The following is a 115,343-nucleotide window of genomic DNA, read 5'->3' as shown; positions in this document are numbered from 1 at the left end:
TGTCGTAGTCCTTGCCGACCACGTTGCCCTTGTTCTGGTCGATGCGGTTTTGTGCCGCGACCACGCGCCACAGTGCTCCGGCGCTCCAGTTGTCTTCGCTGTAGGTCAGGCCGAAGCGCGCATCCAGCGGCGGCATTTGCGGCAGGGCTTTGCCGTCGCTGCTGTTCTTGCCCCAGGCGTAAGCCAGGGTCGCGTCGGCTTTCCAGTTATCGGTGAGTTTGTAGGCGGCACCGAGCTCGCCACCCATGATCCGCGCGTCGATGTTTTCCGCGCGCGATGTGCTCATGCCCATCATCGTTGGCGTGTAGTCGAACAGGATGTAGTCGCGCACCACACCGATGTAGCCCGAGGCCCAGGCTTCGAGTTCGGCGGTCTTGTAGTTCACGCCGAAGTCGAACTGGGTGGTCTTTTCCGGTTTGATCGAGTCGAACGCATTCAGCGAACCGGCCGGGCCGGACTTCGGTGAAAACAGCTCCCAGTAATCCGGGAAGCGCTGCGCGTGACCGAGGCCGGCGTACAGCGTGGCCGGGTTGTCAGCGAGGTCATGCTCGTAACGCACGAAGCCGCTTGGCAGGGTGTCGGCGCGGGTCTCGTCGGCGGTCGGATTTGGCCGGCTCATCATTCCCGAACCAATGCGCTGCCGGTAATCCTTGGCCGAAGCACGGTCGACCCGGGCGCCAGTGATCAGGCGATCACGGTCGGCGGCGTACCAGGTCATTTCGCTGAACACGCCATAGTTATGGAAATCGGCGTCCTTGGTGTACGGCTGATCCTTGTAGGTGTCGATGCCCATGCCGCTGCGCTGGCGGTGCTCGTTGGTCTGCGCATCGAGACCGGTGATCAGCTGGATGTCGGCCCAGCGCCAGGTTGCCTTGATCCGCGCGCCGAGGGTGCGCCGGTCGACGTTGGACGCCATGGGCCCGGCCATCATCCCGGTGCCGGATGGCGTGCGCAGGGTGTAGTTGTCCATCACGTGGTCGGCGTAGTTGTAGTAAACCTGTGCTTCAACTTTCTCCAGCACGTCGGTGATGTTGGATTTTTCGAAGCGCAGGCCGAGGCTTTCGCGAAGGAACTGCGAACCGTCCATGCCGCGCCCGGCGTAGCGCGCTTCGCCATCGCCCTTGCCGGCGGTGAGTTCGATCAGGGTGTCGGCGTCCGGGGTCCAGCCGAGCGCGATGTCACCGTTCCACTTGTCATAGCGCGACGGCACGCTGTCGTTGTTGCCGTCGCGATAGTCGTCGGAGTGCGCGGTATTGCCGATTACCCGTACGTAGCCCAATGGCCCGCCGGCAGCGGCGTCGACAACCTTGTCGAAGCGTCCGTTGGAGCCGGCCAGCACGCTGGCATTCACCCGCGTGCCGAGTTCGCCGAAGCTTTCCGGTTCACGGTCGAACAGCACCGTGCCGGCCGATGCGCCCGGCCCCCAGAGTACGGTTTGCGGGCCTTTGATCACCGTGAGTTTGTCGTAGGTTTCCGGCGAGATGTATGAGGTCGGCGCGTCCATCCGCCCCGGGCAGGCGCCGAGCAGCATGCTGCCGTTGGTGAGAATGTTCAGCCGCGAACCGAACATCCCGCGCAGCACCGGATCACCATTGGTGCCGCCATTGCGCACCAGGGCGAAGCCGGGAATGGTCTTCAGGTAATCGCCGCCGTCACTGGCCGGCACCGGTTGGCGTGGGTCCTTGGGGTTGGTGACGATGGTCAGTGGCGAGCTGGGAGCGATGGCGGTGATCACCGTCGGGCTGAGTTCATCAACGTGACCGGCGTGGTCATCGGCCAGCACCAGCGGCGATAACAGAACGCCGCAAAGGACGGCGGTAGCGTGCGAGAAACGAATGCGCGATTCGCTCAGTGCGAAGGAAGCCCGGGCGGAACCCGAGCGCGGAACAGCAGAAAACCTGGACATGACAATTTCCATCAAACAGTCGTAAACGACACGGCCGGCAGCCTGAAGCTGTCTTCTCAACCGTGTGCAATCAAAGGTGCGGTGTTTACGCGTTGACGGGCGGGGCGCGGGTGCGGGCGCCGGGGAAGAAGGTCTGCCGGGCATGGCCCAGACGCGGGGAGGACGGGGTGAAGGTGTTGACGTGGGCAATGCTGAACGTGGCGAACGTGCCGCCACCGGTCAGCGCCGGGCAATTGAACAGCAGGCTGCAATAACCGCACTTTTCCCATAGGGCGTGGTGCGAGGATTGTGGCGGGCAGTGTTCGGCAGCCGGTTGTGCGCCGTGCGCGGCGTGATCCATGCCCGGCATGTCCATCGCCAAGTCCATGCTCATCGGCATGGAAGTCGAGGCGTGCTGATCCATCGGCATCGACTGAGAAATCAGCGGGCCGATGAAGATCATCAACATGGCGAACAGGGCGATCCAGCTACCGCGGGTCAGAGTCTGGCTCTGGCGATGCAGGCGGAACGCCCCGGCGCGTTGCGGGCGCACGGGCTTGGTCAGCCGGATCGGTTACTGGGCGTGATCGTGTGCCTGGGTATCTTGCGGAGGTTTCTTCTGCACCGCGACTTCGACGGTGACGTTACCGGCCTTCTCGAAATGCAGGGTCAGCGGGAAGCGTTTGCCGTCGCTGAGCAGGCTGCGGTCTTTCGGGTTGAGCAGCATCACGTGATAGGCCATCGGCGCGAACGTCACCTTGCCGCCGGCCGGAATCACCACGTCGGGCACCTGCTGCATTTTCATCAGGTCGCCCTGCATCACATGCTCATGCAGTTGCGCTTCGGCGGTGATCGGCGAATCGACGCTGAGCAGGCGGTCGTCTGTCTTGCCGGGATTGCTGATCACGAAATAAGCGGCGACGGTCGGCGCGTTGGGCGGCAGTTCCTGCGACCACGGGTGAGCGATTTCCAGCTCGCCGGCCTTGTATTCGTGGGCATGGGCGAAGCACGCCGGCAGCAACAGCGCAGCGATGACGAAGAGTTTGTTCAACATGGCAGTTCTCCAGAACGATTTGATACGCAGGTCAATTGCGAGAACAAATCAAACCAGAGGCGAGGCGCGGGGATTAAGGCTCGGCCATTGCTGGCGCGGTGTCGGTGTTTGCAACGAGGGCGGCGCCACGCTGCGATTGCTTTCGTAGCGGGCGAAATACAGCTGCGGCGTATGGCCCGGCAACGCCACCAGCGGCGCTGAACCCGAGCAGCACCAGCAATGCTGCATGTTGGAATGGCTGTCGTTGGACGGGGCTTTCTGCTCCGAGGTACCGATGTTGATCGCCACCATCTTCGTCCCGCTGCCGGTGCAGAAACTGCTCCACAGCAACTGTTCGGCCGGTGAATTGGCCGCCTGCGCCATCGCCCCGGTCATCGGCATGGCGAGCATGTTGAACAGCACTGCGAAGCAGGCGATCCAGGCAAATGCAAGCCGGTGTCGGTTCATGGGACAGATCCGTTGGGTGGGCGATCAGGCGCGGGCTATTTAGCCTGATCAGGGCCGATAAGTAAAAAGGCGTCGTGCGGTTTGGTGTCGCAGATCAATCACACCGCGACGGCGTGCAATCTCAAACCCAAAGCCTTCATGACCTTCATGACCTTCATGATAGTTGCGAATTCGGGGTTACCAGTGCTGCTCAGCGCTTTATAGAGACTTTCACGACCCAGGCCAGCATCACGTGCCACCTGTGTCATGCCCTGGGCTCGGGCTATGTCATTCAGTGCTGCACGGATGAGTACGCCATCGCCTTCATCATCATCAAAGCAAGCGTCCAGATAAGCCGCCATGTCCTCGGGGGTTTTAAGGTACTCGGCGGCGTCGAAACGGGTGAATTTTTCGGCCATCGCAATGTTCACCTATGGGCTCAAAAGCGGTGAGCATAAAACCGGGCATTTAGTGCAGACAGTCAGTGTTTCTTTAAAGGGTTGTACGTAGCGTCCGGTTTAGCTGTAGGGCGTTGGAGAGAGGATTACAGTACCGGCGCCTTCGCGAGCAAGCCCGCTCCCACAGGAGCCCTGGCATACACAAACTATGCGGTCGCCGCCGACCACTGTGGGAGCGGGCTTGCCCGCGAAGGCGCACTCGAGGTCTGCGCCTGGTTAAAGTCGGGTGAAGGCGGCAAGGGCCGCGAGGACTTCAGCCGTCGTCAGAAACTCCCGATCAACCCCCGGCAAGACTGGCCGCTTCAACACATGCACCGGTACCCCCAACTCCCGCGCCACTTCCAGTTTCGGCTCGGTCGCGGTGCTGCCGCTGTTCTTGCTGATCAGCACATCGATCTGCCGGCGTTCGAACAGTGCGCGTTCATCCTCCAGCAGAAACGGCCCACGGGCGCCGATGACTTCGCAGCGTTCGTTACCGGGATAAGCGTCGAGGGCGCGCAGGGTCCAATACTGGTTGGCAGGGATTTCGTCGAGGTGTTGCAGCGGTTCGCGGCCGAGGGTGAACAGCGGGCGGCGGAACGGTTTGAGGGCTTCGATCAGTTCGGCCCAGTCGCTGACTTCTCGCCAGTCGTCGCCCGGTTGCGGCTGCCACGCGGGGCGGCGCAAGGCCCAGCAGGGGATGCCGGCGAGTTGTGCGGCGATGGCGGCGTTGTGGCTGATTTGCGCGGCGTAAGGGTGGGTCGCATCGAACAGCAGGTCGATGCCTTCAGCGCGAATGAATTGTGCCAGACCTTCGGCCCCGCCGTAGCCGCCGACGCGCACCTGGCAGGTCAGGTCGGTCGGCACCCGGCCCACGCCGGCCAGACTGTAAATGTGTTCTGGCCCCAGCGTACGGGCGATGGCCAACGCCTCGGTGACGCCGCCAAGCAACAGAATGCGTTTCATGCAAAACCTCCGGCGTGGCCGACAATGCCGCCCTGGCGATCAATCGCAAACACCTCGACCTGCACCTGCGCCGGCACCACGCTGCGTGCGAAATTAAGCGCGTGGCGGCAGACCTCATCGCCGAGGGCAATGCCTGCCGCGCTGGCCATCGTCAGGGCCTGTTGACTGGTGTTGGCTTCACGAATGCTCTGCTGTAATGCCTGATCGGCACCAATCGCCGCCGCCCATTCAGCCAGTTGCGGCAGGTCGATGCTCGAATGCCTCGAGTGCAGATCCATGTGCCCGGCCGCCAGTTTGCTGATCTTGCCAAAGCCGCCGCACAGGCTGAGTTTATCCACCGGCACTTTGCGCAGATGCTTGAGCACCGCGCCGACAAAGTCGCCCATTTCGATCAGGGCGATTTCCGGCAGGTCGTAGACCCGGCGCATGGTGTCTTCGCTGGCGTTGCCGGTGCACGCGGCGATGTGCAGATAGCCATTGGTTTTGGCGACGTCGATGCCCTGATGGATCGAGGCGATGTACGCCGCGCAGGAAAACGGCCGGACGATGCCGCTGGTGCCGAGGATCGACAAACCACCGAGAATGCCCAGTCGCGGGTTCATGGTTTTCAGCGCCAGCGCCTCGCCGCCCTCGACGTTGACCGTGACCTCGAAACCGCCGGCATAAGCGCTTTCGGTGGCGAGCAGCGTCAGGTGGTCGCTGATCATCTTGCGCGGCACCGGGTTGATCGCCGGTTCACCGACGCCGAGTACCAGCCCCGGCCGGGTCACGGTGCCGACACCTGCGCCCGCGACAAAGCGAATCCCCGGCTCGGCCAGCAGCCGCACGTGCGAATAGAGCAGCGCACCGTGAGTTACGTCCGGGTCGTCGCCGGCGTCCTTGATCGTTCCGGCCTCGGCGCCGCCCTCGGTCAGGCGGCAGAACTCCAGGCGCATCTGCACTTGTTTGCCTTTGGGCAGAACGATCTGCACCGCATCCGCCGACGTACCGCCGAGCAGCAGGCGGGCGGCGGCGAGGCTGGTGGCGGTGGCGCAGCTGCCGGTGGTCAGGCCGCTGCGCAGGGGCGCGGGTTGTTCGGCGGTTTCGTCACGCATCGAGGGGTTTGACCAGATCCAGCAGGGTAATCGGCAACGCCTGACGCCAGGTGTCGAACTCGCCCAGCGGTTGCGCCTGGGCCACGTGAATTCGGGTCAGTTCGCCGCCGTGGCGTTCGCGCCAGTGCATCAGAGTGACTTCACTTTGCAGGGTCACGGCGTTGGCAACCAGTCGACCACCGGGTTTGAGTTGTTCCCAGCAGGTTTCAAACACGCCTTCACGGGTCACGCCGCCCCCTATGAAGATCGCGTCGGGTCGCTCCAGCCCGGCAAGTGCCTGCGGCGCACGGCCACGCACCAGGTGCAGACCGGGTACGCCCAACGCGTCGCGGTTGTGTTCGATCAAGGCCTGTCGGCCTTCGTCCGCCTCGATGGCGATCGCGCGGCAGCTCGGGTGCGCGCGCATCCATTCGATGCCGATCGAGCCGCAACCGCCGCCGACATCCCACAGCAGTTCGCCGGGGATCGGCGCGAGGCGGGCGAGGGTGATGGCGCGGACATCGCGTTTGGTCAGTTGGCCGTCGTGCTGGAATGCCGAATCGGGCAGTCCGGCAAGACGTGACAGGCGCGGTGCCTGCGCATCGGCCAGGCATTCGATGGCGATCACATTCAGATCGGCAATCGCCGGGTCATTCCAGTCATTGGCAGTACTTTCGAGGCGCCGTTCGGCATCGCCGCCCAAATGCTCAAGCACAGTCAGGCGGCTGCCGCCAAAACCGCGCTCGCGCAGCAGCGCCGCGACTGCCGCCGGACTGTGCCGGTCATTGCTCAACAGCAACAGGCGCACCCCGCTGAACAGCTGCGCATTGAGTGCCGCCAGTGGTCGCGCCACCAGCGAGAGGGTGACCACCTCCTGTAGCGGCCAGCCGAGCCGGGCGGCGGCCAGCGAACAGGAAGAGGGCGCGGGCAGGATCAGCATCTCTGCACTCGGCACATGGCGCGCAAGGCTGGCGCCGACGCCATAGAACATCGGATCACCGCTGGCCAGCACGCACACGGCTGCGCTGCGCTGCTCCAGTACCGGCGCGAGGGAAAACGGGCTCGGCCACAGTTCGCGTTCGCCGCGTATGCACACCGGCAGCAAGTCCAGTTGCCGCTGGCCGCCGATGATCCGCGAAGCAGCCAGCAGGGCGCGCCGAGCGTTTTTGCCCAGGCCCTTGAAGCCGTCTTCACCGATTCCCACAACCGTCAGCCAGGGTGTCATGCCGTTCCTTAATCCTGAGTAGATCTTCACGGGCGGCATGATAACGCGACTGCCGGCACCTGACGCGGGTCTGTCGTCGCGGCGTGTCGAGAGCAACGCGGAAACTTAATGTCGAGTAATAGTGATTTTTTCAACTTCCGTTTTTGTTAGTTTGATTCAAGTCAGTTCTTTTTAATAAGTCTGGCGCAATGAAACTATAAAATTAATACGTGCCAAGTTGGCAGGGAGCGATATGGATATCAATTCAGCTACACGTTTAAGTCAGAGTAATGCAGTTGCCGTTAATAATATGTTGTTCACCGGACTGGAGGGGCGGGCAGAGGCCGATAACAGATTTGTGAGGAACTGCATTTATCTCGCCCAGATCGCGGCGGACAGCCGTTGTGACAGCAGCCTGCAGCCTGCAGAGTGGTTCGATTACTTTGCCGGGGGCCTTTGGTCATGTGGCTGGAACCTGGAACAGAAGCCGGTGGTGCTAGTCCAGGAGGCGTTTTCCGGAAGTGTGCAGGAGGCGTGGCGGCGGTTGACAGCCCCCTTACTCGCGCGCGGTCAATTAGAGCAGGTTGAAGCTGGGCTGGCAGCGCTGGAAAGAGATACAGCACTGCTGCAAAAGTTTACCGCTCTGAGTGGCAAAACCTTCACTTCGCATATTGTGCCGGTCAGTAAGAATGCCAGCGGCGAGTTGGTGGTGGTGCTCAGCCATGTCCGCTTTTTCAAGTTGGTATTGAGTACCAACTACCTGTTCTGGCAGGTCCATCAACCGATGTCGCAACTGGACATCCGCGCCAGAAGAATGGTGATCAATCGCCGGGACATCGACAAAAACCGGGACGTTGTAGATCAGGCGATTCGCGAGAGCGTGGCCGACCTTGAGGAGGTCGAACTCTGAAAAGCCGCAGTTTCCGACCGGCAGGCATTTTCATGCGCTCGGGCAAAGCAGGCATAATGGCGACCTTTCGCCCACCACAGCGCTGCCCGTCAGCCGGTCATCCCTTGAACGAACGCTCAATGTCCACCGCTTTGCGCCCCTCGGCTTGTCCGGGGTTGCTGCGTATTGTCCAGGCGCTGGACGGCGGCATTTGCCGGATCAAGCTCAATGGCGGCTCGATCACTGCCAATCAGGCCGACGCGGTGGCTGATGCCGCCGAGCGTTTTGCCAGTGGCGCGATCGAGGCGACCAACCGCGCCAATCTGCAGATTCGCGGCATCGGCGAGCAGTCCGCGGCATTGATCGACGGTTTGCTGGCCGCCGGGTTGGGGCCGCAAACCGCAGCGGGCGACGATGTGCGCAACCTTATGCTCAGCCCGAGTGCCGGGATTGATCGGCAGTTGCTATTCGATACCCGGCCTTTGGCCGAACAGATTCTGGCAACATTGCAGACGCATCCGCGCTTTCACCAGTTGAGTGCCAAGTTCGCCGTGCAGCTGGACGGCGGTGAGGCGTTGGCGATGCTCGAGCATCCGCATGATCTGTGGCTGTCGGCGTTCGAACGTGACGGTGAAGTGTTGTTGGCGTTCGGTCTGGCCGGCTGCCCGACCGATCGTGCGGCCGGTGCCGTGAGCGTGGAAAACGGCCATGCACTGGTGGTCGCGGTGCTGGAGTTGTTCCTTGAGCTGGCTCGGCCGGAGCAGACCCGCATGCGCCATTTGCTCGATGAACTGCCGCTGCTGGCGTTTCTCGAACAATTGCGCGAACGCGTGGCGATCAAAGCTGCTGTTGCTCGACAGCGCACGCCGATGGCGGATGCGCTGCATATCGGTGTTCACGCGCAAAACGCTGACGACCGGGTATATGTCGGTGCGGTGCCGGCGCTCGGCCGTCTCGATCCGGCCATGCTGCGGGGCGTGGCCCGGCTGGCTCGCGAGTTCGGTGATGGCAGCCTGCGTTTCACCCCTTGGCAAAGTCTGCTGCTGCCGAATGTGAAGCCCGCCGACGCGGGGCGAGTCCTGCAACACCTGAGTCAATTGCACTGGTTGACCGACACCCGCGAGCCGCTGTCCCGGCTGATTGCCTGCACCGGCTCCAGCGGCTGCGGCAAAGGCCTGGCCGATACCAAACACGACGCGCGGCTGCTGGCGACGTTGTTGCCACAGGCGCAGCACGTGCACCTGTCCGGTTGCCCGCGCTCTTGTGCGGCGGCCCATTGCGCCCCGGCGACATTGCTGGCGGTCAGCCCCGGTCATTACGACCTTTATTTTCGCGATGCAGCGCTGCCGGGTTTCGGCACGCTGCACGCACGCAACCTTACTATTGAAGCGGCCGCGATCCTGCTCGACGCCCGCTCACGGAGCCCCCTTGATGCTTGATTACATCCGCGACGGTCAGGAGATCTATCGCAACTCCTTCGCGATCATTCGCAGCGAGGCCAATCTGGCGCGCATCCCGGCCGATCTGGAAAAACTCGCGGTGCGGGTGATCCACGCCTGCGGCATGGTCGAGGCGGTCGATGGTCTGCAATTTTCCGAAGGTGCCGGCAAGGCCGGGCGCGATGCGCTGGCGGCCGGTGCGCCGATCCTGTGCGACGCGCGGATGGTCTCCGAGGGCGTGACCCGTGCCCGTCTGCCGGCGAACAACCCAGTGATCTGCACCCTGCGCGACGACAGCGTGCCGGAGCTGGCCCGTGAGCTGGGCAACACCCGCTCGGCGGCCGCGCTGGAACTGTGGCGTCCGCATCTGGAAGGCAGCGTGGTGGTGATCGGCAACGCGCCGACCGCGCTGTTCTATCTGCTGGAAATGCTCGACGCCGGGGCACCGAAACCGGCGCTGATCCTCGGCTTCCCGGTGGGTTTCGTCGGCGCTGCCGAATCGAAAGCGGCGCTGGCGGCTGACAGTCGCGGCGTACCGTTCGTGATCATGCAAGGCCGGCTCGGCGGCAGCGCCATGGCCGCCGCAGCAGTCAATGCCCTCGCCACGGAGATCGAATGATGCAGGCCAAAGGACGTTTGATCGGCCTCGGTGTGGGCCCCGGTGATCCGGAACTGATCACCGTCAAAGCCCTGCGTCTGCTGCGCGAGTCGCCAGTGGTGGCGTACTTTGTCGCCAAGGGCAAGAAGGGCAATGCGTTCGGCATTATCGAAGCACACCTGCAGGACGCGCAGAATCTGTTGCCGCTGGTGTACCCGGTGACCACCGAAGTGCTGCCGGCACCGCTGTCCTACGAGCAAGTGATCAGCGATTTCTATGATGATGCCGCCGAGACTGTGGCCGCACATCTGGACGCCGGGCGCGACGTTGCAGTGATCTGCGAAGGCGATCCGTTCTTCTACGGCTCCTACATGTATCTGCATGACCGGTTGTCCACGCGCTACGAAGCCGAAGTGGTGCCGGGCGTGTGCTCGATGCTCGGCGGCGCGTCGGTACTCGGCGCGCCGCTGGTGTATCGCAACCAGAGCCTGTCGGTGCTCTCCGGCGTGCTGCCGCATGAGGATCTCAAGCGCCGTCTGGCCGACGCCGATGCGGCGGTGATCATGAAACTGGGGCGCAACTTTCCCAAGGTCCGTGCGGTACTCGAAGAACTCGGTCTGGCCGAGCGGGCGCTGTACGTCGAACGCGCGACCATGGCCAATCAGAAGATCGTGCCGCTGGATCAGGTCGAGCCGATGTCCTCGCCGTACTTCTCGCTGATCATCGTCCCGGGCGAACGGTGGCAAGGTTGATGACGCAATCCACACCGGCCATTGTCATCCTCGGACAGGGCGCGCTCGCTACCGCACGGCGGATCCAGCAGTTGTATCCGACGGCGCAGATCCATGGCCTCGCCGGACGCGTCGAAGGCGCCGACTGCAGCTATCAGGAATTCGGCGCGACCCTGCGTGAGTTGTATCAGCAAGACACGCCGATCATCGCCCTGTGCGCGGCGGGCATTGTCATTCGCACCCTGGCGCCGTTGTTGCTGGAAAAAGGTGCTGAACCGGCGGTGCTCGCCGTTGCTGAAGACGGCAGCGCCGTGGTGCCGCTGCTCGGTGGCCTCGGCGGAGTGAATGTCATGGCCCGGGAAATCGCTGCCGCATTGCAGGTCGCCGCGGCGATCACCACCAGTGGCGAATTGCGTTTTGGCACCTGCCTGCTCAACCCACCCAGCGGTTATGCGCTGGCGGATCTGGAGCTGGGCAAGCGTTTCGTTTCCGATCTGCTGGCTGGGCACAGCGTGCGTATCGAAGGCGCCGCGCCGTGGCTGGATCAGGCGCAGTTGCCGCAAGACCCGCAGGCGCAGCGCTCGATTCATGTCGGCAGCGCCGAACGTGTCGCGAGCGCCAACGAGTTGCTGATCTATCCCCGCAGTGTGGCGGTGGCCGTGAGCGCGCAGCTAGACGATCTGCCGCATGCCGTGCGCGCCGCGTTGCAGCAGGCCGAGGTTGCGCAGCAGTCGCTGGCCTGTCTGCTGGCGGCGGACACTGAAATGGCATCGACCAGACTCCGCGAAGCCGCCCTCGAACTGAGGGTGCCGCTGCGCTTTGTCGCGGCGCAGAAAGACCTCGGCGAGTTGGCTCGTCAGGCACTGCCGCAGGCCGCGATCAGCAATACCAACGGTCTGGCGATTGCGCGCGCCGAACAGCCGCTCGACGTCGCGCAGATCGGTCGTCAGCGTGGGCGCCTGGCGGTGATCGGCCTCGGCCCCGGCGCTGCCGAATTGATGGTGCCTGCGGTCAAGGCGGAACTGGCGCGGGCCACCGATGTGCTCGGCTACGAAACCTACGTGCGCATGGCCGGCCCGTTTCGCGATGATCAGGTGCAGCACTGCACCGACAATCGCGAAGAAATGCAGCGCGCCCGCCACGCCTTCCGGCTCGCGGCCGAGGGGCGTTCGGTAATCGTGGTCTCGTCCGGCGACCCCGGCGTGTTCGCCATGGCCGCGGCGGTGCTCGAAGCGTTGCACGAGTCGACCGACCCGAAATGGCACAGCGTCGAGCTGGAAATCCTGCCGGGGGTGTCCGCCTCGCTTGCCACGGCTGCGCAAGCGGGCGCGCCGCTGGGGCATGACTTCTGCGTGATGTCGCTGTCGGACAACCTCAAGCCGTGGTCGATCATTGAAAAACGTCTGGATCTGGCGGCCGAGGCCGATCTGGCGCTGGCCTTCTACAACCCGATTTCCCGGGCACGCCCGTGGCAATTGGGGCGTGCGCTGGAAATCGTCGCGCAGCATCGCAGCGCGGCAACACCGGTGGTGCTGGGGCGCGACATCGGTCGCCCGGGGCAAACCCTGCGCGTGACGACACTGGGGCAACTGACCCCGGATCAGGTGGACATGCGCACCATGGTGCTGGTTGGCTCTTCAACGACTTGCACCTTCCCCAAGGCTGAAGGTGGCGAGTGGGTCTACACGCCGCGCTGGTACGGCGAAAAGCCCCAGTCCTGAGCCGTTGGCGAGGGAGCTTGCTGCCTCGCCAACCGCGATCTCCCGCACAGATTGTTTCCGGATCTGACCGCGTCATATTGTTCAACGCGACCTGTACGATCTGCTCCGCTTCTGTGTGAGAGCTTTCTCTTTGCTTACATTCTGTTCGACTTATCTTGAATACTGATAGACAGACCTGAAATTGCAGCCTTGGTAATTTCGCGTTCTGCTCGGGTGCGTTTGATTTATATATTGATTGTAGAAATAACTTGTTGCCGTTACATGCGTTATCAGTTGTTTTTTTAGTTGTTGATTTTGACATGTATTGAAAGTTTTGAAGTTTGAGCTCCGATTCGCCAGAAGTTAGTTTGGCCGCTATGCAAGTGCCAGCGGGCACTTTCGTTATTGGTCAGGGCAAAGGAGCAACTTTCATGCAGGACCGAAGAACTCAAGACGCCAGCGGGTTTGTCAAATTCATCAAACTGTTCAAACAAGCGGATCTGGAACAGGCCATGTCGGCGTACAGGGGCAGTGAATCCTATCAGTCAGTGTGGCGTTATTATTTTGCCTGTATCGGCTTGCTCGATTCTCCACGACTGATCGAGCCTTTGGCACTGCTCAAGCAGTCGATCGGCCAGTTGATCGGTTCGCCACATAAATACTCGCAATCCGATAGCCAGCCTGCACAGTTGTCGCGCATCTATAACAGCATCCAGGCTTTCGAGACCCGTGTGCAAAACAGCCTGGCGTACGCGAAGAGCACCCCGACTGCGGTGCCGAAGAATCTGCACTTTGTCTGGCTCGGTGGAGGACTGGGCGCGATACAGCGTGACTATCTCAACCTCTGGAAACAGGTGCTGAGCGGGCAAGGTTACAGCCTCCATCTCTGGTACGACAGCGACGCATTGTTGGCCTGGCAAACTAACAGGCTGATCGTCGAGGCGGCCAAGGCTGACGCCCTGCAACAAGATGGCAGCGACAGTATTTCCAAAGACCAGTTGGGCACGCTGTACGAAGAACGGGCCATCGTCCTTAAACAACAGATGTCCATGCATATCGATGCCGCACTGGCGCGGGGACTTTCAGCTGATGAAGCACGCGTCGATCTGTTGGCCCGTGCCTATGGGCAGGACGCCGCGCAACTGGAGGCGCTGATCGAGCAAAACCGCCGCAGTCTGCTGGACCTCGCAGGAGACGACCTGCAGTTGCGCGACTTGAACGCCCTGGATACTCCGCTGCAATTACAGGATATCTACGAGCGTGAAATCCGGTTGCGCGGCAATCTGGCCGCTGCTTCCGATGTGGTGCGCGCCGAGGTCCTTTACGAAGAGGGCGGCGGATATGCCGATGTCGATAATCTGCCGCCACTGGTCAAGACTCTGGGAGGCGTTGACATCAGCGGGTTTGATCCCCGGTCACGCGTTGGCGTTCTGCAACTGCTGCTCGATCACAATCGGCACTGGATGCCTGCACGCGAGGCGCTGCGCCACCAGTACACTGATTATCTGGCAAGCATTCCCGAGCAACACCGCGCCGCGCTTGAGACGTTTGCCCGACAAAAACCGGCGCTGAATGAAGTGTTCCAGGCGCCGGCCGAGCTGCTCGTCCGCCCACAGGACTTGCGGGCAGTTGCTGTGCAGAGCTCGCTGAGCAATTCCTTTCTGATGGCCCATGCCCGATCGCCGATGCTCAAAAGCGTGATCGACCGGTTTCGCTTCAATTATGACTTCATCGACCTGACGGCTCGACTGGCGGCCAAGCGCGGTGTTGCGCTGAGCGATTTTTACGGCATGTCGACGCTTGCGCGCGAGGTATTCGAGCAAAACTGCGGCTCTATTGCCGCTCTGTCCTCGATCGAACACGCAACGGTGAACGAACTGATTCTGGCGGTCGCCGGATATTTCGAAGACGGTATCCGCCCACAGAGCGAATGGACAATTTTTCTGACTGGCCCGGCCGCGATGCGCGCTGGCATGCGCGATTACGAACAGCACAACTTCGTCCCGCGCGAAGATGAAACAGTGCGCGTCGAGACTGCCATCGAGCCGCTCTGGATGATCAACGACAAGACCGAGGAGGAGCAGGATCACTCGTGGAAAGACAACGCCAGCGATGATGAACAATGGGTTGTCGACGAACAGCAGCGTTGGCGGCAAGGACAGTTCAGTGCCCGCTACAGCGGTGATGTTGCTGCCCTGCTCAAACAGCAGACTGTGGTGTTCGAAGAGGGTTGGCCGCTCATCGAGGGACGCCCGGTGTTATTGACGGAGGTCTTGCAAGGGATGATCGACCGACTCGGTGCACCGTTTGTGGCGGCGATGAGGCAAGGTCATAACGGTCCGCTGGTTTTTCCCGAAGGACCGGGTCTGGGGTTCGACGATCGTCAGGCCATCAAGGCCCAACCCGTCACTCTGCAAGCTCCGGCGTCGCTCAGTGATGCGCGGATTCAGGGGCTGGCGCTGGATGAGTTGCTAAGCGGCATTGCCGAGGGTTCGCTGCAGTTCTTCCAGATCAGTCCCTTGCAAAGGGTAGTGTTGGGACAGATGCTCGGCGTACGCTCACTGGATAACTCAAGCTTCACGCAACTTGCCCCCGAGCTCGACAACCTCGCCAACAGTGTTGCCGAGGTAGGAGCATCGGTGCGTTATGCGGCCATTGAACGCCATCTGTATCAGCATCGGGCGCCGCAATTCATGGCCGGTCTCGCCAGCCAAGTCGACCAGCCGATGGTCTCGTCGGACAGCGCGCTAACGTTGAAACGAGCTGCGCTGTCGCAGGCGCACACGCTGTTTCAATGGGGCCGTCATGTTGCCCATATCCAGACCATCGCTACCCGCGAACATCGTGAGCAGGTGATCCTGCGGCTGGGTCAGGTACTGGGGCAAATCGAGGCCAGTGACGTCAAACTGGTGCCGCAGGATCTGTTGCTCCAGGGGGCAGGGGATCCCGGTGGCCGCTGTTACCCGCTGGCGCTGATCATGAGCGCTGCTCTGGAGCACGGCGTGGCGGCGTCGCGACGCTTGCGCGAGCGATTCTTCCTGGCCACCGTCGAGCCGCAGCAGCGCGATTCAATTGTATTTCTGGAGGCGCTCGAGGAGTTGCGCGGCGTGCAGTTGCACGATATCGGCAAGCCGCTGGGGCGGGTCGATCTGCAGCAGCTCGGCACCACGCTGGAGGCGTTCGCCAGCTCGCGCACGCTGATGCTCAACTCGGATAACCACGCCATGCTGGTGGCGAAAACCTTCAATGGTGGGCACGCCACCTATCACTTCTATGATCCCAATTTCGGCGTTTTCGAGTTCAGCCAGCCTGAGCAGTTTCAGCTGGCACTGACCGACCTTTTCCAGAAACAGGGCATGGCGAAATACTATGCGGCCTATGGCGACGACGCGCGCCCGACCTTTGATCTGATCGAGCTGCAGGGGCAAAAGATAGCGGCGCTGGATCTGTCCGGCGGTTTGCGCGTCGGGCAATTGCTGGAATCCGACAATGTGCTGCCGGAGTATACACAGCGACCGATCCGTCGGCGCCTGAACAGTGCTCGCGGCCATTCGCTGGTCAGTAATCCGCACCTGGGGCGCAGCCTGCGCGATCTGGACAGTCATTGGTGGGGACAGCAGATTGCCCAGGCGACTGACGCTCTACAGCACTTGCATGCTGCGGCAAAACCGCTGGTGCCGTTGTTCGAAACCTTGGAGATGACGCCTGCCGGCGAGTACCGGATCAACCTGATCGATCCCTCGCAGGCCGAGCATGTGGTGCAGGTGGTGAGCTCCGATCACCGTCTGCTGCGCATCAGAAATTATCTGTCGGAGCAGTTTTCGGCACTGGGCACCCGAGCCTCGCCACAGATGGCAGAGGCGGGTGCCGTACACACGCTCAATACCGGCTTCACCATCCAGGCACTGATGAACGTCCTGCGTGGTCGAGAGGGGGATGACCGCACCCTGACCACCGCCGTGCGCTTGCACGCTTACGTCAATTACGCGCAGCTGGTGCATGGCAATGTCACGGATGTCGCTGGCCTGATCAGTCTGGTAAAAACCGCGCTCAATGAAGAGAAGATCATCGCCCGCACCTGTGCGCCGGTGGTTGGCGAGGCGCTGGGACATGTCGCCAACGAAGGCGTGGGCGCGGTGCTGGGGCTGGCCAATGTCGGTTTCGACATCTATCAATTGGCGACGGCAGACAACGAGATCGAGCGCGCGCAATTCGGCACCCAACTGGCCTTCGACTCCGCCAGTCTGGCGTTGACCGCCGGTGGTCTGGGGGCTGCCACGGCGGGCGCGGCAACAGCGGCCGCCGTGCTCGGTGGAGCCGGGGTGATCCTGGGCGGACTGGCCGTGGGTGTGGCGGCCCTGGCCCAGGGGTTTGCCAGGATCGCTGAGCAGGCGCAGGAGGTCGGGCTGTTCTTCGATGAGCTGGAACGGGCCTGTCGGGGTGTCGGTTATCGGTATGACGACGGACTCGGGGCGTGGGTCGCTCACCCTTCGCTGGTCGTCCAGAGCCTGGACTTCAATCGCACGATGCTGGTGCTCGACAGTCCGAAGGTGTATCGGCTGCGCGACCATTTCGGGGTGCCGGATTTCAATCCGGATGATCAACAAGCGCTCGATCTGCGGCGTGAACTGGGTCTTCCCGGCTACATCCACTTCGATCCGCCGAGCACGCAACTGGTCGTCCTGCCGTGCACGCCGACCACGTTCTACGGTTACGAATACAAGGCGCTGCCTTTCTCGACGCTGCGTCACGACACCGGCTTCGATACCGCCCGCAAGCTGGAGAAGAAGGATGCGGCTGGCCAGTGGCGGTTTCTGTTTTCGTTCTACTCCTTTCCCGTGCACTACATCATCAACCGTCTCGCACCGTCGTATCGGCCAACCGTGATCGAGGTGCGGCTGGATGCCCACGAGCGTGCGCTGGCGGTGCCAATGATGCCGCAGCTCTGGCACGACAAGGTGTCGTACCGCATCGAAGGTGCGGGCGGCGCCTGCTCACTGATCCTCAATCGCGGGGTCAATCTCCAGTTGCAGTCCCCCAGCCTGCAGCAGTGCCGCTGGAATCTGGTAGCCGCCTGGGCCACTGAGAGGGATGTGCGGATCGACGTTGGCGGGGTTCTTTCGGTGGGTGGCGTGAAGGTGACGTTCGGCGGCAGAGGTCGGCATGAGGTCATGCTCCAACTGACCGGGCGGCAATCGTTCAAGGTCAACCGCAGCGACGGACGACTGGACATTATCGAGCAGAGCGCGCCAGCCGGGGAGAATGAACAGTCACTCCTCACGCATTACCAGACACTGGCCCGGGAGCATCGGCTGGTGCTGCCTTACACGCCAGTTCATCACTTTCCGATTCCTTTCGAGCCCGAAAGCCAGCCGCGTCACACCACGGCCTGGTACGACGCTGCCGAGGATCGTTTTCTGTACATCCGCAGTGAAGAGGTACTGGCGGCCGATGAAATGCTGCTGGCGGCGGTGGTCGACGATTCTGCGTTTTTCTATGAGATGCGCAACTACGACATCTGGCAGGTCGATGCCGTCAGCGGTTTGCTCAAGTGCCGCTACCGTCTGCTTGTCATGGAGGGGCAGTGCAGCATTCGGCGTATTGAAGTCGATGCGCAGGGCGTGATTCATATCGAACAGCAATGGCTGGGTACCGATCGGCAAGTCACGCGATTCAACTACCTGATCCATGAGGGCCAACTGCAACTGGTGGCAGTTACCCGGGAGATTGACCGTGAGCTGGGCCAGCGAGTGTTCGCCAACCCGACCTTGACGGATTGGTCGGTAGTGCTTGGTCACTATTTCACGTTATCGCCGGTGCCCGAACGCGCAGGCGTCAGTACCGTCGACTGGCAACCGGCCGCCTACGTGTCGGTCTGCTGGGCGTTCGATCCGGGCAAACGTGACCTGGTCTGGATTCGCAGCCGTGACCTGTTGTGCATTCATCCGTTTGCCTTCGGGCATGACCGCGGCTGGGTCGATTCGATCAAACAGCTTGGTGATCTGCTGCTTCTGCCGGTCAACCAGGAGCACGAGCTGTTTTTCATCTACGACCGGCTGGCGCAAAAGCTGTGCAAGGTGCAACGCAGCGCGTCCGCTGGCAGCGAGCGCTGGCCGACACAATGGACGCATCAATGGCTGCAGCCCGACGGGTTGAATGACGTGGTATCGGTGCAGGACGGGTATCTGGCCCTGACCGACGACGGTCTGTTCTTCAACCTGACCGCAGAGGGTGAAGTGCATCTGGGTGGCTTGAGTGAGCGCTGGCTCAGGGGGCGCGCACAGTGGTGGCACGCACTCGAAACGCTGGCGGCGAAGTACCCGGTCAACAGTTTCGCCATTCTGGGTCTGCGCAACGCCGCCGGTGATCGCAGCCTGTGTGCCTGGTATGTGGATAACCGCTTGCTGCTGTGCGATCCGGGGCACGAACGGGAAATGCGCCTGCTCGGGGTCACACCGGACAACCAGGCGGTCTGGCTGTTCGATGTCGCCAGCGGTGAAATCTGCAGTCAGCGGTTCTTCGACAGCCGGCAACTCGAGCCAGCATTCGGCAGCGGCGCCCAGTTACTGGCGAGCGACTTGCTGCCGGCACCGCAGGCCGAGTGGGATGACTGGCGGTTCAGCGCCGTGCGCAATGACGGCTCCGGTCTGTACGGGACATCGGTCAACGGCGTGTCACTCAAGCTGCGATATCAGGAAGCTGAAAGGATCATCGGCGTCGATCATCACTGGGCCAGCGAGCACGCGGAACATTTGCCGGAGTCTCTGCAGGCATTGCTGGAGACCGCCGAGCATGGGCCCTACATCGCCGTGGAGTCTGGCGCGGGCAACCTGCAATGGTACGACGTGGCGAATGCACAACTGATTCGTGTAGCAGGCCAGGATCTGCCAGACGATTGCGAATTGCTCGGCACCCGCCATCGGCATGTGCTGTTGCACGAACTTCAGGCACACCGCGTACACGTCTACCCCGGTCAGCAGAGCATCGGCCCGTTCGAATACATGCGGCGTGACGCCGAGGTGTTGGTGGTCGAGGGCCAGAACAAGGTTGAAGACCTGTTGCCACTGATCGCTGATGACGTGAGCTGTCTGGTGTTGCGCCTGGGGCAGGGCGGTGTCACGTATCACCTGTCGAGGGCCTGCTGGTTGCGGCTGGACTCGGTGATTGTCGATTGCCGTCACCCGCTGGGCGAGGTTCCAGCGATTCCCGGCAAGCTGGTCTGGGCGCTGGACGCACCGCAAACACTGCAACTGTCGTTTGTCGACGAGCACTTGCTGATTGTCGACCCGGATCGCCAGCACAGCCTGATCCTGCGGGATGTGTGCTCGGCGGATCCGGCGATGCGCGGTGACGTCTTCCTCGGGTTCGAGGGCGGGCGTTCCTATCCGGTATCGAGCCTGGTGCAGAGGCTGCGGGAAATCGTCGAAGTCGATGATGGCGACGGCAGTACAACGCTGGCGCAGTTGCTGGGAGCGGTGCCGGCCTGACGAAAGTCTTCGTTGGGTTTTTTGAAGTTTGTTTTCTCTCTGTGTCGCGACGGTTCATGTCGTCGCGATGGGTTCGTTTGGCCAAAAAAAGGAAATTGCATTGAGCACTATGGATGAAGTCACGATGGGCAGAGTGTTCGCCGATCTTATTGCGCGCACAGAACTTGAGTCCGTCAGCGGTAGCCTGGGGGAGGCTCCTTTGCGCTACTACGACGGAGCTACGGCGGCTACCAGTCTTGCAGAACAATTGATAGCGATCAGATTGCTCAAGGACGCGATTGAATCACCACAGCTGGACGCCGCGGATGCTCAGGTCAATAAACTGCGCCTGAAACTGGGCGACTACGACCGCCGCTTGAGTGCGACTGTGAAGATGCTCTCCGCTGGCAAACCGATACCGCGCATCATGCATTTTGTCTGGGTCGGTGGCAGTGAGGTCGGGCCGAATCAGCGCGATTACATGAACATCTGGCGCAAGGTACTGGCGTCGCAGGGATATGCATTCAATCTCTGGTATGACAGTGATGCGCTGCTGGCCTTTGAAATGAATCGGGTGATTCTCGACAGTGCCCGTGCGGACACGATGAAGGTATTAAAGGACGAAAAGGTAACCCCGACGGGACTGTCGAGAATGATCGAAGACCGCGCACGGGTACTCAAACAGCAGATGTTCGACTACCTGAATCATCCACGCTGGGCCGGACGCGCAGACGAGGCGCGGATCGACCTGATGGTGCGGGGTTATGGCAAGGAACGTGCGACGCTCGAAGCCTTCCGCCAGAAATGTCTGGATTCGCATCAGGCCATGGTGGGTGAGGACTTGCGCCTGCGCGATGTTCGCCAGGAGTTTGCCAGCCACTTTCTGGCGGACGTCTACCAGCGCGAAGTCGCCATGCGCGGCAACTTTGCTGCAGCCAGTGACGTGGTGCGACTGCAGGCCGAGTTTCTCGAGGGCGGGCGTTACAGCGACATGGATTATTTGCCGCCGCTGATCGAGAGACCGGGCGGCGTGGACATCAGTGGTTTCAGCACAGACGCGAAGATCGGTGTCCTGCAGTTATTGCTCAACCATGACGATACCTTGATGCCGGGGCGCGATCGGCAACGTTATGTCGACAGAACCGGGCATATTCCCGCCGAGCATCTCGAGGCACTGAGCGCATTTGCCCGGAGCAGGCCGGGTGTGGAGCAGATTTTCGCTTCGCCGCAGCCGACGTCTTTATCCCAGGATGCCATCGGGCGCGGCGCGGCCTGGGGCAATCCGTCGTCGAAGGAAATGAATGCCTATGTTCTGGCTCATCCTGGCAGCAAGATGGTCAATGCGAGCATGCACTTCATCCGGGTGGCTTATGACTGCCTGTATGAGGTTGAGCGCCGCATGATACTCGCAGGCGTGACGCCAGCAGATGTGTCGTCAGTCGATGATATTGCAATCAAGGTCGTCTCTGAAGCACAGGCTGATGGGCGCTTGCCCAATACATCGCGTGAATATTCATCAGAGAAGCTCATACGCGCCATAGCTCAGTATTATCAGGACGGGATTCGTTTCGACGCCTTGGGCACCATCTACATGACCGGTCCGGGCGCACTTGAAGGCGGTGTAATCGGCTATGTCGAAAGAGAACTGCAGAGTGAACAGCTGAACAACATTCGCCATCATATGAAGCAGGTCGACGGCTTCAACGTCTTTACCGAAGAAGAAATGATCTCCGGCTGGGCAGTCAAGGATACCCCCGAAGACTGGCTGGCAAAAGAACATGAGAAGTGGAACTCGGGCAAGCTCAAGTCGCGCTACGCCGGCAATCTGTCCGATTTGCTCAAAGAGCGGACCCTCACGTTCAAACTGGGCTGGCCGGTCATAGAAGGAAAGTCCGTGTTGCTGACCTCGGTTCTGCAGCAACTGCTGGATGATCTGGGTGAGCCGTTTGTGCGCGCCATGAATGACCGCTTGACCGGTGATGTGACGTTCAACGTTCCCATCCACCTCGACTTTGATACTCGACAGCAGGTGCTGAACCAGACAGTCGACAAAGCTCCAACGTCCATGGGGGCCGAGTCACTGGGCAATCTCAACGAGGCCTTGGCGCGCATCGCTGCGGGCAAGTTGCCGCTGGAGCAGTTGAGCCCGTTGCATCGGGTGATGTTCGGCGGCCTGTTCGGTGCCGCAACACTGGATCAGGTCGGGTTCGCAGACGCCTGGGCAACCACGGTCGCCTTTGCCGAAGATACGCGAGACCGTGGCCTGATAGCGCGCTACGAAGTGATCGAACAGACACTGCTCAGTCGCGATCCTGCACCGGTCGAGGCACGAGTCAATGCATCGAAGCGTGAATCGCTCGGGCAGAACTCCAGAGTGTTGAAGGCGCAGGCATTTGCCGAACCGATCAGCGTACGGCAATGGCGCGAGTACGTGAGTCGGGTCGAAGTCGCCGCCATGAATGAGCGCCGGGCGTCGATCCTCTCTCGGGGCAAGGCGGTACGTGAGACCTTCGTCCAGGCAGGCGCCTACGCGGGCAGGCAATTGCCACAGGATTTGCTGCTGCGCGGTGCGGGGGATCCGGGCCGACGCTGCTATCCACTGGCGCTGGTGATGGCCGCCGCACTGGAGAAAGGCGCTTCGGCCGAGCGCGCGCTGATCGGCAAACTGGCGATTGCCAATCTCACTCCCGACGCACCGCAAGCCCATGCCCTGCTCAAGGTGCTGGACGAGTTGCGTGGCGTACCCATGGTGCGATTCGGCGAGAAGAGGCCGGCGGCGAACCTGGCCACTGTGATGCAGACGCTGGAAGCAAAAACCGCTGCCGGCAGCCTGTTGCTCAACACAGACAATCATTCGATGCTGGTGAGCAAGGTTGTAGCGCAAGGCGAGACATCCTATCGCTTCTACGATCCCAACTTCGGGCTGTATGCGTTCGCCCGGATCGAGGATCTGCAACAAGGCGTCCAGCGCTTCATGCAGGAGCAAGTGATTGCCCGGCTTTATGGCCTGGAACAGGGGGCTGCCAGCGTTTTCGAGGTCATCGAACTCGACGGCGCAAGCATTGCCGGTAAATCGTTGCCTTCGGAAATTAGCGTTGAGCATTTGCTCAGCAGTGATCCGCTGGGTGGCGGGCGTGCCGTCGAACCCTGGAGTCAGCATGCCGCCTTGCGCGCGCGTTCCCTGTCAGAGAACGCGCGTCTGGGACAGGCGCTGAGCAGTGTGGACAGCCACAAGTGGGCGCGGACGATCGAAAGCGCGACCCTGCGGTTACAGGACCAGCATCAACTGTCTCGTGACTTCGTTCCGGTGTTCGACTCCCTGAAGAGCACTGCGCAAGGGCGCAGCGAAATCACCATGGTCAGTGCCAGTGATCCGCAGCGCACACGCACAGTGCAGACCGATGACACGCGCCTGCAAGGGATCAAGTCTTACCTGAGCGATACGTTTGAAGCGTTGTCCGGCAGACGCGCGGGGGCGCCAGTGATCGATCCGACGGATGTCGGAGCGGTGCACACGCTCAATGCCGGATTTGCCATTCAAGCCCTGCTGCTCGGCTTGCAGAGCGCGGAGTCCGGGATGGGGTCGACCGCGTTGACGTCGGCAGTACGTATCCACGGTTACCTGGCCTACGCGCAGATGGCTCACGGGCTGGTGGTCGACGCAGTACAACTGCTGAATCTGGTGCGTCATGCCTTTACCGACGGACTGCGGGTGGCCAAAACCACCTCGTCGATTGTCAGTAATGCACTGGGCAACGTCTTGAACGAGGGTGTCGGAACCGTTTTGCAGCTGGCCAGCATCGGCTTTGACATTTATCTGTTGGTCAATGCACAAAACGATATCCAGCGTGCGGTCTATGCCACGCAGCTGGCCTTCGATTCAGCTGGGCTGGTGCTGGGTGTTGGCGCTTTGGGCGCCGGTGTTGCCGGTGCGGGCACGGCGGCGGCCTTCCTCGGCGGCGCCGGGGTGATTCTGGGCGGGCTGGCGGTGGGCATCGGCGCCCTGGTCGAGGGGTTCAGCGCCAGGGCAGAACGTGGAAGACGGATCGGCCGGTATCTGAATGATGTGCATTCGGCCTATCGACCGCAAAGCCATTCGGTGCAAGGCGATACCTACATTGCCAATCCTTGTGCGGTCTATACCGGGCTTGATTTGCGCAAAGGGCTCATTACCTTCGGCCACCACAAAATTTTCGCAGCGGACGATTACTCCGATCTGCATCCGCCGAAGATCGTTGGGGATCGCAGCAAGGCTTTCAGCCTTCGAGAGACTCTCGACCTTCGCGGTACGATTTCCCTCGATATGACTCCCGGTATTGAAAGCGTCGTGCTGCCGAGTTTGCCAGAGTGCTTCCTGGGCTACGAATACGGTGGTCTACCCTTTTCGACAACACTCAGGGAAAACCTGGAAACGGCTTTGGCGCTGGAGCACGACAGGGAAGGCAAGCGGCAATTCTGGTTCACTTTTTACCGGTTGCCGACCGAATACATCATCGAAAAAATGGTGCCCAACTACGAGGAAACCCGCGTCAGTGTTGCGATTGGCCCTGATCAGCGTTTTCTGCACGTCCCCCCATTGCCGCAGGAGGTGCACGGTTACCTTTGCTATGACATCGATGCCACTGGCGGGCACTGCTCGATCACCCTGACCGAGGGCGTCAAGTCGTTGCGGCTGCAGGTTTCCTCCGATGATCCAATGACGTGGTCATTGCGTGCCCCATGGGTGAGTGCGGCGGCGGTGAAGCTGGAACAGGATACTTTTCAGTTGGGCTCGATGCGGGTGCAGGTGCCCGCCAGGAGTGTCGTGTACCTGCAACTTGCGGAGGGCTTCTATCAGGTTGGCTGGGCAACGGGAGCGCTGCTCTTTGCTGAACTCGACGCGCTCAACGATGCCGACGGCCCGGCCACACGCAAGCATTTGCGCGAACTCGCCCGCGCTCATCGTCTGGCCGATGGCCCGACGGTCATCCGCAACTATCACGATGCCCTGACTGGTGTTCGTACCACGGCCTGGTACGACCACACCGAAGATGCCATGCACTTGGTGCGCGGACTGGACCCACAGTATGCGGCGCAGATCTGCATCGGCCCGAAGATCGGCGAGGAGATGTTTTATTACTGCCCGGCGCAGGGAATCATCTGGCGTACGGATCTGGTCACCGGGCAGATCAAACGCACTTACCGGGTGATGAAAATACATTTATCAAAAAACCCCTGCATTGTTTCGATTCAGGCGACGCCAGAGGGTTTGCTGCAGGTGGTCCAGCGCTTTGAAGACATGTGGAAAAGCTTCTACAAGCTGACTTACCTGCTCGGCGAAGACTACCTCGCCCTTACTGCGATCTCCGATATGAATTCAGACCATCCGTGGATCATTCGCGAAGGACGCGACAATGTTTCGGATTTCCTCCGACGGCACGACTACCCATACCATGAGGTACTTGATGACCAGAGAGTGGAATTCACACTGGGCGCAATGATTACGATCGACACCTTCGACGAGAATTTGCGTAAAGCCACCCGAGCCTGGGTGCGCAGTGAAGATGAGCGCGTCATTCGGCCTGTGCTGCGCAATACGGAAGGTACACCTGACTTTCTCGATTGGGTGCTGCTTGATCCGCTTCAATCAAGCGGCGATACAGTGTTGTTTCATCATCTTGGCCATCGCCTTGTTTATCGACAGCACATCGGCGCAGCGGATCAGATGCCCGAGATGTTTGCACAAAGTGTCTTGCACCTTGAGGTGCAGCATGTGCACCGCCAGGGCGGACAATACGTCATCCTCACTGACGAAGGCATGCTGTTCCAGATGAATGACGACGGCCAGACGCGGCTGGTGGGACTCAATCACGCATGGCTGTCGGCCCGCCAGCAGCGCACTGGGCAAGGGTTCAAGTGGTGGGAAGCGGTCGGGACCAGCATTCAGAACGAGTCCGCCGATGGCGTGGAAGTCGGGGGTATCCGCGACGCAACGGGCAAGACATCGCTGTATGTCATCTATCTGGATCAGCAATTTCTGATTGCCGACACGGCGGGCAAAGCCATGCGCGTGTTGAGGCTGACGCCAGATAAAAAAGCGGCGTGGATGATGGACTGGGCATCCGGACGAATCTATCGTCAGCCCTTCATGGCGCCTGAAAGCCTGGCGGCGGCATTCGGTTCGGGGACGCGTCTGCTGCAGGCGCACTTGCTGGCCCCGATGCAGCGAGTCATGCCGCGGGACACTTTTGCCTGGGCCGTGCCCCATGGAGCCGGCCTGCACGTCCGCCGGCATGACCACGTGCTGTTCGACCTGGCCGATGGCGAGCCACCGCGTATCGTCGGTGTGGAAGTCGAATTCTTCAATGGCCTGGCGTCTCGTCAGGCGCGGGAGCAAAAGCTGGCGCGACTGCTTGCCGGTCAGCGTAGCGGTCCTTACCTCTTTGCGGGCAGGAGCGATAATCTTTGCAGCTGGTATGACGTCGCAGCCGGCCGTCTGCTCAGTGTCTCGGTGTCAGGACGTGAATGGCCACAATATCTGGGCGTGGCGAACGATCAGACCCTGGTGCTGCATGACCCTGTAACGGGCCGACTGTTCAGCAATGCCAGTGAAGGCATTGAACCCATCGATACATGGATGACTGTGGAAGCGGTCAGCCGGATTGCAGATACGCTGGTTATCGACGGTATTGGTTCATCGGGCAGGATTGTAGCGATTCCGGATGGCGTCGATACACTGGTGCTCAAGTTTGCGAAATCTGCAGATTACCTTTCACTGGCCCGACAGACTTGGGATCGGCTTGATTGCCTGATTGTCGACGCCGAGGAAGCAGGCATTCATCTGGCGTTGACACTGGAGCCGATGCAGCGATGGCTGGTCTCGAGGTCCGACGGCCATTTGCTGCTGACGGATCCCGATTCGGGAAGCAGCATCATTTTGCGCAATGCCACGAGCCTTGATGCGGCACGGCAACAGCAGGTGACATTCGGGATTGCGTTACCTGACGAAATCTCGGTGACCGTTAGCCTGGAGGAGCTGATGAGTGCGATGGCCACGGAACCCCTGCTGGAACTCGGCGCGCTGATCGGGCTGTCCATCGACCAGTAAGCCATTGCGAGCTGGCAGATCAGACCGGGCTGCGGAGATTTTCCTCCGCAGCCCTTTTTCGTTCAGGACACCAGATAGCCCTTGATCCCGGTAAAGATGATCTGCGCCGCCAGTGCGCAGACGAAAAGGCCCATCAGCCGGCTGACGATCTGCAGGCCCTGATCGCCGAGCACCCGTTCGATGTGATTGGACAGATACAGCACCACCCCTACGGTGAAACTGGCCAGGGTGATGCTCATGATCGCGGTCAGTTTGTCGTCCCAGTGCGGCTGACTGACGCCCATCACCAGCAGGGCGCCAATGGTGCCCGGGCCGACGGTCAGCGGGATGGTCAGCGGGACGATCGTCACGTCCTGTTGCACGTTGTCACTCTGCACCACAGGCTTGCCTTGGGCCATGCCCAACGCCGAAATGAACAGCACGCTGCCGGCACCGATGCGGAATGCGTCCGCAGTGATCCCGAATACATCGAAAATCACCCGCCCGAACAGATAAAGCAAGACGCTGGAGATCAGCGTGGCGATCGCCACTTTCCAGGCCAGGCGCCGCTGTTCCTTGCGCGAGTAGCCACGAGTCAGGCTGATGAAGCAGGACAACACGAAGAACGGGCTGTAGAGCACCAGCATCTTCAGGTAAACGCTGAATAACACGTGGAGCATGAGGGCGACTCGCATCCGGAGAGTGATGACGGCGAGTCTATCAGTCGGTTAGTTGCTTGTGTGTGCAGAAGATTCTGCGCGAGGCAGTCGGTTTTTCGTTTTTTGTTTGATAGTTGTTTTGTGTGATGTTGTTAGTTGCATCTTGTTTGCTGGATAAGATGTTACAGATTTGAGTTTGTGGTGCTGGGCTTGTTTGTTTATTGTTTTCTTGCAAGTTCAAGAGGGGCTTGCCTACTAATTAATAAGGACTTTTATTGTGCATAGTCAAATCGTTAATGAGCTTTATATCTCTTCCTGTATTAACGCGATTGAAGCCTGTGATGTGGGTGCGCCGGTTATTCGCTCTCGTGGCCTGTTGGCTGTAGGGGACGAAATCGAGGCACCGTCGAAAGGCTCTGTTGTCGGCGAAGTCACAATGGGTTTTTCTGGCAAACTTTCGGATCAGAACAAGTCGGATGCCCAGAACGCTCTTCTGTTCGCCACACGTGCAGCGAACAAGCTATACCCCGAAGAGCATCAGGGCCGAGATTGGTATAAGCGGTTCCGTGAGGTGATGACCCTCGCTGGCTGGACGCCTGTCGATCAGTACTACAATGACCTCAGTATCGAAGGCACGAGTGTGCGGATGGACAAGCTGGTACTGGAGATTCTGGGTTCCGTGCTGGCTAATGTTGCACTGCCAGGACCAACCAGCGTTCTGATGCTGAAGGTCGCGGGTGATGCAATCTCGGCCCTGCAAAAACGGGACACTGCTGCGTTGACCGCTTATGAGCGAAATTTGCTGGACCACGGCGTGGGCGGCATCTCCACCGGAGCGTGTGTCGAACTCGACGGTGAGGCAATCATGGCGCTGGGAACGGTGCGTTTTCTGCGCAAGAACACCTCTACCAAAGTGATGTTCGTGGATGTCGATGTTCGTAATGTAAGTTTGTATCGAGCTCAAACTTTCTTTGCCAAAAACACCGACGTCGCCAACGCAGTGCGTGAGACGATCAAGAAAAAGCTGGTGGGTATCGATCAGATTGAAGATATTGATATCTGATAAATCGAAAAAAGCAGTCGAAGGTCGACTGCTTTTTTTTGGGGGCGATTATATGAATTGCAAATATTCCGTTTTGATCGTTGCGGGTGCCGTTGTACTGATTCCGCCGGCAGACAAACCGGAACGCTATCAGGATTTAATAAACTCTCTGTTGTTGGCGCAACTGGCGGCCAACAAGAAACTTGAGAAAGATCCGGGTATTGGCTGGTATGACGTCTACATGGAATTTCTGGACAAATACTGGCTGCGACATTTCAGAGCACGGTTGGATCTGTCCGTCGCACAGGGTAACAGCGTGTCTGTCGTTGACTGGGTGGTCGCTCCTGAGTTCGGGGGTGCTGTGGAGCAATGTGGCGTTGCGAACGCAGTCATGCGTCGACTGGCAGCACTTTCCGCAAGCGAGCCGGCACTAGAGCTGCTGCGTGGTTACATGCAGAAAGGCGCCAGCGATGCAGCGACGGATCAGTCAGATGTTTCCAGAATCATACGGCTGTTGGTGGTCGTGGCGCACTCGCCGATGTCGATGAGCAGCGTCTACATCGAATTTGCGACTGCACGGATTCTCGCTGACAACCCTTTGGCCGAGCTATTCCAGGCTGAGGATATTCGCGGCAGTGTTTGCAGACGCTCTGCCAGTGCCAATTTGTCCGAAACGCTCTATGGGCCGGTTCGCACAGCCATCGCCCTGAAAGTCCAGGACAGGCTTGAAGCTAACGTGGCGTTGTTGAGGCTGATTGAAGACGTTCCAGCCGAAGAGAACGGCGCAGCCGATTGAGTCACGCTCGAACTGGCGTGGTACCCCTGCTTAAAAGGTCGACGCCGTACGGTTCTGCTGATCGCGCTGGGCTACCCAGTGTTCGATCAGCTCGCGCAGTTGCGACAGCTCCACCGGTTTGGCCATGTGGCCATCCATCCCGGCCTGACGCGCACGTTCCTTGTGTTCGGCGAGGATGTGCGCGGTCAGCGCGACGATCGGCGTGCGTATACGCTGATTGCTGACCTCCCACGCCCGTAGCTGCTGGGTCGCCGAGAAGCCATCGAGGATCGGCATTTCGCAGTCCATCAGCACCAGATCATAACGCTGGGCCTTCATCGCCTGCAGGGCCTCTTCGCCGTTGCTGGCGGTGTCCGGTTGCAGGTTGAGTTTACCGAGCATGCCGCGAATCACTTTGGTCGAAATCGTGTTGTCTTCGGCGACCAGAATGCGGAAATCGCTCGGCACCTTGGCCGCCGTCGCGGGAGTGACCACTTGCGGCTGGAACACTACCTGACCTTTATTGCGCTGGTTCAACTCGTCGGCCAGCGTGGTCTTGAGCGTATAGCCGGCCACCGGTTTGGCGAGGATGCGTTTGATCCCGGAGTTGCGCGCGATGATCTTGCTCGGCGCGTTACTGATGCCGGTGAGCATGATCAACAGGATGTCGTGATTGAGGCTCGGGTCTTCCTTGATCTTGGCCGCCAGTTGCATGCCGGTCATGCCGGGCATGTTCTGGTCCAGCAGCACCACATCGAAGTAGTCGCGCAGGTGCGCCTTGGTGCGAAGCAGCGCCAGCGCTTCCTTGCCCGATGGCACGGCGCTGACGTTCAGACCCCAGGCGCTGCATTGCTGCACCAGCACTTTGCGGCAGGTATCGTTGTCGTCCACCACCAGCACGCGCGCACCTTGCAACGGGCCGTCGAGGTCGGAGGTCGGGTGTTCCAGACGATCCGGGTCCAGTGGCAGGGTCAGCCACAATGTGCTGCCCTGATTGGCGCCGCTCTTGATCCCGAACTCGCCGTGCATCAGGCGGATCAGTTGCCGCGCAATCACCAGTCCGAGGTTGCCACCCAGACGGTTGGCCGAGAGGAAGTGTTTGCTGTGCAGTTCGGCGTGCAGCAACGCATCGCGCTCCTCCGGTTCCATCGGCTGACCACTGTCCTGCACGGCGATGCGCAGGCGCGGTTTGACGCTGCGCTCGTCGAGGGCGACGACGATCAGCACTTCGCCTTCGTCGGTTTTCTTCAGGGCGTTTTCCAGCAGGCTCAGCAGGGTCTGGCGCAAGCGGGTCGGGTCGCCGCTGATCACGCGCGGCACTTGCGGCTGGATGAAGCTGATCAGCTCGACGTTCTGTTGTTCGGCCTTGGCCCGGTAGATGCTCAGGCAGTCGTCGATCAGCGCGTTGAGGTCGAACTGCACATCGTCCAGTTCGATCTGTCCGGATTCGAGCTTGGAAATGTCGAGAATCTCGTTGATCAACGTCAGCAGTTCGTTGCCGGCACTGTGGATGGTTTGCACGTAATCGCGTTGCTTGACCGACAGTGGCGTGCCCAGCAACAGCTCGGTCATGCCCAGCACGCCGTTCATCGGGGTGCGGATTTCGTGGCTGATCTTGGCGAGGAATTCGGCTTTGGCGTTGATCTCGGCATTGCTCGCGGCAAGATCGCGGCTGATGCTGAACCGGCTTTCGGTGATGCTGCGCTGGCGTTCACCCAAGGCGATGCTCATCAGCAAGCCACTGATGCAGATGAAACCCATCAGGGTCATGATCAGGCCTTGCGGCGCCACCAGGGTCAGCCCCAGCAGGGCCGGCAAAATAATCAGCGTACCGATGTTGAACACCACCATCCCGGCAACGAACAGCCGCGCCGGGCGATAACCTTTTTGCCAGTGATAGAAGCCGACCAGCAACATGCTCAGACCGGCCAGCGCCACCAGCGCGTAGGTGATGATGTTCAGCGGCAGGGTGTTGACGAATAACAGCAGCAGGCTGCAGATCACGATGAACAGAATGTCGCCCAGCAACAGTTTGTTCAGCGGGTGCGGGCCGAGCGGGGCGAAGAAGCGCAGGGCGAACATCAGCCCGGCCGGGGCGGTCAGCAGCAACGCCAGATAGGCGCCCGGGGTCTGGATCGCGTGCCAGTTCGGCAACCACGGGCCGGCGAGGTTGAGCAACAGCAACAGACTCAGGCCCAGCAGCCCTTCGCAGACCGCCAGCCACAGGCTGCTACGCGAGCGGGAGTAGGCGTAGCGCACGATGTTGTGCAGCAGCAACATGCCGAGGCAGCCGAACAGCAGACCGAAGATCAGCGTCTGGTTCTGGTTGGCGGCACTCATCACCGCCGATTGCAGGGTGATGTGCGGGCGCAGCTGATGGTCGGAAACCATCCGCAGATAAACGTCGAGGGACTTGTCGCTTTGCGGCAGTGGCAGCAGGAAGTCGCTGCTCGGCAGTGGCCGCTCGACCTGCGGCTGATGGGTGCCGGAAGTGCGTTGCTCGATCAGTTTGTCCCCGTCCAGCACGTAGAGGCTGAGGTTGGACAGGTCGGGAGCGAAGATCCGCAGCACCTGCTCGTGCTTGCCCGGCGCCAGTTTGAAGCGCAGCCAGAGTGCACCATCGGGCTCGGCCGCCGTGAGGCGATCAAGTTCGATGGGACTGAATTGATTGGTGTAGCGCGCCGAGCGGATGTCGCTCAGTTGCAGATTACCCTGATCGTCAAGCAATACCGACCAGCCACTGCCTTGCGCGGCCAGAGCCGGAAGCATGCAGAGCAAGGTCAGCAACGTGACGGTGAAACTTATGGCAATCCTGAGCCAGCGCACGGCGAAATCCCTTCGTAGGTTGATGCCAGAATATAACGATGCGCGGCGGCGGAACAGCCCGGCGAGGGACTGCATCCCGCGCCGGACGTGAAGGACAGCTTATTCCTGGGTTTCGCCACGTTCACGGGCAATGGCGCGGTAGCCAATGTCCTTGCGGTAGAAGCAGCCTTCCCAGTCGATGGCAGCGGCCAGCTTGTAGGCTTGCTGCTGCGCTTCGCTGACACTGGCGCCCATGGCGGTGGCGCAGAGTACGCGACCACCGGCCGTCACCACGTTGCCATCCTTCAGCGCCGTACCGGCGTGGAAGACTTTGCCTTCCAGGCCTGCGGCAGTGTCCAGGCCGTTGATCACCGCGCCCTTGGCGTAGTCGCCCGGGTAGCCGCCGGCGGCCAGCACGATGCCAACGCTCGGACGTGGATCCCACTGTGCTTCAACCTTGTCCAGCGCTTGCGCCAGAGCGGCTTCGACCAGCAGCACCAGGCTCGACTGCAGACGCAGCATCACCGGTTGGGTTTCCGGGTCACCGAAGCGGCAGTTGAATTCAATGACTTTCGGGTTGCCGGCCTTGTCGATCATCAGACCGGCGTACAGGAAACCGGTGTAGACGTTGCCTTCTTCGGCCATGCCGCGCACGGTCGGCCAGATCACCTGATCCATCACGCGCTGGTGCACTTCGGCGGTGACCACCGGGGCAGGGGAGTAGGCACCCATGCCGCCGGTGTTCGGGCCGCTGTCGCCGTCGCCAACACGTTTGTGGTCCTGGCTGGTGGCCATCGGCAGGACGTTCTTGCCGTCGACCATGACGATGAACGAGGCTTCTTCGCCGTCGAGGAATTCTTCGATCACCACGCGCGAACCGGCGTCGCCGAAGGCGTTGCCGGCGAGCATGTCGCGCACGGCGTCTTCGGCTTCGGCCAGGGTCATGGCAACGATCACGCCTTTACCGGCGGCCAGGCCATCGGCCTTGATCACGATCGGTGCGCCTTTTTCACGCAGGTAAGCCAGGGCCGGCTCGATCTCGGTGAAGTTCTGGTAGTCGGCGGTCGGGATCTTGTGACGCGCGAGGAAATCCTTGGTGAAGGCTTTCGAGCCTTCCAGCTGTGCAGCGCCGGCGGTCGGGCCGAAGCAGTCCAGGCCACGGGAGCGGAACAGATCGACCACGCCTGCCACCAGCGGCACTTCCGGGCCGACGATGGTCAGGGAAACGTTTTTCTCGGCGAAGTCGGCCAGTTGCTCAAGGGCCAGCACGTCGATGGCGACGTTTTCGCACTTGGCTTCAATCGCGGTACCGGCGTTGCCCGGCGCGACGAAAACCTTCTGCACGCGCGGATCCTGAGCCACTTTCCAGGCCAGGGCGTGTTCACGGCCACCGCTGCCAATGATCAAAACATTCATTTCAAAAACCTCAAAAATCTGTCAGGCGCTGCTGGAGCGCTTTATGTGGGAGCGGGCTTGCTCGCGAAAGCGGTGTGTCAGGCAAAACGGCTGTTGCTGACAGATTGCATTCGCGAGCAAGCCCGCTCCCACATTTGGATCGAGTGGAATCAGTGACGGAAGTGGCGCATGCCGGTGAACACCATGGCGATACCGGCTTCGTCAGCGGCAGCGATCACTTCAGCATCACGCATCGAGCCGCCTGGCTGGATCACTGCAGTGATGCCAACCTTGGCCGCGTTGTCCAGACCGTCGCGGAACGGGAAGAACGCGTCCGAGGCCATCACCGAACCGGCCACTTGCAGACCGGCGTGCTCAGCCTTGATCGCGGCGATACGCGCGGAGTTTACGCGGCTCATCTGGCCGGCGCCGACACCGATGGTCTGACGGTTCTTGGCGTAGACGATGGCGTTGGACTTGACGTACTTGGCGACTTTCCAGGCGAAGATCAGGTCGTGGATTTCCTGTTCGGTCGGTGCGCGCTTGGTCACCACTTTCAGGTCGTCGGCGCCGATCATGCCGATGTCGCGGCTCTGCACCAGCAGGCCACCGTTGACGCGCTTGTAGTCCCAGGCCGGAACGCGATCCGCCGACCACTCGCCACAGGCCAGCAGGCGCACGTTGGCTTTGGCGGCGACGATGGCGCGAGCTTCTGCGCTGACGCTTGGCGCGATGATCACTTCCACGAACTGACGCTCGACGATCGCCTTGGCAGTCTCGGCATCCAGTTCACGGTTGAACGCGATGATGCCGCCGAAGGCCGACTCGGTGTCGGTGGCGTAGGCCAGTTCGTAGGCCTGACGGATACCGCCTTCGGCATCCGGGCTCACCGCCACGCCGCACGGGTTGGCGTGCTTGACGATCACGCAGGCCGGCTTGACGAAGCTCTTCACGCATTCCAGCGCGGCGTCGGTGTCGGCCACGTTGTTGTACGACAGCTCTTTGCCTTGCAGTTGGGTCGCGGTGGCGATACCGACTTCGGCAGGCTTGGCTTCCACGTAGAACGCCGCGCTCTGGTGCGGGTTCTCGCCGTAGCGCATTTCCTGAGCCTTGATGAACTGGCTGTTGAAGGTGCGCGGGAATTCGCTGCGGCCTTCGGTGCTCAGCACGTCGGCAGCCTGATTCACGGTGCCCATGTAGTTGGCGATCATGCCGTCGTAGGCAGCGGTGTGTTCGAAGGCCTTGAGCATCAGGTCGAAACGCTGAGCGTAGGTCAGGCCACCGGCCTTGAGGTTTTGCAGAACGTTGGCGTAATCGCTGGCATTCACCACGATCGCCACGTCTTTATGGTTTTTCGCTGCCGAACGAACCATGGTCGGGCCGCCGATGTCGATGTTCTCGATAGCGGTCGGCAGGTCACAGCCTGGCTTGTTGATGGTGGCTTCGAACGGGTACAGGTTGACTGCAACCAGGTCGATCGGCTTGATGCCGTGCTCGTTCATGATCGCGTCGTCGATACCGCGACGACCGAGGATTCCGCCGTGGATTTTCGGGTGCAGGGTTTTCACCCGACCGTCCATCATCTCCGCGAAACCGGTGTAATCCGCGACTTCCACTGCGGCAACACCGTTGTCGCGCAGCAGCTTGAACGTTCCGCCGGTGGAGAGGATCTCGACGCCGAGGGCTTCAAGCTCCTTGGCGAATTCGAGGATCCCGGTCTTGTCGGAAACGCTGATCAAGGCGCGGCGGATCGGCAGGCGGGTAGTCTGGTCGGTCATCTCAATTTCCATCAAAAGCAAAGGAAGTCAGCAAAAAAGGCGACCGGTTTTACGCGGGCGCCTTTCTGGTTTGATTGAATGCTTACAGCAGATCGTACTGCTTGAGTTTCTTGCGCAGCGTGCCGCGGTTGAGTCCGAGCAGCTCGCTGGCCTTGGTCTGGTTGCCCTTGACGTAGTTCATCACGCTTTCGAGCAGGGGAGCCTCGACTTCGGAGAGCACCAGGTTGTACACATCCGTGACGGACGCGCCCTCAAGGTGGGCGAAATAATTGTGCAGCGCCTTCTCGACACTCCCGCGAAGGGTCTGACCTTCTTCGCTCGGGGTATTGAGGTGCTGTTTCAAATTCACGTTGTCGCTCACGGGTGCTGTTCCACTCACTAAAGTCTCGGTCATCATCGTCATGCGGCCACCCCTTCTTCGTCCCCTGTCAGGCTCTTGTAACGCTCGGCGAAGAACTCCCGAACGTTGGCGCATTGTGTTTCCGTACCATCCAAACGATTGAAGTGGGCGCGAAACTCCCTGGCGCCCGGCAAGGTTGCGAGATACCAGCCCACATGCTTGCGGGCAATACGGACGCCCATCACATCCCCATAGAAGGCGTGAAGTGCGGCCAGATGCTCCAGCAGGATGCGTTCCACTTCGCTCAGCTCCGGCGCCGGCAATTTCTCGCCGGTACGCAGGAAGTGTTCGATCTCGCGAAAAATCCATGGCCGCCCCTGGGCAGCCCGGCCTATCAGCAGGCCATCGGCACCGGTCGCGTCAAGCACGTAACGGGCCTTTTCCGGCGAATCGATATCGCCATTGGCAAACACCGGGATCGACACCGCCTGCTTGATCGCGGCAATCGTGTCGTACTCGGCTTCGCCGGTGTACAGATCGGCGCGCGTGCGGCCATGCACGGCCAGCGCGGTGATCCCGGCCTGCTCGGCGATCTTCGCCACAGTCAGGCCGTTCTTGTTGTCGCGATCCCATCCGGTGCGGATCTTCAGGGTCACCGGCACATCCACTGCAGCGACGACGGCCTGCAGGATCTCGGTCACCAGTGCTTCGTCTTTCAATAACGCGGAGCCGGCGGCCTTGTTGCAGACCTTCTTTGCCGGGCAACCCATGTTGATATCAATAATCTGTGCGCCCAGTTCGACGTTGGCCCGTGCCGCGTCCGCCAGCATCTGCGCATCGCCACCGGCAATCTGCACCGAGCGTGGCTCGGGATCGCCTTCGTGGATCATGCGCATGCGCGACTTGCGGGTATTCCACAGGCTCATGTCACTGGTGACCATTTCCGAGACTACAAGCCCTGCGCCCAAACGCTTGCACAGCTGACGAAAGGGCTGGTCGGTGACGCCCGCCATCGGGGCGAGAATCAAACCGTTCTGCAATGTATATGGGCCGATGCGTACCGCCGACATAGGACTTCCCTGAAGTGGGGCCGGATCATGAGAGTTCGAAAAAGGGTTGGCATGATACCCGCTCTCGATGACTGGATAAAGGCTGAATTGAACAAAATCTGAACAGTTATTCTGTTATTACCAGCGGTTTGGTGGGCGCGGGCGAAGTCAGAAAACTGCCGTCAAACCTGAAGCGATGAAGCGATTCACTCGGGCGAGTGGAAACTCAGGCTGTAATTCACCGCTTTGGGGCCTGGATCAAGGATATCCAGCGCGATGTGGATCGGCGTCTGCGGCGGCATTTCCGCCATGCCCTCAAGGTCGCCGTTGAGGTATTCGCCGGGTTTGAAGCGACGACTGGCGATCAGATGACCGTTGAGGTCAGCGAAGCGTAGCTCCAGCAACGGAAATGGCTGGGAGAACGTCGCCCGGTTGTAGATGATCGCATCCACCACCAGCGCCCCGCTGAATTCCGGATGGCTGCGCACCACCAGATTGCTGCTTTTGATTTTGCCGATGTCGACCTTGGACGGCACCGTGCAGCCGATCTGCGGGCAGAACTGCTGAAACCATGGGCGGTACTGATCCTGCCGCGCCAGTTCATCGAAGTGATAGGCAATGTACTGGCCGGCCAGACCGGCGGCAGCTAGCAGCACCAGCAAAGCCCAGAGCAGACGCCGGCCCCAGGGCGAACGGCGTTTCTGCCAGTCCAGTTGCAGCGGGTCGTCGGTCAGGTCCTGCAACACCTCGGCGCGTTGACGTTTTTTGCGCAGCGGTTCGACCGATGGCAAGTCGTCATCGTCCGGCTCGACGTTGGCCGACAGGCGTTCACGACGGGCATTCGGATCGATCGGGTCGTGCAGGCGCAGTTGCGGGATCGGCGGTTCATCGTCCAGATCCACCGGCTCCAGCGACAGGGAAGGCTCGGTGCGCGCGGTGTTTAGCGGTTCCGGTTCGACGGCATCTGGCTCGACGTCATCTTCGGGCTCGGGCAGACGTTCATCGTCGCGTGCGCTGAACAGGCTGTCGCGCCACTCCGTTTCATCGGCTTCAGGGCTGTCGCGGCGGGCGCTCAGGGACTCTTCGCGCTGACGACCGAATTCGGTGGTCGGCTGGATTTCCCGTTGTTCGAGGCGGGCGAGTTCTTCGTCCAGATCGAGGCTGTCCAGGTCCAGCTCGCTGGCGCTCCATTGCTTTTGGCTGATGGCGCGCGGCGCGGGCGGTTCGTCATTGACGGGCGCTTCGACCACTGGCGGCGGCTCGCTGACCACCGCCTGAGACGGTGCTGGCTGGACAATGGACGGCGCCACCGGAGTGACCGCTTCCTTGCCGGCGTGTTGTTCCAGCAGCTGTTTGGCGGCGTTGAACACTTGCAGGCAGGAGCCACAGCGAACCACCCCGCGGGCCACGCTCAACTGAGCATGGCTGACGCGGAAGCTGGTTTGGCAATGCGGGCACTGGGTGACGAAGCTGTCGGTCATGCGGCGATCCGGTTTATGCAGGCGGTCATTCTAGCGCCGACGGCCGGTGATACGCACCCAGCCATCGCGATTGGCGATCGGGTCCAGATCAAAGTCCTGCGCATAGGCGGCAGCGACTTCTTCACCTTGTTCGGCGAGGATGCCTGACAGTGCCAGACGACCGCCGGTTTTCACCAGGCCGGACAGCTGCGGCGCCAGGGAAACCAGCGGGCCGGCCAGAATGTTGGCCACCAGCACGTCGGCTTTGACCTGCGGCAAATCTTCCGGCAGGTACAGCGGGAACAGCTCGTCGGCAATATTGTTGCGCCCGGCGTTGTCGCGCGAGGCTTCCAGCGCCTGCACGTCGATGTCGGTGCCGACGGCTTCTTTCGCGCCGAGCAGCAGGGCGGCGATCGCCAGAATTCCCGAGCCGCAGCCGAAGTCCAGGACGTTGCAGTCTTTCAGGTCCTGACCGTCGAGCCATTCCAGGCACAGGGCGGTGGTCGGGTGGGTGCCGGTGCCGAACGCCAGGCCCGGATCCAGCAACAGATTGACCGCGTCAGGCTCGGGCGCGGCGTGCCAGCTCGGCACGATCCACAGGCGCTGACCGAAACGCATTGGCTGGAAGCCGTCCATCCAGCTGCGTTCCCAGTCCTGGTCTTCGATGACTTCGCTGTGATGCTCGGGCAGCGGACTGCCGGTCAGCAGTTCCAGATGCGCGAGCACCGGCGCAGGCTCGGTGCCGCCCTCGAACAGGGCCAGCAGGTGCGTGTGCGCCCACAGTGGGGTGGTGTTGAGTTCCGGCTCGAAGATCGGCTGATCTTCGGCGTCCATGAAGGTCACCGAAACGGCGCCGACTTCAAGGAAAGCGTCTTCGTAGGTTTCGGCTTGTTCCGGGCTGATGGCGAGACGTACTTGCAGCCAAGGCATGGCGGGCACCTTTGAAAAAATATGATTGCAGCCTAGCGGCCAGCGAGAAGCGCGCAAGTTTACGCGAGCGCAGGCGGTTTGTGGGAGAGACTTGAAACGCCATTCCCTTGTAGGAGTGAGCCTGCTCGCGATGGCGATGGTGCTGTCGACACATATGCTGGATGTGCCGGCCTCATCGCGAGCAGGCTCACTCCTACAGGGGTTTATGTAATCTGCAGAAACAACAAAGCCGCCCGAAGGCGGCTTTGTCAGGTGCGGACTTGAAGCTTAGTGCTTCTCGCCAGCCAGCTTGTGCTCGAGGTAGTGAATGTTCACGCCCCCTTTGCAGAAGCCTTCGTCGCGGGTCAGATCACGGTGCAGCGGGATGTTGGTCTTGATCCCGTCAACCACGATCTCGTCCAGGGCATTACGCATGCGCGCCATGGCTTCGTCGCGGGTGGCGCCGTAAGTGATCAGCTTGCCGATCAGCGAGTCGTAGTTCGGCGGAACTGCATAACCGCTGTACAGGTGCGAATCGACGCGAACGCCGTTGCCGCCTGGGGCGTGGAAATGCTTGACCGTGCCCGGGCTCGGCATGAAGGTTTTCGGGTCTTCAGCGTTGATCCGGCACTCCAGCGAGTGACCGCGGATCACCACGTCATCCTGCGTGAACGACAGCTTGTTGCCAGCGGCGATGCTGAGCATCTCCTTGACGATGTCGATACCGGTGACCATTTCCGAAACCGGGTGCTCCACCTGAACACGGGTGTTCATTTCGATGAAGTAGAAACGACCGTTCTCGTACAGGAACTCGAAGGTACCAGCGCCACGGTAGCCGATGTCGATGCACGCCTTGACGCAGCGAGCCAGAACTTCCTGACGCGCCTGCTCGTCGATGCCCGGTGCCGGCGCTTCTTCGAGAACCTTCTGGTGACGGCGTTGCAGCGAGCAATCGCGGTCGCCCAGATGGATGGCGTGACCCTGGCCGTCGGACAGTACCTGAACTTCGACGTGACGCGGGTTGGTCAGGAATTTTTCCAGATAGACCATCGGGTTGCCGAACGCCGCGCCAGCTTCGGAGCGGGTCAGTTTCGCCGAGGCGATCAGGTCTTCTTCCTTGTGCACCACGCGCATGCCGCGACCACCACCGCCGCCTGCGGCCTTGATGATCACCGGGTAGCCGACTTCACGACCGATGCGCAGCGCCGTTTCTTCGTCTTCCGGCAGCGGGCCGTCGGAACCTGGAACGGTAGGCACGCCTGCTTCGATCATCGCGTGCTTGGCCGATACCTTGTCGCCCATCAGGCGAATGGTGTCGGCTTTCGGGCCGATGAAGGCGAAGCCGGAGTTCTCGACCTGCTCGGCGAAATCGGCGTTTTCCGCGAGGAAACCGTAGCCTGGGTGAATGGCGGTAGCGCCAGTCACTTCAGCGGCAGCGATGATGGCCGGGATGTGCAGGTAGGACTGAGCGGCAGAAGCCGGGCCGATGCAGACGGACTCGTCTGCCAGACCCAGGTGCATCAGCTCTTTGTCGGCCTTGGAGTAAACGGCGACGGTCTTGATGCCCATCTCTTTGCAGGCACGCAGAATCCGCAGGGCGATCTCACCGCGGTTAGCGATCAGAACTTTTTCCAACTTCGCAGTCATCAAAGGCTCTCCGCAGTTCAAACGATGGTGAACAGCGGTTGGTCGTACTCAACCGGCTGGCCGTCTTCGACGAGGATGGATTCGATCACACCGCTGGTTTCAGCTTCGATGTGGTTCATCATCTTCATGGCTTCGACGATGCACAGGGTGTCGCCTTTCTTCACGGTCTGGCCGACTTCAACGAAGGCTGGCGAGGTTGGCGAAGATTTACGGTAGAAGGTGCCTACCATTGGCGAGCGGGCCACGGTGCCGTTCAGTGCAGGAGCAGCAGCGGCAGCCGGAGCGGCAGCAGCTACTGGAGCAGCGGCGGCAGGCGCAGCGGCCGGAGCCTGCATCGGCGCCGGAGCGTAGTACTGCTGAGCCGGGGTCTTGCTGTGACGGCTGATGCGTACGGACTCTTCGCCTTCCTTGATCTCGAGCTCGTCGATGCCGGACTCTTCCAGCAATTCGATCAGTTTCTTAACTTTACGGATATCCATGAATCATCAACTCCCAAGGGTCGGTCAGGGGCGTTTAACGCTTGTGGTTCAAGTCGTTGCCTGTGTTTCAAGCTGTTCTAGTGCGGCCTCCAGGGCCAGTCGGTAACCGCTGGCGCCAAGGCCGCAGATCACTCCTACCGCTACATCGGAGAAGTAAGAGTGATGGCGGAAAGGTTCGCGCTTGTGCACGTTGGACAAATGCACTTCGATGAATGGGATGCTCACTCCCAGCAGCGCGTCACGTAATGCGACGCTTGTGTGCGTAAAAGCTGCTGGATTGATCAGAATGAAATCGACACCCTCACCGCGAGCGGCGTGGATGCGGTCGATCAATTCGTACTCGGCATTGCTTTGCAGGTGCAGCAGATGATGGCCGGCTTCACGGGCGCGGCGCTCCAGATCCTGATTGATCTGCGCCAGGGTCGTTGAACCGTAAGTGCCGGGTTCACGGGTGCCGAGCAGGTTCAGGTTGGGGCCGTGCAGCACCAGTAGCGTCGCCATCTGCGTGTTCCTTGTTATGAATGAGCAGTCGTCAGAACCCGGCGACTATGCCGCAAAGGCTTTGTGACTGTCCAGTTCTCTGCAATAGCCAGCACGATGACCGATGTTTGCGCGAAATTTGTGACTGAGTGATTTGATCCGGTCATTCCGCAAGATTTGCGCTGATGCGAATGACGCTATCGCGAGCAGGCTCACTCCTACAGTTGGAATGCGTTCCCTTGTAGGAGTGAGCCTGCTCGCGATAGCGGCCTGTCAGACGCGGAATGCCTGAACGGCGGTATGCAATTGCCCACCCAACTCCAGCAGATTCTCACCCTGCTCACGCCCGCGGCCGATACGCAGCAGGTTAGCCCCGCCCAATTGATGGATCCGCTCGCTGTGATCACGGATCTCGCTGACCGCGCCGCTCTGCTGGGCGGTGATGTCGGCGATGCGGATCGCCGTGTCGGAAATGGTCTGGATCGCGCCAACGATCTTGTCCAGCGCGCCGTCCGCCGCTTGTGCCTGACTGGCAGTGGCTTCGGCGTGTTCGACTTGCGCGCGCATGCCTTCGACCGATTGTCGGGCAGCAGTTTGCAGGCCGGCGATCAGTGTCTGGATCTCTGCCGTGGCGCCCGCCGTGCGTTGCGCCAGTGAGCGCACTTCTTCGGCCACCACCGCAAAACCACGGCCCATTTCCCCGGCCCGCGCCGCTTCGATCGCCGCATTCAGCGCCAGCAGGTTGGTCTGGTCGGCGATCGAGCGGATCACCGTCAGTACGCCGCCAATGGTCGCCGACTCTTCGGCCAGATGCTCGATCATCTGCGCATTACCCTGGACTTCGCCGACCAGTGCGTGCAGCCCGGTGAGGCTCTGGCCGATCACGGCTTGTCCGTGCTCGACGGCAAGGCCCGCATGGCGACTGGCATCGGCTGCCTGTCGTGCATCGCCAGCGACCTGCTGAATCGTCGCTTCAAGCTCACCCAGCGAATCGCGGATCAGCGCGGTGTCGCCCGCCTGATGCTCGGCGCCGCTGTGCAGGTCGTTGCTCAGTTCGGCCAGCGTACGGCTGCTGCCGGCCACCTGTTCGGCATTGCCGCGAATCGTGCCGACCAGATCCACCAGATACGCGCGCAGGCGGTTCAGCGACGCTTCGATGTCATGCAGTTCGCGGTTGGTCTTGCCCAACTGAATGTCGCGACTGAAATCGCCCTCGGCCCAGGTCGACAGCGCCGGGGCGAGGTTGGTCAGGGTGCGGGCGAGGCGCCGCTGCAGGGTGTCGATCAGCAGCGCGATCAACAGAATCAGGCCGATCATCACGCCCTGCATCAGGCGCACTTCGCCCTGAATCTGCCCGTGCTGGGCGCGTACCACCGGCTCAAGCCCGGCGATCGCCTGTTGCACGGCGGCGATCTTCAAATGGGTCGCGGTGCTCAGGTCGGTGCGTTTCTGGATCTGCTCGCGGGTGCGTGCCAGCTCCGCCGGGTAGCGACCGAGCAGGCTGTTAAGTTCACGCTTGAGGCCGACCCCGGCGTCTTCGGCTGCGGCTTTTTCTGTGCTTTCGATGCCCATCATCGCGGCGAAATCATCACTGCCGGATTCATGCTTGGCGACCACGCCGAGCAGGGGCAGGGCGTCGATGGCCTGAGCCTGGGTGCGGATGTTGTCGACTTCGCGCTCGACGTCGGCGGCCAATTCACTACGGCCGCTGCTGACCAGTTTGTCGCGGGCCAGCGACAGCTTGCCCAGGTGCTGCGAAGCGACCAGCAGCGGCGTCAGGTAAGACGCGTTGCCATTGGCGTAGGTGCTGAGTTGATCGAGGCTGGCGCTCAGTTCGCGTTCGGCTTGCAGCAGCAGTGCTTGCGGATCACCGGCCAGTTTGCCGGCGGCGAGCAGGTCGGTTTTGCTGAACTCTTCGAGGCTCGACAGACTTGGTCGCAGGGTCTCGGCCAGTGCCGGAGGCAGTTCGCCGAGCTCCTTCTGCAGGCCGTCGATGGCTTGGCTGGCGCTGCTCAGGCGCAGGGCGTCGCCGCTGGCGAGGTAGTCCTCGACATTGCGCGCCACGTCATTCTGAAATTGCTGCGACAGGCCGAGGTAGCGCTCCATCAACAGATACGGACGCTCCAAGGCTTTTTGCGACCACCACAGCGTCGCGCCGAGCGCCACGCAGACGGCGACCAGCAGCAGAGTGTTGAGATTGGTGAGCAACTTCAGGCGCATGACGGCTACCAACGGCAGAAATGGTAAGCGCCTGAATTTATTGCGGTTCTGTTACAGGGTTATGACCGAATCGGTGGATTCCGATGAAAAGGTGGCACTTTGCTTTGAGTCGCGTGCGGTCTGCACTCGATTGCGTCCGGCACCTTTGGCGCGGTACAGCGCTTCGTCGGCCTGGCTGGCCATCATCAGGCTGTCGGAATCCTCGTGCATTTCCACCACGCCGGCGCTGAAGGTGCACCACAAATCGTGCGGTTGCGCCGGGTAGTGGATTTCGGCGAAGCGCTGGCGGATCTCGTCGAGCACTTTGTGCGCCGCTTCTATGTCGGTGTCGGGCATGACGATGGCGAATTCCTCGCCACCGTACCGGCCGATAAAGTCGGTCTTGCGCAGGCGTTGCTTGAGGAACAGCGCCAGGCTCTTGATCACTCGGTCGCCCATCGGATGGCCGTGACTGTCATTGACTCGCTTGAAGTGGTCGATGTCGAGCATGGCAAAGCTCAGCGGCTTGTTCTCGCGACGGGCGCGGAACGAGCAGTCTTCGAGCAATTGCAGGATGTGCGTGTGGTTGTACAGGCCGGTGAGGCTGTCGCGGACCATGCGTGCCTTGAGATTGCGCGCGCGGGCGGCGCGGTTGCGCACAGTCGTAATCAGATGCCGAGGCTTGATCGGTTTGGTCAGGAAATCGTCGCCGCCCTCGCTCATGGCGTCGAGCTGTTTATCCAGATCGTCCTCGGCCGAAAGATAAATGATCGGCACGCTGACGTAGCGGTCGTTGTGGCGAATGACCTTGGCCAGTTCGGTGCCGGTGCAGGCCGGCATGTACATGTCGAGGATGATCAGATCCGGCTGGAAGTCCGCCAGTTCTGCCATCGCCTGGATCGGTTCGATCAGGGTGCGTGTGACGATTCCGGCGCTGTTGAGCAGGCGCTCGGTGTGCAAGGCCTGGGCGCGGGAGTCGTCGATGATCAGCACTTTATAAGGTTCATACTGGGCGACGCAGGTCAGGACTTCGATCTTCTCCAGCAAGCTCGACGCTTCGAGGGTGCCGGTGAGGAATTCCTGGCCACCGGCGCGCACGGCGGCGAGGCGGGTAGGGGTGTCGGTTTCGTGCAGGCTGAAAAACAACAGCGGCAGCGGTTCTTCCAGGCCGACCTGGGCTTCGGCAGCCAGCTGCAAGCCGACGCCTGCGCCGCTGAAGTCCACGTCCATGACGATCGCGGCGGGCAAGCGCTCGACCATCGAGGAGCGAAATGCCGCGACACTGTCCAGCGCCTGCGCGGTCAGTCCGAAAAATTCCAGCTGCTTGGCCAGCCGCTCGGCGCGGTCGTGATCCTGCAACATGACGTAGATCGGTTTGCGCAGCGGCGGCAGGAAGGTTTGGTCGAGTTGATCGCCATGGCGCAGACCGGTGCGCGACAGACGCTGCATCAAACGATTGAGGTCAGTGATCAGGCCGCTGCTCAGGCGTCCGCGATTGGCGTCCACCGCTTCCAGCGACTGACCGATATGACGCGCGAGTTGCGTGTGCTCGGGCTGCTCGAAGCGCTCGGCAAAACGCAGCAGGCGCAGATTGGCCTCGCTCAGTTCGGCGAGGTCGGCGGTGGACCACTCACTGCGTTGCAGGCGCTGCCATATCTCAAGAATCTGACGTGCCTGATGAATTACCCGCTGGGCAAAGTGGTGCTTGAGGCGCTCACGGCTGGGGTCTTCTGGCTCGGTCATATCCTGACTACTAGTTAGGGCGCATGCTGAGATCGACTGGTGGCTCTATGCTAGCACCTCTTTTCCCTTATATGAGTGTCGTGCATCAATAATCTGCGGTGCTGCACAATTCAGTTTCTGACCGGGCGGTTTCGGATTGAACCTGTTCGTCGGTGAGCCTCCCGTAAACCGGGAGTATGGCGCTGATCGACGGGTCAAAACGCTTGTGTGCATAACGCTGCGCTGTAGACAGGCGCTGATCTGCCATGGCCTGTTCCGGGGCGTCTTTGGTGATAGTGCATCAGGGAAACCCCTAGAGAGTTCGCGGGGCGATGTCGCGCGTTCCGTGGATTTTCTGCTTCTCTTCAATGGCGGGTGCCGGCCTTGGCACGTTGTTGTATGGTTGTGGTCGAACCGTTGAACCCAAGTGATTGAAAGGATATCGCCATGCTGGACTGGAAGAACCGCGCGGGCAGCGCGCCTGAACGTGCCGCTGAGCCGAAGTCGGCCACCCGCAGCTATGTGGGCGGGCTGTTGTTCAGCCGCGCGCTGGCCACGCTGATCGGCATTTATCTGCTGGTGACCATCGGCCTGGGCTGGTACTGGAGCCAGGAGCCGGCGCTGTTTCCGGTGGCACAAAACGCCCAGGCGGCTGCCGAGAAAGAAGGCAAGCAGATGGTCGTCGGCTACACCACGGTCGAAACCCTCAAGACCGTTGCCGGTACGTTGCTGAACAAACCTGGCGGCTACATTTCCAACGACCGTTTTCCGCCTGGCCTGTGGATGGACAACACACCGAGCTGGGAATACGGCGTGCTGGTGCAGGTGCGTGACCTGACTCGTGCCCTGCGTAAGGACTTTGCCCGTTCGCAGTCGCAGTCGGCCGAAGATGCCGATCTGGCCAAGGCCGAACCGCGTTTCAACTTCGACAACAAGAGCTGGATCCTGCCGTCGAGCGAATCGGAATATCAGGAAGGCATCAACTCCCTGAGCCGTTACCAGGCGCGTCTGTCTGATCCAACGCAGAAAAACGCCTTGTTCTACGCCCGCGCCGACAACCTCAACAACTGGCTGGGCGATGTCGGCACCCGTCTGGGTTCGCTGTCGCAACGCCTTTCGGCCAGTGTCGGCCGGGTCAAGCTCAACACCGCGCTGAAAACCGAAGTGCCGGCGGTTGGTGAAGTACCGCAGGTTGACGAGGAAGTCGTCGAAACCCCGTGGATGCAGATCGACAATGTGTTCTATGAAGCGCGTGGTCAGGCCTGGGCGCTGTCGCACCTGTTGCGCGCCATCGAAGTGGACTTTGCCGATGTGCTGGCGAAAAAGAACGCCACGGTCAGCGTGCGTCAGATCATCCGTGAACTGGAAGCATCGCAGGAGCCGGTCTGGAGCCCGATGATCCTCAATGGCAGCGGCTTCGGCGTGCTGGCCAACCACTCGCTGGTCATGGCCAACTACATTTCCCGGGCCAACGCCGCAGTGATCGATCTGCGTCAATTGCTCAATCAGGGCTGAGTCATGGTCGATAGCGCCAAAGAGGCGGCGCACCGCGCCGCCTCCGATGCCGAACAGATCGCCTGGGTCGACGAGCAGGACAACCTGCTCGGCGCCCTGGTGCGGGCCGATCTGCGTGAGCGCGGGCTGATCGGGCGCGGCACCTACATCATGTTGTTCAATTCCGCTGGTGAGCTCTGCGTACACCGGCGCACCCTGAGCAAGGCGATCTATCCCGGTTACTGGGATGTGGCAGCCGGCGGCATGGTGCAGGCCGATGAGACCTACGCCGAATCGGCGGCCCGCGAGCTGGAAGAGGAATTGGGCGTGAGTGGGGTGGAGCTGACCGCCCACGATCATTTTTTCTTCGAGGACACCGGCAACCGCCTGTGGTGCTCGGCATTTTCCGCGGTGTGGGACGGCCCGCTGAAACTGCAGCCGGAAGAAGTGCTGGAAGCACGCTTTATTCCGGTCGAACAGGTGATGTGCGAAATCGAGCAAAAGCCTTACTGCCCGGACTCTCTGGCCGCGTTGAAGCGCTATCTGAAGGCTCAACAAAGCGGCGTCGCAAAGAACACATAAATTGGCGCCGATTGGCTCTTAGCAATTGCGCTTTTTGCCGTTACACTGCGCGACCTTTTCAAGCTGCACCGACCTGCTTTTGTTCAAGCGCACGGTGCAGTAGCGCTGCCCCTGCCTGAGTGGGGCTTCGCGGTCGATGACCTTGCCCAAGGTCGCGATCAGTCTTTGTCCTCCCAAGAGGATTGCCGGTGGCCAAAAAAGCCGCATCCTTCGCCGCCCTTGGTGGCCTGGTATTTTCCACCGACGCAGGTCGTCATTGCCCGGAGTGCAGTAAACCGGTGGACGCCTGTATCTGCAAACAAACCGTGATCCCGGTCGGGGACGGCATTGCCCGCGTGCGTCGCGAGAGCAAGGGCCGTGGCGGCAAAACGGTGACCACCATCACCGGCGTGCCACTGGCCGAAGACGCCCTCAAGGAGCTGGCGACAACGTTGAAGAAACGTTGCGGCACCGGTGGGGCGTTGAAGGACGGGATCATCGAAATCCAGGGCGATCATGTCGAGCTACTCTTGGCAGAGCTGATCAAACACGGTTTCAAAGCGAAGAAGTCCGGCGGCTAGCAGCCTCTGTGAAATCCATCTGCGGCTTGATCCGGCACTGAAGCAGTTCAGATCCGGCGTCGTCTCCATGGTTTTCACAGAGCCTGTTCATGACCGGTTTCTAAACTACACGCGGTCAGCGCGGTCTACCGCCGCGCTGACGAACCGTCATTTTCATTCTTTAGACTGCGCCGGCCTGCGATCAGGCGACGCACTATGACTTCTTTATAGGGGACTTCGATGTCCGTACGACGCACACGTAAAGACGATGGCAGCCAATGGACAGTTGCGGACAGCCGCAGTGTTTACGGGATTCGCCATTGGGGGGCCGGGTATTTCGCGATCAATGACGCCGGTCGCGTCGAAGTTCGTCCGAACGGCCCGAGCAGCTCGCCTATCGACCTGTTCGAACAAGTCGACCAACTGCGCAAGAGCGGCTTGTCCCTGCCGTTGCTGGTACGTTTCCCCGACATCCTGCAAGACCGTGTCCGTCAACTGACCGGTGCTTTCGACTCGAACATCGAGCGCCTGGAATACCAGAGCAAGTACACCGCGCTGTACCCGATCAAGGTCAACCAGCAAGAAGCGGTGATCGAGAACATCATCGCCACCCAGAACGTTTCCATCGGTCTGGAAGCCGGCTCCAAGCCTGAGCTGCTGGCGGTGCTGGCGCTGGCGCCGAAGGGCGGCACCATCGTCTGCAACGGTTATAAGGACCGCGAGTTCATCCGTCTGGCACTGATGGGCCAGAAGCTCGGCCACAACGTGTTCATCGTGATCGAGAAAGAATCCGAAGTCGGCCTGGTGATCGAAGAAGCCGCCTCGCTGAAGGTCAAGCCACAGGTCGGTCTGCGCGTGCGCCTGTCGTCGCTGGCGTCCTCGAAGTGGGCGGACACCGGTGGCGAGAAATCCAAATTCGGTCTGTCGGCGGCGCAACTGCTGTCGGTGGTCGAGCGCTTCCGCGCTGCCGGCCTGGATCAGGGCATTCGTCTGCTGCACTTCCACATGGGTTCGCAGATCGCCAACCTGGCTGACTACCAGCACGGTTTCAAGGAAGCGATCCGTTACTACGGCGAGCTGCGCAACCTTGGCCTGCCGGTCGATCACATCGACGTCGGCGGCGGTCTGGGTGTCGACTACGACGGTACTCACTCGCGCAACGCCAGTTCGATCAACTACGACATGGACGACTACGCCGGTGTCGTGGTCGGCATGCTCAAGGAGTTCTGCGACGCGCAGAGCCTGCCGCATCCGCACATCTTCTCCGAAAGCGGCCGCTCGCTGACCGCGCACCACGCGATGCTGGTGGTGCAGGTGACCGACGTCGAGAAACACAACGACGAAATCCCGCTGATCGAAAACAAGGAAAACCTGCCGGAAACCGTGCAGTGGCTGGTGGACCTGCTCGGCCCGACCGATATCGAGATGGTCACCGAGACTTACTGGCGCGCCACGCACTACATGAGCGACGTGGCTTCGCAGTACGCCGACGGCAAACTGACCCTGGCGGAAAAGGCCCTGGCCGAGCAGTGCTACTTCGCTGTGTGCCGTCGCCTGCACAACTCGCTCAAGGCACGTCAGCGTTCGCACCGCCAGGTGCTCGACGAACTCAACGACAAGTTGGCCGACAAGTACATCTGCAACTTCTCGGTGTTCCAGAGCCTGCCGGACACCTGGGCGATCGATCAGGTACTGCCGATCATCCCGCTGCATCGTCTGGATGAAGAGCCGCTGCGTCGCGCCGTGCTGCAAGACCTGACCTGCGACTCCGACGGCAAGATCAACCAGTACGTCGACGAGCAGAGCATCGAGACCAGCCTGCCGGTGCACGGTCTGAACGAAGGTGAAGACTATCTGCTCGGCGTGTTCCTGGTCGGCGCCTATCAGGAAATCCTCGGCGACATGCACAACCTGTTCGGTGACACCGACTCGGTGAACATCTACCAGAACGCCGATGGCAGCGTGTACCACGCCGGTATCGAGACCCACGACACCATCGAAGACATGTTGCGTTACGTGCACTTGTCGCCGGAAGAACTGATGACCCACTACCGCGACAAGTGCGCCAGTGCCCGCATCAGTGCCAGCGAGCGTACGCAGTTCCTCGATGCCTTGCGTCTGGGCCTGACCCGTTCCTCCTACCTGTCTTCCTGAGTCAGGTCTGTTGCACCGGGTTGTCTGAAATTTTCCCTCAAGCTGTGGAAAATTCGGATGACCCGGTGGGACATTTCCCAAATCCCCTGCGAAATAATTGCCTGCCACAGCCGGAGAAGTGATCCGGTCTGCTTTTCGCGTAGGTCATTTCCTAAGTTGTACTTCAGCTCTCTACTCGGCCATGGCTCTCGGCGAGAATCCCCGGCCGCCCCTCCTGTAGAGATCCGCCCATGTTCGAATCAGTCAACGAGCCGTCGTTTCGTCTCGATGTAACGGGGCTGCCCGAGCCCTTCGAGGTGCTGGCCTTTACCGGAAGTGAGGGCATCAGCGAACCCTTCGCCTTTGATATCGATCTGTTGATCAATGATCCGCAACTGGACCTGGCCGGCCTGCTTTTCCGCTCGGCGTTCCTGCAGTTCGGTCCCGGACACAATGGCCTGAGCGGGCAATTGCAGAGTGTCGTTCAGCATGAGCACGATCAGGGCGCCCGATTGTGTCGAGTGACACTGGGACCGAAGCTGAGTTGTCTGGCGCTGCGTTTCAGTCAGCGGATCTTCAGCAGTCAGTGCGTGCCGAAGATCCTCGCGCAGGTGCTCAAGGAGCATGGGATCGTTGGTGCGCAACGGCGTTTTGATTTGCAGTGCGAATACCCGGTGCACACTTTCTGCACTCAGTACCGGGAGTCGGACCTGCAGTTTGTGCAGCGGCTGTGCGCGCAGGCGCGGATCCACTACTACTTCGAGCACCGGCCGGACGGACACTGTCTGGTCTTTGTCGATGATCCAGGGCGTTTTCCCGTGGCCGGCGCGGCGTCTGTGGACGATGGCGCGAGCACCCCGGCGGTAAGACGCTGGCAGATGCAGGTGGACGCCAGCGATGTGGACGCGGGTTCGGCGCAGGCCGGCAAAGCTTATGGCCACAGCGATCTGCCGACCTTGCGCGCCGCGCAGTGGCTGGCGTTGACCGCGCATCCGTTTGCCGAATGCAACCGCCGCTGGTTGCTGAGCCGGATCGAGCATCGTGCCGATCCTGCCAGCGAGCCGGCTTACAGCAACCGGATCGTCGCCGCTGCCCAGGCGCAACTGCCGACATTGACGAGCACCTGTGCCAGGCCGCGCATGCACAGTCTGCAACGTGCATGGGTAGTGACGGTCGATGAACCGCAGCCCGACGATCAGCGGCCGGTGGCGGTGCAGTTCGACTGGCTTTATCAGGGCGAAGGCGCTGCCGCCAGCCATTGTTGGCTGCCGCTCGCAGCAGCGTTGAGCGACGCCTCACTGACATCGTTGCGTGAAGGCGTTGAAGTGGTGGTGAGTTTTCATGAAGGCGATCCGGATCAGCCGGTGATCAGTGGTGTGCTGCAGGAGCCGGCGGTGATCGAAGACTGCGAAGCGCCATTGGCGCTGCCGGACGTGCTGCCGAGCGCGGGCCTGGCGCAATGGCTCAAGTCCGCCGAACCGCTGTTGCTGTTGTGTCTGATGCCCGGCGGCGGCAGTTACAACCACTGCACGGCGTCGATCTGCAGTTGCCGATTGGTCGCGTCGCTGGATCAGGACGGCGCCGCTTGAGCGGCGTCGGCTTTGCCCCGCAGGTACAGTGGCTGTTGCTCGATGGCGCCGATGCGCAGCAGGCGCTGGCGACATTGCGCCAGGGGTTCGCCAGCGTACGTTGCACGCGGCTGTTCGAGGGCACCGAGTTTCAAGCGGTAAGCGAGCACGGTCCGCTGCTGGTCGACCTGCATGACTGCCCGGCACTGGCGGCGCTGTGTCAGCATGATCCGCAGACCTGGCGCGGGTTGTTGTTCGCCAGTGATACCTCGCAGGCAGTAATGCTGAGCCACCTGCGCCGGATGCTGACGGTCTCGTTCGGGCTCAATCACCGTGCCTTGCTCGGTTATTACAACCGCCAGACGGCAAGTTATTTCTTCGACGCCTGTGACGCCGCCGACTTGAGCCGCTGGCTCGGGCCGATCCGCCTGCTGCGCTGGTTTGGCGGCACCTGGGCCGACCTCGCCATCGGTAGTCAGGGCTGGCAGCAACTGCGCAACCCGCAGTGGGCGGTCGAACCGCTGGGGATCGACGAAAGCCTCACCCATCGTCAGCGCGAACGTTTGCAAAGCTGCCTTCTGGAACAACACATCTGGCGCTGGTGCCAATCAATGGGAACCGACTACGCGCGCATGGCCTCCCATGTGCAGGAGGGGCTGAGCCTGGGTTTCAGCGACCGCACGGTGCTGGATGGCTGGTTGTGGCTACGCTTGCAGCATCCCCGAGCGGTATTGCCAGACGTGCCGGACGGGCTGAGCCAGCAGGAACGGCTCGAGCATGTGCGGCGACAGTGGCAGAACGATCAATCTTGAGGTGCGACATCCATGACAAATCCTCTGTGGCAGCGGTTCGGCGCAGTCCTCGGCGGGTTTCTGCTGCTGGTGCTGACGGGATGTTCCCCGGTCAAGGTGCTCAATGCGCTGACCCCCGACGACACGTTCCACAAAACCGCCGGGATTGCCTATGGCGATGATCCGCGACAGAAACTCGACGTCTACGTGCCGCGCCAGCCGCTGGAGGGCGCGCCGGTGGTGGTGTTCTTCTACGGCGGCAGCTGGAATAGCGGTGATCGTGGCGATTACGCGTTTGTCGGCGAGGCGCTGGCGTCGCGGGGAATTGTCGCGGTGCTGGCGGATTATCGGCTCTACCCGCAGGTGCGCTATCCGTTGTTTCTTGAAGACTCGGCGCGGGCGGTGGCCTGGACCCGGGCGCATATCCGCGAGTTCTCCGGCAACCCGCAACGCCTGTACCTGATGGGCCACAGTTCCGGCGCTTACAACGCGGCGATGCTGGCGCTGGATCCTGGTCTGCTCGGTGCGGTGGGCATGACGCCAAAAGACCTCAGCGGCTGGATCGGCCTGGCCGGGCCGTATGATTTTCTGCCCATCAAGAATCCGCAGGTGCGTCCAGTATTCTTCTGGCCGGACTCACCGCCGCAATCGCAGCCGATCAACCACGTCAGGGCGGGCGAGCCTCCGGCACTGCTGATCGCCGCGACCAAGGACAATCTGGTCAACCCGACGCGCAACACCGCAGGCCTGGCGCGCAAACTGCGCGAGGCGGGTGTACAGGTGCAGGATCTTTACTACTCGCGCCCCAGTCATGTGACGCTGGTGGCGACCCTGTCGCGTCCGCTGCGGCGTCTGGCGCCGGTACTCGATCAGGTCGTCGCGTTCGTCAAACACACACCGGCTCAGTGAGCGGCACCGCTGAACCAGCCGTCGTTGCGCCGCAGCCACAGGGCCAGTGCGCCGAGGGTCAGGCTGCGCAAGACCATAAACAGCAGGAACGTTATCCACAGCCCATGATTGCCCAGTCCCTGTAATGCCCAGGCGAACGGCAGCAGCAGGGCGACGGTCAGCAGCATGCCGTTGCGCATCTCCCGGGCTCGAGTGGCGCCGATGAACAGGCCGTCGAGCAAGTAGCTCCAGACCGCAATCAGCGGCAGTACCGCCAGATACGGCAGATAGATGAACGCGGTATCGCGCACGCTCTGGATGTCGGTCTGCATCTCGATGAACAAGTGTCCGCCCAACAGAAACAGCGCGGCAAAACCGAGGCTGGCCAGCAACGACCAGCCGCCGGCCACCACCAGCGAACGGCGCAGGGCGAGCCGGTCGCGGGCGCCGATGGCGTGTCCGCACAACGCTTCGACCGCATGCGCCAGACCGTCCAGCGCATGCGCGGTCAGCAGCAAACCGTTGAGCAGCAGAGCATTGGCCGCCACCGTGGCATCGCCGAGCCGCGCGCCTTGCACGGTGATCAGGAAAAATACCGATTGCAGCGCCAGGCTGCGGATGAAAATGTCGCGGTTGACCGCCAGCAGCGGGCGCCAGCTCTGCCACACCTTCAAGGCCGTCCAGGCGATGTGCCCGGGATAGGCGCGCAATGCGCCGCGGGTAAGCCACAGGCCGAGCAGGGCGCCGCTCCACTCGGCAATCACCGAGGCCCGGGCGGAACCGACCACCCCCCATTCCAGGCCAATCACGAACCACAGATTGAGAGCGATGTTGATCAGGTTGGTGCTCAGCAGAATCGCCAGCGGCGCCCGGGCGTTCTGGGTTCCGAGGAACCAGCCGACCAGGGCGTAACTGGCCAGCGCTGCCGGCAGCCCGAATAACCGGGTGTGGAAGAACTCGCGGGTCAGTTGATCGAGTTCGGCCGACGGCTGCATGAAGTGCAGGGCCACGCCGCTCAACGGCACGCCGAGAGTGCCGAGCACGATCGCCAGTCCCAGCGCCAGCAGCAAACCCTGCAACAGAATCTGCCGTAACGCCGCGCCGTCGCTGCGCCCGGCGGCCTGAGCGGCAAACCCCGTAGTGCCCATGCGCAGAAAGCCCATGGCCCAGGCGAGAAACGTGTAGAGGCTGGCGCCGACCGCCACTGCGCCCAACTGATGGGCGTGGGGCAGGTGGCCGATGACGGTGCTGTCAACCAGCGCCACCAGCGGCACGGAAATATTGGAAAGAATCATCGGCGCGGCGAGCGCCCAGACCTTGCGGTGAGTCGGGCGGTCGCGCCAGTCGGCAATCAGGTTGGACATGCGGGCTCCTTGGGGGAGCGGGGATTGTAGCGATTCATGCGATCTATTGTGGGAGCGAGCTTGCTCGCGAAGGCAGTGTGTCAGTCAAAACAGCTTTTACTGATTTGACGCTTTCGCGAGCAAGCCCGCTCCCACAGGGGAAGAGTGGTGTCAGTGGATAATCCAGCTCAACAACCACAACCCCAACAGCAGCCAGATGATCCCGGCAATGATCGACGCATTCATGAACGCGCGAATCGCCGACCACAGCAGCATCAGGCCGACGATCAGCGCGAGGATGCTGATGATCGAAGTGTCCATGCCCAGCGTCTTCGCCAGGCCATCGACAAAGTTGCCGCCGGCGTTGCTCAGAATGTTGAACAGGCCGCTGAGGCCGTCGACGATGAAACGGATGATCGAACCGAGTGCCTGGCCGAGCCATTCGAAAAAGCTTTCTACCTGCATGTGTGCATCCTGATGAAAGAGCTGAGCCTTGGGCCACCGCGCGGGTGGCCGAGTTCCCTGCAACTATAGAGGGTTTGCCTCAATCCTGTGTGGGAGCGAGCCATGGCCGCTTGCGTTCAGCCGACATCCCCCCGAAGCTATACGCCTTCAGGAGAGCCCGATGAACCTTGTTGAACTGACCGAACGCCTGCACGCCATTCGCGACCGCAATGACTGGCGGCAATTTCACAGCCCGAAAAACCTCGCCATGGCCGCCAGCGTCGAGATGTCCGAACTGGTGGAGATTTTCCAGTGGCTGACCGAAGACCAGTCACGCCAGTTGCCGGCGGACAAACTGGCGCATGCCGGGCAGGAAGTCGGCGATATCGTCCTGTATCTGTTGCTGCTGTGCAGCGAGTTGGGGCTGGACATGAATGAAGTGGTGCGCAGCAAGCTCGCCGACAGCGAACGGCGGTTCAACTGATGAGCGACCGGCATTTCGATCAGTTGGCGACCCGTTTCGCCGAAAAAATCTACGGTGGCGCCAAAGGCGCGATTCGCCTCGCGGTGTTGCAGGCCGACCTGGCCGAAGCATTGCCGGACCGACCGCTGCGCGTGCTGGACATCGGCGGCGGTCTGGGCCACATGTCGCTGTGGCTGGCCGAACGCGGCCATGAAGTGACCTTCACCGAGCCGGCCGAACCGATGCTCGAAGGTGCTCGCCAGCGCTTCGCCGAAGCCGGGCAGAGTGCAACGTTCATTCAGGCGCCGTGGCAGGAGCTGCTCGGTCAGCTCACCGAGCCCTACGATCTGGTGATCTGCCACGCGGTGCTCGAATGGCTAGCCGAACCTCACGCGATCCTGCCGGTGCTGCATCAACTGACCAAGCCCGGTGGCTGGCTGTCGCTGGCGTTCTACAACCGTGATGCGCTGATCTACCGCAACCTGCTCAAGGGCCATTTCAAGAAAATGCGCAAAAACACCATGGCCGGTGAAAAGCAGAGCCTGACCCCGCAGCAACCGCTCGACCCGCGGGAACTGGCAACGCAACTCGAAGGGTTGTGGCAGGTCGAAACCCAGAGCGGGATCCGGGTTTTCCACGACTACATGCCGGTGGAATTCCAGGCCCGCGCCGAACTGGTGGACTTGCTGGAGATGGAACTTGCGCACCGTCGTCACCCAAGCTTCGCCGGGCTTGGGCGTTACTTGCACTGGATCTGCCGGCCGATCTGATCGGAGCACTACATGAAAGCTCAACTCGGGTTATTGCTGATCTGTCTGGGGTTGGCCGCCTGCCAGGGCAGCAACCCGTATGTCGCGCAGTCGCGGCCGTTGCCGCCGGCGCCGCCGCAAGCGGCCAATACGTTTGATCGCAGCGCCTACCCGGCGCCGACACGCGATTACGGGCGCTATCGCAGTTGGGCCTGGCTCAACGGGCAGTTACCGCCGGGCACGGCCTGGGCCGACTCGGCGCAAGTGGCTGAAGCCGTCAGCAATGCGCTGGATCAGCGTGGTCTGCGGCCGTTGCACGACAATCGTCCGGCCGATTTGCTGGTCAGCGCCAATCTGCGTCTGGAAACCCGCTTGCGGCAGGTGCAGGACGATTACGGTTACGGCGGATACAGTGGCTATGATCGCTACGGGCGCGGTTACGGCATGTACAACACTGTGCCGATTGTTCGCACCTATCAGGAGCAGGTCGTGGTGGTGCAGGTCAATCTGTTCGACGCCGGCACCGGTCAACCGGTGTGGAGCGCCAGCGCCGAAACCGCCAATCAGGGTAGCCAACTGGTGCGCACCGACGCCATTCGCGAGGCTCTGGAAAAAGCCCTGTCGGCGTATCCGCCGAGCTAGACTTCAGGTGAGAACGCTTCGCAGGTTCAGGCCTTCAACCGGAGAACAACCATGTTCCGTCGTCTCGCTTTACTGGCCATGGCCGCGCTGCTCAGTGCCTGCGCTGCCAACCAGGTCAATCACGACTTTGACGCCAGCCGCGATTTCGCCGCCTATCGCAGCTGGAGCTGGAAAGAACCGGCGCTGCAATATCGCCCGGATGATCCACGGATCAAGAGCGACCTGACCGAGCAACGCATCCGCCAGGCCGTCAGCGATCAACTTGATCAACGCGGCTTGCGCCCTGCCGCTGCGGGGGCCAAAGGCGACCTGAGCGTGCAAACCTACCTGATCGTCGAGGATCGCCAGCAGCAAGTGACCACCAACTACGGCGGCGGTTGGGGTGGCCCGTGGAACGGGTATTGGGGCGCGCCGATGTACAACGAAACCCGCAACATCACCTACAAGGTGGCAACGATCCAGATCGACCTGCTCGACGGCAAGGACGGCAAACTGGTGTGGCGCGGCAGCGATGAACAGATGCTCAGCAGCACGCCCAATCCGCAGGATCGCAGCAACGCAGTGCGCGAAACCGTCAGCCGGATATTGGCCAACTATCCACCGCGCTAGTTCGCTGTAAAAAAAAAGGGAGCCCAAGAGGCTCCCATTTTTTGCCCCACCACAAATCTCCCTGTGGGAGCGGGCTTGCTCGCGAAGACGGCGTGTCAGCCACATCCATGTTGAATGACACAGCGCATTCGCGAGAAGACGAGGTCTGCAGGGTTTTGTGCAGCACCAAATGGCGCGTTGCCACTAGCGCCGTCTACACTCAAATCCACCATCGGAGGTAGCGCTCGGCAACGCGCCGGCAAAGGAGTGCGCCATGTCGCCTCGTACGCAGTTCAACGGCCCGGCCCGGCAACGCGGGGCGATCGGGTTGATGGCGGCGCTGACACTGGGCCTGGCTCTGGTGTGCATGGTGCTGGTGGTCGATAGCGGCCGTTTGTACATGGAGCAGCGCCGCCTGCAGCGGGTGGTGGATGTGGCGGCACTGGAAGCGGTGTCGCGCCAGGGCGATTGTCTCACGGGCACAACGGCTGCCACTTATGCTACAGCGAGCGCTGCACGCAACGGCTTCACGGTGGGGCAGGGCACAACGTTGAACGTGACCTGCGGCACCGTGCAGACCGGGGCGAACAATTTGCGTGCGTTCAGCGCGAACGCTGCGCAAAAGCAAGCCATCAGTGTCGTTGCCACTCGCGTGGTACCGACCAGCGTCGCCGCCGCCCTCTACGGCCTGTTCACTCCGGGCGCCGTGTCCACGACCACTCGTCTTACGGCCACGGCAGTCGGGACTTACGCGGTACTGCCGCCGATCGCCCAACTGACCATTGGCACCACCGTGCTGACCATCGACGCCAGCAAGTCGGCTGCCCTCAATGCGTTGATAGGCCAGATGCTTGGCGGCAATCTCAACCTCAGTGTGGCGGGCTGGCAGGGGTTGGTGAACACCAATATCAATGTGCTGAGCTACCTCAATCAGCTGGCGCTGGATGTCAACGTTCAAGCCGGGAATTACACCCAACTGCTCAGCCAGAACATACGGCTGACACAACTGATCGACACCGCCATCAATGTGCTGACCCAGGGCGGCAAGACCGCCAGTGTGGCGGTCGACGGCCTCGTTGGGCTGCGAGCGGTGGTGGGCAGTACTTCGGTGGTGCTCGGGCAACTGCTGCAACTGCAAACCGGCGCCGCGTCTTCGGCGCTCAACGCCAATCTTCAAGTTTTCCAGTTGGTGGAAGCCTTCGTGCAACTGGCCAACAGTCAGAATGCGTTGGTGGCGAGCGTGCCGCTGAACATTCCGGGGCTGGTCAATGGCTCGGTCAAGGTCAAGGTCATCGAGCCGCCGCAATTGTCGGCGTTCGGTAACCCGGCACTGGCAAAGGCCGACCCCATGGGCGCCAACCGGATCTATGTGCGAACCGCCCAAGTGCGCACGGTGATCTCGCTGAATCTGCCGTTGCTCAGCGGTGTCGCCGGCCTGGCCAACGCGATTGTCAGCACGCCATTGGTGGGCGGGTTGACCGACACCCTGAACAACCTGTTGCACTTGAACATTGCCGGTACCTTGAACTCGTTGTTCTGCACATTGGGCGGAACCTGCCAGCGCACCGACCTGAAAATACTGCCGACCTCGACCATCGACATCGCCCTGGATGTGGCCGCCGCCGATAGTCATGTCACTGATTACAGTTGCGTCAGCGATGCGACCAAGACCTTGACCACCCAGACCAACTCATCGCTGGTCAAGCTCAAAGTCGGCAGGATCGATGCTGCCAATGCCTTTTCGTCCTCGGCGGACATCACTGTGCAGCCGCTGGCGCTGATCGATGTCGGGGTCATCACCTGCACCATTCCGCTGTTGGGACTTGGCTCGGCGACCTGTGATCCGAACAGCCGCATACCGTTCTACGGCGGTGGCCTGGGGATCAAGGTCGATACCTCGGTGGCCGCCACACAAAACACGCACATCTACAATCAGCCGCCGGAAGTCAGGACACCGCCGCAGTACTACAGCTTCGGCACCCAAGGGCTGGTCGACAGCCTCAAGGGAACATTGGCCGGCGTTCAGGTGCAGGCATACAAGCCGACGGGCTCCAGCCTTTTGGGTGGTTTGCTGACCACCACCGCAGATGTGCTGGCAGGGGTGAACAGCACGCTGGGCGTCGTGATCGATAATCTGCTCAGTCCGGTGCTCGATCCGATCCTTGATGGTTTGCTCACCAACCTTGGCATCACTCTGAACAAGGTTGATGTTGGCGCCAACCTCAGTTGCAAGCCGCCCGGACAGCCGATGCTGGCGATCTAGTCGATCACTGCAACCGGCAGCTCAATGCAGAATCGTGCGCCTTCATCGCCGTTGCGCACACTCAGGCGTCCGCCCATGTTTTCGACGATGCCATAGCTCACCGACAGGCCCAGACCGGTGCCGACACCCACCGGTTTGGTGGTGAAAAACGGCTCGAAAATCCGCTCCAGCAGGCGTTGATCGATACCGCCGCCGTTGTCCTCTACCCACAACCGCACCACGTGCTCGTCGCTCTCGGCAGACACGGCGATCCATGGCTGGAAATCACGATTGGCTTCGCGCTTGCTCAGCAGCGCATCGCGGGCGTTGACCATCAGATTGATCAGTACCTGCTCCAGTTGATCGACATAACCGCGCACCTGCACCTGCAAACCCGACTCCTTGACCCGCAACTCCACGCCTTTGCCGCGCAGACCCTCCGAAAGCAACGACAATGTGCCTTCGATGGCATCAAGAGGATTGAACGGTTGCTGTTCGATTTCCGAGCGGCGTCCGAACACTCGCATGTGATCAACCACCCGTGCGGCGCGCTGGACCTGAGCGTCGATGCGATTGAGCTTGTCGGTCAGGTAATCGACCTGCACATCGCCGTTGCTCAGGCGCTTGAGCACGTTGACGATGGCCATGCGCATCACATTCAGAGGTTGATTGATTTCGTGCGCAAGACCGGTAGCCATTTCGCCGAGGGTGGCCATTTTCGCGCTCTGTGTGAGCTGCTGCTGCGAGCGGCGCACCTCCGTGTTGTCGCGTCCCACTGCTTGTACTTCGAGCAGTCGCCCATGCTCGTCGAACACTCCGCGATCCGACCAGACCCACCACGCATGTTCGCGGCCGGGCAGGCGCAGATTGATTTCGGCAGTACTCACCGGTAGTTGCGGGGTCAGTTGCGCCAAGCGCTGGTTGAACGCTTCGCGTTGTTCGTCGGACATCCAGCTGCCGAGGTTAACCCCGGTCAGCTCCTCCGGTGCACATTCCAGATACTTCGCCAAGGGCCGGTTGCCGAAGATCAGCGTCAGGTCCGGGCGATAGCGGCAGATCATCGCTGGCGAATCTTCTACCAGAATCCGGTAGCGTTCTTCGCTGGCCCGGACCTGTTCAGCGGCGAGCGTCGCCTCGGTGACATCCAGCCACAGGCCCACCGCTTCCACCGGCAAACCGAGATCGTCGCGCAGCAGTTTGGCTTCATCGAGCAACCAATGTGCCTGGCCTTGCTGGTCGAGAACCCGATAGCGCGTGCTCACCGTGCCCTCGCGCAGCAATTGGCGGGTGCGCTGGAAATAGACGGAGCGGTCGTCGGGGTGCACATGCTCGACCAGTGCGCCGTCGGCGCAGTCGGCCAGACTCCAGCCCAGCAGCGGTTGCAGGCTGGCGCTGAAAAAGGTCGGTTGCAGCGCACCTTCGACGTAGCGTTGCACATAGATCACCGCCGGTGAACTGGCGATCAGGTTATCCAGCCGCGCGTGTGCGGCGGCGGCCTGTTGCTGCTGATTCTTGATGTCGCTGATGTCCAGCATGAATCCCACGAGTCGGCGTTCGGCACCGATGCCCAGCGCCTGGCCCTGTACGCGATACCACATCAGTGGTGCCTCTTCGGTGCGTTGCAGGCGCACGCAAAGCTCCAGCGGCGAGCCTTCATCTTGCAAGGATTGCAGGTTACTGCGCAGTTCATCCCGGTCGGCGGGGTGTACACGGGCAAACCAGTCCTGAAGCGACAGGCGTGTTGCCGGCAGGCCGAGGTTGTCGGCCAGTGCCTTGGCCAGTTGCACCTCGGCGCTGTCGAACACTTCCCACCACCCGGTGCCCAGCAGCGCCTGGAGAATCTCCAGGCGTTCCAGTTGTTGCTGATGATGGTGCTCACGCAAGCGCTCCAGCAGGGGTGCGGCGATGGCGGTGGCCAATGACTGCCAGTCACGATCGCTGAGGTCTGGCGCCTGTTGCCGGGCGTCATAACAGGCACAGAGCAACCACGCCGCCACACCCCGAGCGTCGCAGTAGGGCACGGCAAAACCCGGATGGGGGCCAGATACGCTGCTCAGTCGTGGCTGCTCGCTGGCATTCAGTTGTTGGGGCGCCGCGCTGTTCAGGCTATCCAGCGCAGTACCCAGACGTTGTCCCGGGTGCCACAACTGCGGCGCGTCGAGCGCGGTGTAGTGTTGATGGATCTGCCAGCCCTGTTCCTGATCGTCGAGCAACGCCACCGCCAGAGACGGGATGTGCAAGTGCTGGCTGACGCGTTGCAATTGTTCGCCGAGCACATCGGCAAGGCGCACGAGGCTGCACTGACACAACTGATCGCGGATCTGTCCCGCGAGCCATTGGCACTGCTCACGACTATGTGCCTGACGCCGCTCGCTCAACAGGTCACCGATGTCGAGCAAGTGCATCAGCCAGCCTTCACTCCGGGGCTCGATCCAGCCGCGTAAATGCAGCGGGGGGCCGGCCTGGCTGAAGAAGTCCAGATCGAGTATTTGCCCCTGCCAGTCCTGCGGCCGACCTTCAACCACAAGGCTGCTCTGAGGCAAAAGGTAGTCGGTCAGGTGTGTGAGCGGACGGGCCGTCAACTGCACCAGCGCATGGCGTACCGGGCCGCTCAGGTGCTCGACGTGACCGTCATTGTCCAGATACACCTGCAGGCCGACGCTCTGCACCAGAGGGGAATCCGGGCCGTCAGGCAAGCTCGGCGGTCGATTGAGCAGGCGGCCGAGCAAGGTGTGGCCCGCACTCAAAACTGCAGGCTCGAGGAGGCGCGCAATGTCGCCGGCAGACGCGGCACCGGGCCGATTCCCGGCAGCACCAGAAACGGCAGTGCCTGATTCAGTTTGGACGTGGGGTAATTGATGCTCACCGTCAGCAACCCTCCGACATAGGTGATGCTGCTGTCGGTGGCGGCGTTGAAGTTCAGTGCCCCAGGCAGCCATCCCAGTTGCCGGGTCAGTTCGGTGCGGGCGAGGTTGGTCAGTGCAGTCGAGTAGTTGGCGGTGGCCGGATCCAGCGCCACGCTGCGGCGCACTGCCTCGGCGGTGGACTCGTTGAATGACTGCATCAACAACAGCGGCAGGCTGTAGCTCACCAAGCCGTAAAACACCGCGAAAAACACCACGAACACCAGGGCGAACTCAATGGCCACGGCGCCTTTTTGCTTGCGGGGGAGGTTGGTTTTCATGAGTGCGTCTACCCTGACAATCACTACGTAATGTCAGCATAGAATCAATCGGCCAAAACGGACGTTTTTTAGCGCATGCACAGCATTGTCCTACTGATCTGGCTGACGCTTTGCGCGGCGCAGGATGCCCGACAGCGGCATATCTCCAATGTGCTCACGCTGGGGGGCGGCGCCTTGGCAATGGTCTATCTGTTGGGCACCGGCAACACCTGGCTTGGAGCTGAAGCGGTTCAGGGCGGTTGGGCCGCATTACTCGCTCTGGTGCTGACATTGCCCGGTTATCGATGGCGCCGATTGGGCGCCGGCGATGTGAAACTAATGACAGCCTTTGGTCTTGCGACGGACGGTCAGCTGTTGCTTTACACGTTTATCGGCGCCGCACTCGCCAGTTTGATGTGGTTATTGCTTGCGCCAAAACTCTGGCTGCATATGAGTCAAGGGGTTAGGCAACGTCTACGATATCTGGAGCCATCAAAGTCAAAAAAGCTGCCATTTGCACCGTTCGTGTTGAGTGGAGCGCTACTGGCTTTGCTTTGGATCCATTAGTCGCCAGCTGCCACTACTGCTATGTACATAGTAGGAAAGTGGGTCTACTTTCAAATCAGCGGTTATACAGCCACCTGCGCTGAGTACAGGAACGGTCAGCCTTTTGGCCTGAGCATGGAGTTGCAAGTGAACAAGCTTACGTCCGTTGTGAAGGTTCTCGTGGTCGACGATCAGCCACTGATTGTCGAGGAACTGTGCGAATTTCTCGAAAGCAGCGGCTACCGTTGCGTGCCTTGCGAATCCAGCAAGCAGGCCATCGAGCAATTTGTCGAAAACCCCGCCATCGGCCTGGTGCTGTGCGATCTGCACATGCCGGACATGGACGGTATCCAGTTGGTGCAGGAACTGCAGCGTCTTTCGGGCAAGCACCGGGTGTTCGAGGCCATCATGCTCACCGGTCGCGCCGACAAGCAGGATGTGATCAAGGCATTGCGTGCCGGAATCGCCGATTACTACCAGAAGCCGATCAACATGGACGAGCTGCTGGAGGGTTTGCAACGTCAGGAAGCTGCCTTGCAGGAACGGCAGAAAACCCTGCAACTGGGACACTTGAACGAGAAGCTCCAGTATCTCTCCGAGTCGATCGACGACCTGTACCAAGACCTCGACAAGGTGCGGCGCGCGCCGGCACCGAGAAGCGATGAGCTATCGGCTGAAGGCGACGGGCTGGAAATCCCGGCGATCTTCAATCAGCTGTCACCGCGTCAGCTCGATGTCGCGCGGCTGGTCGGCAAAGGCCAGACCAACTACCAGATCGCCTGTGAACTGGGAATCACCGAGAACACGGTCAAGCTGTATGTCTCGCAGGTGTTGCGTTTGACACACATGCATAACCGCACTCAGTTGGCCCTCGCATTGTCACCAGGCACTTCAGGATTACGCCAGCGAGTGACCGCGCACTGACCTCTGTTTGTCCCGGACATCCGCCCGGGTCAAACCTTTCGATTTCAACCGATATTGGTCTTGGCCTTGGGAAACAGGTTGTCCAGGGTTTCCAGCAGGCGCACGTGATAGATCGGCTTGCGAAACAGATCGAGAACCTGCAGGCGCAGCATATCGCTGACGTCCTCCATGTCCGCATGCCCGGAGGTGACGATCACCGGCAGATGCTGGCGCGAAGTGTGTTCACGCAGGCGCTTGATCAGCGACATGCCGCTTTCTTCCGGCATGCGCAGATCGGTGATCACCAGGGCGATATCGGGATGGCGGGTCAGATGGTGCAGCGCAAGCTTTACCGATGTCGCGGTGTGGCAAGTGAAGCCCTCGCCTTCCAGCAACTCCGCCAACTCCAGCAGTGCATCCTCTTCATCGTCGACGAGAAGCAACTGCTGGCGAGGAGGTACGGAAGAGTTCATGGGCAACACCTGCAATGGACTGAGTTCTGACGGTAGAACCCAATGGGCGCATTGACAAGTTATCCGCCCAACGCAGTCTGGATCGACGTCAGGATTGCGGTAACCCGAGTACCAATGCCGTTACCGAAGGCGGCTATCACCAGCGCCACCAGACCCACGACCAGCGCGTATTCGATGGCTGAGGCTCCTTCGGTGTCTTTGGCCAGGCCTTTGACGAACGCAACTTGAGCTTTGATTTTGCGGGCTACCCGGGAATACGACATGAGAGTTCTCCTTGAGCACACCAGGTGTTGCGCGTTCGCAACATGATTTCCCTGTGCCAGCATCAGCATTGTCGGCATTTTCAGGACCAACAACTGTAAGAACGAATTAATACCAAAGTAGTGAGGCACTGTTTCGCGATTCAAAACCGCTTTTGGCGCATCAGCCCTCTACTTTCGCTGGATATTTCAACCTTCGTAATGGCGTTTTGTTCTTCCTGCGCTACCGTCAAATAGCGAAATAGTTACTTGTTCATAGCTGCCTGATTGCGAAGTTATCTCGTTGGAAGTACGGGTCATTGCATAAGAAGAGCACGCAGCGGGAAAGGGAGAGCCGTCATGAACAGTCGCGTCACTTTGGGCCTGGCCGGATTGTTTCTGGTGGGGGCCATCATCGCCGGGTATTGGGGACTCACTTTGGGTCGGCAACCTGTCGCCGCTGAACCGGTCGCGACCCCCGTAGCCGTTCCTGTGGAACCAGCGCCAGCCGCTCCCGCCGCGGTGGAGGATCCGAGCCGTCAGCCAGTCGTCGTGCTGCTACGCGATATCGCCCCTTTCGTGAAAATCACCGCCGCCGATGTCGCCGTGGAGAAAGTACGAACAGCACCGGCCGGTAGCCTCGGCAATGTCGATCAGGTCATCGGACGCACGCCGTGGCGGCCGTTGAGTGCCGGCACCTGGCTCAGTGACGAGAGCTTCGAACCTGGCAGTCAACTGTCGAGGATGATTCGTCCCGGCGAGCGTGCACTGGCTGTGGCCGTTGATGAAGTGATCAATGTCGGCGGGCAACTGGCGCCGGGCGATTACGTCGACGTGCTGCTGTTTCTGCGCAAGGACGAAGTGAATCCACAACCTTCTGCGCAACTGGTAATCCCGGCGGTCCGGGTGCTGGTGGTCGGCAGCCAGACAGGACTGACCAACGACGGCCAGCCAACCGGCGCGGCCCGCAGCGACGACGAACGCCTCAAGCAGGAACAGCAACGCATGGCCGCACGCAGTGTGGTGCTGGCGGTGCCGGAGCCAATGCTCAGCCGCTTGATGCTGGCGTCCGGTGCTGGTGTGTTGCGCCTGGCCGTGCGCAGTGCCGATGAGCAGCAATTGGCGAAGTATTGGGCAGGCCAAAACGATGTTGCGACGCGCCTTGATACACCGCGTCGGGAACTTCTGGAGTTCAGTCAGCTGTCACTGGCGACGCCACCCAGACCCATGGCCGTAGCCGGTGCACCGGCCCCGCGCAAAGCGACCGTCGAAGTGATCCGCGGCGCCGAAACCACCCCACCCACTCCCTGAATCGAGCAAGGACGCCTTTACATGCGCAGACGCTTTACGCCCCTGTTCAACGGCTTGCTTCTGGCCCCGCTGCTGGGTATTGCCGCCAGCGGCAGTGCCGTCGCCGCGACTGGCAATTGCGCAGCACTCGGCCAGTTGCCGGCCACGCTGGAAGTCGGCGAGGGCTTGCAGCAGGCGCTGCAATCGCCGGTGGCGATCACCCGAGTCGCGGTGGGCGACCCGAAAATCGCCGACGTGCGCGTGACCGGCGATCAAGGGGTGTTGGTGACCGGTGTCGCTCCCGGCGCAACCACCCTGATGATCTGGAGTGCCTGCGCCAGTGCACCGCGTCAAAGCATGGTGTTCGTCCAGGGCAAGGCCAGTGCGGCGATGACAGCCGTGGCATTGCCGGCCAGCGAAGATCCGACACTGCCGTCGCAAGTGCAGACCGACATCCGCTTCGTCGAGGTCAGCCGTACCAAATTGAAAGAGGCCGGTACGCAGATTTTCGGTAAGGGCTCGAACAATTTCCTGTTCGGCGCACCGGGCACGGTGCCCAACACCGGCGTCACGCCAGGCGTGGTGCCGTTGCGTAATCTAGACCCGCGCATCGCGGTGCCGAGCATCCCGCTGGCCAACGACATGTTCAACATTGTCTGGGGCGGCGGCAGCAGTAAATTCCTCGGCATCGTCAATGCGCTTGAGGGCAGCGGTTTTGCCTACACTCTGGCCCGCCCGAGCCTGGTGGCGCTGAGCGGACAGAGCGCCAGCTTTCTGGCCGGCGGTGAAATCCCGATCCCGGTCCCCAGCGCCAACAGCAACAGCTATTCCATCGAATACAAGGAATTCGGCATTCGCCTGACACTGACCCCGACCGTCGTCGGCCGCGATCGCATAGCCCTCAAGGTCGCACCGGAGGTCAGTGAGCTGGACTACAACAACGGCGTTACCATCGGTGGCACCAGGGTGCCGGCGTTCACCATTCGCCGCACCGATACCAGCATTTCACTGGCCGATGGCGAGAGTTTTGTCATCAGCGGCCTGATCAGCACCAACAACGCCTCCGAAGTGAACAAGTTTCCCGGGTTGGGCGATATCCCGGTGCTCGGTGCGTTTTTCCGCAACTCCTCGGTCAACCGCCAGGAGCGCGAGCTGCTGATGATCGTCACCCCGCACCTGGTACAGCCGCTGGCCGCGAATGCACCGTTGCCGTCGCTGCCGGGGGAAAAACTGCGTAATTACGACCCGAACTGGTACCGCCTGTACTTCCTGGAAAATGGCAACTTCGATAAACGCAGTGGGCTATCGCAATGAGTCAGAGCCTCAGCCAGACCTTCCTGGCCATCACCCGCAACGACACCGATCTTGAATGGTTGCAGGGCGCACTGGCGCCGCTGGGCCAAGTGGTCAGCGCCGGCGGCGGCAGTCTTGACGAATTGCTCGCGTTGGTCGATGTGACCTTCGCCAGCCTGGTGTTCGTCGGTCTCGATCGCGACCATCTGGTGGCGCAAAGTGCCTTGATCGAAGGCGTACTGGAAGCCAAGCCGATGCTCGCCATCGTGGCCCTGGGCGATGGCATGGATAATCAACTGGTGCTCAATGCGATGCGCGCCGGTGCGCGGGATTTCGTTGCCTATGGTTCACGTTCCAGCGAGGTTGCCGGGCTGGTTCGACGCCTGAGCAAACGCCTGCCGGCGGTGACGCCGAATGCCCAGCTTGGTGGCCTGACCGTGCTTTACGGCGTGCAAAGCAACGCCGACGGTGCGTTGCTCGCCAACCACATGGCGCTGGTCGTGCAGAAGAGCGGTCAGCAAACCCTGTTGCTCGATCTTGGCTTGCCGCGCGGTGATAGTCTGGCGTTGCTGGGGCTGGAGAGTTCGTTCCATTTCGGCGATGCCTTGCGTCACTTGCGGCGCCTTGACGCGACCCTGATCGACAGCGCATTCACCAGCGCCGAGGCGGGCCTGCGCATTCTGGCGTATGCCAGTGGCGACGAGCCGCTCGAGCGCACCAGTGCCGCTGAGTTGTACATGCTGCTCAGCGCGTTGCGTCAACACTTCCAGCACATTGTGGTCAACCTCACCGGTCAGCCGGACAGCGAAGCCTTGCGCACCTTCGTCAGCCATTGCGACAAGCTGTTGTGGTACACCGACCAGAACGTCCTCGATTGCCGGCGCAACCTGACGGTGCTCAATCTGTGGCGGGAAAAAGGCATGAAACTCGACCACGGGCGCTTGTTGGTCGACCGTTATCTGCGCAACGTCGCGCCAGACTCCGACACGCTCGGCAAGACGTTTGGCCTGGAGGTGATCGCTGTGCTGGCGTGTAGTCCGGAGCTGCGCCTGAACGCGAAAAACCAGGGCGTCACGCTGTTTGAACTCGCCCCGCGCGAAGCCCTCAGTCAAAGCCTGCGCACTCTCGGCGAGCGTCTGGCCAAACGCTCCGAAGGCTTGGCGAAACCCAAAATCAACTGGTTCAACCGCCTGCGGGGCACCTCATGAACGGGGAGCAACTGTTTGGCGGGCAGCAACGCCACTCAACCGGTAATACCGATCACGACGGTCTCAAACTGGTGCTGCACCGCTACATCATCGACGCCATCGAGGAGTCCGGGAAAAACCTGCTGGAAGGTTCGCGGCAGGTGCTTTCGCAGTTTGTCATCGACAAGGTGGCCGAATACATCGCACGCCTGCACCTGGCGATTTCGCGATATGAAATGGAGCGGCTGGCTGAAGAAATCGTCGACGAGCTGACCGGTTTCGGCCCACTCGAAGTACTGCTGCGCGACAGTGCGGTGACCGAAATTCTGGTCAACGGCCCGTACCGGGTGTTCATCGAGCGCGACGGTGTGTTGCACATGAGTGATCTGCGTTTTATCGATGCACATCACGTCGAGCGCGTCATGCAACGCATCCTCGCCCCGCTCGGGCGACGTCTCGACGAGTCCTCGCCGATGGTCGATGCGCGGCTGCCCGATGGCAGCCGCGTCAACGCGATCATTCCACCGATTGCCCTCGACGGCCCGTGCCTGTCGATTCGAAAGTTTCGCAAGGACATGCTCAAGAGCAGCGACCTGATGGCGATGCAAACCATCGACCAGGCGATTTTCGACTTTATCGAAGAGGCGGTAGGCAAGCGCTGCAACATCCTCATCAGCGGCGGTACCGGCACCGGTAAAACCACCTTGCTGAACATTCTCAGTCAGTTGATCAATCCCCACGAACGTCTGGTGACCATCGAGGATGTCGCTGAGTTGCAACTTGGCCACCCGCATGTCGTACGGCTGGAAACCCGCCCGCCGAATGCCGAGGGCCACGGCGAAGTCAAGGCCAGCGACCTGATCCGCAACGCCCTGCGGATGCGTCCCGACCGGATCATCCTTGGCGAGATTCGTGGGGTGGAAGTGGTCGATGTGCTAACCGCGATGAACACCGGTCACGACGGCTCGATGAGCACCGTGCACGCCAACAATGCGCAGGATGCGCTGCTGCGCCTGGAGACACTGGTGGGCCTTACCGGCCGCACGATCGCCGAGCGTACCCTGCGCCAGATGATCTGCGCCGCCCTCGACGTGATTATTCAGCTGACTCGCATGCCCGACGGCCGCCGCTGCGTCAGCGAAGTAGTGGAAGTGGTCGGTGTGCGCGACGACGTCTATGTCACCAACACGCTGTTTCGCCTCGACCGTCGCACCGGCTTCGGTTTTCTGCGTGAAGCGGTGAACCCGGCCGGTGACAAATTGCGCCGCGACCCGGCGCATCCGCATTGAGGGGCACGGCATGCTCAAGCCGCTATTGCTGATCGTGATTTGCCTGGCTTTGCTCGGGCTGTCGTTGCGCCTGTTTTACAACGGCTGGCGGCAGAGTGGCTCGGAGCGCGTGCTCGAGCGGCTGAGTCAGGGGCAGCCGCAACTGGCAGGCGAAGAACCGCGTTGGGCGGGCCTGGAGCGTGCGTTCTTGCGCGCCGGTCTGGGGCGCCCGACTGATCGACTCGGCGTGTGGCTGCTGTTGTGGGCGTTTGCAACATTGATCGGCTTCGCCGTCGCCGGGTGGGTGGGTTTGCTGGTACTGATGGCGTTGCCGCCGGTAGTCATGCGGCTGTATGTCAGTTGGCGTTACCAACGGCGATTGCGGCGCATGATCGAACAATTGCCGCAACTGCTCGACCACACGGTGCGCAGCCTCAAGTCTGGACGCACCCTGGCAGATGCCGTACTCGGTGGCATCGAGGCCAGTGAAGCGCCTCTGAAAGACGCCATGGGTCGGGTGCAGCGCAACGTGCAGTTGGGGGTCAGTTTGCCTGACGCGGTGGCGGATCTGGCCGAGCTTTACGAGCGGGACGAGTTTCGCCTGTTCGCCCTTGGCCTAAAGGTTAATCATCGCTACGGCGGCAACGCCAGCGAGCTGCTGGAAAACCTGATCAAGATGATCCGCGAACGTGACCAGGCCTCACGCCAGTTGCGTGCCATGACCGGCGAAACCCGGCTCACCGCGTGGGTACTGGGACTGTTGCCGATCACCATGGCGGGTTATTTCCTGCTGTCCAATCCAGTGTATCTGGTCGCCATGTGGCACGACCCGTCCGGGCAGCGCATGCTCGCTGCGGCGTTCGGCATGCAGGTGATCGGCAGCCTGTTGCTTTGGCGGATGTTGCGCAGCCTATGACCACGCCTCTGATAATCAGCGCTTTATTCTTGCTCGGTGCCGCGGTGCTGTTGATCGCCAATCTGTTGGAGCAGCGTCGGCGCAGCCGGCAGATCAGTCGTCGGCTCGATGGCGAGATGATTCGCGAGAATCGTTTTGGCAACCTCCTGCAAGTGCTCGGCGAAAGCAAGGTCGGCCAGCACAGCGTAAAGATTGACAATGAAACCCAGACGCTGCTCAACCGCCTCGGCTGGCGCAGTGCGCGGCAACGTTCGCTGTTCGCCGCCTGCCAGATCGGCTCTCCGCTGTTAATGCTCGCCTTGGTGCTGTTGCTGCAAGGGGTGTTCTTCCCCCACGTGGAAAAACAGTGGATTGCGCCATTGTTTGCCCTCGGCGTCGGCTACCTGCTGCCCAAACGCCTGCTGGTAATGGCGGTGGCACGTCGGCAGAAACGACTGGCGAGCGAGATCATCACGTTCCTGCCGCTGCTGCGCATTCTCTTTGAGTCGGGCATGGCGGTGGAGCAGGCGTTACGGGTGTTGAGCCACGAGGCCCAGGCGCTGTTGCCTGTGTTGACGCAAGAGTTGCGTCTGGTGCTGGCGCGGGTCGACTCGGGTCTCGAACTGGGTGAAGAACTGAACAAGGCCACGCAACTGCTGGCGGTGGACGAGTTCACCGACACCTGCGTGATCCTTCAGCAATTGCTCTATCAGGGCGGCGGCGCGATGAAATCGTTGCTGTCGCTCAAGCAATTGCTTGACGACCGGCGCCTCACCCGGCTGCAGGAATACATATCGAAAATGTCCGCCAAAATGTCCGTCGTGATGATGCTGTTTCTCTTCCCGGCGTTGTTGATTGTCCTGGCTGGCCCGGGCTTCACCGCCCTGGCCAAGGCCTTGGGTGCTTAGAGGGATCGTGATGAAAGCAATGATTGCAGGTGCATGCCTTGTGTTACTCGGTGGCTGTGCCAATACCGGACAGACCCCTTGGGAGGCGCTGAGCAGCAACGCCAGTTGCGGCAAATTGAATTCGGAGCAGCAATTGTCCCTGAACCTCGCCGACGACATGGCCAATGACGGCAAGCTGCACGCCAGCCTTGCCAACCTGCAGAGCCTGCCGGACAACCTCGCCGATGTGCGCTTGCGCAAAGCCCGGGTTTACCGTTTGCTTGGGCGCAGCGAGGCAGAGCCGCTTTATCGTGGTTTGCTCGGCACCTGTCTGGCGGCCGAGGCCGAGCACGGTCTGGGGCAACTGGCCGCGGCCAAGGCCGATTACGGCCAGGCCCAGGCTCATCTGCAACGTGCCGCACGGTTGGCGCCAACCGACGAAAAAATCCGCAATGACCTGGGCGTGGTCTACCTCAATCAACTACGTATCGAAGACGCGCGCTTCGAATTCCTGACGGCTATGGAACTCAAGCAAAGCGATCAACTGGCCGCGCTGAATCTGGTGACGCTGTTGCTGTACCAGGATGACTGGACCCGTGCCGGTGAACTGGTCAGTCGTCTGGGCCTCAGTCCTGCGCAATTCAGCGAAGCCCAGAGCCGCGCGGAAAAACTCAAGGTGCCGGCGAAGGCCCCGGCTTCGGCCGCCGTCACGGCCATGCTCAAGTAAGGAGAGCTGCGATGAAAGCCGCGATTGTCTGCTTCAGCCTGTTGGCCTTGCCACTGGCCAGTCACGCCATCGACGCGGGGCCTGCCTCGGCCCAGCAACAGGAAACCGAAGGCTGGTTGCAGTTGCAGGCCCGGAACAAGGTGCCCTCGCCGACACTGCAAACCGTCACCCCAGCCGAGCGTGAGCTTGCCATGCAACGCTGGTTGAAAAGTTACCAGCACGATATTCCAGTGTTTTTCGACCAGGACCAGGGCGGCAAGGTCGACAGTGGATCGGGGGGGGGAACGCCTTAAGATCAACCTGCATCGTCGTTTATCGTCGGCCACGCGGAATCTGCAACGTCGATTCCGGCCGGCAGAGTCTCGATCGTGACGCGATCAACAGAAAAATTGACGCCATCATTTTGACTTTTATGTGGTATCAAAATGATGGCTCGTGTACATTCCCCGCGCCCGAACCAGGACGACTTGGTGGGACGGTAGGGATGCCTGAATCATGTAACGAACCCTGCTGAAACTGTTTCTCATGTTTTGGAAGGGAATCTCGCGTGACTATCGTATGCCTGCGCCGCTCTGTCCTGGCGCTCTCCATCTCCGCCGCCGCTTTGCACACCACTATGGCTATCGCCGCCGGCGCGAGCCTGAACCACGACCTGAGTGGCGGCCCGCTGACCAGTAATCTGCAGAACTGGGGGCTGATCACTCTGAGCGGTAACGGCAATATCGCTCCTGTTTCCCAGGTGAGTACGACCTACGGCGCACAGCTCTCGGGGGTGACGGCGGATCAACTGCGCAACACCGGCAATATCCGGGTTGACGGCGCCAGGTTCGGCACCGGGATCAGTCTGGGGACCGCTGGAGTGGTGCCGACCAAAATCGCCGGCGCGCTGCTCAACGAAGGCTCTATTTCAGTTCACGGTCTGGCCGACGCTGGCACCTCCAGCGGTATTTCCGATCTCGGCAGCACGCTGGGCGATTCGTTGGTCAACAGTGGCAGCATCGACGTCAGCGGCCAGACCGCCAGTGGCCTGCTGCTGGTGCACACCAGCATGACCGGGCTCAGCAACCGAGGCACCATCAACGCAAGCGGTACCGATGCATTGGGCGTATTGCTCGATGGTGCGACGCTGAGCCAGTCGGTCAACAACACCGGGACTATCCGTGCGACCGGTGCCAATGCCCAGGCATTGGTGTTCGAGGGGGTCAAGTTCAGCGCTCCGGCGAGCGCCAATTCCACCGCGCTGTGGAACGGCGGAACCATTTCCGGCGAGGACATCGGTGTGCATGTCAGTGGCCAGGCCAGTGGCGCCCGGCCTTTCGGCATCTATCAAATGAACGGGTTGATCGAGGGTGGCAAGGCGGCGATCCAGGTCGATGACGGCGCGAGCTACTTTTATTTCTATGGCGGCGCGGTGAAGGGTGACCTGCTCGGCCTGTCTGGAGTACTGGTCGACGGTGATGCGACTTTCGACGGTTCGACCATCCGCTCCGGCTACGTCACTATCGAAGAGGGCACGCTGACCCTGATGAAGCCGCACACCACCTTCATCGGCGACTTCGATATGGAAGAGTCGAACTCGGTGCTGGAGATGTACCTGGGCAATGACACCAACCCGGCGCTGCCTGTGCTGAAGGTCACCGGCACCACCGATATCGCCCCGGGCGCGCAACTGCGTCTGCTGGCGCGCTCCAGTGATTTTCGCGTGAGCCCCGGTGGAACGCGTTACACCCTGATCAGCTCGGGGAATCTGGTCGGTGGCAACAACCTGACCGTGACCTCGACCTCCGCGCTGCTGGATGTGAAGAGTTTCGGTGTGGTCGGCAATGACATCACCAGTGTGGTGACGACCAAGTCAAGCGAGGTGCTGGCCGAGAACACCCTGGCAGTCGGCGGCAGTGATAACGCGGCGACGGCGGTCGGGCATGTGCCAGGACTGCTGGCACGCCTCGATGAACAGGATCCGGTGTTCCAGGCATTCGCCAACGCTGGCACCGATGCCGAACTGGCGCGCCTGAGTGAAAGCCTCAGCCCGGATGTCAGCCGTGGTGTACTGCACGCGGCGACCAACAGTCAGACGCTGGTCTCGGGCGTGATCAATGATCGCTCCAGTCGCGCACGCTCAGCCACCGGCGCCCCGGAAAAAGGCGTATGGCTGCAAGCCTTGAGCAGCGATGCCAATCAGGACGAGCGTCGCGGTGTCGCCGGTTATGACGCCGACAGCCACGGGATCGCGGTCGGTGCCGATGGTCAGTTGTATGCCGATACCACACTGGGTCTGGCTTACAGCTACCTCGATACCGATGTGAAATCCGATCTCGGCAACAAGACCAAAGTCACTGGGCATGCGCTGACGCTGTACAGCAACTGGGTACATGACAACTGGTTCGTCGACTCGTCGCTGATGTACGGCTGGAACGATAACGAATCCAAACGTTATATCGCTGGCACTCAGGCCAAGGCTGATTACGACAGTGATGTATTCGGTGTGAGCGCACTGGCCGGGTACAGCCTGCGGCTGATGCCTGATGTGGTGCTGGAGCCTCAGGTCGGCGCGCGCTATGCCAATGTCGGCATGGATGCGTATCGCGAGAAGGGCAGCTCGGCGTCGCTGAATGTCGGCAGTCAGCGTTATGAAGTCGGTGAGATGGGCGTCGGTGCACGTCTGGCGGCGGCATTCGATGTCGGCAGCGGCAGCCTGGAACCGGAAGCGAAGCTGATGGCCTGGCATGACTTCATCGGTGACAAGGTCAGCACCACATCGGCCTTCGTGCTGGGGGGCGAGTCGTCCGTCAGCCGCGGTACAACTCCGGTGCGTGACAGCTATGAACTGGGCCTGGGCGCCAACTACCGGATGGACGCGTGGAGCGTCGGCGGCTCTTACAACTATCTGACCTCCAGCGGTTTCGACTCCGACAGCTTTACTGCGAAGGTGCGTTACGCGTTCTGATCCACATCGGGTAAAACCTGTGGGAGCGAGCCTGCTCGCGAAGGCGTAGTGTCAGTCGGCAAAAATGCTGACTGATCCACCGCTTTCGCGAGCAAGCCCGCTCCCACAGGGATGTGCGCTGCAATGTGAGAGCAAGCCCGCTCCCACAGGGATGTGCATTCCAATGTGGGAGCGGGCTTGCTCGCGAAAGCGGTCTGCCTGCTCAGTTGATTGATCTGACACCCTACAGTTGATAGCTGAAACTGATGCTGTAACGCGCCCGACGATTGAACGTATCCAGCGCTTCATCGGACATCGGTTTGGCGGCCTCCAACGCAATGTTGTAGTACTTGGCATCGCCGAAACGCAGGCCTACTGCTGCCGATGACAGGTCATTGCTCTGCACCGCCAGCTTGTTGAACCAGGTTTTCGAACGGTCCAGCACCACGTACGGCTGCAGGATGCGCACCCAGTTGCCGTCGCGATTGAAACTGTAGTTGACCTCGTAAGCCGCACCCCAGCCCTTGTCGCCCGACGCCTGATCGTCCGGGTAGCCACGGCCGAAATTCTGCCCGCCGAACACCGCGCGTTCGCTGTCAGGCAGGGTGTCATCACTCCAGTACAGCGCGGCCGACAGCACGCCTTGCCAATTGTCGAAGAACTTGTCGCTTTGCACCCCGGAGAGGCGCAGGCGCAGGAAGTTCAGGTCCAGCGCCGGGTTGTTGGAATGCGCGCCCATGCTGTCCAGACCCTGATACACGCCACCACTGAGAATCCGCAGTTGCCGGGCATCGCTCTTGCGCCAGTCGCCTTCGAATGCGAGGGCACGCACGTTGGTGCGCTCTTCGATGCTGAGCGGATAGCCGACCACGTCGTAGCGGTTTTTGTCATCCACTGCATAGAGCCGCGCTCCCGCGTTAAGCAGCTCGTTGGAGGCGGCAATGAACGGGTGGCTGACACCGATGGAGTAGCGGTCATCTTCCTTGTGCGGTTTGAGTTCGAAGCCATCGCTGGTGAGCACATTGGTGCCCGGATCGGCCCGGTAGCGCGAGGCAAACAGGCTCAGTTGCGTACCTTCGCTATTGAGGAACTGGTTGTAGTCCAGACGGTAGTAATGTTCGTGATCGTCGCCCGGCGGAAACAGCCCGCTCAGGGTCAGCTGCTCGCCCATGGCGGTCTGCGAGTTACTGCTGACCCCCAGCAATGCCTGCGTGCCGTTGCGGTTGTCTTCGGTGGTGCTCATGGTGCTGGTGAACGCTTTGCGGCTGGCCTGGGCCACCAGCGTCGTTGCGCCGTCGGTGGTGCCGGGCGGCGGTACTTGCGCCTGGATGGTCACGCCGGGGATGCGGGTCATCAGGGTGGTGTAGCGTTCGAAGGTCTTGCGGGTCAGCGGGCGTTCGGCCTGGATTTTGGCTGCCAGTTCGTCGAGCAGGCCTTTGACCCGGCCGACATCGCCCTGCACCTGCACATCGCGCACATAACCTTCGACCAGCACCACTCGGGCTACGCCGTCGTCGAAACGCTGTTGCGGCAGGAAGGCATAGGACAGCAGATAGCCGTCCTTCTGGTAGCGCCGCGTGATGTCGCGTGTGGCTTCGATCAGGTCGGCGAGGCTGGTCTGATGGCCGATCAGGGGTTTGTAGACTTCGGCCAGTTCGTTGAGAGGGTAGATCGTGCCGCCTTCGATCTGCACGGTTTTCAGGTTGATTTTGGTCTCCATCAACAGCGGCTGCGCCGTGGCCGCGCCGGGGTCGGGTACTTGCAGGGGCGTGGCGGCGGGGCGATAAGCATCTGCCGGCAGGTTCGGCACGGGCAGGTTACGCGTGGTTTCGTTGCTGTTGAGAAAGCTGGGCAGGGTGTCGGCGAGGGCGGCGGAACTGAGACTGAGGAACAGCAGGGATGCCATTACGCGCATAGGACACTCCATGGTCAGATCACAGCGCTGGGCTGAGTTTTTCCTAAGAAAAAAGCGGAAGACTCGTGGGAATCTTCCGCCCTCAACCAAGCGTAGGCGCTGTAGGTGCGGCCGTCGAATCGGCCAGGTGCAATTTAGCGTTTGTTGCCTCCAAGAGCGCCGGTCAGACCACCGAGTACACCGCCCAGGCCTCCGGTTGCGGTGCCTCCAGTGGCGGTGCCGCCGCTGACCAGTCCGCCGACCGCACCGACGGTAGCGCCGACGTTGCTGACCACTCCACCCACGGCGGTGGTGACCGGGTTGTTGGTGGCGGCGATGGTGTTGCCGATCGTGCTGACCGCTCCGCCGACCTGGCCGGTGAGACCGGCGACCGGTGCACCGAGACCTGTAGTGGCACCGACCTGTTGAGTGAGACCGGTGACGGCGCTGGTGACTGGGTTCAGCCCTGCGCCGACGGTAGCGCCGACGGTGGCCAGTGGCGAGGTGGTGGCGGTGATCGGCGTGCCCGAGCCGCCGAGTACGGTGTTGAGCGAAGCGATGGTGTTGCCCAGTCCGCCAGCCGTGACGCCGCCGGCGCTGACCACGCCGTTGGTGCTGCCGGCGTTCAGCCCGGAGCCGACGTTGACCACGGCGCCGCCAACCGTTTGCAGCAAGCCGGTACCGCCAAGGCCGCCACCCAGACCCCCGCCCAAACCACCACCGCTGCTGGTGCCGTTGTCCACCAGCCCGCCGGCTTTGCCAACCGCGGTGCCGACGTTGGTCAATGCGCCGCCAACGGTGTTGGTCAAGGCGTTGCCGCCGCCAGCACCGGTTACCTGACCGCCCACGCCTTTGACGGCGCCACCGACCTGGCCGAGGACACCATTGAGCGGAGCGCCGAGGCCGGTTGCATCGCCGACTTTGTCGGTGGTGCTTTCAACCATGGCAATCACTGGCACCAGACCGTTGCCGACACTTTTAGTCACCGAGCCCAGTGGGCCAGTGGTAGTGGCCAGGCTCAGGGTGTCGCCGAGCATGGTGACTTTTTCGCCGACGCCGTCGAGCACCGGAGCGACTTTGGTGACCACGCCGCCGACAACCGGGACGCTGCCGGTGGCGTTCGCCAGTTTGCCGCTCAGGTCCGAGACGCCGGTACCGACATCTGAAACCACGCCGCCGACCGAGGACGCCGTGACGCCCAGGCCATTGTCGACCGTGCCCAGTTTGCCGATGCCGTTGGCCACGCCATCACCCAGGGTAGTGACCACATTGCCTGTGGTTTTTACTGCGCTTTGCACCACGCCGCCCACTACTGGAACGGTGCTCAAGGAGTCGCCGACCTGACCGACACCACTGCCGACGCCCGCGACGGTATTGCCGACATCCTGCACCAGGGTGGTGGTCACTAGCGGGGTGGTAGTCGGGTTGGTCGGGTTGGTTGGATCCGTAGGGTCTGTCGGATTGGTAGGATTGGTCGGGTTCGTCGGATTGGTCGGGTTGGTCGTGCCGGTACCGCCAGTGCCACCGGTACCACCTGTGCCAGCGGTATCGGTGCCGCCAGTACCGCCAGTGCCACTGCTACCGCCTGTGCCACCAGTGCCGCCAGTGCCCGACGTCGCGCTGTCTGGCGAAGAGCTGCCGGAGCTGCTGTGATGGCCGCCACCGCCGCTGCTGCAGCCAGCGAGGCCAAGGGAGAGGATCAATGCCAGAGCTGTTGCCGATTTGCACCACACTTGAGTTTTCATGATTGAGATTCCTTGCACCTGTAACAACATTCGTCGTTTTCGATGGCTCACCGATCTGTCGCCGGTGATGCCTCGTCCGTGGTGCCAATCTCGATCGCGCGGTGCTTTTCCACCATTCTCAAGTTGGTATTAACGCCTTTATATATAAGGCGCCGCGCCGTGCCTAAGGACTAATACCCAAGATATAGACGCATAAAAAAAGGCCTTGAAAATCAAGGCCTGGAGTTTTTCAGAGTGCGGCGCCAAACGCGGAAAAACTTAAGTGATATATACACAATTTACAGGCTTGCCCGGGCGGATACTCAGGCAACCGGTTGCCACTGACCGACCATATGTTCCAGATCGCCGTTGCCGATCAGGCGCAACTCGCCGCTGGATCCCGGCGCACTCGCCAGCAATGAGACCTCGCTGGGCAAGCGCACCGGTTTGCGAAAGTGCACGGCGATTTCAAGGTTGGCCTTGGGTAGATGATCAGCCAGTGCGGCGAGGGTTCGTGCCTTGTTCCACAGACCGTGAGCAATCGCCGTGGGAAAACCGAACAGTTTGGCGCTGGCCGCGCTCAAGTGAATCGGGTTGTAGTCGCCCGAGACTTTGGCGTATTGCCGACCGATGTCGGCCGGGGCTTTCCATTGCGCGACTTGCGTCAACACCTGGGACGGTTCCCAGTGTTGCTCGACGGGTTCGCCGTCGAGTTTCACTCCGCGACAGAGCATCTGGCTTTCGGCTTCCCACAGCGGCCCGAGTTGATCATCGAGGGTGGTCAACACATCGAAGGTCGCGCCTTTGGGATGCGGCTGCAGGTTATGCACGCGGACGCTGACTTGCGCGCGACTGATCCCGCCCATCGGCCGCAACACGCGAATGCGGTTGCTCAGGTGAATCAGCCCCAGCAACGGGAACGGAAACTCCTTCGCCGTGAGCAATTGCATCTGCAGGGCGAACGCGAGGATGTGTGGATAAGTCGGCGGCAGCAGGCCGTCATCGGTAAAGCCGCAGACCTTGCGATAGGCCGCCAGTTTTTGCGGGTCGACATCGACCCAGCAGCGCAAGCCGCTTTCTGGCAGTCGGGTGCCGGTGATCTTGCGCCGTGTCGCGGCCCGCGCGTACAGGCCGGGCAGGCTCGGTTCACGGTCGAGGGTTTGCCATTCAATGCTCATGCCTATGCCCCCAGAACACTTTGTCCACAGACCCGCAGCGCCTGGCCGGTAAATGCGCCGGTGCCCGGTTGCGCCAGCCACGCGACGGCTTCGGCGACGTCTTGCGGCAAGCCGCCCTGGCCCAGCGAACTCATGCGCCGTCCGGCCTCACGCAGGCCGAACGGGATGTGCGCGGTCATCTGGGTTTCGATGAAGCCCGGGGCCACGGCGTTGATGCTGATGCCGCGTTCGTGCAGCGTTGGCGCCCAGGCCTGAGCCAGGCCGATCAGGCCGGCCTTGCTCGCGGCGTAGTTGGTCTGCCCGCGATTGCCGGCGATGCCGCTGATCGAGGCCAGCAGAATCACCCGCGCATTGTCGTGCAGGGTGCCGCTGTCGAGCAGCGCCTTGGTCAGCACTTGCGGGGCATTGAGGTTGACCGCCAGCACCGCGTCCCAGAATTCCGGGGTCATGTTGGCCAGGGTCTTGTCGCGGGTGATCCCGGCGTTGTGCACCAGAATGTCGAGGCCGTCCGGCAGTTGTTCGATCAGGTGCGCGGCGGCATCTTCGGCGCAGATATCAAGGGTGATCGCCCGGCCGCCAAGACGTGCGGCGAGGGCTTCCAGATCAGTCTTGGCCGGGGGGACGTCGAGCAGAATCACCTCGGCGCCATCGCGGGCGAGGGTCTCGGCAATCGAGGCGCCGATCCCGCGTGCCGCGCCGGTGACCAGCGCCTTGCGTCCGGCCAATGGCCGGGTCCAATCGGTGACCGGCGTGGCGCACGGGCTCAGGCGAATCACCTGCCCGGAAACAAAGGCACTTTTCGGTGAGAGGAAAAACCGCAGCGGCCCCTCAAGCTGATCTTCAGCGCCGTCACCGACATAGATCAGTTGCAGCGTGCCGCCGCTGCGCAGCTCCTTGGCCAGCGAACGCGAAAAGCCTTCGAGCGCTCGCTGTGCACTGGACGCAAACGGATCGCGCAGGGTTTCCGGGGCGCGGCCCAGGATCACCAGGTGCGCGCTGCTGTCGAGGTTTTTCATCAACGGCTGGAAGAACTCGCGCAGCTGTTTGAGCTGGTCGGTGTGCTGCAGGTCGCTGGCGTCGAACACCACGGCCTTGAGTTTCGGCCCGTGCCCGGGAATCCACGCGGTGGCCAGCGACGGTTCAGTGCCGTAGCTGTAGATCGCATCGGTCAGGCGGTTGGCGAACGCATTGACCCGCTCGGCCAGCGGCCCGCCGCCGATCAGCAGCGCACCGTCCACCGGCCGCAGGCGTCCGGCCTGCCAGCGTTCCAGCCGCACCGGCGACGGCAGGCCCAAAGCCCCGACCAGACGGTGGCCGATGGATGAGTTGGCGAAGTCGATATAGCGGTCAGACATGGAACGCTCTCCAAAAGTTGGGGTTCAAAGTGTGGACTACCAACGGCAATCAATCGTTCGATCCACGCAATAAGGCCTACGCTAGAACAGCAGAGTAGTTGGCCGCCGATGGTTGTGTGGCCAAACACAAATTCAGAAACAACGTTGAACCTTGTAGGAGTGACCTGTGGCGAGGGGATTCATCCCCGATCGGCTGCGAAGCAGTCGCAATGTATAGCGATTGCAATGAGGGGGCCGCTGCGCGACCCATCGGGGATGAATCCCCTCACCACAAGCTCACTCCTACAAAGGATTCAGGTGAATTCGATCATTTGGAAAAGGAGCTTTTCATGAGTCAGCTGCGCCGCGTCGCCATCATCGGTGGTAACCGTATTCCTTTCGCCCGCTCCAACGGGCCGTACGCCACTGCCAGCAATCAGGTGATGCTCACTGCTGCCCTGGAAGGCCTGATCGAACGCTACAACCTGCACGGCCAGCGCATCGGCGAAGTGGTGGCCGGTGCGGTGCTTAAATTGTCACGGGATATGAATTTGACCCGCGAGTGCGTTCTCAGCTCGCGGCTGTCGCCGGCCACCCCGGCCTATGACATCCAGCAAGCCTGCGGCACCGGGCTGGAGGCAGCGCTGCTGGTGGCCAACAAAATCGCCCTCGGCCAGATCGATTGCGGCATTGCCGGTGGCGTCGACACCACCTCGGACGCGCCGATCAGCGTCAGCGAAGGCTTGCGCAAAATCCTTCTGCAGGCCAACCGCGCCAAGACCACCGGCGACAAGCTGAAAACCTTTCTGCAACTGCGTCCGCGGCACCTGATCCCGGAGTTTCCGCGTAACGGCGAACCGCGCACCGGCCTGTCGATGGGCCAGCACTGCGAACTGATGGCGCAGACCTGGAATATTCCGCGTGAAGAGCAGGATCAACTGGCCCTCGAAAGCCATCACAAACTCGCCGCGTCCTACAGTGAAGGCTGGCACAACGATCTGATGACGCCTTTCCTCGGCCTGACCCGCGACAACAACCTGCGTCCGGACCTGACCCTGGAAAAACTCGCCACGCTCAAACCCGCTTTCGAAAAAAGCGCGAAGGGCACGCTGACGGCAGGCAACTCCACGCCACTCACCGACGGCGCCTCAGTGGTGCTGCTGGGCAGCGAGGAATGGGCAAAAGAACGTGGTCTGCCGATCCTCGCCTACCTGCGCGATGGCGAAGCGGCGGCGGTGGATTTCGTCAACGGCGCCGAAGGCCTGTTGATGGCGCCGGTATATGCAGTGCCGCGCCTGCTGGCGCGTAATGGGTTGACCCTGCAAGACTTCGATTACTACGAAATTCACGAAGCGTTCGCCGCGCAGGTGCTGTGCACGCTCAAGGCCTGGGAAGACCCCGAATACTGCAAGACGCGTTTGGGGCTGGAGGCACCGCTGGGTTCGATCGACCGCAGCCGGCTGAATGTGAAAGGCAGCTCGCTGGCGGCGGGGCATCCGTTTGCCGCGACCGGCGGGCGGATTGTCGCCAACCTGGCAAAACTGCTGGATGCGGCGGGCAAGGGTAGGGGGCTGATTTCGATCTGCGCCGCTGGCGGCCAGGGTGTCACCGCGATCATCGAACGTTGAGCACAATCCCCTGTGGGAGCGGGCTTGCTCGCGAAGGGGCCGTGTCAGGCGCCGTCATTGTGTCTGACAGACCGCTTTCGCGAGCAAGCCCGCTCCCACAGGGGAAATGAATGCCAATGTCAGATTCTGTCGCAAATGCCCTTGACGGCCGATAGCTACAAGTAAGGTGGGCTCGGCTATGATCGGCAAAGCTCGATTATTTCGGCACAGTGTGTGCATCCACAGGGTTCACAGGTCGGCAACCCCTCCCCGTAGCGCGAGGATTGCCGTATAACGAGTGACATTCGCGTGTTTGGTAATAAAGGACCCACAATAAAAGCTGATGAAGACTCCAAAACGCATTGAACCCCTGATCGAAGACGGTCTGGTCGACGAAGTGCTGCGCCCACTCATGAGTGGTAAAGAAGCAGCTGTTTATGTGGTGCGCTGCGGTAACCAGTTACGTTGCGCGAAGGTTTACAAGGAGGCGAACAAACGCAGTTTCCGCCAGGCAGCCGAGTATCAGGAAGGCCGCAAGGTGCGTAACAGCCGGCAGGCGCGGGCGATGGCCAAGGGTTCGAAATTCGGTCGCAAGGAGACCGAGGACGCCTGGCAGAACGCCGAAGTCGCGGCGCTGTTCCGTCTGGCCGGTGCCGGCGTGCGAGTGCCCAAGCCATACGACTTTCTGGATGGCGTGCTGCTGATGGAGCTGGTGGCCGACGAATATGGCGATGCCGCGCCGCGTCTGAACGACGTGGTGCTGGAGCCGGATCAGGCCCGCGAATATCACGCGTTCCTGATCTCGCAGATCGTGCTGATGTTGTGTACCGGTCTGGTGCACGGTGACCTCTCGGAGTTCAACGTGCTCCTGACCCCGACCGGCCCGGTGATCATCGACCTGCCGCAGGCGGTGGATGCCGCCGGCAACAACCACGCGTTCAGCATGCTCGAGCGCGATGTGGGCAACATGGCGTCGTACTTCGGGCGCTTTGCCCCGGAGCTGAAGCAGACCCGCTACGCGAAGGAAATGTGGGCGTTGTACGAAGCCGGCACCTTGCACCCCAACAGCGTGCTGACCGGTGAGTTCGACGATCCGGAAGATCTGGCCGACGTTGGCGGTGTATTGCGCGAGATTGAAGCGGCGCGGCTCGACGAAGAGCGCAAGCAGGCGATCCGTGCGGCGGATGACGAGCCCAAGGGCAAGTCCGACGAACCACCGCCGCCACCGTGGATGCAGTAAGCGCTTGAACAGAAACCCGGCTTCGGCCGGGTTTTTTGTGCCTGCCCAAAACACCGAAGATCCCTTGTAGGAGTGAGCCTGCTCGCGATGGCGGTGTGTCATTCAGCAAAAGTGTTGCCTGATACACAGCCATCGCGAGCAGGCTCACTCCTACAAGGGATTTGTGGTGTTCCTGGAATGTGTGTGGGAATCTTGTCGCCCCTCGCACACTCAAGGATTGAATGTGAACGCCCGCCTCATCATCACCGCCCGGCTGATCTCCGATTTCGGCGCCTTCCTCAACATGGTCGCGCTGGCGACTTACGTTTACCTGCTAAGCAACAGCGCCATGAGCGTCGGGGTGTTCCTCGCCAGTCGGGTTGGCGGGGGGATTTTTGCCAGTCTGATCGGTACGCGCTTCTATCGGCGCTGGAGTGGCCGGGTGCCGTTGATCGCTTTCGATCTGCTGCGCGCGGCGTTGCTTGGCCTGCTGTTGATCCTGTCGCTGAGCCAGCAGGCGTTGCTGTTGCCGGTGATCGCTTTCGGCCTGGGCTTTGGCAATTCGATGTTCGCCATCGGCCTCAACAGCCAGTTGCCACGGCTGATCGAATCGGCGCAGCTACTGAAAACCAATGCCTGGATCACCTCGGCGTCATCCGCAGCGATGGTCGGCGGCAGCCTGGTGTCCGGCTTGCTGGTGGCGGCCTTCGGTTTCGAAACGGTATTCGCGCTCAACGCACTGACCTATGTGCTGGCGGCGCTGTTGATTGCACCGTTGCGCTTCGCCGCTGCAGAAGTCAGCGAACAATCGACCAGCGAACGCGGCGAATGGTCAGCTCTGAAACAAGGCCTGCGCAGCGCTCCGGTGATCGCCGCGATGCTTGCCGTGACCATGGCCGACACCTTGGGCAGTGCCGCGCACAACGTCGGATTCCCGATCATCTCCAAACTGCTGACCCCTGATTCGGCCAGCACCACGCTGGGTCTGATGTTGGCGGTATGGGCCAGCGGCAAACTGCTCGGCGCGCGGATTGCCAGTCGCCTCAAAGGCACGGGTAACCTTGATTTGGAGCGACGGTATTTCTTCGGCGTGGCGTTGATGTCCTGCGGTTTTATCCTGATGTTCCAGCAGCACAGCCTTTACGGTCTGCTGCTGTTTTCCCTGCCGGCGGGGCTGGGGGACGGTTTCTCCGAAGTCAGCCTGATGTCGCGTCTGCAGCGTGAACCGGAGCATTTGCGCCTGCCGATTTTCAGTTTCCTGACCTTGCTGCAAATGACCGGGTTCGGCGTCGGCATGCTGATTGCCGCGCCGTTTTACGGTTGGTGGACGCCGGGTGCCGTGGTCATGCTGTTCCACGGCATCCCGCTCGGCACATTGTTGGCCGTGAAGTGGCTGGCGCTCAGGCGCGGGCGGGTTGCGCGCAGCAGCCCGACGCCAGCTCCTTGAGGATCGGACAGTCGGGGCGATGGTCGCCATTACAGTGCTCGACCAAGTCCTGCAGGGTGTCGCGCAACTCGCCGAGTTCACGGATCTTCTGATTCAGCTCGTCGATGTGCTGACGCGCCAGCGCTTTCACATCGGCACTGGCACGCTGGCGATCCTGCCACAGGGTCAGCAGCTTGCCGACTTCCTCAAGGGAAAAGCCCAGGTCCCGCGAACGCTTGATGAACGCCAGGGTGTGCAGGTCATCGTCGCTGTAGACCCGGTAGCCGCTGTCGGTGCGATGGGCAGCCTTGAGCAGGCCGATCGACTCGTAATAGCGGATCATCTTTGCGCTCAGGCCACTGTGCCGGGCCGCTTGGCCGATGTTCATCGGTGCTCCTCCAGATCCTTCGGTTTCCAGGTTTTCAACAGTAGCGCATTGCTCACCACGCTGACGCTCGACAGCGCCATCGCCGCACCGGCCAGCACTGGGTTAAGGAAGCCGAACGCCGCCAGTGGAATGCCGATCAGGTTGTAGACGAAGGCCCAGAACAGGTTCTGGCGAATCTTCGCGTAGGTCTTGCGGCTGATTTCCAGTGCTGCCGGCACCAGCCGTGGATCGCCGCGCATCAGAGTGATGCCGGCGGCGTGCATGGCCACATCGGTGCCGCCGCCCATGGCGATGCCGATATCGGCAGCGGCCAGTGCGGGGGCGTCGTTGATGCCGTCGCCGACCATCGCCACCACACCGGTCTTCTTCAGTTCGGCGACGGTTGCGGCTTTGTCGGCGGGGAGCACTTCGGCGTGGACATTGCTGATACCCAGGGCCTCGGCGACGACTTTGGCGCTGCCACGGTTGTCGCCGGTCAGCAGATGGCTGTGGATACCTCGGGCGGCCAGTTGCTGCACAGCTTGCAGTGCGCCGGGCTTGAGCGTGTCGCCGAAGGCGAACAAGCCGAGTACACGCGGTTCCGGGCTTTGCTCGATCAGCCACGACAGGGTTCGGCCTTGGCTTTCCCAAGCCTTGGCAAACTCGGCGAGATTGCCCGCGCTCAGGCCGCTTTCTTCCAGCAAGCGCCGATTGCCCAACGCCAGGCGCCGACCGTCAAGCGTGCCAGCGATACCGCGTCCGGTCAGGGACTGACTGTCGCTGACATCCGGCACCGGCAGACTGCGCTCGGCAGCAGCGTCCAGCACGGCTTTGGCCAGCGGATGCTCGCTGCCGCGTTGCAGGGCGCCGGCCAGTGTCAGCAGGGTATTTTCATCGCCATCCAGCGCACTGAAATGGGCGATACGCGGGGTGCCGGAAGTCAGCGTGCCGGTCTTGTCGAAGACCACGTTGTCGACTTCATGGGCACGTTCCAGCGCTTCGGCATCCTTGATCAGAATCCCATGGCGCGCAGCCACGCCGGTGCCGGCCATGATTGCCGTCGGGGTAGCGAGGCCCAGGGCACAAGGACAGGCAATCACCAGCACGGCGACCGCGTTGATCAACGCGGTTTCCATGGGTGCGCCGTACAGCCACCAACCGATCAGTGTGCCGAGGGCAATCAGCAACACGGTGGGCACGAACACCTGGCTGACTTTATCCACCAGTTTCTGGATCGGCGCTTTCGCTGCCTGAGCGTCCTCGACCAGACGGATGATCCGCGCCAGCACGCTTTCTGCACCGAGGGCAGTGGTGCGCACCAGCAGCCGACCTTCACCGTTGATCGCACCGCCGGTGACTTTGTCGCCCGGCTGTTTTGGCACAGGCAGGCTTTCGCCGCTGATCAGCGCTTCGTCGGCGTGGCTCTGGCCTTCAAGCACTTCGCCGTCTACCGGGAAACGTTCACCGGGTTTGACCAAAACCTGATCGTTCAGACGCAGGGCGCTGATCGCCACGTCCTGCTCGCGACCGTCGATGACCTGAATCGCCCGTTCCGGGCGCAAGGCTTCGAGGGCGCGGATGGCGCTGGCGGTCTGACGCTTGGCGCGGCTTTCCAGATATTTGCCGAGCAGCACCAGGGCGATCACCACGGCTGAAGCTTCGAAATACAGATGCGGCATGCGCCCGGCGGCGGTGGCCCATTCGTACAGGCTCAAGCCATAACCGGCGCTGGTGCCGAGGGCCACCAGCAAGTCCATGTTACCGGCCCCTGCGCGCACGGCTTTCCACGCGGCGACATAAAAACGAGCGCCGAAAATGAATTGCACCGGGGTGGCGAGGGCGAATTGCGCCCAGGCCGGAAGCATCCAGTGAATGCTGAACGGTTGCAGCAGCATTGGCAACACCAGCGGCAAGGCCAAGGCGATCGCGCAGATCAGCGCCCAGCGCTCATGTTGCAGGCGCTGTTGCTGGTTATCGGTGGCCGGATGTTCGGCTTGCCAGACGCTGGCCGAGTAGCCGGCCTTGCTCACAGCATCGAGCAGCGACTGAATATCGACCTGACCGAGCCATTCGAGGTGCGCGCGTTCGTTGGCGAGGTTGACGCTGACGCTCTTCACCCCGGGGACTTTGTTCAGGGCGCGCTCGACGCGACCGACGCACGAAGCGCAGGTCATGCCGTCAATGCTCAACTCCACCGTCTGCTGCGGCACGCTGTAACCGGCGCGTTCAACCGCCTCCATCAACGCCGGCAAGCTGTCACCAGGCGCCTGGACGCGGGCCTGTTCGGTGGCGAGATTGACGCTGACGGCACTGGCGCCGCTGACTTTGCGCAACGCCCGCTCGACACGCCCGGCGCAACTGGCGCAGGTCATGCCGGCAATCGGCAGATCGAAAGTGATGGAATCGGACATCGGTCTTACTCCCTGTAGAAGATGCCTACAAGGATCAACCTTGCCACGCGGGCAAGGTCAAGCACCAATATTTGACTCACTACAAAAACAGTGTGGGAGCGGGCTTGCTCGCGAAGGCGGAGTGTCAGTCAACATCATCGCTGAATGACACACTGCTTTCGCGAGCAAGCCCGCTCCCACATTTGGAGTTTCGCTTAGTATTCGAGGGCGGCAGGTCGCAGGTACAAGCCTTTGGCATTTGCCGCGATCCGGTACTTGAGCACATCGCCGGCCTTGAGCGAGATCTCCTGCGCCGGCGGTGCCAGCATGCCTGCCTGGCAACCCGGCACCTGGCCAGGCAATTGTTTCAGACGGATGGAAATCGTCCCGTGGGGCAGGTTGAACGAAGTGGTTTGTTCCTGCAGCAGGCGCCCAGCGAGTTGATCATTGACGTACACGCCAATCTCGCAGGGAGTCGGCACTTCCAGGCGCTCGCGCGAGATGATCAGAACGGCGTAGTCCTCACCGGTCGCGTTGGCCTGGGGCAGGGCGGCAAAGAGGCTGAGCAAGCCAAACAGGCTGAAAGCTGACCAGCGCATGGCTGAATCTCCTGAATTTGAGTCATTGATGCACGCAGCTTGGCTGAGCGCGACGCCGATTGCCAGCCCGGCAGTTTTCTGCAGAACTTGACCTTGCCATGGTGGCAAGCTCGACACTGCGGGCAACCTCACTCAAAGGAGTCCATCCATGCAAGTGTTCAACGTTCAAGGCATGTCCTGCGGCCACTGTGTCAAAGCCATCACCAACGCCGTGCAGGCGAAGGATCCGGCGGCCAGCGTGCGGGTCGATCTGGCGGCTAAAGAAGTTGGTGTCGAGAGTTCGCTGAGTGCCGAGCAGGTGATCGAGGTGATCAGCGAAGAGGGCTACCCGGTAAAACTCGCCGGATAACGATAAATCCCTGTGGCGAGGGAGCTTGCTCCCGCCGGGTCGCGAAGCGGCCCTTTTTTTCAATTGAAAAACACTGGGCCTGCTGCGCAGTTCAGCGGGAGCAAGCTCCCTCGCCACAGGTTTCAGGTGTAGGTCATCTGATTTCTAATAGTTAGCGAGCTATCGGAATGTTCAAGGTGTCTCAGCGCGGCTAGACTGTCGGGCTGCCGACTTCTATCCCACCTGGATGCCTGATGAACTTCCGTACCATTCTGATTCTCGGTGCCCTGAGCGCCTTCGGTCCGCTGGCGATCGACTTCTATTTGCCGGCGTTCCCGTCGATGGCGCTGGCCTTTGGCACTGATGAAAAGCATGTGCAACTGACCCTGGCGGCCTATTTCGCGGGTCTGTCGATCGGGCAGTTGCTGTATGGGCCGGTGGCCGACCGGTTTGGTCGGCGCCTGCCGCTGTTGGTCGGTGTCGGCCTGTTCACCCTGGCCTCGCTGGCCTGTGCTTATGCACCGAATCTGGAATGGCTGATCGGCGCGCGTTTCGTTCAGGCGCTGGGCGGCTGCGCGGGGATGGTAATTTCACGAGCGGTGGTGAGCGACAAGTGCGATGCGGTCGGTTCGGCCAAAGTCTTTTCGCAACTGATGCTGGTGATGGGGTTGGCGCCGATTCTCGCGCCGTTGCTCGGCGGTCTGCTGGTCAACACCACGGGCTGGCAGTCGATCTTCCTCGCACTGACCGGCTTCAGCGCACTGGCCGGCCTCGCTGTGGCGTTGGGGCTGCCGGAAAGTCTGCCGGATTACGTGCCGCGCCAGCCACTGTCCGGTGCGTTGCGCCAATACGGTCGGTTGTTCGGCGACCGGGTGTTTCTCGGGCACGCCCTGACCGGTGGGATCGCAGTCGCCGGGATGTTTTCCTATATCGCCGGTTCGCCGTTCGTCTTCATCAAACTGTACGGCGTACCCGCCGAGCACTTCGGCTGGCTGTTCGGCACCAATGCGGCGGGGTTCATTCTGGTGGCCCAGGTCAATGCGCGGCTGTTGGCCAAGCGCGGTCCGGCATTCCTGCTGGCACGGGCGGTGTGGGTGTATCTGTTGGCCGGGGTTTCTTTGCTCGCGGTCAGCTCGCTGCACACCGAAGCGTTGTGGCCGCTGTTGATCCCGTTGTTCGTGTGTATCGCCAGCCTCGGCTGCATCCTGCCCAACGCAGCGGCGTGTGCAATGAACGGCCAGGGTGCGCGTGCCGGTAGTGCGTCGGCACTGATGGGCTGCCTGCAGTTCAGCGTGGCTTCCGGCGCGGCTTCACTGGTGGGCGTTCTGCACGATGGCAGCGCCATGCCGATGGCCATGGTCATCAGCCTGTGCGGGTTGCTGGTGGTGAGCGTCGCGATGTACACCCGGCATTTGCAGAATGCCCGGGCGTTGGCGCAAGCACAGGCCGAAGCCTGACTGCCTCAGCCGACGGCGCGTTGCTGTCCGGGGTCGGGAATCCGATGGGGCGCGTGCAGGCGCGCTTCGAGGGTGCGGGTGAAGGCGAGCGCCTCGGCTTCACTGCGAAAGGTCACGGCGTGCTGGTCCAGGCGAACCTGCCATTGGGACTTTGCCACTTCTTTTATCAGGATCTTCATTACTGACCTCCCTTGTGTAAAAGATGCATCGCAGAGGCTTCGAGTGTAGACCTGAATACGATCGGATTTGTGACAACGATCAAGCATCTGACTGACGGCAAAAAATAGCGCCAGCCCTTGAAAGGACTGGCGCTGATTACGACGTCCGGGTTTTCAGAAACTTTCTAAAACAATTTTGCCCTTGGCCTTGCCGCTTTCCAGCAGCTCATGCGCCCGGCGCAGGTTCGCCGCGTTGATCGTGCCGAAATGCTCGCCGACGGTGGTCTTCAACGTCCCCGCATCAATCAGCTCGGCCACGCGGTTGAGCAGTTTGTGTTGCTCGATCATGTCCGGTGTTTCGAACAGCGAGCGGGTGTACATGAATTCCCAGTGCAGCGACAGGCTCTTGCGCTTGAGCTGGCTCACGTCCAGCGACTTCGGATCGTCGATCAGCGCGAGTTTGCCTTGCGGGGCCAACGCCTCGACCAGTTGCTCCAGGTGCAGATCGGTCTGGGTCAGGCTGGCGACGTGGGTCACGTGATCGATGCCGGCGCGTTTCAGTTCCTCGCTCAACGGCTGGCTGTGGTCGATCACCAGGTCGGCACCCAGCTCGGTCACCCAGTCGCGAGTCTGTGCACGGGACGCGGTGCCGATGACCTTCAGGCCGGTCAACTGGCTGGCCAGTTGGGTGAGGATCGAACCGACGCCGCCAGCGGCGCCGACGATCAGCAGGCTTTGACCTTCTTCGGTCTTGCCCTCAAGGATCTGCAGGCGTTCGAACAGCAGTTCCCACGCGGTGATCGCGGTCAGCGGCAGCGCGGCGGCTTCGGCAAAACCGAGGGATTTGGGCATGTGGCCAACAATGCGCTCATCGACCACGTGCAGCTCGCTGTTGCCACCGGCACGGGCGATGGAGCCGGCGTAAAACACTTTGTCGCCGGCCTTGAACAGCGTCACTTCACTGCCGACGGCCTTGACCACACCGGCGACGTCCCAGCCCAGTACTTTTGCCGCGCCGTTTTCCGGCGCCACGTTCTGCCGCACTTTGGTGTCGACCGGGTTGACCGAGATGGCTTTGACTTCCACCAGCAGGTCGCGCGGGCCGGCGACCGGCTCCGGCAGTTCGATGTCTTGCAGGGATTTTTCGTCGCTGATCGGCAGGGAGGCGTAATAGGCAATGGCTTTCATGACTTGCTCCGTAACGGTAATAGAAGAAGGGCTCAGGCGATGGCGCCCAGACGTTTCAATTGGAAGTGATCGATGCAGTGGCCGGCGGCGGCCTGGAAGTTCTGAAAATGCGCGCTGGCGTTGTGCGCCGAAAGGATTTCCTCGCTGGCCCAGTGTTCGATCACATAAAAGGTCAGCGGATCGGCGAGGTCGCGATGCAGGTCGTACTGGCTGCAGCCTTCCTCGGCGCGGCTCGGCTCAACCAGTGCGCGCAGGGCGTTTTCGAGGGTGTCCTGCTGGCCGGGTTTGGCGATCAGGGTGGCGATGGCGGTGAATGCTTGGGACATGTTTGGCTCCAGTCGCGGGATAAATTCGCTTGAACCCATCATTGGCTATTTCTCGGCGCGATAAAACCGGCTAAAAGAGCAGTCTCTTTCAATATTTTTTTGATAATCGAGGCTGAGAATGCTGCGTTTCGACGATTTGCAGTTGTTCGTTCGCGCGGCGGATCTGGGCAGTCTGTCGGCAGCGGCGCGGGTGATGGACATGTCCGCGGCAGTGGCCAGCGCCGCGCTCAAACGCATCGAACAGCAACTAGGCGTGCGTTTGCTGGCGCGCTCGACCCGCAGCCTGCGTCTGACCGCCGAGGGCGAAGGCTTCCTCGAATACGCGCGGGCCGCGTTGAGTTCGCTTGACGAAGGCCGGCGATTTCTCTCCAGCGCGCAGGATCAGGTCAGCGGCATCCTGCAGTTGTCGGCGCCTTCGGATTTCGGGCGCAACCTGTTGTTGCCATGGCTCGACGAGTTTCAGCGCGAGCATCCGAAGCTGACCGTGCGCCTGCTGCTCGGTGACCGGATCGCCGACCTGTTCCGCCAGCCGGTGGACATCGCCCTGCGTTATGGCGAACCCGAGGATTCGAGCCTGGTGGCCCTGCCCATCGCTCCGGACAATCGCCGCGTGCTCTGCGCATCGCCGGCGTACCTGGCGCGCCACGGCGAACCGCGTCAGCTCGAACAACTGGCGCAGCACAATTGCCTGCTGTACATGCTCGGCAGCCGCGTGCACGACCATTGGAGTTTTCATGACGGCAAACGTGAAGTCGGCCTGACGGTCAGTGGCGATCGCTTCAGTGATGACGCCGACGTCGTCCGGTTGTGGGCGGTGGCGGGGGCGGGCATCGCCTACAAATCGTGGCTCGATGTCGGCGCGGATGTGCTCGCCGGGCGCCTCAAAGTGTTGCTGCCAGAGCTGCTCTGTGAGCGTGCTCCGCTGAATCTGTTGTGCGCCCATCGCGCACAATTGAGTAAGCCGGTGAACCTTTTGAGGGAAATGCTCGCCAGCCGATGCGCCGAATTGAGTAGTCAATTTCCCCATTTCCCGAAAGTTGATCATTAGTCGCAGGCAATTAGCGAAATTTCACTCAGGAACTATCACCATTCGTGTCAGCCACGGCGCAGGAAGCAGCGTGCATCCCGCTTATACTAGCGACCGCCTCAAACCTGCACCGATAACCGGTCAGGACTGAATCCGGCCGGTTTTTCAGAGCCGGGCGAGCGCTGCACAAACGCCGCGGACACTCCATTGACGGGTGCCGCAGCACCGGCCTGGCTTGCTCCGGTTCATGGCGTTTTACCCGTCTTGGCCGATGACCCATTACTGGTCAAGATGTCTTCGAGCAGTAGACGATACGATTCAACAGGGAGTGAATACATGGAACATGCACCTTGCATCAGCCAGATCGCCACGCTGCTGGCCGACCCCAAGCGCAGTGCGATGATGTGGGCGTTGATGGATGGCTCGGCACGCCAGACCGAAGAGCTGGCGCTGCTGGCAGGGTTGTCGCCATCTTCGGCCAGTGCGCATCTGGGGCGTTTGTCCGCCGGGGGCCTGTTGAAAGTCGAGGTCCGTGGGCGCAAGCGCTTTTTCCGTCTGGCAGCCCCGGAGATCGCGGCGGCCATCGAAGCGCTGGCCAGTGCCACGATCGCCAGCGCACCGCGGGAAATTCCTCACGTATTCAAACGCTCGGCACCGAGCGCCAATCCCCGGACTGCGCCGTCTTCACTGCTGCGTGCGCGCTTTTGCGATGATCATTTGGGTGGCACGCTGGCCGCCGATCTGTATCAGCGTCTGCTCGATGCCGGCTGGCTCGAACAGATCGAGCAGCGGGTCGTGGTGACCCTCAAAGGCTCGACGCAACTGGCCAACCGCGGTGTGTTCATCCAGGCCCTCGCTCATCGCAAGGCTCAGGTGGCGTGCGCCTGTCCGGACTGGAGCGAGCGTCGCCCGCACCTGGGCGGTTCACTCGGCGCGGCGGTGCTGCAACTGTTCATGCAGTCCGGCTGGCTGGTGCTGCCCAAGGACTCCCGAGCCTTGCAAGTGACCCCGGCCGGGCAGCGGGAAATCCAGCGGTTCGCCAAGGAAACCGAGCTGGAATTGGCGTAATAGAGCGTTCGCCGGCCGACTCTTCGACGCTGGCGTCGCCTGTGACTGCGAACAGGTCGTATCCAGAAAAAGCGCTGAGGCGTTATCGCGCACACTCGATCCGCACACATTGCGGAGGGGATGGGCATGGATACGCGAAACTTCAGCGCGGCAGAACGCCTGGAACGGCTGCCGCTCAGCGGTTATCACCGGGTCATTTTCATCATCATTGCCCTGGCGTTCTTTTTCGACTCCATGGACCTGGCCATGATGACGTTCCTGCTCGGCTCGATCAAAACCGAGTTCGGCTTGAGCAGTGCACAGGCTGGCCTGCTCGCCAGTTCGAGCTTTTTCGGCATGGTGCTGGGGGCGTCCCTGTCGGGCATGCTCGCCGACCGCTTCGGGCGCAAACCGGTGTTTCAGTGGAGCATCGTGTTGTGGGGCGTGGCCAGTTATCTGTGTTCGACCGCGCAAACGGTCGAGAGCCTGACGCTGTTCCGGATCCTGCTGGGGATCGGCATGGGCATGGAGTTTCCGATTGCACAGTCGATGCTTTCGGAGTTGATCCCGGCGCAGCGGCGCGGGCGCTACATTGCATTGATGGACGGTTTCTGGCCGCTGGGTTTCGTTGCCGCCGGGGTGCTGTCGTACTTTCTGCTGCCGTTGATTGGCTGGCGCGATATCTTCCTGGTGTTGGCGGTGCCGGCGGTGTTTGTGCTGGCGATCCGTTTCTTTATCCCCGAATCACCGCGCTGGCTGGAGCAAGCCGGACGCCATGAGGCGGCGGACAAGGTCCTGAGCGCAATAGAGGCGCGCGTGCGCACGTCGCTCGGGGGGGCGACGCTGCCGGAGCCGGTGCGCCTGCCAAGAACAGTGACGCCGCCGGGCAACTTCTTCTCGGCGCTCAAGCAGATCTGGTCGCCGCAATATCGCCAGCGCACCACGATGATCTGGAGCCTGTGGTTTTTCGCTTTGCTCGGTTTCTACGGGCTGACATCGTGGATCAGTGCGTTGTTGCAACAGTCGGGTTTCGCCGTGACCCAGTCGGTGTATTACACCGTGCTGATATCGCTGGGCGGGATTCCCGGGTTTCTGATGGCGGCGTGGCTGGTGGAACGCTGGGGGCGCAAACCGGTGTGCATCGTGACGTTGCTCGGCGGCGGAGTGATGGCGTTTCTCTACGGGCAGAGTGCGGTGTTCGGCGGCAACGTCGCGTTGCTGATCAGCTCGGGGCTGCTGATGCAGTTTTTCCTGTTCGGCATGTGGGCGGTGCTCTACACCTATACGCCGGAGTTGTACCCGACTTCGGCGCGGGCCACAGGCTCGGGCTTTGCCTCGGCGATTGGCCGTGTCGGCTCGTTGCTCGGGCCGCTGGTGACCGGGCTGGTGTTCCCGATTACCGGGCAGGGCGGGGTGTTTGCGCTGGGCGCGCTGTGCTTTGCGATTGCGGCGGGGGTGGTGTGGCTGTTCGGGATGGAGACGCGGGGCAAGACGCTGGAAGAGCTGACTGAAGCAGAGATCGCTGGTTGAACACAGCACCCTGTGGGAGCGGGCTTGCTCGCGAAGGCGGTGTGTCATTCAACCAATATGTCGACTGACACACCGCTTTCGCGAGCAAGCCCGCTCCCACAGGGGATTTGCTTTGTACTTACGGTTTTACCAGACGCGCATCCAGGCTGTTCTGCGCCAGGCGCTTGGCCTGATCCTGGGTCATGCCCAGGTGTTCATGCAGCGCATGGAAGTTCTCGGTGACGTAGCCGCCGAAGTACGCCGGGTCATCGGAGTTGACGGTGACCTTCACCCCACGCTCTAGCATGTCGAGGATGTTGTGCTGCGACATGTGATCGAACACGCAGAGCTTGGTGTTCGACAGCGGGCACACAGTCAACGGGATCTGCTCGTCGATGATCCGCTGCATCAGGCGCTCGTCTTCGATGGCGCGTACGCCATGGTCGATACGCTGGATCTTCAGCAGGTCGATGGCTTCCCAGATGTACTCCGGCGGGCCTTCTTCACCGGCGTGGGCGACGGTCAGGAAACCCTCGTGGCGGGCGCGGTCGAACACACGCTGGAACTTGCTTGGCGGGTGACCCATCTCGGAGCTGTCGAGACCGACGGCGACAAACGCATCACGGAACGGCAGCGCCTGATCGAGGGTTTTCTGTGCTTCGTCTTCGCTCAGGTGGCGCAGGAAGCTCAGGATCAAACCGCTGGTGATGCCCAGTTGCTGCTCGCCATCCTTGAGTGCCGCGGCGATGCCGTTGAGCACCACTTCGAACGGGATGCCCCGGTCGGTGTGGGTCTGCGGGTCGAAGAACGGTTCGGTGTGAATCACGTTCTGCGCTTTGCAGCGCAGCAGGTAGGCCCAGGTCAGGTCGTAGAAGTCCTGCGAGGTGCGCAGCACGTCGGCGCCCTGGTAATACAGGTCGAGGAATTCCTGCAGGTTGTTGAAGGCGTAGGCCTTGCGCAGGGTTTCGACATCGCTCCACGGCAGGGCGATCTTGTTGCGTTCGGCCAGGGCGAACAGCAACTCAGGCTCCAGCGAGCCTTCCAGATGCAGGTGCAGTTCGGCCTTGGGCAGGGCGTTGAGCCAATCGTACATATTCTTTTCTCATCAGGTGCAGATGGCGGCCATTCTACAGATGCGCGCCGAAACAATTGGCAAAACCTGACCAAGCGATCCATCACACCGCTTGCGGCTCGCGCCGATAGGCGTAGGTATCGGCGAAGCGCGACAGCAGGAATTCGGCGCAGGTGGTGGTCGGATATTTCGCCGGATGCTGTGCGTCCTGGCAACCGGGCAGGCATTCGATACGGGTGTCCGGGTGCGGCTCGGCGAAGAACGGCATCGAATAGCGATCCACTCCCAGCGGACTGATGACCCGGTGCGGCGTCGAGCGATAACGGTCGTTGCTCCAGCGCGCCATCATGTCGCCGAGGTTGACCACGAAGGTGCCGTCAATCGGTGGCGCGTCGATCCATTCACCGTTGATGTTCTTCACTTGCAGGCCGCCGGCGCTGTCCTGGTAGAGCAGGGTGATGCAGCCGTAATCGGTGTGCGCTCCGGCGCCTTGCTGTTCGGCGCTGCTGGCGGTGTGGCGTGGTGGGTAGTGGATCATCCGCAGTACGCTGACCGGCTCAACGAAGCGCGAATCGAAGAAGTCGCGTTCGATCCCCAGCGCAATCGTCATCGCCCCCAGCAGGGTTTGCGCGAGGGCCTGCATGTCGAGGTAGTGCTGCTCCATCAGCGCTTCCCAGCCTGCTTGTGCCGGATGACGATTCGGCCCGCGCAGCGGTTTTTCCGCGAGCACCTCGGGATGATCCGCCGGCAAGTGCAGGCCCATGTCGAAGGTTTCCTTGAGGTCGCTGGGTTTGTCCGGGTCGAGCTGTTCGGTGGCGATGGCGCCGTAGCCGCGATGATGGCGGGTCTGGGTGATGTCGATCCTGAGTTTTTCTTCGGTCGGTTGCGCAAAAAAACGCTGGGCGTGGTCGAGCAGCGAGTCGATGCGCTGTGCGGAAATCGGGTGGCCCTTGATGTAGAAAAAGCCCCATTCGCGGCAGGCCTGGTCGATCTGTGCGGCGACGGCGGGCCAGGCGTTTTGGTCGTCGTTATAGAGCGGGCTGATGTCGATGATCGGGAGCTGATCCATACACAATCCTTGAGAACACTGAAGATCCAAATGTGGGAGCGGGCTTGCTCGCGAAGGGGCCGTGTCAGTCGATACATGCGTTGGCTGATACACCGCTTTCGCGAGCAAGCCCGCTCCCACAGGGGAATGGTGGTGGGGCCGGAATTACTTCGGCATCTCGGCCTTCATCCCTTCCACGTAATAGTTCATCGACGCCAATTCGGCATTGGTTGCGCTCACCCCAGCAGGGATTTTCTCCACGCCGGCCTGATCCTTGATCGGCCCGGTGAACGGTTGCAACTTACCGCTCTTGATGTCGGCAATGATCTGCTCGGCCTCGGCTTTCACTGGTGCCGGTACCAGATCGCTGATCGGCAGTTCAACCGTGCCTTCCTTCAGCCCGCCCCAGTAGTCCTGGGATTTCCAGCTGTGGTCGATCACGCTTTGCGTGGCCTGAATGTAGTGCGGTGCCCAGTCGTTGACGATCGAAGTCAGCACCGCTTTCGGGCCGAAGTGCGCCATGTCCGAGGCGTAACCCACGGCGTACACGCCACGCCGTTCGGCGGCCTGAATCGGCGCCGGGCTGTCGGTGTGCTGGAACACTACGTCCACACCCTGATCGATCAGGGCGTTGGCGGCGTCGGCTTCCTTGCCCGGGTCAAACCACGAGTTGACCCACACCACTTTGATCTCGGTGCCGGGGTTGTACTTGTTCAGCGCCAGCTGGATGGCGTTGATATCGCGGATCACTTCCGGAATCGGGAACGAGGCGACGTAACCGACTTTCTTGCTCTTGGTCATCTTCGCCGCGAGGAAGCCGCCGACGTAACGACCCTCGTAGGTGCGCGCCAGATAGGTGCCGAGGTTCTTGTCCTGCTTGTAGCCGGTGGCGTGTTCGAAGGTGACCTTGGGAAACTGTTTGGCGACTTTCAGCGTCGGGTTCATGTAGCCGAAGGAGGTGGTGAAGATCAGGTCGTAGTTGTCCTTGGCCATGTTGCGGATTACCCGCTCGGCGTCGGCGCCCTCGGCCACGTTCTCGACGTAATTGGTGCTGATCTGCGCGCCGAATTTCTCCGCCAGTGCCTTGCGCCCCTGTTCATGCTGATACGTCCAGCCGTGGTCGCCGATCGGGCCGATGTAGACGAAACCGACCTTCAGCGGATCGGCAGCGCTGGCGCTCAGGCTGATCCCCAGACCGATGGCGGCGCACAGCAGTTTGTGCAGCGGACGTATTTGCATGAATTGGAGCTCCATTTTGTTGTGTGTGGTCAGGGGCAATGCAAATTGCTGACCAACAGGACAACAAACAATCCGAAACCGAGGCGCGGCCTTCGCGAGCAAGCCCGCTCCCACATTGGAATGCGATTCCCTGTGGGAGCGGGCTTGCTCGCGAAGAGGCCGGCAGGAACGATAAAAGTGCATGCCTGAAACCCGCTGCAATCGGTTGGTGCGCTAAGGTGTAACGAAACGTTAGCGTCGCGCCGCAGTCATTAGCTCATTCGAATCTCTCGGCAAAAAGGCCCGCCATGCTCACGATCCTCAAGCAAGAAAGCTTTCTGCTGCTGGCGGTGATTGCCGCGTGCATCGCCTATCCGCTGGAACACTGGATGCTCCACAGCGGCCAGATCGTCGCGCTGATCTGCGGTCTGGTGCTGATCGCCTTCATCGTCGCCGCCTCGATGCGCGTCGCCCATCATGCCGAACTGCTCGCAGAAAAAGTCGGCGACCCCTACGGCACGATGATCCTGACCCTCGCTGCGGTGCTGGTGGAAGTGGTGATCCTGGCGATCATGATGAGCAACGAGGCGTCCGCCACGCTGGTGCGGGACACGATCTATTCGGCGGTGATGCTCGACATCAACGGCATCCTCGGCCTGGCCGCGTTGATGGGCGGGCTCAAGCACGGCGAGCAGTCGTACAACGATGATTCGGCACGCAGCTACAGCGTGATGATCCTCACCGCCATGGGCGTATCGATGGTGGTGCCGGAGTTTATTCCGGCGGCCAACTGGAAGATTTATTCAGCGTTCACCATCGGTGCGATGGTGGTGCTTTACGCGCTGTTCCTACGCATGCAGGTCGGGCCGCACAGTTACTTTTTCAGCTACAGCTACCCGGATAAACGCCGCAAGAAAGAGCCGGTGGAAGATGAACCGAAACCGCTGAGCCTGACCTGGTCGATCGGCATTCTGGTGTTCGGCGTGGTGGTGATCGGCGCACTGGCCGAAGTGATGTCCAAGACCCTCGATCTGGGCCTGGAAGGTACCGGTGCACCGCCGGTGATCACGGCGATTCTGGTGGCGGCGATTTCCGCGGCGCCGGAGATTCTGACGGCGTTGCGTGCCGCGTTGGCCAACCGCATGCAATCGGTGGTGAACATTGCGATGGGCGCGTCACTGTCGACGGTGATCCTCACCGTGCCGGTGATGGAAGCGATGGCGCTGTACACCGGTCAGCCGTTTCAAATGGCGATGACCCCGGTGCAGACGGTGATGATCTTCATCACGCTGATTGTCAGTGCGATCAACCTGAATGACGGCGAGACCAATGCCATCGAAGGCATGACTCACTTTGTGCTGTTTGCGACGTTTATAATGCTGTCGCTGCTCGGTCTCTGAACCCGACGCAAAACAACTGTGGGAGCGAGCTTGCTCGCGAAAGCGGAGTATCAGTCAACTCAAGTACTGACTGACACGACGCCTTCGCGAGCAAGCTCGCTCCCACAGGGATTGGTGATCGGATCAGGTGCCGGCGATCAACTGGCGAGCCGCCTGGCTGTGATCGGCGATCAGACCCTTCAGATCCAGCCCTTCAACCTGGCCGTCCACCACGCGCCACTTGCCGCCAATCATCACCCGATCCGCACGATCGGCACCGCACAACAGCAGCGCCGAAATCGGATCATGGCTGCCCGAGAAACGCAGCTCATCGAGCTTGAACAACGCCAGATCCGCCTGCTTGCCCACCGCCAGCTCGCCAATGTCGGTACGCCCCAACAGGCTCGCCGAGCCTTTGGTTGCCCAGCCGAGCACGCGTTCCGGGGTGATCTTCTCCGCGCCGTAACGCAGGCGCTGGATGTACAACGCCTGACGCGCTTCTAGAATCATGTTCGACGCGTCGTTCGAGGCCGAACCATCCACGCCGAGACCGAACAGCGCACCGGCATCGGTCAGATCGATGCTCGGGCAGATGCCGGAGGCCAGACGCATGTTCGAACTCGGGCAATGGCAGATACCGGTGCCGGCCTGGCCGAGGCGAGCGATTTCATCCGGGTTGAAGTGGATGCCATGGGCCAGCCAGGTGCGCGGGCCGAGCCAGCCGACGCTGTCCAGATAATCCACGGTGCGCAGGCCGAAACGTTGCAGGCAGAAATCCTCTTCGTCGAGGGTTTCCGCCAAGTGCGTGTGCAGGCGCACGTCGAGTTTATTCGCCAGTTCGGCGCTGGCCGACATGATTTCCGGGGTCACCGAAAAGGGCGAGCAAGGCGCCAGAGCGATCTGGATCTGCGCACCATCGCCGCGCTCGTGGTACTCGTGAATCAGGCGCTGGCTGTCGTCGAGAATCACCTGACCTTCCTGCACGGTCTGTTGCGGCGGCAGGCCGCCGTCCTTCTCGCCGAGGCTCATCGAGCCGCGAGTGAGCATGGCGCGCATGCCCAGTTCACGCACGGTGTCGACTTGCACGTCGATGGCGTTTTCCAGACCGTCCGGGAACAGGTAATGGTGGTCGGCGGCGGTGGTGCAACCTGACAGCAGCAGTTCAGCCAAAGCCACTTTCGTCGCGAGGGCGAGTTTTTCCGGGGTCAGCCGTGCCCACACCGGGTACAGGGTTTTCAGCCACGGGAACAGCGGCTGATTGACCACCGGCGCCCAGGCGCGAGTCAGGGTTTGATAGAAGTGATGGTGGGTGTTGATCAGGCCCGGCAGGATCACATGCTCGCGGGCATCGAACACTTCGTTGCACGGCGCGGACGGTTGCTGACCGGCTGCCAGCACTTCGACGATCACGCCGTCTTGCAGCACCAGACCGCCACGGGCATCGAGCGCGTTGGCCGTGAAAATGGCGAGGGGATTTTTTAACCAGGTACGGGTCGCAGGCATTGTGGCCGGCTCCTCTGAAAGTTGGGTTCAGGGTTGCCAGCTCAGTGTTGCCCTGTCTGCTGATCCAGGGTCGCCGCGATGGACGAGGTGCGGAGTTTCAAACAAATCGCCGGATCGGGCAAGCCCAACCCGACAGGACACCGCCATCCCCTTGTAGGAGTGAGCCTGCTCGCGATAGCGGTCTTTCATTCAATATCATCGGTGACGGACACACTGCGATCGCGAGCAGGCTCACTCCTACAGGGAAGATCTGTGGTGCTTACCAGGGAATGGTTTCACCCTTGTAGTTGATGAAGTGATGCCCGCCCTTGCCGGTATACGCATTCACCTGATCAATCAGCCCACGGGTGCTGGTCTCTACATCCAGGTCAGCACCTTCACCACCCATATCCGTCTTCACCCAGCCCGGGTGCAGCGACAGCACGGTAAGTTTCTGCTCGCCCAACTGGGTGACAAAACTGTTGGTCATCGAGTTCAGCGCGGCCTTGCTGGCCTTGTACAGCGCCAGCTCCGGGGCGTCGGGTACGGTGACGCTGCCCAGGCCGGAACTCATGAACGCCAGCACGCCGCTGCCGTCGCGGATCTGCCCGACGAAGCGTTGCGCCAGGTTGATCGGCGCCACGGCGTTGGTGAAAAACAGTTGCCCGACTTCGGCCAGTGTCGCGCCACCCGGGGTTTGCACTTCAGGGCCTTTGACCCCGGCGTTGACGAACAGCAGGTCGAAGGTCTCGCCCTTGAGCTGCTGGCTCAGGGCAATCACCGCTTGCTGGTCGTCCATGTCGAGTTTCTCGATCCGCACCTTGCCCAGCGCTTGCAGCGCCTCGGCCTTTTGCGGATTGCGCACGGTGGCGGTCACTTGCCAGCCATCGGCCAGCAGGGTTTTCACCAACCCGAGGCCCAAGCCACGGGAGGCGCCGATGATCAGTGCGTTTTTTGCCTGGGACATGACTCGGTTCCTTGAAGATTACGGTTCACGGATTCAATGGACACGCCTGACCCAGCCGTAGTTGCAGTACTCGTCGCAACACATCGAGCCGGGTCTCAAAAGAGCTGTTGATCCCGAAGCATACTCCAGGCTCTAGCGTGGTTGCTTCTCGAATTCGCAGGCCGCTCAGCGGTGTTCGCAAATCATGTACACAACATGGACACTGTGGGAGCTGGCTTGCCAGCGATGAGGCCCGTGGCATCACCACCCTAATGCCCGGCCTGCCACGGCTGCCCCAACGACACCGGCGCATACAACCGGGTACGAACGGCATCCCGTGACAACAGCACCAACACCACAATCGTCGCCACATACGGCAGCATCGCCAGCAGACTCGACGGAATCGCCAGCCCCAAGCCCTGCGCCACCAGATGCAGGATGCTGGCGAGGCCAAACAGATAAGCCCCGAGCAACAAGCGCCACACCCGCCAACTGGCAAACACCACCAGCGCCAGGGCAATCCAGCCGCGTCCGGCGGTCATGTTCTCGGCCCACATCGGCGTGTACGCCAGCGACAGATACGCCCCGGCCAAACCGGCCATCGCCCCGCCGAACAGCACCGCCAGCGTGCGCACGGTCAGCACCGGCAGGCCCATCGCACTGGCCGCGTCCGGGTTCTCACCAACGGCCTGAATGATCAGCCCGACACGGCTTTTGATGATCACCCAAGCCACCAGCGCAAACAGCGCGAACGACAGGTACACCAGCAAGTCCTGAGCAAACAGCATGCGCCCGATCAGCGGAATCTCACTCAAGTACGGAATCGCCAACGGCTCGAATCCGGCCAACGGCTTGCCGACCCACGCCGCGCCGACAAAGGTCGACAGGCCCACACCGAAGATCGTCAGCGCCAGCCCGGTCGCCACCTGATTGGCGTTGAACACCAGCGCCACCAGGGCAAACAGCGAAGACAAGAGCATCCCCGCGAGCATCGCCAGCAACACGCCGAGCCACAGGTTGCCGCTGTTGAGGGCGACGATAAAACCGATCACCGCGCCAAACAGCATCATTCCTTCCTGGCCGAGATTGAGCACGCCGCTCTTCTCGCAGATCAACTCACCCAGCGCCACCAACAACAGCGGCGTGCCGCAGCGCACCATGGCGTAGAAAATATTGCTCAGCAGATCGATATCCATCACAGCGCTCCGGCGGTTACGGCGGTGGTCGACGTGCGCCGTGCCCAGCGCAGTTTCAGGCGTGGCCGATAGAGAATCAGCACGTCGCAGGCCAGCAGGAAAAACAGCATCATTCCCTGGAATAGTTGGGTGATCGCTTGCGGCAGATTCAGGGTCATCTGCGCGCTCTCGCCGCCGATGTACAGCAGCGCCATCAACAGGCTTGAGAACAGAATCCCGATCGGGTTCAACCGTCCGAGAAACGCCACGGTGATTGCTGCATAGCCATAGCCCGGCGAGACTTGCGGCACCAATTGCCCGATCGGCCCGGTCACTTCGCAAACCCCGGCCAGCCCGGCCAAACCACCGCTGATCAACAGCGCGAGCCAGATCAGATGCTTCTCGCGAAAGCCGACAAAACCTGCGGCACGTTTATCCAGACCTAGCACTTTGATCTGGAAACCGACAAAGCTTTTCTGCAACAACACCCACACCGCAACCAGTGCGAGCAAAGCGAAATACACCCCGGCGTGCACCCGGCCATCCTCCATCAGCAGCGGCAGGCGACTGGCGTCGCCGAACATCGCCGACTCGGGAAAGTTGTAGCCGGCCGGATCCTTCAGCGGCCCGTGCACGCAGAACAGCAACAGGTTCAGCGCGATGTAATTGAGCATGATGCTGGTGAGGATTTCGTTGGCGTTGAAGCGCGTGCGCAGCCATGCCGTCAGCCCGGCCCAAGCGGCCCCGGCGAAAGTGCCGGTGAGCAGAATCAGCACCAGCGCCCAACGGCTTTGCAGGTCGATGATGTTCACCGCCAAGGCACTGCCGGCGAGTGCGCCGAGGAGCAATTGGCCTTCGGCGCCGATGTTCCAGATTCGCGCTTGATAAGCCACCGCCAGACCGAGTGCACAAAGCAGAATCGGCAGCGCCTTGACCAGCAGTTCGGAGACGCCATACAGATCGCTGACCGGTGCGATCAACAACGTGTGCAAGGTTTGCAGCGGGTCATGTCCCAGAGCGATGAACAACAGCGAGCCGCAACCGAGGGTCAGCAGTGCTGCCAGCAACGGCGAGCACCACAACATCAGGCGCGATTGTTGGCCACGGGGTTCGAGGGAAAGCAGCATGTTGGGAAAACTCCGTCAGGCCGTGGCCGATGAATGCGTGGGGTTGATGTGCCCGGCCATCCAGCTGCCGACATCGCTCAGCAGGGTGTCGGTGGTGTTCTGCAGCGGCGACAGACGCCCGGCGCACAGGGCGCCGAGGCGGTCGCTGATCTGGAACAGTTCGTCGAGGTCTTCGGAGATCACCAGGATCGCCGCGCCGGCATAGCGCAGGGCAATCAGCGCGCGGTGAATGGTCGCCGCTGCGCCAACGTCCACGCCCCAGGTCGGGTGCGCCGCGATCAGCAGTTTCGGTTGCTGGAGGATTTCCCGGCCGAGAATGAATTTCTGCAGATTGCCGCCGGACAGGCTGCGCGCGGCCGCGTGAGTGCCCGCGGTTTTCACCCCGAAGCGCTGAATGATCTGTTGGGCGAGGGCTTCGACTTTACTGCGCTCGATCAAACCGTTGCTCACCAGCCCCTGTTGAAAGGCCGTGAGCAAGGCGTTGTCGGCAAGGCTCAGTTCCGGCACCGCACCGTGGCCCAGGCGTTCTGCCGGGACGAACGCCAGACCGAGTTGGCGCCGCGCATCCGGACGCAAATCGGCGACCGCTTGCCCGGCGAAACAAATGGTTGTCGCGCCGTCGCGGGGCAGGGTTTGTTCACCGCTGAGCAGCGCCAGCAACTCATCCTGGCCATTGCCCGCGACCCCGGCGATACCGACGATTTCGCCGCCGCGCACTTGCAGGTTGATGTCGCTCAACGAGCAGCCGAAGGGATCGGGGTTGTGCCAGCTCAAGCCGTTGACCTGTAGAAAGTCCGCGCCGCCACTGACCTTCGGATATTCGCCGATCAACGCCGCCGCTTCGCCGACCATCATCTGCGCCAATTGCTGATCCGAGCATTCGGCCGGCTGGCAATGCCCGGCGACCCGCCCGCCGCGCAAGACCGTGGCGCTATGGCACAGGGCGCGCACTTCCGCGAGCTTGTGGCTGATAAACAGAATGCTGCAGCCCTCGGCGGCGAGGCGGCGCAGGGTGATGAACAGTTCGTCGGCCTCTTGTGGCGTCAGCACCGACGTCGGCTCGTCGAGGATCAGCAGGCGAATGTCCTGCATCAGGCAGCGAATGATCTCCACCCGTTGCCGCTCGCCGATCGACAGGCTGTGGACAAGTCGCTCCGGCTCCAGCGCCATGCCGTAGCGGCGCGACACTTGGCGAATCTTTGGCTCCAGTTGTTTCGGCGTGCCGGCTTTGGCGCCCATGGCCAGAGCGATGTTCTGCGCGACGCTGAGGGTTTCGAACAGCGAGAAATGCTGAAACACCATGCCGATCCCCAACTGCCGGGCCTGCGCCGGGTTGCGGATATTCACCCGCTGGCCCTGCCAGAGCATTTCGCCGATATCGGCCTGGGTGACGCCATAGATGATCTTCATCAGCGTGCTTTTACCCGCGCCGTTCTCACCGAGCAGTGCGTGGATTTCTCCCGGCGCGATGCTCAGGTCGATGGCGTCATTGGCCAGACAACCGGGGTAGCGTTTGCTGATCTGGCGCAGTTGCAGGCGCGGCGTTGAATCTGGGCTTGGCATGACAGGCTCGACTGACTTGGAGTTGTGCCTGTGGATAAAGCAATTTCCTGGCCATTGAGTCAGGAACGCCCGCCGTAACTGTTGCCGCGTGCCGGCGGCAGAGCGTCGCGCTGAAAAACGCAGGAGGAGCCGGCACCAATTCAGCGCAAAGCTGTTGATCCGGCTCCACTTTTGCACCGTGACGAACTGGTTAAAAAACGAGCAGCCGGGTCGAAGCTATACAGAACCTGCGACTGCGCCAGCCATGAACGGCTTATCCACAGGTTGTTCCACAGTATTTGTGCGCAATTGGAAATCCTTGGCATAAGCGCTGGGATGCTATCTCCCAATGGTGATAAAAAGCGCTAACTATCTGTTTTTACGTGGGATTTATCTTTTTTCATGCGCAGTGGACGAAAAGTGAGCAAATCGCGCAAAGCCACGTGACAGAAGGGTTACAGCCATATGTGCTCAGGTTATCCACAGTCGGGTGCACAGCAGATGTGGGCAAGTTGCTGGAATAAAGAAATCCGTCGATGCCCTAAAAGATCGCAGCCTTCGGCGGCTCTTACTGGGAAACACTAAGTCCTGTGCAGGAGCTGCCGAAGGCTGTGATCTTTTACTCTTCTAACGCTGCAGCACAATCCGCCCACGGCTCAAATCCGCCAGTTGCGTTTGCAACAACTCGATCTGCGCCTCACCCACTGCCAACTGCAACTCAACACCATTGGCAGTGAAGTTTTCTTCGACGACCAACCCACCCAGGTCCGCCACCCGCAGCTTCACCAACGCCAACTCGGCAAAGCCGCAGGCACAACTGAGCGGCACACGGCTGATCAACTCGACTTTTGCCGCCGCTTGCAGGCACTTGTTCGCGCCGCCGCCATAGGCTCGGGCCAAACCGCCAGTACCCAGTTGAATGCCGCCATACCAGCGGATCACCAGCACCGCGACCTGATCGCAATCCTGCGCTTCGATGGCCGCCAGAATCGGCCGTCCGGCGGTGCCGCCGGGTTCGCCGTCGTCGTTGCTGCGGTATTGCGCACCGAGTTTCCACGCCCAGCAGTTGTGCGAGGCATTCAAGTCGCTGTGTTGTTCGAAGAACGCCTGCGCGTCGGCGGGGCTGCCGATCGGCGCGGCGACGGTGATGAAGCGGCTTTTGCGAATCTCTTCGCGGTACTCGCAAAAACCGCTGAGGGTGAAAGGCATAAACGTCTTAAATAGTCGGGGTGAGGCCGCAGCCTTTGAGAATGATGCGGATCAGGTTGTTGCCGGCGTCTTCCATGTCCTGCTTGGTCAGCTTGCTGCGACCGCTGACGCGGCAGATCTGCGTGGCGAAGTCGGCGTAATGCTGGGTGCTGCCCCACAGCAGGAAAATCAGGTGCACCGGATCCACCGGGTCCATCTTGCCGGCATCGATCCAGGCCTGGAACACGGCTGCGCGGTCCTGGAACCAGGCGCGGTAATCCTGGTTGAAATACTCGGTCAGGCATTCGCCGCCACTGATCACTTCCATCGCAAAGATCCGCGAGGCCTGCGGCTGACGGCGGGAGAATTCCATCTTGGCGCGAATGTAGCGGGTCAGCGCTTCGGCCGGATCATCCTCGGCGGTCAGGGTGTTGAAGGTGCTGTCCCACAGCTCGATGATGTTGCTCAGCACCGCCACGTACAACCCAAGCTTGTTGGTGAAGTAGTAATGCAGATTCGCCTTGGGCAACCCGGCATTCTGCGCGATGGTGTTCATGCTGGTGCCTTTGTAACCGTGACGGGCGAACTCGTCTTCGGCGGCTTTGAGGATGGTCTCTTCGTTCTTCTGACGAATGCGGCTGGCGGGTTTGCCGCCGTGAGCAGGGACTTCAAAGGTCATAGGCACTTCCGGTTTGTCTGTGGGTGCAACCAGTTGCGTTGATAACGCACCCACAGGCATCCGACAAGTCCTGATGCAATAAAACCGTTACGCCTGTTCGATCTTGTTCAGCGCTGCGGCGGATTCGACGCGGGTGGTTTTCGCCTCCGGCAGCAACAGGCACAGGATGATCGCGGTCAGGCCACCGCTGGTGATCGCCGAATCGAACAGGTTTTGCACCAGTTTCGGTAACAGGTGCAACAGGTTCGGTTGCGCGGCAATGCCCAGGCCGACGCCGAGCGAGGTGGCGATGATCAGCATGCTGCGTCGGTCCAGCGGCGACTGCGCGAGGATCCGCACCCCGGCCGCTGCCACGCTGCCGAACATCACCAACGTGGCGCCGCCAAGCACCGGTTTCGGGATCTGCTGCAGCACTGCGCCGATCATGGGGAACAGGCCGAGACAAAACAGGATCGCGCCGATGTACAGCCCGACATAGCGGCTGGCGACGCCGGTCAACTGGATCACGCCGTTGTTCTGCGCAAACGTGGTGTTGGGGAAGGCGCTGAAGGTGGCGGCGATCATGCAGCTCACGCCGTCACCGAGTACGCCGCCACGCAAACGACTTATATAGGAAGGGCCGCTGATTGGCTGGCGGGCGAGCATGCAATTGGCCGTGAGGTCGCCGACGGTTTCGATGGTGCTGATCAGATAAATCAGCGCGACGGGCAGGAAAGCGGTCCAGTCGAAGCTGAAACCGAACTTGAACGGTGTGGGAAGACTGACCAAGGGCAAGTCAGGCAATGCCTGCGGAACCAGTTTCCCGCTGAACCACGCGGCCAGACTGCCGAGCAGCAGTCCGATAATGATGGCCGACAGCCGCACCCACGGCGTGTTCGAGCGGTTGAGCAGGATGATCGTCAGCAACACGAACACCCCCAGCGCCAGATTGCCCGGCGCGCCGAAGTCCGGCGCATTGAATCCACCGCCCAGATCGGTGATGCCGACCTTGATCAGACTGACGCCGATCAGAGTAATAACAATCCCGGTCACCAGCGGCGTAACAACCCGGCGTAATTGACCGATGAAACGGCTGAGGACGATCTGCACCACGGCGCCGAAAAAGCATACGCCGAAGATCATCGCCAGAATGTCTTCCGGGCTGCCGCCACGCTGCTTGACCAGAAACCCGGCCGACAGCACCGCGCCGAGGAAGGCGAAACTGGTGCCCTGCAAACAGATCATCCCGGCGCCGATGCCGAACGGCCGCCGCGCTTGAATAAAGGTGCCGACCCCGGAAACCATCAGCGCCATGCTGATCAGGTACGGCAAGTGTGCGGTCAGGCCGAGGGCCGAGCCGATCACCAGCGGTGGGGTGATGATGCCGACGAAACTGGCGAGCACGTGTTGCAGGGCGGCGAGGATTGCGGCGGGTGGTTTTGGGCGGTCGTCGAGGCCGTAGATCAGGTCGCTGGACGGTTCAGAATCTGGCTGCATGGCTTAAGGCTTCTTGTTGAAGGATCGGGGTTGATCCTGCTTTGCAAAAAGCTGTCCACTTACTCAGGTTCTTCAGTGATTTTGTGGTTGAAAACCCGATCTGTCGGGCCTTGCAGGATTTTTCAACGCGTCGCCGCCAGACTCTCCAGAAAGCTCTCCAGCACCAAATGAGGGCGCCGCCCCTTGCGCGTGACCGATGCCAGACTCAAATCATAAAAACGTGTCGTCGATTTCAGCGCACGCAAGCGACCTTGCTGCACCCACAGGCTGGCGTAATGATCCGGCAGATAACCGATATAACGCCCGGTCAGAATCAGAAACGCCATGCCCTCACGGTCGGACGCACTGGCGGTGCAATTGAGCGCCTGGTAATGCGCCTGAATCTCCGCCGGCAAACGAAAGGTCGGGGCAATCGCATCCTGGCTATTAAGGCGCTCGTCATCCAGCTGCTTGTCATCCACATAAAACAGTGGATGACCCACCGCGCAATAAAGCAGTGAGCGTTCGCTGTACAACGGCTGATATTCCAGCCCCGACAGTGCGCTGGCCTGCGGCACCACGCCGACATGCAGGCGACCGTCGAGCACGCCTTGTTCGACTTCGTTGGGAGCGATCATGCGAATCTGGATCTGCACGTCCGGCCCGCGCTCCTTCAGCTGGGCGAGGGCATGGGTGATGCGCATGTGGGGCAGGGTGACGAGGTTGTCGGTCAGGCCGATGATCAACTCGCCACGCAGGTGCTGATGCAGGCCATTGACCTCGGTACGGAAACTTTCCAGCGCACTTAACAGTTGCAGCGCTGACTGATAAACCTCGCGGCCCTCTTCGGTCAGCGAGAACCCGGCGCGGCCGCGTTGGCACAAACGCAGGCCGAGGCGCTGTTCGAGATCGCTCATCTGCTGGCTGATCGCCGAGCGCCCGATGCCGAGCACGGTTTCCGCCGCCGAGAAGCCGCCGCACTCCACCACGCTGCGGAAAATCCGCAGCAGGCGAATATCAAAGTCACTGACCTGGGCCAGCGGATCGGGGCGGCGACTGCTCATGCTGTTGTTCTCATTGTTTAGCAGGCTTCTAACTGAAGGTTAGAAAAGTTGGATTTCACCGACTTTATCCGCGTGGCAATTTAGCTGCAACAACGCTTTTTATCTCCCTGATGCTTATGCCCTGCGAGGTTTTGCCCGATGAACATGCCTGAAAACGCGCCGTCGCCACTGGCCAGCCAACTGAAGCTGGACGCGCATTGGATGCCGTACACCGCCAACCGCAACTTCCAGCGCGACCCGCGTCTGATCGTGGGTGCCGAAGGCAGCTGGCTGTTCGATGACAAGGGCCGCAAGATCTACGATTCGCTGTCCGGTCTGTGGACCTGCGGCGCCGGGCACACCCGCAAGGAAATCCAGGAAGCGGTATCCAAACAACTGGGCACCCTCGATTACTCGCCAGGCTTCCAGTACGGCCATCCGCTGTCGTTCCAGTTGGCGGAAAAGATCACTGACCTGACCCCGGGCAACCTGAACCACGTGTTCTTCACCGACTCCGGTTCCGAGTGCGCCGACACTGCGGTGAAGATGGTTCGTGCCTACTGGCGTCTGAAAGGTCAGTCAACCAAGACCAAAATGATCGGCCGTGCCCGTGGCTACCACGGTGTGAACATCGCCGGCACCAGCCTTGGCGGCGTCAACGGCAACCGTAAGCTGTTCGGTCAGGCGATGATGGATGTCGATCACCTGCCGCACACGCTGCTGGCCAGCAACGCATTCTCCCGTGGCATGCCGGAGCAGGGCGGTATCGCCCTGGCCGATGAGCTGCTGAAGTTGATCGAACTGCACGACGCGTCGAACATCGCGGCGGTCTTCGTTGAACCGATGGCCGGTTCCGCTGGCGTACTGGTTCCGCCTCAGGGTTACCTGAAGCGTCTGCGCGAGATCTGCGATCAGCACAACATCCTGCTGGTCTTCGACGAAGTGATTACCGGTTTCGGCCGCACCGGCTCGATGTTCGGCGCCGAGAGCTTTGGCGTGACCCCGGACCTGATGTGCATCGCCAAGCAAGTCACCAACGGCGCGATTCCGATGGGCGCAGTGATTGCCAGCTCCGAGATCTACCAGACCTTCATGAATCAGCCGACTCCGGAATACGCGGTGGAATTCCCCCACGGCTACACCTACTCGGCCCACCCGGTGGCGTGCGCCGCTGGCCTGGCGGCACTCGACCTGCTGCAAAAGGAAAACCTGGTGCAGAGCGTGGCCGAGGTTGCACCGCATTTCGAAAATGCCCTGCACGGTCTGAAAGGTTCGAAGAACGTCATCGACATCCGTAACTACGGCCTGGCCGGTGCGATCCAGATTGCGGCCCGTGACGGCGACGCCATCGTGCGTCCATTCGAAGCCGGCATGGCCCTATGGAAAGCCGGGTTCTACGTACGCTTCGGCGGCGACACCCTGCAGTTCGGCCCAACTTTCAACAGCAAGCCGCAAGACCTCGATCGTCTGTTCGACGCGGTTGGCGAAGTGCTGAACAAGCTCGACTGATTTTTCCCTCTATATATACCTGCGAATAACAGGCGCCCCATGCGGGCGTCTGTACACAAGAATTCAGGAGTTTTCGATGAGCGTTATCCCGCATTTGATCAATGGCGAACTGGTGACCGAGAACGGTCGCGCGGTTGATGTGTTCAACCCGTCCACCGGTCAGGCGATCCACAAGCTGCCGCTGGCCACCCGCGAAACCATTCAACACGCGATCGACGCCGCCAAGGCTGCGTTCCCGGCATGGCGCAACACCCCTCCGGCCAAACGTGCCCAGGTGATGTTCCGCTTCAAGCAACTGCTGGAGCAGAACGAAGCGCGTATCTCGCAATTGATCAGCGAAGAACACGGCAAGACCCTCGAAGACGCCGCCGGTGAACTGAAGCGCGGTATCGAGAACGTCGAGTTCGCCTGCGCCGCCCCGGAAATCCTCAAGGGCGAATACAGCCGCAACGTCGGCCCGAACATCGACGCTTGGTCGGACTTCCAGCCACTGGGTGTGGTTGCAGGCATCACACCGTTCAACTTCCCGGCGATGGTCCCGCTGTGGATGTACCCACTGGCGATCGTCTGCGGCAACTGCTTTATCCTCAAACCGTCCGAGCGTGACCCAAGCTCGACGCTGCTGATCGCCCAACTGCTGATCGAAGCCGGTCTGCCGAAAGGTGTGTTGAGCGTGGTGCATGGCGACAAGACTGCAGTGGACGCGCTGATTGAAGCGCCGGAAGTCAAAGCGCTGAGCTTTGTTGGTTCGACGCCGATTGCCGAATACATCTATGCCGAAGGTACCAAGCGCGGCAAACGCGTTCAGGCACTGGGCGGCGCGAAGAACCATGCGGTGCTGATGCCGGATGCGGATCTGGACAACGCGGTCAGCGCGCTGATGGGCGCGGCCTATGGTTCTTGCGGTGAGCGCTGCATGGCGATTTCGGTCGCAGTGTGTGTCGGCGATCAGGTAGCGGATGCGCTGGTGGCGAAACTGGTTCCACAGATCAAGGCGCTGAAAATCGGTGCCGGCACTTCGTGTGGTCTGGACATGGGGCCACTGGTGACCGGTCAGGCGCGGGACAAGGTCAGTGGTTATGTTGATGACGGTGTGGCAGCGGGCGCGACCTTGGTGGTCGATGGTCGCGGCTTGAGCATTCCAGGTAACGAAGAGGGCTTCTTCCTCGGCGGCTGCCTGTTCGACAACGTTACCCCTGAAATGCGCATCTATAAGGAAGAGATCTTCGGGCCGGTGTTGTGCGTGGTTCGCGTCAACAGCCTGGAAGAGGCGATGAAGCTGATCAACGATCACGAATACGGTAACGGCACCTGCATCTTTACCCGTGACGGTGAAGCGGCGCGTCTGTTCTGCGACGAGATCGAAGTCGGCATGGTCGGCGTCAACGTACCGCTGCCGGTTCCGGTGGCTTACCACAGCTTCGGCGGCTGGAAGCGCTCGCTGTTCGGCGACCTGCATGCCTATGGCCCGGATGGTGTGCGCTTCTATACCCGTCGCAAGGCCATCACCCAGCGCTGGCCGCAGCGTGCGAGCCATGAGGCTTCGCAGTTCGCTTTCCCTAGCTTGTAAGTAGCAGGGCATGACGAAGGCCGACCTCTAGAGGTCGGCCTTCGTGTTTTCGGGTTTTTTTGACCGATATGACAGAAATGTGAAAAAAGCGGTTGACGGCAGATTCTGGAGGTCTATAATTCGCCCCACTTCCGGCGCAGTCGAAACGGAAAACTCCTTGAGATTCAACGAGTTACGCAGTTTTCGGCAGCGGCTT

92 protein-coding genes and 1 pseudogene (1 of these 93 running past the window's edge) are annotated in these 115,343 nt (G+C 61.3%); 43 read left to right on the top strand and 50 right to left on the bottom strand.

Features of this window, described 5'->3' with window-relative positions:
- From KCG87_RS04140 to cbiE, 8 genes are all read right to left on the bottom strand, one after another.
- Nucleotides 1-1,906 carry the 5' portion of a TonB-dependent copper receptor gene (locus KCG87_RS04140; RefSeq protein WP_210556676.1) on the bottom strand. Its footprint begins 215 nt before the window's first position, so the window shows 1,906 of its 2,121 coding nt (coding positions 1-1,906); its start codon is at nt 1,904-1,906; its stop codon lies beyond the left edge, outside the window.
- Between the two features lie 85 nt (nt 1,907-1,991).
- Nucleotides 1,992-2,438, bottom strand: a complete 447-nt coding sequence (locus KCG87_RS04135) for a DUF2946 domain-containing protein (protein WP_210556674.1) — start codon at nt 2,436-2,438, stop codon at nt 1,992-1,994.
- Nucleotides 2,439-2,459: 21 nt separating this feature from the next.
- A complete protein-coding gene (locus KCG87_RS04130) occupies nt 2,460-2,939 on the bottom strand; it encodes a copper chaperone PCu(A)C (RefSeq protein WP_098967008.1) in 480 nt (159 codons plus the stop codon).
- A gap of 48 nt (nt 2,940-2,987) precedes the next feature.
- Complete coding sequence (locus KCG87_RS04125) at nt 2,988-3,386, bottom strand: DUF2946 domain-containing protein (RefSeq protein WP_098967010.1); 399 nt, start codon at nt 3,384-3,386, stop codon at nt 2,988-2,990.
- 98 nt (nt 3,387-3,484) lie between these two features.
- Nucleotides 3,485-3,784 (bottom strand): addiction module antidote protein, encoded by a 300-nt coding sequence (locus KCG87_RS04120; RefSeq protein WP_210556672.1) that lies wholly within the window; start codon nt 3,782-3,784, stop codon nt 3,485-3,487.
- A 255-nt stretch (nt 3,785-4,039) separates the two neighbouring features.
- Nucleotides 4,040-4,768: a cobalt-precorrin-6A reductase gene (locus KCG87_RS04115; RefSeq protein WP_210556669.1), complete on the bottom strand. Its 729-nt coding sequence runs from the start codon at nt 4,766-4,768 to the stop codon at nt 4,040-4,042.
- On the bottom strand, nt 4,765-5,862 hold the full coding sequence (locus KCG87_RS04110) for a cobalt-precorrin-5B (C(1))-methyltransferase (protein ID WP_139053469.1): 1,098 nt from the start codon (nt 5,860-5,862) through the stop codon (nt 4,765-4,767). Before KCG87_RS04110 ends, KCG87_RS04115 begins: the two co-directional genes overlap by 4 nt.
- On the bottom strand, nt 5,855-7,066 hold the full coding sequence (gene cbiE, locus KCG87_RS04105) for a precorrin-6y C5,15-methyltransferase (decarboxylating) subunit CbiE (protein ID WP_210556667.1): 1,212 nt from the start codon (nt 7,064-7,066) through the stop codon (nt 5,855-5,857). The genes KCG87_RS04110 and cbiE overlap by 8 nt, the downstream gene beginning before the upstream one ends.
- A 232-nt stretch (nt 7,067-7,298) precedes the next feature.
- Here cbiE and KCG87_RS04100 point away from each other — a divergent pair, with 232 nt between their 5' ends.
- The 7 genes from KCG87_RS04100 to KCG87_RS04070 all read left to right on the top strand — a co-directional run bounded on the left by KCG87_RS04100 (nt 7,299) and on the right by KCG87_RS04070 (nt 26,955).
- Nucleotides 7,299-7,955, top strand: a complete 657-nt coding sequence (locus KCG87_RS04100; protein ID WP_210556665.1) for a hypothetical protein — start codon at nt 7,299-7,301, stop codon at nt 7,953-7,955.
- Nucleotides 7,956-8,074: 119 nt separating this feature from the next.
- Entirely contained in the window at nt 8,075-9,373 is a 1,299-nt protein-coding gene (cobG, locus tag KCG87_RS04095; RefSeq protein WP_282597921.1) for a precorrin-3B synthase, read from the top strand.
- Entirely contained in the window at nt 9,366-9,992 is a 627-nt protein-coding gene (locus tag KCG87_RS04090; RefSeq protein ID WP_003221256.1) for a precorrin-8X methylmutase, read from the top strand. Before cobG ends, KCG87_RS04090 begins: the two co-directional genes overlap by 8 nt.
- Nucleotides 9,992-10,723: a precorrin-2 C(20)-methyltransferase gene (locus KCG87_RS04085; RefSeq protein ID WP_210556945.1), complete on the top strand. Its 732-nt coding sequence runs from the start codon at nt 9,992-9,994 to the stop codon at nt 10,721-10,723. The genes KCG87_RS04090 and KCG87_RS04085 overlap by 1 nt, the downstream gene beginning before the upstream one ends.
- Complete coding sequence (gene cobJ / locus KCG87_RS04080; RefSeq protein WP_210556661.1) at nt 10,723-12,423, top strand: precorrin-3B C(17)-methyltransferase; 1,701 nt, start codon at nt 10,723-10,725, stop codon at nt 12,421-12,423. The genes KCG87_RS04085 and cobJ overlap by 1 nt, the downstream gene beginning before the upstream one ends.
- A gap of 410 nt (nt 12,424-12,833) precedes the next feature.
- A complete protein-coding gene (locus KCG87_RS04075; protein WP_210556659.1) occupies nt 12,834-19,889 on the top strand; it encodes a TcdA/TcdB pore-forming domain-containing protein in 7,056 nt (2,351 codons plus the stop codon).
- A gap of 109 nt (nt 19,890-19,998) precedes the next feature.
- Entirely contained in the window at nt 19,999-26,955 is a 6,957-nt protein-coding gene (locus KCG87_RS04070; RefSeq protein ID WP_246881650.1) for a TcdA/TcdB pore-forming domain-containing protein, read from the top strand.
- Between the two features lie 62 nt (nt 26,956-27,017).
- On the opposite strand, the gene KCG87_RS04065 is transcribed toward KCG87_RS04070, so the two are convergent.
- Nucleotides 27,018-27,614, bottom strand: a complete 597-nt coding sequence (locus tag KCG87_RS04065; protein ID WP_027613585.1) for a MarC family protein — start codon at nt 27,612-27,614, stop codon at nt 27,018-27,020.
- 256 nt (nt 27,615-27,870) lie between these two features.
- Between KCG87_RS04065 and KCG87_RS04060 the strand changes: the two genes are divergently transcribed.
- On the top strand, nt 27,871-28,656 hold the full coding sequence (locus KCG87_RS04060; RefSeq protein WP_098967026.1) for a hypothetical protein: 786 nt from the start codon (nt 27,871-27,873) through the stop codon (nt 28,654-28,656).
- The gene (locus KCG87_RS04055; RefSeq protein WP_246881642.1) at nt 28,637-29,431 is read left to right on the top strand and encodes a hypothetical protein; all 795 of its coding nucleotides are present in this window, start codon (nt 28,637-28,639) and stop codon (nt 29,429-29,431) included. The genes KCG87_RS04060 and KCG87_RS04055 overlap by 20 nt, the downstream gene beginning before the upstream one ends.
- A 30-nt stretch (nt 29,432-29,461) precedes the next feature.
- On the opposite strand, the gene KCG87_RS04050 is transcribed toward KCG87_RS04055, so the two are convergent.
- From KCG87_RS04050 to gcbA, 12 genes are all read right to left on the bottom strand, one after another.
- The gene (locus tag KCG87_RS04050; protein WP_210556650.1) at nt 29,462-32,236 is read right to left on the bottom strand and encodes a hybrid sensor histidine kinase/response regulator; all 2,775 of its coding nucleotides are present in this window, start codon (nt 32,234-32,236) and stop codon (nt 29,462-29,464) included.
- 99 nt (nt 32,237-32,335) lie between these two features.
- Nucleotides 32,336-33,631, bottom strand: a complete 1,296-nt coding sequence (gene purD / locus KCG87_RS04045; RefSeq protein ID WP_210556648.1) for a phosphoribosylamine--glycine ligase — start codon at nt 33,629-33,631, stop codon at nt 32,336-32,338.
- A gap of 149 nt (nt 33,632-33,780) precedes the next feature.
- The gene (gene purH, locus KCG87_RS04040; protein ID WP_134785341.1) at nt 33,781-35,388 is read right to left on the bottom strand and encodes a bifunctional phosphoribosylaminoimidazolecarboxamide formyltransferase/IMP cyclohydrolase; all 1,608 of its coding nucleotides are present in this window, start codon (nt 35,386-35,388) and stop codon (nt 33,781-33,783) included.
- Nucleotides 35,389-35,470: 82 nt separating this feature from the next.
- Nucleotides 35,471-35,791 carry a DNA-binding transcriptional regulator Fis gene (fis, locus tag KCG87_RS04035; protein ID WP_003221275.1) on the bottom strand — a complete coding sequence of 107 codons (321 nt, stop codon included), beginning with the start codon at nt 35,789-35,791 and terminating at the stop codon, nt 35,471-35,473.
- A complete protein-coding gene (gene dusB / locus KCG87_RS04030; protein ID WP_007961945.1) occupies nt 35,788-36,798 on the bottom strand; it encodes a tRNA dihydrouridine synthase DusB in 1,011 nt (336 codons plus the stop codon). The genes fis and dusB overlap by 4 nt, the downstream gene beginning before the upstream one ends.
- A gap of 185 nt (nt 36,799-36,983) precedes the next feature.
- On the bottom strand, nt 36,984-38,258 hold the full coding sequence (locus KCG87_RS04025; protein ID WP_134785343.1) for a DUF3426 domain-containing protein: 1,275 nt from the start codon (nt 38,256-38,258) through the stop codon (nt 36,984-36,986).
- Nucleotides 38,259-38,288: 30 nt separating this feature from the next.
- Nucleotides 38,289-39,167 (bottom strand): 50S ribosomal protein L11 methyltransferase, encoded by an 879-nt coding sequence (prmA, locus tag KCG87_RS04020; protein ID WP_027613592.1) that lies wholly within the window; start codon nt 39,165-39,167, stop codon nt 38,289-38,291.
- 267 nt (nt 39,168-39,434) lie between these two features.
- Nucleotides 39,435-40,793, bottom strand: a complete 1,359-nt coding sequence (accC, locus tag KCG87_RS04015; RefSeq protein ID WP_045122275.1) for an acetyl-CoA carboxylase biotin carboxylase subunit — start codon at nt 40,791-40,793, stop codon at nt 39,435-39,437.
- A gap of 17 nt (nt 40,794-40,810) precedes the next feature.
- Nucleotides 40,811-41,272 (bottom strand): acetyl-CoA carboxylase biotin carboxyl carrier protein, encoded by a 462-nt coding sequence (gene accB, locus KCG87_RS04010; protein WP_027613594.1) that lies wholly within the window; start codon nt 41,270-41,272, stop codon nt 40,811-40,813.
- Nucleotides 41,273-41,320: 48 nt separating this feature from the next.
- Complete coding sequence (gene aroQ, locus KCG87_RS04005) at nt 41,321-41,773, bottom strand: type II 3-dehydroquinate dehydratase (protein ID WP_025111759.1); 453 nt, start codon at nt 41,771-41,773, stop codon at nt 41,321-41,323.
- A gap of 252 nt (nt 41,774-42,025) precedes the next feature.
- The gene (locus KCG87_RS04000; RefSeq protein WP_210556646.1) at nt 42,026-43,972 is read right to left on the bottom strand and encodes a methyl-accepting chemotaxis protein; all 1,947 of its coding nucleotides are present in this window, start codon (nt 43,970-43,972) and stop codon (nt 42,026-42,028) included.
- 51 nt (nt 43,973-44,023) lie between these two features.
- Entirely contained in the window at nt 44,024-45,694 is a 1,671-nt protein-coding gene (gene gcbA, locus KCG87_RS03995) for a diguanylate cyclase GcbA (RefSeq protein WP_027613596.1), read from the bottom strand.
- 426 nt (nt 45,695-46,120) lie between these two features.
- Here gcbA and KCG87_RS03990 point away from each other — a divergent pair, with 426 nt between their 5' ends.
- From KCG87_RS03990 to KCG87_RS03960, 7 genes are all read left to right on the top strand, one after another.
- Entirely contained in the window at nt 46,121-47,188 is a 1,068-nt protein-coding gene (locus KCG87_RS03990) for a DUF2333 family protein (RefSeq protein ID WP_007963034.1), read from the top strand.
- Between the two features lie 3 nt (nt 47,189-47,191).
- Nucleotides 47,192-47,749: an NUDIX hydrolase gene (locus KCG87_RS03985; protein ID WP_210556644.1), complete on the top strand. Its 558-nt coding sequence runs from the start codon at nt 47,192-47,194 to the stop codon at nt 47,747-47,749.
- A gap of 188 nt (nt 47,750-47,937) precedes the next feature.
- Entirely contained in the window at nt 47,938-48,309 is a 372-nt protein-coding gene (locus KCG87_RS03980) for a translation initiation factor Sui1 (RefSeq protein ID WP_128606462.1), read from the top strand.
- Nucleotides 48,310-48,528: 219 nt separating this feature from the next.
- Entirely contained in the window at nt 48,529-50,442 is a 1,914-nt protein-coding gene (gene speA, locus KCG87_RS03975; protein WP_003221289.1) for an arginine decarboxylase, read from the top strand.
- 230 nt (nt 50,443-50,672) lie between these two features.
- A complete protein-coding gene (locus KCG87_RS03970; RefSeq protein ID WP_134785346.1) occupies nt 50,673-52,010 on the top strand; it encodes a contractile injection system protein, VgrG/Pvc8 family in 1,338 nt (445 codons plus the stop codon).
- A complete protein-coding gene (locus KCG87_RS03965) occupies nt 52,007-52,801 on the top strand; it encodes a DUF4123 domain-containing protein (protein WP_210556642.1) in 795 nt (264 codons plus the stop codon). Before KCG87_RS03970 ends, KCG87_RS03965 begins: the two co-directional genes overlap by 4 nt.
- 12 nt (nt 52,802-52,813) lie before the next feature.
- On the top strand, nt 52,814-53,689 hold the full coding sequence (locus tag KCG87_RS03960; RefSeq protein WP_210556640.1) for an alpha/beta hydrolase: 876 nt from the start codon (nt 52,814-52,816) through the stop codon (nt 53,687-53,689).
- Here the strand turns inward: KCG87_RS03960 and KCG87_RS03955 are convergent.
- Nucleotides 53,683-55,032, bottom strand: coding sequence for an MATE family efflux transporter (locus KCG87_RS03955; protein WP_098967040.1), 1,350 nt, complete (start codon nt 55,030-55,032; stop codon nt 53,683-53,685). The two genes, KCG87_RS03960 and KCG87_RS03955, sit on opposite strands and share 7 nt — an antisense overlap.
- Nucleotides 55,033-55,182: 150 nt before the next feature.
- Nucleotides 55,183-55,476 carry a hypothetical protein gene (locus KCG87_RS03950; RefSeq protein WP_007963021.1) on the bottom strand — a complete coding sequence of 98 codons (294 nt, stop codon included), beginning with the start codon at nt 55,474-55,476 and terminating at the stop codon, nt 55,183-55,185.
- Nucleotides 55,477-55,636: 160 nt separating this feature from the next.
- Between KCG87_RS03950 and KCG87_RS03945 the strand changes: the two genes are divergently transcribed.
- The 5 genes from KCG87_RS03945 to KCG87_RS03925 all read left to right on the top strand — a co-directional run bounded on the left by KCG87_RS03945 (nt 55,637) and on the right by KCG87_RS03925 (nt 60,160).
- Nucleotides 55,637-55,939: a MazG-like family protein gene (locus KCG87_RS03945; protein ID WP_135294881.1), complete on the top strand. Its 303-nt coding sequence runs from the start codon at nt 55,637-55,639 to the stop codon at nt 55,937-55,939.
- Entirely contained in the window at nt 55,939-56,688 is a 750-nt protein-coding gene (locus tag KCG87_RS03940; protein ID WP_103368075.1) for a methyltransferase, read from the top strand. Before KCG87_RS03945 ends, KCG87_RS03940 begins: the two co-directional genes overlap by 1 nt.
- A gap of 12 nt (nt 56,689-56,700) precedes the next feature.
- Nucleotides 56,701-57,309: a DUF4136 domain-containing protein gene (locus KCG87_RS03935; RefSeq protein ID WP_210556638.1), complete on the top strand. Its 609-nt coding sequence runs from the start codon at nt 56,701-56,703 to the stop codon at nt 57,307-57,309.
- Between the two features lie 51 nt (nt 57,310-57,360).
- Nucleotides 57,361-57,918 carry a DUF4136 domain-containing protein gene (locus KCG87_RS03930; RefSeq protein ID WP_007963018.1) on the top strand — a complete coding sequence of 186 codons (558 nt, stop codon included), beginning with the start codon at nt 57,361-57,363 and terminating at the stop codon, nt 57,916-57,918.
- A 253-nt stretch (nt 57,919-58,171) separates the two neighbouring features.
- Nucleotides 58,172-60,160, top strand: a complete 1,989-nt coding sequence (locus KCG87_RS03925) for a pilus assembly protein TadG-related protein (protein WP_210556630.1) — start codon at nt 58,172-58,174, stop codon at nt 60,158-60,160.
- Here the strand turns inward: KCG87_RS03925 and KCG87_RS03920 are convergent.
- Together KCG87_RS03920 and KCG87_RS03915 are read right to left on the bottom strand one after the other, a co-directional pair.
- Entirely contained in the window at nt 60,157-62,886 is a 2,730-nt protein-coding gene (locus KCG87_RS03920; protein WP_210556628.1) for a PAS domain-containing protein, read from the bottom strand. The genes KCG87_RS03925 and KCG87_RS03920 overlap by 4 nt on opposite strands.
- On the bottom strand, nt 62,883-63,323 hold the full coding sequence (locus tag KCG87_RS03915) for a TadE/TadG family type IV pilus assembly protein (RefSeq protein WP_027613607.1): 441 nt from the start codon (nt 63,321-63,323) through the stop codon (nt 62,883-62,885). Before KCG87_RS03915 ends, KCG87_RS03920 begins: the two co-directional genes overlap by 4 nt.
- A 75-nt stretch (nt 63,324-63,398) precedes the next feature.
- On the opposite strand from KCG87_RS03915, the gene KCG87_RS03910 reads away from it, so the two are divergent.
- Nucleotides 63,399-63,869, top strand: a complete 471-nt coding sequence (locus KCG87_RS03910) for a prepilin peptidase (protein ID WP_210556626.1) — start codon at nt 63,399-63,401, stop codon at nt 63,867-63,869.
- Nucleotides 63,870-63,995: 126 nt separating this feature from the next.
- The gene (locus tag KCG87_RS03905; protein WP_139053451.1) at nt 63,996-64,772 is read left to right on the top strand and encodes a response regulator transcription factor; all 777 of its coding nucleotides are present in this window, start codon (nt 63,996-63,998) and stop codon (nt 64,770-64,772) included.
- Between the two features lie 44 nt (nt 64,773-64,816).
- Here KCG87_RS03905 and KCG87_RS03900 read toward each other — a convergent pair whose 3' ends face one another.
- Nucleotides 64,817-65,224 (bottom strand): response regulator, encoded by a 408-nt coding sequence (locus tag KCG87_RS03900; protein WP_027613610.1) that lies wholly within the window; start codon nt 65,222-65,224, stop codon nt 64,817-64,819.
- Between the two features lie 59 nt (nt 65,225-65,283).
- Nucleotides 65,284-65,487, bottom strand: coding sequence for a Flp family type IVb pilin (locus tag KCG87_RS03895; protein ID WP_027613611.1), 204 nt, complete (start codon nt 65,485-65,487; stop codon nt 65,284-65,286).
- Between the two features lie 336 nt (nt 65,488-65,823).
- On the opposite strand from KCG87_RS03895, the gene cpaB reads away from it, so the two are divergent.
- The 9 genes from cpaB to KCG87_RS03850 all read left to right on the top strand — a co-directional run bounded on the left by cpaB (nt 65,824) and on the right by KCG87_RS03850 (nt 75,957).
- Nucleotides 65,824-66,774, top strand: coding sequence for a Flp pilus assembly protein CpaB (gene cpaB, locus KCG87_RS03890; protein WP_027613612.1), 951 nt, complete (start codon nt 65,824-65,826; stop codon nt 66,772-66,774).
- Nucleotides 66,775-66,795: 21 nt separating this feature from the next.
- Complete coding sequence (locus KCG87_RS03885) at nt 66,796-68,067, top strand: type II and III secretion system protein family protein (RefSeq protein WP_027613613.1); 1,272 nt, start codon at nt 66,796-66,798, stop codon at nt 68,065-68,067.
- Nucleotides 68,064-69,254 (top strand): pilus assembly protein, encoded by a 1,191-nt coding sequence (locus KCG87_RS03880; RefSeq protein WP_139053449.1) that lies wholly within the window; start codon nt 68,064-68,066, stop codon nt 69,252-69,254. The genes KCG87_RS03885 and KCG87_RS03880 overlap by 4 nt, the downstream gene beginning before the upstream one ends.
- Entirely contained in the window at nt 69,251-70,522 is a 1,272-nt protein-coding gene (locus KCG87_RS03875) for a CpaF family protein (protein ID WP_027613615.1), read from the top strand. Before KCG87_RS03880 ends, KCG87_RS03875 begins: the two co-directional genes overlap by 4 nt.
- A gap of 10 nt (nt 70,523-70,532) precedes the next feature.
- Nucleotides 70,533-71,417: a type II secretion system F family protein gene (locus KCG87_RS03870; protein ID WP_150369565.1), complete on the top strand. Its 885-nt coding sequence runs from the start codon at nt 70,533-70,535 to the stop codon at nt 71,415-71,417.
- On the top strand, nt 71,414-72,304 hold the full coding sequence (locus KCG87_RS03865) for a type II secretion system F family protein (RefSeq protein WP_139053447.1): 891 nt from the start codon (nt 71,414-71,416) through the stop codon (nt 72,302-72,304). Before KCG87_RS03870 ends, KCG87_RS03865 begins: the two co-directional genes overlap by 4 nt.
- Nucleotides 72,305-72,314: 10 nt before the next feature.
- Entirely contained in the window at nt 72,315-73,010 is a 696-nt protein-coding gene (locus tag KCG87_RS03860) for a tetratricopeptide repeat protein (protein ID WP_139053446.1), read from the top strand.
- An 11-nt stretch (nt 73,011-73,021) separates the two neighbouring features.
- Nucleotides 73,022-73,303 carry a DUF3613 domain-containing protein gene (locus KCG87_RS03855; protein WP_103368080.1) on the top strand — a complete coding sequence of 94 codons (282 nt, stop codon included), beginning with the start codon at nt 73,022-73,024 and terminating at the stop codon, nt 73,301-73,303.
- Nucleotides 73,304-73,557: 254 nt separating this feature from the next.
- Nucleotides 73,558-75,957, top strand: a complete 2,400-nt coding sequence (locus KCG87_RS03850) for an autotransporter outer membrane beta-barrel domain-containing protein (protein ID WP_210556624.1) — start codon at nt 73,558-73,560, stop codon at nt 75,955-75,957.
- A 223-nt stretch (nt 75,958-76,180) separates the two neighbouring features.
- Here KCG87_RS03850 and KCG87_RS03845 read toward each other — a convergent pair whose 3' ends face one another.
- The 4 genes from KCG87_RS03845 to KCG87_RS03830 form a co-directional block, all read right to left on the bottom strand.
- Complete coding sequence (locus KCG87_RS03845; protein WP_139053444.1) at nt 76,181-77,851, bottom strand: POTRA domain-containing protein; 1,671 nt, start codon at nt 77,849-77,851, stop codon at nt 76,181-76,183.
- Nucleotides 77,852-77,985: 134 nt separating this feature from the next.
- Nucleotides 77,986-79,575 (bottom strand): collagen-like triple helix repeat-containing protein, encoded by a 1,590-nt coding sequence (locus KCG87_RS03840; RefSeq protein ID WP_210556621.1) that lies wholly within the window; start codon nt 79,573-79,575, stop codon nt 77,986-77,988.
- A gap of 302 nt (nt 79,576-79,877) precedes the next feature.
- On the bottom strand, nt 79,878-80,732 hold the full coding sequence (locus tag KCG87_RS03835; protein ID WP_210556619.1) for a MaoC/PaaZ C-terminal domain-containing protein: 855 nt from the start codon (nt 80,730-80,732) through the stop codon (nt 79,878-79,880).
- A gap of 2 nt (nt 80,733-80,734) precedes the next feature.
- On the bottom strand, nt 80,735-82,087 hold the full coding sequence (locus tag KCG87_RS03830) for a 3-oxoacyl-ACP reductase (RefSeq protein WP_027613624.1): 1,353 nt from the start codon (nt 82,085-82,087) through the stop codon (nt 80,735-80,737).
- Nucleotides 82,088-82,416: 329 nt separating this feature from the next.
- Between KCG87_RS03830 and KCG87_RS03825 the strand changes: the two genes are divergently transcribed.
- The 3 genes from KCG87_RS03825 (at nt 82,417) to KCG87_RS03815 (ending at nt 86,339) form a co-directional block, all read left to right on the top strand.
- Nucleotides 82,417-83,694, top strand: a complete 1,278-nt coding sequence (locus tag KCG87_RS03825; RefSeq protein ID WP_210556617.1) for an acetyl-CoA C-acetyltransferase — start codon at nt 82,417-82,419, stop codon at nt 83,692-83,694.
- 322 nt (nt 83,695-84,016) lie between these two features.
- Entirely contained in the window at nt 84,017-84,913 is an 897-nt protein-coding gene (locus KCG87_RS03820; RefSeq protein WP_003221347.1) for a PA4780 family RIO1-like protein kinase, read from the top strand.
- 223 nt (nt 84,914-85,136) lie between these two features.
- The gene (locus KCG87_RS03815; RefSeq protein WP_210556615.1) at nt 85,137-86,339 is read left to right on the top strand and encodes an MFS transporter; all 1,203 of its coding nucleotides are present in this window, start codon (nt 85,137-85,139) and stop codon (nt 86,337-86,339) included.
- On the opposite strand, the gene cueR is transcribed toward KCG87_RS03815, so the two are convergent.
- The 3 genes from cueR to KCG87_RS03800 form a co-directional block, all read right to left on the bottom strand.
- The gene (gene cueR / locus KCG87_RS03810) at nt 86,293-86,706 is read right to left on the bottom strand and encodes a Cu(I)-responsive transcriptional regulator (RefSeq protein WP_007962968.1); all 414 of its coding nucleotides are present in this window, start codon (nt 86,704-86,706) and stop codon (nt 86,293-86,295) included. The two genes, KCG87_RS03815 and cueR, sit on opposite strands and share 47 nt — an antisense overlap.
- Nucleotides 86,703-89,096 (bottom strand): heavy metal translocating P-type ATPase, encoded by a 2,394-nt coding sequence (locus KCG87_RS03805; protein ID WP_210556613.1) that lies wholly within the window; start codon nt 89,094-89,096, stop codon nt 86,703-86,705. Before KCG87_RS03805 ends, cueR begins: the two co-directional genes overlap by 4 nt.
- Nucleotides 89,097-89,290: 194 nt before the next feature.
- The gene (locus tag KCG87_RS03800) at nt 89,291-89,674 is read right to left on the bottom strand and encodes a hypothetical protein (protein ID WP_210556610.1); all 384 of its coding nucleotides are present in this window, start codon (nt 89,672-89,674) and stop codon (nt 89,291-89,293) included.
- A gap of 148 nt (nt 89,675-89,822) precedes the next feature.
- Here KCG87_RS03800 and KCG87_RS03795 point away from each other — a divergent pair, with 148 nt between their 5' ends.
- Complete coding sequence (locus tag KCG87_RS03795) at nt 89,823-90,023, top strand: cation transporter (RefSeq protein ID WP_096794848.1); 201 nt, start codon at nt 89,823-89,825, stop codon at nt 90,021-90,023.
- A gap of 233 nt (nt 90,024-90,256) precedes the next feature.
- Nucleotides 90,257-91,459, top strand: coding sequence for a multidrug effflux MFS transporter (locus KCG87_RS03790; RefSeq protein ID WP_183783570.1), 1,203 nt, complete (start codon nt 90,257-90,259; stop codon nt 91,457-91,459).
- A 5-nt stretch (nt 91,460-91,464) separates the two neighbouring features.
- Here KCG87_RS03790 and KCG87_RS03785 read toward each other — a convergent pair whose 3' ends face one another.
- The 3 genes from KCG87_RS03785 to KCG87_RS03775 all read right to left on the bottom strand — a co-directional run bounded on the left by KCG87_RS03785 (nt 91,465) and on the right by KCG87_RS03775 (nt 93,131).
- The gene (locus KCG87_RS03785) at nt 91,465-91,638 is read right to left on the bottom strand and encodes a hypothetical protein (protein WP_166496092.1); all 174 of its coding nucleotides are present in this window, start codon (nt 91,636-91,638) and stop codon (nt 91,465-91,467) included.
- Between the two features lie 153 nt (nt 91,639-91,791).
- Entirely contained in the window at nt 91,792-92,805 is a 1,014-nt protein-coding gene (locus KCG87_RS03780; RefSeq protein WP_210556608.1) for a zinc-binding alcohol dehydrogenase family protein, read from the bottom strand.
- A gap of 32 nt (nt 92,806-92,837) precedes the next feature.
- The gene (locus KCG87_RS03775) at nt 92,838-93,131 is read right to left on the bottom strand and encodes a putative quinol monooxygenase (RefSeq protein ID WP_134785373.1); all 294 of its coding nucleotides are present in this window, start codon (nt 93,129-93,131) and stop codon (nt 92,838-92,840) included.
- A gap of 118 nt (nt 93,132-93,249) precedes the next feature.
- Here KCG87_RS03775 and KCG87_RS03770 point away from each other — a divergent pair, with 118 nt between their 5' ends.
- The 3 genes from KCG87_RS03770 to KCG87_RS03760 all read left to right on the top strand — a co-directional run bounded on the left by KCG87_RS03770 (nt 93,250) and on the right by KCG87_RS03760 (nt 96,735).
- On the top strand, nt 93,250-94,179 hold the full coding sequence (locus KCG87_RS03770; protein WP_007962958.1) for a LysR family transcriptional regulator: 930 nt from the start codon (nt 93,250-93,252) through the stop codon (nt 94,177-94,179).
- A gap of 315 nt (nt 94,180-94,494) precedes the next feature.
- Nucleotides 94,495-95,226: a helix-turn-helix transcriptional regulator gene (locus KCG87_RS03765; protein ID WP_097089938.1), complete on the top strand. Its 732-nt coding sequence runs from the start codon at nt 94,495-94,497 to the stop codon at nt 95,224-95,226.
- Nucleotides 95,227-95,352: 126 nt separating this feature from the next.
- Nucleotides 95,353-96,735, top strand: coding sequence for an MFS transporter (locus tag KCG87_RS03760; RefSeq protein ID WP_210556606.1), 1,383 nt, complete (start codon nt 95,353-95,355; stop codon nt 96,733-96,735).
- A gap of 118 nt (nt 96,736-96,853) precedes the next feature.
- On the opposite strand, the gene KCG87_RS03755 is transcribed toward KCG87_RS03760, so the two are convergent.
- From KCG87_RS03755 to KCG87_RS03745, 3 genes are all read right to left on the bottom strand, one after another.
- On the bottom strand, nt 96,854-97,807 hold the full coding sequence (locus KCG87_RS03755; RefSeq protein WP_003221371.1) for an adenosine deaminase: 954 nt from the start codon (nt 97,805-97,807) through the stop codon (nt 96,854-96,856).
- A gap of 82 nt (nt 97,808-97,889) precedes the next feature.
- Entirely contained in the window at nt 97,890-98,855 is a 966-nt protein-coding gene (locus KCG87_RS03750; RefSeq protein WP_210556604.1) for a 2-oxoglutarate and iron-dependent oxygenase domain-containing protein, read from the bottom strand.
- Between the two features lie 144 nt (nt 98,856-98,999).
- Entirely contained in the window at nt 99,000-100,073 is a 1,074-nt protein-coding gene (locus tag KCG87_RS03745) for a BMP family ABC transporter substrate-binding protein (protein WP_210556602.1), read from the bottom strand.
- A gap of 287 nt (nt 100,074-100,360) precedes the next feature.
- On the opposite strand from KCG87_RS03745, the gene KCG87_RS03740 reads away from it, so the two are divergent.
- Entirely contained in the window at nt 100,361-101,452 is a 1,092-nt protein-coding gene (locus KCG87_RS03740) for a calcium:proton antiporter (RefSeq protein ID WP_096794854.1), read from the top strand.
- 13 nt (nt 101,453-101,465) lie between these two features.
- Here the strand turns inward: KCG87_RS03740 and KCG87_RS27415 are convergent.
- From KCG87_RS27415 to KCG87_RS03695, 10 genes and pseudogenes are all read right to left on the bottom strand, one after another.
- Nucleotides 101,466-101,579 (bottom strand): annotated as a pseudogene (locus KCG87_RS27415) (metal ABC transporter ATP-binding protein); the annotation flags it as partial.
- Nucleotides 101,576-102,934 carry an 8-oxoguanine deaminase gene (locus KCG87_RS03735; protein ID WP_027613641.1) on the bottom strand — a complete coding sequence of 453 codons (1,359 nt, stop codon included), beginning with the start codon at nt 102,932-102,934 and terminating at the stop codon, nt 101,576-101,578. The pseudogene KCG87_RS27415 and the gene KCG87_RS03735, both read right to left, overlap by 4 nt.
- Nucleotides 102,935-103,193: 259 nt before the next feature.
- The gene (locus KCG87_RS03730; protein ID WP_095138233.1) at nt 103,194-103,880 is read right to left on the bottom strand and encodes an SDR family oxidoreductase; all 687 of its coding nucleotides are present in this window, start codon (nt 103,878-103,880) and stop codon (nt 103,194-103,196) included.
- Nucleotides 103,881-104,128: 248 nt separating this feature from the next.
- Nucleotides 104,129-105,055 carry an ABC transporter permease gene (locus tag KCG87_RS03725; protein WP_003221385.1) on the bottom strand — a complete coding sequence of 309 codons (927 nt, stop codon included), beginning with the start codon at nt 105,053-105,055 and terminating at the stop codon, nt 104,129-104,131.
- Nucleotides 105,055-106,161 (bottom strand): ABC transporter permease, encoded by a 1,107-nt coding sequence (locus KCG87_RS03720; RefSeq protein ID WP_135294900.1) that lies wholly within the window; start codon nt 106,159-106,161, stop codon nt 105,055-105,057. Before KCG87_RS03720 ends, KCG87_RS03725 begins: the two co-directional genes overlap by 1 nt.
- 15 nt (nt 106,162-106,176) lie before the next feature.
- On the bottom strand, nt 106,177-107,724 hold the full coding sequence (locus KCG87_RS03715) for an ABC transporter ATP-binding protein (RefSeq protein WP_210556600.1): 1,548 nt from the start codon (nt 107,722-107,724) through the stop codon (nt 106,177-106,179).
- A gap of 606 nt (nt 107,725-108,330) precedes the next feature.
- Nucleotides 108,331-108,912, bottom strand: coding sequence for a YigZ family protein (locus tag KCG87_RS03710; RefSeq protein WP_210556599.1), 582 nt, complete (start codon nt 108,910-108,912; stop codon nt 108,331-108,333).
- A 7-nt stretch (nt 108,913-108,919) separates the two neighbouring features.
- Nucleotides 108,920-109,570 (bottom strand): TetR/AcrR family transcriptional regulator, encoded by a 651-nt coding sequence (locus KCG87_RS03705; RefSeq protein WP_098967084.1) that lies wholly within the window; start codon nt 109,568-109,570, stop codon nt 108,920-108,922.
- Between the two features lie 87 nt (nt 109,571-109,657).
- Entirely contained in the window at nt 109,658-111,046 is a 1,389-nt protein-coding gene (locus KCG87_RS03700) for a nucleobase:cation symporter-2 family protein (protein WP_210556598.1), read from the bottom strand.
- Nucleotides 111,047-111,168: 122 nt separating this feature from the next.
- The gene (locus tag KCG87_RS03695) at nt 111,169-112,089 is read right to left on the bottom strand and encodes a LysR family transcriptional regulator (protein WP_007968115.1); all 921 of its coding nucleotides are present in this window, start codon (nt 112,087-112,089) and stop codon (nt 111,169-111,171) included.
- Nucleotides 112,090-112,227: 138 nt separating this feature from the next.
- Between KCG87_RS03695 and KCG87_RS03690 the strand changes: the two genes are divergently transcribed.
- Together KCG87_RS03690 and KCG87_RS03685 are read left to right on the top strand one after the other, a co-directional pair.
- Nucleotides 112,228-113,577: an aspartate aminotransferase family protein gene (locus KCG87_RS03690; protein ID WP_003221395.1), complete on the top strand. Its 1,350-nt coding sequence runs from the start codon at nt 112,228-112,230 to the stop codon at nt 113,575-113,577.
- A gap of 76 nt (nt 113,578-113,653) precedes the next feature.
- Nucleotides 113,654-115,147 carry a CoA-acylating methylmalonate-semialdehyde dehydrogenase gene (locus tag KCG87_RS03685; RefSeq protein WP_027613649.1) on the top strand — a complete coding sequence of 498 codons (1,494 nt, stop codon included), beginning with the start codon at nt 113,654-113,656 and terminating at the stop codon, nt 115,145-115,147.
- The last annotated feature ends 196 nt before the right edge of the window (nt 115,148-115,343 follow it).

This window comes from Pseudomonas sp. MWU347, assembly GCF_017947305.1.
GTDB lineage: Bacteria > Pseudomonadota > Gammaproteobacteria > Pseudomonadales > Pseudomonadaceae > Aquipseudomonas > Aquipseudomonas putida_A.
This window is presented reverse-complemented; position numbering and strand designations above follow the sequence as displayed.

Bases quoted from the DNA above. Each gene is read 5' to 3' on its own strand.
- KCG87_RS03770 (WP_007962958.1), top strand. From the start codon at position 93,250: ATGCTGCGTTTCGACGATTTGCAGTTGTTCGTTCGCGCGGCGGATCTG.
- speA (WP_003221289.1), top strand. From the start codon at position 48,529: ATGTCCGTACGACGCACACGTAAAGACGATGGCAGCCAATGGACAGTT.
- KCG87_RS03895 (WP_027613611.1), bottom strand. From the start codon at position 65,487: ATGTCGTATTCCCGGGTAGCCCGCAAAATCAAAGCTCAAGTTGCGTTC.
- KCG87_RS03775 (WP_134785373.1), bottom strand. From the start codon at position 93,131: ATGTCCCAAGCATTCACCGCCATCGCCACCCTGATCGCCAAACCCGGC.
- KCG87_RS03805 (WP_210556613.1), bottom strand. From the start codon at position 89,096: ATGTCCGATTCCATCACTTTCGATCTGCCGATTGCCGGCATGACCTGC.
- KCG87_RS03970 (WP_134785346.1), top strand. From the start codon at position 50,673: ATGTTCGAATCAGTCAACGAGCCGTCGTTTCGTCTCGATGTAACGGGG.
- purD (WP_210556648.1), bottom strand. From the start codon at position 33,631: ATGAATGTTTTGATCATTGGCAGCGGTGGCCGTGAACACGCCCTGGCC.
- KCG87_RS03740 (WP_096794854.1), top strand. From the start codon at position 100,361: ATGCTCACGATCCTCAAGCAAGAAAGCTTTCTGCTGCTGGCGGTGATT.
- KCG87_RS03750 (WP_210556604.1), bottom strand. From the start codon at position 98,855: ATGGATCAGCTCCCGATCATCGACATCAGCCCGCTCTATAACGACGAC.
- KCG87_RS03710 (WP_210556599.1), bottom strand. From the start codon at position 108,912: ATGCCTTTCACCCTCAGCGGTTTTTGCGAGTACCGCGAAGAGATTCGC.
- KCG87_RS03800 (WP_210556610.1), bottom strand. From the start codon at position 89,674: ATGCGCTGGTCAGCTTTCAGCCTGTTTGGCTTGCTCAGCCTCTTTGCC.
- KCG87_RS03780 (WP_210556608.1), bottom strand. From the start codon at position 92,805: ATGAAAGCCATTGCCTATTACGCCTCCCTGCCGATCAGCGACGAAAAA.
- KCG87_RS03940 (WP_103368075.1), top strand. From the start codon at position 55,939: ATGAGCGACCGGCATTTCGATCAGTTGGCGACCCGTTTCGCCGAAAAA.
- KCG87_RS03900 (WP_027613610.1), bottom strand. From the start codon at position 65,224: ATGAACTCTTCCGTACCTCCTCGCCAGCAGTTGCTTCTCGTCGACGAT.
- KCG87_RS04120 (WP_210556672.1), bottom strand. From the start codon at position 3,784: ATGGCCGAAAAATTCACCCGTTTCGACGCCGCCGAGTACCTTAAAACC.
- KCG87_RS03725 (WP_003221385.1), bottom strand. From the start codon at position 105,055: ATGGATATCGATCTGCTGAGCAATATTTTCTACGCCATGGTGCGCTGC.
- KCG87_RS03720 (WP_135294900.1), bottom strand. From the start codon at position 106,161: ATGCTGCTTTCCCTCGAACCCCGTGGCCAACAATCGCGCCTGATGTTG.
- KCG87_RS03755 (WP_003221371.1), bottom strand. From the start codon at position 97,807: ATGTACGATTGGCTCAACGCCCTGCCCAAGGCCGAACTGCACCTGCAT.
- KCG87_RS03865 (WP_139053447.1), top strand. From the start codon at position 71,414: ATGACCACGCCTCTGATAATCAGCGCTTTATTCTTGCTCGGTGCCGCG.
- aroQ (WP_025111759.1), bottom strand. From the start codon at position 41,773: ATGGCGACGCTACTGGTGCTGCACGGCCCCAACCTGAACCTGCTCGGC.
- KCG87_RS03685 (WP_027613649.1), top strand. From the start codon at position 113,654: ATGAGCGTTATCCCGCATTTGATCAATGGCGAACTGGTGACCGAGAAC.
- KCG87_RS03860 (WP_139053446.1), top strand. From the start codon at position 72,315: ATGAAAGCAATGATTGCAGGTGCATGCCTTGTGTTACTCGGTGGCTGT.
- cobJ (WP_210556661.1), top strand. From the start codon at position 10,723: ATGACGCAATCCACACCGGCCATTGTCATCCTCGGACAGGGCGCGCTC.
- KCG87_RS03880 (WP_139053449.1), top strand. From the start codon at position 68,064: ATGAGTCAGAGCCTCAGCCAGACCTTCCTGGCCATCACCCGCAACGAC.
- KCG87_RS03875 (WP_027613615.1), top strand. From the start codon at position 69,251: ATGAACGGGGAGCAACTGTTTGGCGGGCAGCAACGCCACTCAACCGGT.
- cueR (WP_007962968.1), bottom strand. From the start codon at position 86,706: ATGAACATCGGCCAAGCGGCCCGGCACAGTGGCCTGAGCGCAAAGATG.
- cpaB (WP_027613612.1), top strand. From the start codon at position 65,824: ATGAACAGTCGCGTCACTTTGGGCCTGGCCGGATTGTTTCTGGTGGGG.
- KCG87_RS04070 (WP_246881650.1), top strand. From the start codon at position 19,999: ATGGATGAAGTCACGATGGGCAGAGTGTTCGCCGATCTTATTGCGCGC.
- KCG87_RS03950 (WP_007963021.1), bottom strand. From the start codon at position 55,476: ATGCAGGTAGAAAGCTTTTTCGAATGGCTCGGCCAGGCACTCGGTTCG.
- KCG87_RS03690 (WP_003221395.1), top strand. From the start codon at position 112,228: ATGAACATGCCTGAAAACGCGCCGTCGCCACTGGCCAGCCAACTGAAG.
- accC (WP_045122275.1), bottom strand. From the start codon at position 40,793: ATGACTGCGAAGTTGGAAAAAGTTCTGATCGCTAACCGCGGTGAGATC.
- KCG87_RS03945 (WP_135294881.1), top strand. From the start codon at position 55,637: ATGAACCTTGTTGAACTGACCGAACGCCTGCACGCCATTCGCGACCGC.
- KCG87_RS04085 (WP_210556945.1), top strand. From the start codon at position 9,992: ATGCAGGCCAAAGGACGTTTGATCGGCCTCGGTGTGGGCCCCGGTGAT.
- KCG87_RS03765 (WP_097089938.1), top strand. From the start codon at position 94,495: ATGGAACATGCACCTTGCATCAGCCAGATCGCCACGCTGCTGGCCGAC.
- KCG87_RS03835 (WP_210556619.1), bottom strand. From the start codon at position 80,732: ATGAGCATTGAATGGCAAACCCTCGACCGTGAACCGAGCCTGCCCGGC.
- KCG87_RS03930 (WP_007963018.1), top strand. From the start codon at position 57,361: ATGTTCCGTCGTCTCGCTTTACTGGCCATGGCCGCGCTGCTCAGTGCC.
- KCG87_RS04025 (WP_134785343.1), bottom strand. From the start codon at position 38,258: ATGACCGACAGCTTCGTCACCCAGTGCCCGCATTGCCAAACCAGCTTC.
- KCG87_RS04075 (WP_210556659.1), top strand. From the start codon at position 12,834: ATGCAGGACCGAAGAACTCAAGACGCCAGCGGGTTTGTCAAATTCATC.
- KCG87_RS04090 (WP_003221256.1), top strand. From the start codon at position 9,366: ATGCTTGATTACATCCGCGACGGTCAGGAGATCTATCGCAACTCCTTC.
- KCG87_RS03745 (WP_210556602.1), bottom strand. From the start codon at position 100,073: ATGCAAATACGTCCGCTGCACAAACTGCTGTGCGCCGCCATCGGTCTG.
- KCG87_RS03830 (WP_027613624.1), bottom strand. From the start codon at position 82,087: ATGTCTGACCGCTATATCGACTTCGCCAACTCATCCATCGGCCACCGT.
- KCG87_RS03855 (WP_103368080.1), top strand. From the start codon at position 73,022: ATGAAAGCCGCGATTGTCTGCTTCAGCCTGTTGGCCTTGCCACTGGCC.
- KCG87_RS03915 (WP_027613607.1), bottom strand. From the start codon at position 63,323: ATGAAAACCAACCTCCCCCGCAAGCAAAAAGGCGCCGTGGCCATTGAG.
- dusB (WP_007961945.1), bottom strand. From the start codon at position 36,798: ATGTCGGCGGTACGCATCGGCCCATATACATTGCAGAACGGTTTGATT.
- gcbA (WP_027613596.1), bottom strand. From the start codon at position 45,694: ATGACCGAGCCAGAAGACCCCAGCCGTGAGCGCCTCAAGCACCACTTT.
- KCG87_RS03990 (WP_007963034.1), top strand. From the start codon at position 46,121: ATGCTGGACTGGAAGAACCGCGCGGGCAGCGCGCCTGAACGTGCCGCT.
- KCG87_RS03885 (WP_027613613.1), top strand. From the start codon at position 66,796: ATGCGCAGACGCTTTACGCCCCTGTTCAACGGCTTGCTTCTGGCCCCG.
- KCG87_RS03695 (WP_007968115.1), bottom strand. From the start codon at position 112,089: ATGAGCAGTCGCCGCCCCGATCCGCTGGCCCAGGTCAGTGACTTTGAT.
- KCG87_RS03735 (WP_027613641.1), bottom strand. From the start codon at position 102,934: ATGCCTGCGACCCGTACCTGGTTAAAAAATCCCCTCGCCATTTTCACG.
- KCG87_RS04110 (WP_139053469.1), bottom strand. From the start codon at position 5,862: ATGCGTGACGAAACCGCCGAACAACCCGCGCCCCTGCGCAGCGGCCTG.
- cbiE (WP_210556667.1), bottom strand. From the start codon at position 7,066: ATGACACCCTGGCTGACGGTTGTGGGAATCGGTGAAGACGGCTTCAAG.
- KCG87_RS03795 (WP_096794848.1), top strand. From the start codon at position 89,823: ATGCAAGTGTTCAACGTTCAAGGCATGTCCTGCGGCCACTGTGTCAAA.
- fis (WP_003221275.1), bottom strand. From the start codon at position 35,791: ATGACGATGATGACCGAGACTTTAGTGAGTGGAACAGCACCCGTGAGC.
- KCG87_RS04130 (WP_098967008.1), bottom strand. From the start codon at position 2,939: ATGTTGAACAAACTCTTCGTCATCGCTGCGCTGTTGCTGCCGGCGTGC.
- KCG87_RS04115 (WP_210556669.1), bottom strand. From the start codon at position 4,768: ATGAAACGCATTCTGTTGCTTGGCGGCGTCACCGAGGCGTTGGCCATC.
- KCG87_RS04125 (WP_098967010.1), bottom strand. From the start codon at position 3,386: ATGAACCGACACCGGCTTGCATTTGCCTGGATCGCCTGCTTCGCAGTG.
- KCG87_RS03705 (WP_098967084.1), bottom strand. From the start codon at position 109,570: ATGACCTTTGAAGTCCCTGCTCACGGCGGCAAACCCGCCAGCCGCATT.
- KCG87_RS03715 (WP_210556600.1), bottom strand. From the start codon at position 107,724: ATGCCAAGCCCAGATTCAACGCCGCGCCTGCAACTGCGCCAGATCAGC.
- KCG87_RS03840 (WP_210556621.1), bottom strand. From the start codon at position 79,575: ATGAAAACTCAAGTGTGGTGCAAATCGGCAACAGCTCTGGCATTGATC.
- KCG87_RS03785 (WP_166496092.1), bottom strand. From the start codon at position 91,638: ATGAAGATCCTGATAAAAGAAGTGGCAAAGTCCCAATGGCAGGTTCGC.
- KCG87_RS04100 (WP_210556665.1), top strand. From the start codon at position 7,299: ATGGATATCAATTCAGCTACACGTTTAAGTCAGAGTAATGCAGTTGCC.
- purH (WP_134785341.1), bottom strand. From the start codon at position 35,388: ATGACCGACCAGACTACCCGCCTGCCGATCCGCCGCGCCTTGATCAGC.
- KCG87_RS03790 (WP_183783570.1), top strand. From the start codon at position 90,257: ATGAACTTCCGTACCATTCTGATTCTCGGTGCCCTGAGCGCCTTCGGT.
- prmA (WP_027613592.1), bottom strand. From the start codon at position 39,167: ATGCCTTGGCTGCAAGTACGTCTCGCCATCAGCCCGGAACAAGCCGAA.
- KCG87_RS03870 (WP_150369565.1), top strand. From the start codon at position 70,533: ATGCTCAAGCCGCTATTGCTGATCGTGATTTGCCTGGCTTTGCTCGGG.
- KCG87_RS04000 (WP_210556646.1), bottom strand. From the start codon at position 43,972: ATGCGCCTGAAGTTGCTCACCAATCTCAACACTCTGCTGCTGGTCGCC.
- KCG87_RS03935 (WP_210556638.1), top strand. From the start codon at position 56,701: ATGAAAGCTCAACTCGGGTTATTGCTGATCTGTCTGGGGTTGGCCGCC.
- KCG87_RS03730 (WP_095138233.1), bottom strand. From the start codon at position 103,880: ATGTCCCAGGCAAAAAACGCACTGATCATCGGCGCCTCCCGTGGCTTG.
- KCG87_RS03825 (WP_210556617.1), top strand. From the start codon at position 82,417: ATGAGTCAGCTGCGCCGCGTCGCCATCATCGGTGGTAACCGTATTCCT.
- KCG87_RS03910 (WP_210556626.1), top strand. From the start codon at position 63,399: ATGCACAGCATTGTCCTACTGATCTGGCTGACGCTTTGCGCGGCGCAG.
- accB (WP_027613594.1), bottom strand. From the start codon at position 41,272: ATGGATATCCGTAAAGTTAAGAAACTGATCGAATTGCTGGAAGAGTCC.
- KCG87_RS03955 (WP_098967040.1), bottom strand. From the start codon at position 55,032: ATGTCCAACCTGATTGCCGACTGGCGCGACCGCCCGACTCACCGCAAG.
- KCG87_RS03845 (WP_139053444.1), bottom strand. From the start codon at position 77,851: ATGCGCGTAATGGCATCCCTGCTGTTCCTCAGTCTCAGTTCCGCCGCC.
- KCG87_RS04065 (WP_027613585.1), bottom strand. From the start codon at position 27,614: ATGCTCCACGTGTTATTCAGCGTTTACCTGAAGATGCTGGTGCTCTAC.
- KCG87_RS03760 (WP_210556606.1), top strand. From the start codon at position 95,353: ATGGATACGCGAAACTTCAGCGCGGCAGAACGCCTGGAACGGCTGCCG.
- KCG87_RS03985 (WP_210556644.1), top strand. From the start codon at position 47,192: ATGGTCGATAGCGCCAAAGAGGCGGCGCACCGCGCCGCCTCCGATGCC.
- KCG87_RS03700 (WP_210556598.1), bottom strand. From the start codon at position 111,046: ATGCAGCCAGATTCTGAACCGTCCAGCGACCTGATCTACGGCCTCGAC.
- KCG87_RS03925 (WP_210556630.1), top strand. From the start codon at position 58,172: ATGTCGCCTCGTACGCAGTTCAACGGCCCGGCCCGGCAACGCGGGGCG.
- KCG87_RS03820 (WP_003221347.1), top strand. From the start codon at position 84,017: ATGAAGACTCCAAAACGCATTGAACCCCTGATCGAAGACGGTCTGGTC.
- KCG87_RS03960 (WP_210556640.1), top strand. From the start codon at position 52,814: ATGACAAATCCTCTGTGGCAGCGGTTCGGCGCAGTCCTCGGCGGGTTT.
- cobG (WP_282597921.1), top strand. From the start codon at position 8,075: ATGTCCACCGCTTTGCGCCCCTCGGCTTGTCCGGGGTTGCTGCGTATT.